General features: G+C 57.9%; 103 protein-coding genes, 1 tRNA gene and 1 pseudogene (2 of these 105 running past the window's edge). 73 read left to right on the forward strand and 32 right to left on the reverse strand.

Features of this window, described 5'->3' with window-relative positions; all coding sequences use genetic code 11:
• Together I6L41_RS01530 and I6L41_RS01535 are read left to right on the forward strand one after the other, a co-directional pair.
• Nucleotides 1-411: the end of a formate dehydrogenase subunit gamma gene (locus I6L41_RS01530; RefSeq protein ID WP_216961495.1), read on the forward strand. 561 nt of this gene lie to the left of the window's left edge; the window shows 411 of its 972 coding nt (coding positions 562-972); its start codon lies beyond the left edge, outside the window; it ends in the stop codon at nucleotides 409-411.
• A 159-nt stretch (nucleotides 412-570) separates the two neighbouring features.
• A complete protein-coding gene (locus I6L41_RS01535) occupies nucleotides 571-981 on the forward strand; it encodes a DNA breaking-rejoining protein (protein WP_236396759.1) in 411 nt (136 codons plus the stop codon).
• Nucleotides 982-1,068: 87 nt separating this feature from the next.
• Here I6L41_RS01535 and I6L41_RS01540 read toward each other — a convergent pair whose 3' ends face one another.
• Nucleotides 1,069-1,833 (reverse strand): ABC transporter substrate-binding protein, encoded by a 765-nt coding sequence (locus I6L41_RS01540; protein ID WP_216961499.1) that lies wholly within the window; start codon nucleotides 1,831-1,833, stop codon nucleotides 1,069-1,071.
• Nucleotides 1,834-2,107: 274 nt separating this feature from the next.
• Here I6L41_RS01540 and I6L41_RS01545 point away from each other — a divergent pair, with 274 nt between their 5' ends.
• Nucleotides 2,108-3,823 carry an NAD-dependent malic enzyme gene (locus I6L41_RS01545; RefSeq protein ID WP_064339679.1) on the forward strand — a complete coding sequence of 572 codons (1,716 nt, stop codon included), beginning with the start codon at nucleotides 2,108-2,110 and terminating at the stop codon, nucleotides 3,821-3,823.
• 87 nt (nucleotides 3,824-3,910) lie between these two features.
• Here I6L41_RS01545 and I6L41_RS01550 read toward each other — a convergent pair whose 3' ends face one another.
• Entirely contained in the window at nucleotides 3,911-4,252 is a 342-nt protein-coding gene (locus I6L41_RS01550) for an RT0821/Lpp0805 family surface protein (protein WP_064335766.1), read from the reverse strand.
• The gene (locus tag I6L41_RS01555) at nucleotides 4,249-5,544 is read right to left on the reverse strand and encodes a Hint domain-containing protein (protein ID WP_216961502.1); all 1,296 of its coding nucleotides are present in this window, start codon (nucleotides 5,542-5,544) and stop codon (nucleotides 4,249-4,251) included. The genes I6L41_RS01550 and I6L41_RS01555 overlap by 4 nt, the downstream gene beginning before the upstream one ends.
• 305 nt (nucleotides 5,545-5,849) lie before the next feature.
• Here I6L41_RS01555 and I6L41_RS01560 point away from each other — a divergent pair, with 305 nt between their 5' ends.
• The 5 genes from I6L41_RS01560 (at nucleotide 5,850) to I6L41_RS01580 (ending at nucleotide 11,658) form a co-directional block, all read left to right on the forward strand.
• Nucleotides 5,850-7,088 carry a uracil-xanthine permease family protein gene (locus tag I6L41_RS01560; RefSeq protein WP_108541026.1) on the forward strand — a complete coding sequence of 413 codons (1,239 nt, stop codon included), beginning with the start codon at nucleotides 5,850-5,852 and terminating at the stop codon, nucleotides 7,086-7,088.
• A 550-nt stretch (nucleotides 7,089-7,638) separates the two neighbouring features.
• Nucleotides 7,639-8,370, forward strand: coding sequence for an ABC transporter substrate-binding protein (locus I6L41_RS01565; RefSeq protein ID WP_216961505.1), 732 nt, complete (start codon nucleotides 7,639-7,641; stop codon nucleotides 8,368-8,370).
• Between the two features lie 64 nt (nucleotides 8,371-8,434).
• Nucleotides 8,435-9,961, forward strand: a complete 1,527-nt coding sequence (locus I6L41_RS01570; RefSeq protein WP_216961508.1) for a methyl-accepting chemotaxis protein — start codon at nucleotides 8,435-8,437, stop codon at nucleotides 9,959-9,961.
• A gap of 376 nt (nucleotides 9,962-10,337) precedes the next feature.
• Nucleotides 10,338-11,129: a winged helix-turn-helix domain-containing protein gene (locus I6L41_RS01575; protein ID WP_216961510.1), complete on the forward strand. Its 792-nt coding sequence runs from the start codon at nucleotides 10,338-10,340 to the stop codon at nucleotides 11,127-11,129.
• Between the two features lie 10 nt (nucleotides 11,130-11,139).
• Nucleotides 11,140-11,658, forward strand: a complete 519-nt coding sequence (locus tag I6L41_RS01580; RefSeq protein ID WP_216961513.1) for a hypothetical protein — start codon at nucleotides 11,140-11,142, stop codon at nucleotides 11,656-11,658.
• Here the strand turns inward: I6L41_RS01580 and I6L41_RS01585 are convergent.
• Entirely contained in the window at nucleotides 11,648-12,067 is a 420-nt protein-coding gene (locus tag I6L41_RS01585) for a GNAT family N-acetyltransferase (protein ID WP_216961516.1), read from the reverse strand. The genes I6L41_RS01580 and I6L41_RS01585 overlap by 11 nt on opposite strands.
• A 160-nt stretch (nucleotides 12,068-12,227) precedes the next feature.
• Between I6L41_RS01585 and I6L41_RS01590 the strand changes: the two genes are divergently transcribed.
• A complete protein-coding gene (locus tag I6L41_RS01590) occupies nucleotides 12,228-12,728 on the forward strand; it encodes an SRPBCC domain-containing protein (protein WP_005334766.1) in 501 nt (166 codons plus the stop codon).
• 206 nt (nucleotides 12,729-12,934) lie between these two features.
• On the opposite strand, the gene glk is transcribed toward I6L41_RS01590, so the two are convergent.
• On the reverse strand, nucleotides 12,935-13,903 hold the full coding sequence (glk, locus tag I6L41_RS01595; RefSeq protein WP_005334764.1) for a glucokinase: 969 nt from the start codon (nucleotides 13,901-13,903) through the stop codon (nucleotides 12,935-12,937).
• A 350-nt stretch (nucleotides 13,904-14,253) separates the two neighbouring features.
• Here glk and I6L41_RS01600 point away from each other — a divergent pair, with 350 nt between their 5' ends.
• From I6L41_RS01600 to I6L41_RS01610, 3 genes are all read left to right on the forward strand, one after another.
• Nucleotides 14,254-15,108 (forward strand): MurR/RpiR family transcriptional regulator, encoded by an 855-nt coding sequence (locus I6L41_RS01600; protein WP_005334759.1) that lies wholly within the window; start codon nucleotides 14,254-14,256, stop codon nucleotides 15,106-15,108.
• A gap of 163 nt (nucleotides 15,109-15,271) precedes the next feature.
• Nucleotides 15,272-16,711, forward strand: coding sequence for a pyruvate kinase (gene pyk, locus I6L41_RS01605; RefSeq protein ID WP_005353698.1), 1,440 nt, complete (start codon nucleotides 15,272-15,274; stop codon nucleotides 16,709-16,711).
• 213 nt (nucleotides 16,712-16,924) lie between these two features.
• Entirely contained in the window at nucleotides 16,925-17,710 is a 786-nt protein-coding gene (locus tag I6L41_RS01610) for a hypothetical protein (protein WP_216961519.1), read from the forward strand.
• Nucleotides 17,711-17,801: 91 nt separating this feature from the next.
• On the opposite strand, the pseudogene I6L41_RS01615 reads toward I6L41_RS01610, so the two are convergent.
• Both I6L41_RS01615 and I6L41_RS01620 read right to left on the reverse strand, forming a co-directional pair.
• Nucleotides 17,802-19,554: pseudogene (locus I6L41_RS01615) on the reverse strand (amidohydrolase).
• A 66-nt stretch (nucleotides 19,555-19,620) separates the two neighbouring features.
• Nucleotides 19,621-20,532, reverse strand: a complete 912-nt coding sequence (locus I6L41_RS01620; protein WP_216961522.1) for a GyrI-like domain-containing protein — start codon at nucleotides 20,530-20,532, stop codon at nucleotides 19,621-19,623.
• A gap of 154 nt (nucleotides 20,533-20,686) precedes the next feature.
• On the opposite strand from I6L41_RS01620, the gene fliE reads away from it, so the two are divergent.
• The 39 genes from fliE to I6L41_RS01815 all read left to right on the forward strand — a co-directional run bounded on the left by fliE (nucleotide 20,687) and on the right by I6L41_RS01815 (nucleotide 56,500).
• Nucleotides 20,687-21,004, forward strand: coding sequence for a flagellar hook-basal body complex protein FliE (gene fliE, locus I6L41_RS01625; RefSeq protein ID WP_005353687.1), 318 nt, complete (start codon nucleotides 20,687-20,689; stop codon nucleotides 21,002-21,004).
• Between the two features lie 62 nt (nucleotides 21,005-21,066).
• Nucleotides 21,067-22,776: a flagellar basal-body MS-ring/collar protein FliF gene (gene fliF, locus I6L41_RS01630; RefSeq protein WP_216961525.1), complete on the forward strand. Its 1,710-nt coding sequence runs from the start codon at nucleotides 21,067-21,069 to the stop codon at nucleotides 22,774-22,776.
• Nucleotides 22,769-23,830 (forward strand): flagellar motor switch protein FliG, encoded by a 1,062-nt coding sequence (gene fliG, locus I6L41_RS01635; RefSeq protein ID WP_005334749.1) that lies wholly within the window; start codon nucleotides 22,769-22,771, stop codon nucleotides 23,828-23,830. The genes fliF and fliG overlap by 8 nt, the downstream gene beginning before the upstream one ends.
• Before the next feature lie 68 nt (nucleotides 23,831-23,898).
• On the forward strand, nucleotides 23,899-24,723 hold the full coding sequence (fliH, locus tag I6L41_RS01640) for a flagellar assembly protein FliH (RefSeq protein WP_216961528.1): 825 nt from the start codon (nucleotides 23,899-23,901) through the stop codon (nucleotides 24,721-24,723).
• A gap of 52 nt (nucleotides 24,724-24,775) precedes the next feature.
• On the forward strand, nucleotides 24,776-26,107 hold the full coding sequence (gene fliI, locus I6L41_RS01645) for a flagellar protein export ATPase FliI (protein ID WP_005334747.1): 1,332 nt from the start codon (nucleotides 24,776-24,778) through the stop codon (nucleotides 26,105-26,107).
• Nucleotides 26,108-26,134: 27 nt separating this feature from the next.
• On the forward strand, nucleotides 26,135-26,575 hold the full coding sequence (fliJ, locus tag I6L41_RS01650; RefSeq protein ID WP_005334746.1) for a flagellar export protein FliJ: 441 nt from the start codon (nucleotides 26,135-26,137) through the stop codon (nucleotides 26,573-26,575).
• A 67-nt stretch (nucleotides 26,576-26,642) separates the two neighbouring features.
• The gene (locus I6L41_RS01655) at nucleotides 26,643-28,571 is read left to right on the forward strand and encodes a flagellar hook-length control protein FliK (protein WP_216961532.1); all 1,929 of its coding nucleotides are present in this window, start codon (nucleotides 26,643-26,645) and stop codon (nucleotides 28,569-28,571) included.
• A 57-nt stretch (nucleotides 28,572-28,628) separates the two neighbouring features.
• Nucleotides 28,629-29,144, forward strand: a complete 516-nt coding sequence (fliL, locus tag I6L41_RS01660) for a flagellar basal body-associated protein FliL (RefSeq protein ID WP_042054463.1) — start codon at nucleotides 28,629-28,631, stop codon at nucleotides 29,142-29,144.
• A gap of 7 nt (nucleotides 29,145-29,151) precedes the next feature.
• Nucleotides 29,152-30,222: a flagellar motor switch protein FliM gene (gene fliM, locus I6L41_RS01665; RefSeq protein WP_005334736.1), complete on the forward strand. Its 1,071-nt coding sequence runs from the start codon at nucleotides 29,152-29,154 to the stop codon at nucleotides 30,220-30,222.
• A gap of 49 nt (nucleotides 30,223-30,271) precedes the next feature.
• Nucleotides 30,272-30,664 (forward strand): flagellar motor switch protein FliN, encoded by a 393-nt coding sequence (fliN, locus tag I6L41_RS01670; protein ID WP_005298791.1) that lies wholly within the window; start codon nucleotides 30,272-30,274, stop codon nucleotides 30,662-30,664.
• Complete coding sequence (gene fliO / locus I6L41_RS01675) at nucleotides 30,661-31,041, forward strand: flagellar biosynthetic protein FliO (RefSeq protein ID WP_005362049.1); 381 nt, start codon at nucleotides 30,661-30,663, stop codon at nucleotides 31,039-31,041. The genes fliN and fliO overlap by 4 nt, the downstream gene beginning before the upstream one ends.
• On the forward strand, nucleotides 31,028-31,801 hold the full coding sequence (fliP, locus tag I6L41_RS01680; RefSeq protein ID WP_005334729.1) for a flagellar type III secretion system pore protein FliP: 774 nt from the start codon (nucleotides 31,028-31,030) through the stop codon (nucleotides 31,799-31,801). The genes fliO and fliP overlap by 14 nt, the downstream gene beginning before the upstream one ends.
• Nucleotides 31,802-31,826: 25 nt before the next feature.
• Nucleotides 31,827-32,096 (forward strand): flagellar biosynthesis protein FliQ, encoded by a 270-nt coding sequence (gene fliQ / locus I6L41_RS01685; RefSeq protein ID WP_040065332.1) that lies wholly within the window; start codon nucleotides 31,827-31,829, stop codon nucleotides 32,094-32,096.
• On the forward strand, nucleotides 32,093-32,890 hold the full coding sequence (gene fliR, locus I6L41_RS01690) for a flagellar biosynthetic protein FliR (RefSeq protein ID WP_019444720.1): 798 nt from the start codon (nucleotides 32,093-32,095) through the stop codon (nucleotides 32,888-32,890). Before fliQ ends, fliR begins: the two co-directional genes overlap by 4 nt.
• Nucleotides 32,883-34,013, forward strand: coding sequence for a flagellar biosynthesis protein FlhB (flhB, locus tag I6L41_RS01695; protein WP_216961535.1), 1,131 nt, complete (start codon nucleotides 32,883-32,885; stop codon nucleotides 34,011-34,013). Before fliR ends, flhB begins: the two co-directional genes overlap by 8 nt.
• Nucleotides 34,014-34,120: 107 nt before the next feature.
• A complete protein-coding gene (gene flhA / locus I6L41_RS01700) occupies nucleotides 34,121-36,223 on the forward strand; it encodes a flagellar biosynthesis protein FlhA (protein ID WP_216961538.1) in 2,103 nt (700 codons plus the stop codon).
• A gap of 16 nt (nucleotides 36,224-36,239) precedes the next feature.
• Nucleotides 36,240-37,664, forward strand: coding sequence for a flagellar biosynthesis protein FlhF (gene flhF, locus I6L41_RS01705; protein ID WP_216961541.1), 1,425 nt, complete (start codon nucleotides 36,240-36,242; stop codon nucleotides 37,662-37,664).
• Nucleotide 37,665: 1 nt separating this feature from the next.
• Nucleotides 37,666-38,541, forward strand: a complete 876-nt coding sequence (locus I6L41_RS01710; RefSeq protein WP_013723550.1) for a MinD/ParA family protein — start codon at nucleotides 37,666-37,668, stop codon at nucleotides 38,539-38,541.
• On the forward strand, nucleotides 38,534-39,253 hold the full coding sequence (locus I6L41_RS01715; RefSeq protein WP_019444723.1) for an RNA polymerase sigma factor FliA: 720 nt from the start codon (nucleotides 38,534-38,536) through the stop codon (nucleotides 39,251-39,253). The genes I6L41_RS01710 and I6L41_RS01715 overlap by 8 nt, the downstream gene beginning before the upstream one ends.
• 111 nt (nucleotides 39,254-39,364) lie before the next feature.
• Nucleotides 39,365-39,748: a chemotaxis response regulator CheY gene (cheY, locus tag I6L41_RS01720; protein ID WP_013723552.1), complete on the forward strand. Its 384-nt coding sequence runs from the start codon at nucleotides 39,365-39,367 to the stop codon at nucleotides 39,746-39,748.
• A 12-nt stretch (nucleotides 39,749-39,760) separates the two neighbouring features.
• Nucleotides 39,761-40,501, forward strand: coding sequence for a protein phosphatase CheZ (locus I6L41_RS01725; RefSeq protein WP_005353668.1), 741 nt, complete (start codon nucleotides 39,761-39,763; stop codon nucleotides 40,499-40,501).
• Between the two features lie 11 nt (nucleotides 40,502-40,512).
• Complete coding sequence (locus I6L41_RS01730; RefSeq protein ID WP_216961545.1) at nucleotides 40,513-42,714, forward strand: chemotaxis protein CheA; 2,202 nt, start codon at nucleotides 40,513-40,515, stop codon at nucleotides 42,712-42,714.
• Nucleotides 42,715-42,746: 32 nt separating this feature from the next.
• On the forward strand, nucleotides 42,747-43,862 hold the full coding sequence (locus I6L41_RS01735; RefSeq protein ID WP_216961548.1) for a chemotaxis response regulator protein-glutamate methylesterase: 1,116 nt from the start codon (nucleotides 42,747-42,749) through the stop codon (nucleotides 43,860-43,862).
• A gap of 2 nt (nucleotides 43,863-43,864) precedes the next feature.
• Nucleotides 43,865-44,602: a flagellar motor protein gene (locus I6L41_RS01740; RefSeq protein WP_180342941.1), complete on the forward strand. Its 738-nt coding sequence runs from the start codon at nucleotides 43,865-43,867 to the stop codon at nucleotides 44,600-44,602.
• Between the two features lie 2 nt (nucleotides 44,603-44,604).
• A complete protein-coding gene (locus I6L41_RS01745; protein ID WP_075114868.1) occupies nucleotides 44,605-45,525 on the forward strand; it encodes a flagellar motor protein MotB in 921 nt (306 codons plus the stop codon).
• Between the two features lie 4 nt (nucleotides 45,526-45,529).
• Nucleotides 45,530-46,324, forward strand: coding sequence for a ParA family protein (locus I6L41_RS01750; protein ID WP_005353663.1), 795 nt, complete (start codon nucleotides 45,530-45,532; stop codon nucleotides 46,322-46,324).
• On the forward strand, nucleotides 46,321-47,193 hold the full coding sequence (locus tag I6L41_RS01755) for a chemotaxis protein CheW (protein WP_075114869.1): 873 nt from the start codon (nucleotides 46,321-46,323) through the stop codon (nucleotides 47,191-47,193). Before I6L41_RS01750 ends, I6L41_RS01755 begins: the two co-directional genes overlap by 4 nt.
• A gap of 69 nt (nucleotides 47,194-47,262) precedes the next feature.
• Nucleotides 47,263-47,751 (forward strand): chemotaxis protein CheW, encoded by a 489-nt coding sequence (locus I6L41_RS01760; protein ID WP_005298836.1) that lies wholly within the window; start codon nucleotides 47,263-47,265, stop codon nucleotides 47,749-47,751.
• 28 nt (nucleotides 47,752-47,779) lie between these two features.
• Complete coding sequence (locus tag I6L41_RS01765; RefSeq protein ID WP_005353661.1) at nucleotides 47,780-48,157, forward strand: DUF2802 domain-containing protein; 378 nt, start codon at nucleotides 47,780-47,782, stop codon at nucleotides 48,155-48,157.
• Nucleotides 48,158-48,355: 198 nt separating this feature from the next.
• Nucleotides 48,356-49,000, forward strand: coding sequence for a cytochrome c biogenesis heme-transporting ATPase CcmA (gene ccmA / locus I6L41_RS01770; protein WP_075114870.1), 645 nt, complete (start codon nucleotides 48,356-48,358; stop codon nucleotides 48,998-49,000).
• Nucleotides 49,001-49,004: 4 nt separating this feature from the next.
• Nucleotides 49,005-49,673: a heme exporter protein CcmB gene (gene ccmB / locus I6L41_RS01775; protein WP_005353658.1), complete on the forward strand. Its 669-nt coding sequence runs from the start codon at nucleotides 49,005-49,007 to the stop codon at nucleotides 49,671-49,673.
• A gap of 170 nt (nucleotides 49,674-49,843) precedes the next feature.
• Entirely contained in the window at nucleotides 49,844-50,584 is a 741-nt protein-coding gene (locus I6L41_RS01780) for a heme ABC transporter permease (RefSeq protein WP_005334687.1), read from the forward strand.
• A 2-nt stretch (nucleotides 50,585-50,586) separates the two neighbouring features.
• Nucleotides 50,587-50,793, forward strand: coding sequence for a heme exporter protein CcmD (gene ccmD, locus I6L41_RS01785; RefSeq protein WP_005353657.1), 207 nt, complete (start codon nucleotides 50,587-50,589; stop codon nucleotides 50,791-50,793).
• Nucleotides 50,790-51,281 carry a cytochrome c maturation protein CcmE gene (ccmE, locus tag I6L41_RS01790; protein WP_216961550.1) on the forward strand — a complete coding sequence of 164 codons (492 nt, stop codon included), beginning with the start codon at nucleotides 50,790-50,792 and terminating at the stop codon, nucleotides 51,279-51,281. Before ccmD ends, ccmE begins: the two co-directional genes overlap by 4 nt.
• A gap of 82 nt (nucleotides 51,282-51,363) precedes the next feature.
• Nucleotides 51,364-53,319, forward strand: a complete 1,956-nt coding sequence (locus I6L41_RS01795) for a heme lyase CcmF/NrfE family subunit (RefSeq protein WP_139442383.1) — start codon at nucleotides 51,364-51,366, stop codon at nucleotides 53,317-53,319.
• A complete protein-coding gene (locus I6L41_RS01800; protein ID WP_005353655.1) occupies nucleotides 53,316-53,846 on the forward strand; it encodes a DsbE family thiol:disulfide interchange protein in 531 nt (176 codons plus the stop codon). The genes I6L41_RS01795 and I6L41_RS01800 overlap by 4 nt, the downstream gene beginning before the upstream one ends.
• Before the next feature lie 11 nt (nucleotides 53,847-53,857).
• Nucleotides 53,858-54,337, forward strand: coding sequence for a cytochrome c-type biogenesis protein (locus I6L41_RS01805; RefSeq protein ID WP_019444734.1), 480 nt, complete (start codon nucleotides 53,858-53,860; stop codon nucleotides 54,335-54,337).
• The gene (gene ccmI / locus I6L41_RS01810; protein ID WP_139473741.1) at nucleotides 54,334-55,602 is read left to right on the forward strand and encodes a c-type cytochrome biogenesis protein CcmI; all 1,269 of its coding nucleotides are present in this window, start codon (nucleotides 54,334-54,336) and stop codon (nucleotides 55,600-55,602) included. The genes I6L41_RS01805 and ccmI overlap by 4 nt, the downstream gene beginning before the upstream one ends.
• A gap of 85 nt (nucleotides 55,603-55,687) precedes the next feature.
• Nucleotides 55,688-56,500, forward strand: coding sequence for a VacJ family lipoprotein (locus I6L41_RS01815; protein ID WP_005334673.1), 813 nt, complete (start codon nucleotides 55,688-55,690; stop codon nucleotides 56,498-56,500).
• Between the two features lie 112 nt (nucleotides 56,501-56,612).
• On the opposite strand, the gene sodB is transcribed toward I6L41_RS01815, so the two are convergent.
• Nucleotides 56,613-57,197 (reverse strand): superoxide dismutase [Fe], encoded by a 585-nt coding sequence (gene sodB / locus I6L41_RS01820; RefSeq protein ID WP_019444736.1) that lies wholly within the window; start codon nucleotides 57,195-57,197, stop codon nucleotides 56,613-56,615.
• A 288-nt stretch (nucleotides 57,198-57,485) separates the two neighbouring features.
• Here sodB and I6L41_RS01825 point away from each other — a divergent pair, with 288 nt between their 5' ends.
• The 6 genes from I6L41_RS01825 (at nucleotide 57,486) to I6L41_RS01850 (ending at nucleotide 64,739) form a co-directional block, all read left to right on the forward strand.
• Nucleotides 57,486-57,830, forward strand: coding sequence for a Grx4 family monothiol glutaredoxin (locus I6L41_RS01825; RefSeq protein ID WP_005353650.1), 345 nt, complete (start codon nucleotides 57,486-57,488; stop codon nucleotides 57,828-57,830).
• A gap of 359 nt (nucleotides 57,831-58,189) precedes the next feature.
• Entirely contained in the window at nucleotides 58,190-59,194 is a 1,005-nt protein-coding gene (gene tdcB, locus I6L41_RS01830; protein WP_005334660.1) for a bifunctional threonine ammonia-lyase/L-serine ammonia-lyase TdcB, read from the forward strand.
• Between the two features lie 11 nt (nucleotides 59,195-59,205).
• Nucleotides 59,206-60,537 (forward strand): threonine/serine transporter TdcC, encoded by a 1,332-nt coding sequence (gene tdcC / locus I6L41_RS01835; protein ID WP_139407951.1) that lies wholly within the window; start codon nucleotides 59,206-59,208, stop codon nucleotides 60,535-60,537.
• 51 nt (nucleotides 60,538-60,588) lie between these two features.
• The gene (gene tdcD, locus I6L41_RS01840) at nucleotides 60,589-61,947 is read left to right on the forward strand and encodes a propionate kinase (protein WP_302054522.1); all 1,359 of its coding nucleotides are present in this window, start codon (nucleotides 60,589-60,591) and stop codon (nucleotides 61,945-61,947) included.
• 44 nt (nucleotides 61,948-61,991) lie between these two features.
• On the forward strand, nucleotides 61,992-64,286 hold the full coding sequence (pflB, locus tag I6L41_RS01845; RefSeq protein ID WP_216961554.1) for a formate C-acetyltransferase: 2,295 nt from the start codon (nucleotides 61,992-61,994) through the stop codon (nucleotides 64,284-64,286).
• A gap of 69 nt (nucleotides 64,287-64,355) precedes the next feature.
• The gene (locus I6L41_RS01850; RefSeq protein ID WP_216961555.1) at nucleotides 64,356-64,739 is read left to right on the forward strand and encodes a RidA family protein; all 384 of its coding nucleotides are present in this window, start codon (nucleotides 64,356-64,358) and stop codon (nucleotides 64,737-64,739) included.
• Between the two features lie 82 nt (nucleotides 64,740-64,821).
• Here I6L41_RS01850 and I6L41_RS01855 read toward each other — a convergent pair whose 3' ends face one another.
• A complete protein-coding gene (locus tag I6L41_RS01855; RefSeq protein WP_216961558.1) occupies nucleotides 64,822-66,033 on the reverse strand; it encodes an RsmB/NOP family class I SAM-dependent RNA methyltransferase in 1,212 nt (403 codons plus the stop codon).
• Nucleotides 66,034-66,248: 215 nt separating this feature from the next.
• On the opposite strand from I6L41_RS01855, the gene I6L41_RS01860 reads away from it, so the two are divergent.
• The 9 genes from I6L41_RS01860 to I6L41_RS01900 all read left to right on the forward strand — a co-directional run bounded on the left by I6L41_RS01860 (nucleotide 66,249) and on the right by I6L41_RS01900 (nucleotide 77,209).
• On the forward strand, nucleotides 66,249-68,267 hold the full coding sequence (locus I6L41_RS01860) for a reprolysin-like metallopeptidase (protein ID WP_216961561.1): 2,019 nt from the start codon (nucleotides 66,249-66,251) through the stop codon (nucleotides 68,265-68,267).
• Complete coding sequence (locus tag I6L41_RS01865) at nucleotides 68,264-68,593, forward strand: hypothetical protein (RefSeq protein WP_120415664.1); 330 nt, start codon at nucleotides 68,264-68,266, stop codon at nucleotides 68,591-68,593. Before I6L41_RS01860 ends, I6L41_RS01865 begins: the two co-directional genes overlap by 4 nt.
• A gap of 252 nt (nucleotides 68,594-68,845) precedes the next feature.
• Nucleotides 68,846-70,810, forward strand: coding sequence for a reprolysin-like metallopeptidase (locus tag I6L41_RS01870; protein ID WP_216961564.1), 1,965 nt, complete (start codon nucleotides 68,846-68,848; stop codon nucleotides 70,808-70,810).
• The gene (locus I6L41_RS01875; RefSeq protein ID WP_201950022.1) at nucleotides 70,789-71,127 is read left to right on the forward strand and encodes a hypothetical protein; all 339 of its coding nucleotides are present in this window, start codon (nucleotides 70,789-70,791) and stop codon (nucleotides 71,125-71,127) included. Before I6L41_RS01870 ends, I6L41_RS01875 begins: the two co-directional genes overlap by 22 nt.
• A gap of 303 nt (nucleotides 71,128-71,430) precedes the next feature.
• On the forward strand, nucleotides 71,431-73,557 hold the full coding sequence (locus I6L41_RS01880) for a reprolysin-like metallopeptidase (protein WP_216961569.1): 2,127 nt from the start codon (nucleotides 71,431-71,433) through the stop codon (nucleotides 73,555-73,557).
• A gap of 176 nt (nucleotides 73,558-73,733) precedes the next feature.
• Complete coding sequence (gene pdxH / locus I6L41_RS01885; protein ID WP_216961572.1) at nucleotides 73,734-74,372, forward strand: pyridoxamine 5'-phosphate oxidase; 639 nt, start codon at nucleotides 73,734-73,736, stop codon at nucleotides 74,370-74,372.
• A 36-nt stretch (nucleotides 74,373-74,408) separates the two neighbouring features.
• Nucleotides 74,409-75,023: a glutathione S-transferase family protein gene (locus I6L41_RS01890; protein ID WP_216961575.1), complete on the forward strand. Its 615-nt coding sequence runs from the start codon at nucleotides 74,409-74,411 to the stop codon at nucleotides 75,021-75,023.
• Nucleotides 75,023-76,663 (forward strand): GNAT family N-acetyltransferase, encoded by a 1,641-nt coding sequence (locus I6L41_RS01895; protein ID WP_216961578.1) that lies wholly within the window; start codon nucleotides 75,023-75,025, stop codon nucleotides 76,661-76,663. The genes I6L41_RS01890 and I6L41_RS01895 overlap by 1 nt, the downstream gene beginning before the upstream one ends.
• Before the next feature lie 6 nt (nucleotides 76,664-76,669).
• Complete coding sequence (locus tag I6L41_RS01900) at nucleotides 76,670-77,209, forward strand: GNAT family N-acetyltransferase (protein ID WP_128816154.1); 540 nt, start codon at nucleotides 76,670-76,672, stop codon at nucleotides 77,207-77,209.
• 96 nt (nucleotides 77,210-77,305) lie between these two features.
• Here I6L41_RS01900 and I6L41_RS01905 read toward each other — a convergent pair whose 3' ends face one another.
• The 16 genes from I6L41_RS01905 to I6L41_RS01980 all read right to left on the reverse strand — a co-directional run bounded on the left by I6L41_RS01905 (nucleotide 77,306) and on the right by I6L41_RS01980 (nucleotide 94,203).
• A complete protein-coding gene (locus tag I6L41_RS01905) occupies nucleotides 77,306-77,719 on the reverse strand; it encodes a hypothetical protein (RefSeq protein ID WP_216961581.1) in 414 nt (137 codons plus the stop codon).
• Between the two features lie 183 nt (nucleotides 77,720-77,902).
• A complete protein-coding gene (locus I6L41_RS01910) occupies nucleotides 77,903-79,033 on the reverse strand; it encodes a cupin domain-containing protein (RefSeq protein ID WP_216961583.1) in 1,131 nt (376 codons plus the stop codon).
• Nucleotides 79,034-79,172: 139 nt separating this feature from the next.
• On the reverse strand, nucleotides 79,173-80,543 hold the full coding sequence (purB, locus tag I6L41_RS01915) for an adenylosuccinate lyase (RefSeq protein WP_005334624.1): 1,371 nt from the start codon (nucleotides 80,541-80,543) through the stop codon (nucleotides 79,173-79,175).
• Nucleotides 80,544-80,672: 129 nt separating this feature from the next.
• Complete coding sequence (hflD, locus tag I6L41_RS01920; protein ID WP_005334622.1) at nucleotides 80,673-81,287, reverse strand: high frequency lysogenization protein HflD; 615 nt, start codon at nucleotides 81,285-81,287, stop codon at nucleotides 80,673-80,675.
• Nucleotides 81,288-81,310: 23 nt separating this feature from the next.
• The gene (mnmA, locus tag I6L41_RS01925) at nucleotides 81,311-82,417 is read right to left on the reverse strand and encodes a tRNA 2-thiouridine(34) synthase MnmA (protein WP_005353619.1); all 1,107 of its coding nucleotides are present in this window, start codon (nucleotides 82,415-82,417) and stop codon (nucleotides 81,311-81,313) included.
• A gap of 157 nt (nucleotides 82,418-82,574) precedes the next feature.
• Nucleotides 82,575-83,066, reverse strand: coding sequence for an NUDIX hydrolase (locus I6L41_RS01930; RefSeq protein WP_064339722.1), 492 nt, complete (start codon nucleotides 83,064-83,066; stop codon nucleotides 82,575-82,577).
• Nucleotides 83,066-83,989, reverse strand: a complete 924-nt coding sequence (locus I6L41_RS01935) for a pseudouridine synthase (RefSeq protein WP_216961586.1) — start codon at nucleotides 83,987-83,989, stop codon at nucleotides 83,066-83,068. Before I6L41_RS01935 ends, I6L41_RS01930 begins: the two co-directional genes overlap by 1 nt.
• 111 nt (nucleotides 83,990-84,100) lie before the next feature.
• Nucleotides 84,101-84,868 (reverse strand): PTS sugar transporter subunit IIA, encoded by a 768-nt coding sequence (locus tag I6L41_RS01940; protein ID WP_216951775.1) that lies wholly within the window; start codon nucleotides 84,866-84,868, stop codon nucleotides 84,101-84,103.
• The gene (locus I6L41_RS01945; RefSeq protein WP_005334611.1) at nucleotides 84,868-85,173 is read right to left on the reverse strand and encodes a PTS fructose transporter subunit IIB; all 306 of its coding nucleotides are present in this window, start codon (nucleotides 85,171-85,173) and stop codon (nucleotides 84,868-84,870) included. Before I6L41_RS01945 ends, I6L41_RS01940 begins: the two co-directional genes overlap by 1 nt.
• A 218-nt stretch (nucleotides 85,174-85,391) precedes the next feature.
• Nucleotides 85,392-86,798, reverse strand: a complete 1,407-nt coding sequence (gene uhpT, locus I6L41_RS01950; RefSeq protein WP_005353611.1) for a hexose-6-phosphate:phosphate antiporter — start codon at nucleotides 86,796-86,798, stop codon at nucleotides 85,392-85,394.
• Between the two features lie 578 nt (nucleotides 86,799-87,376).
• Nucleotides 87,377-89,284 carry a fructose-specific PTS transporter subunit EIIC gene (locus I6L41_RS01955; RefSeq protein ID WP_216951774.1) on the reverse strand — a complete coding sequence of 636 codons (1,908 nt, stop codon included), beginning with the start codon at nucleotides 89,282-89,284 and terminating at the stop codon, nucleotides 87,377-87,379.
• Nucleotides 89,285-89,820: 536 nt separating this feature from the next.
• Nucleotides 89,821-90,597 (reverse strand): phosphotransferase, encoded by a 777-nt coding sequence (locus I6L41_RS01960; protein WP_254203372.1) that lies wholly within the window; start codon nucleotides 90,595-90,597, stop codon nucleotides 89,821-89,823.
• 11 nt (nucleotides 90,598-90,608) lie between these two features.
• On the reverse strand, nucleotides 90,609-91,124 hold the full coding sequence (locus tag I6L41_RS01965; RefSeq protein WP_216961589.1) for an AAA family ATPase: 516 nt from the start codon (nucleotides 91,122-91,124) through the stop codon (nucleotides 90,609-90,611).
• Nucleotides 91,125-91,302: 178 nt separating this feature from the next.
• Nucleotides 91,303-92,100: a hypothetical protein gene (locus I6L41_RS01970; protein ID WP_139460411.1), complete on the reverse strand. Its 798-nt coding sequence runs from the start codon at nucleotides 92,098-92,100 to the stop codon at nucleotides 91,303-91,305.
• A 680-nt stretch (nucleotides 92,101-92,780) separates the two neighbouring features.
• Entirely contained in the window at nucleotides 92,781-93,044 is a 264-nt protein-coding gene (locus I6L41_RS01975; RefSeq protein ID WP_204478330.1) for a hypothetical protein, read from the reverse strand.
• A gap of 121 nt (nucleotides 93,045-93,165) precedes the next feature.
• Nucleotides 93,166-94,203, reverse strand: a complete 1,038-nt coding sequence (locus I6L41_RS01980) for a Mal regulon transcriptional regulator MalI (protein ID WP_216961593.1) — start codon at nucleotides 94,201-94,203, stop codon at nucleotides 93,166-93,168.
• 290 nt (nucleotides 94,204-94,493) lie between these two features.
• On the opposite strand from I6L41_RS01980, the gene malX reads away from it, so the two are divergent.
• The gene (malX, locus tag I6L41_RS01985; RefSeq protein WP_216961596.1) at nucleotides 94,494-96,065 is read left to right on the forward strand and encodes a maltose/glucose-specific PTS transporter subunit IIBC; all 1,572 of its coding nucleotides are present in this window, start codon (nucleotides 94,494-94,496) and stop codon (nucleotides 96,063-96,065) included.
• Between the two features lie 87 nt (nucleotides 96,066-96,152).
• Nucleotides 96,153-97,343, forward strand: a complete 1,191-nt coding sequence (locus tag I6L41_RS01990) for a MalY/PatB family protein (protein WP_216961599.1) — start codon at nucleotides 96,153-96,155, stop codon at nucleotides 97,341-97,343.
• A gap of 143 nt (nucleotides 97,344-97,486) precedes the next feature.
• Here I6L41_RS01990 and ruvC read toward each other — a convergent pair whose 3' ends face one another.
• From ruvC to I6L41_RS02015, 5 genes are all read right to left on the reverse strand, one after another.
• Nucleotides 97,487-98,008 carry a crossover junction endodeoxyribonuclease RuvC gene (gene ruvC, locus I6L41_RS01995; protein ID WP_005334512.1) on the reverse strand — a complete coding sequence of 174 codons (522 nt, stop codon included), beginning with the start codon at nucleotides 98,006-98,008 and terminating at the stop codon, nucleotides 97,487-97,489.
• Nucleotides 98,009-98,123: 115 nt separating this feature from the next.
• Nucleotides 98,124-99,173, reverse strand: a complete 1,050-nt coding sequence (locus I6L41_RS02000) for an efflux RND transporter periplasmic adaptor subunit (protein ID WP_216961602.1) — start codon at nucleotides 99,171-99,173, stop codon at nucleotides 98,124-98,126.
• Nucleotides 99,174-99,188: 15 nt separating this feature from the next.
• Nucleotides 99,189-102,251: an efflux RND transporter permease subunit gene (locus tag I6L41_RS02005; protein WP_216961605.1), complete on the reverse strand. Its 3,063-nt coding sequence runs from the start codon at nucleotides 102,249-102,251 to the stop codon at nucleotides 99,189-99,191.
• A 167-nt stretch (nucleotides 102,252-102,418) separates the two neighbouring features.
• A complete protein-coding gene (locus tag I6L41_RS02010) occupies nucleotides 102,419-104,758 on the reverse strand; it encodes an acyl-CoA dehydrogenase (protein ID WP_216961608.1) in 2,340 nt (779 codons plus the stop codon).
• A 48-nt stretch (nucleotides 104,759-104,806) separates the two neighbouring features.
• Nucleotides 104,807-105,460, reverse strand: a complete 654-nt coding sequence (locus tag I6L41_RS02015; protein ID WP_216961613.1) for a TetR/AcrR family transcriptional regulator — start codon at nucleotides 105,458-105,460, stop codon at nucleotides 104,807-104,809.
• Nucleotides 105,461-105,928: 468 nt separating this feature from the next.
• On the opposite strand from I6L41_RS02015, the gene I6L41_RS02020 reads away from it, so the two are divergent.
• Both I6L41_RS02020 and I6L41_RS02025 read left to right on the forward strand, forming a co-directional pair.
• Nucleotides 105,929-106,669, forward strand: a complete 741-nt coding sequence (locus I6L41_RS02020) for a phosphatase (protein WP_110302651.1) — start codon at nucleotides 105,929-105,931, stop codon at nucleotides 106,667-106,669.
• An 89-nt stretch (nucleotides 106,670-106,758) separates the two neighbouring features.
• A tRNA-Thr gene (locus I6L41_RS02025) sits at nucleotides 106,759-106,834 on the forward strand.
• Between the two features lie 39 nt (nucleotides 106,835-106,873).
• Here the strand turns inward: I6L41_RS02025 and I6L41_RS02030 are convergent.
• Nucleotides 106,874-108,070, reverse strand: a complete 1,197-nt coding sequence (locus tag I6L41_RS02030) for an ROK family transcriptional regulator (protein ID WP_254203373.1) — start codon at nucleotides 108,068-108,070, stop codon at nucleotides 106,874-106,876.
• 119 nt (nucleotides 108,071-108,189) lie between these two features.
• Here I6L41_RS02030 and I6L41_RS02035 point away from each other — a divergent pair, with 119 nt between their 5' ends.
• From I6L41_RS02035 to I6L41_RS02045, 3 genes are all read left to right on the forward strand, one after another.
• The gene (locus I6L41_RS02035) at nucleotides 108,190-111,468 is read left to right on the forward strand and encodes a DUF5107 domain-containing protein (RefSeq protein WP_216961616.1); all 3,279 of its coding nucleotides are present in this window, start codon (nucleotides 108,190-108,192) and stop codon (nucleotides 111,466-111,468) included.
• 123 nt (nucleotides 111,469-111,591) lie between these two features.
• Nucleotides 111,592-113,001, forward strand: coding sequence for a sugar porter family MFS transporter (locus tag I6L41_RS02040; protein ID WP_232489835.1), 1,410 nt, complete (start codon nucleotides 111,592-111,594; stop codon nucleotides 112,999-113,001).
• A complete protein-coding gene (locus I6L41_RS02045) occupies nucleotides 112,998-113,855 on the forward strand; it encodes an aldose 1-epimerase (protein ID WP_302054523.1) in 858 nt (285 codons plus the stop codon). The genes I6L41_RS02040 and I6L41_RS02045 overlap by 4 nt, the downstream gene beginning before the upstream one ends.
• 95 nt (nucleotides 113,856-113,950) lie before the next feature.
• Here the strand turns inward: I6L41_RS02045 and fdhF are convergent, their stop codons facing one another.
• On the reverse strand, nucleotides 113,951-115,343 hold the 3' end of the coding sequence (gene fdhF / locus I6L41_RS02050; RefSeq protein WP_216961622.1) for a formate dehydrogenase subunit alpha. The gene runs 2,774 nt beyond the window's last position; 1,393 of the gene's 4,167 nt are visible here — the last part of the coding sequence; its start codon lies beyond the right edge, outside the window; its stop codon occupies nucleotides 113,951-113,953.

A 115,343-nucleotide genomic window follows, 5' to 3' on the forward strand; every position in this document is an offset into this window, starting at 1 on the left:
GTCAACATGGTGGATGTGCAGTGGTTCATGAAGTTTGGCGGCATGCTCGGCAAGCACAAGGGAAGCCACCCCTCGGCTGGCTTCTCCAACGGTGGCGAGAAGGCGATCTTCTGGTTGCTGATCTGGTTTGGCGGCATTGTGGTGGCGACCGGGTTGTTCCTCGATTTCCCCATCTTCGGCCAGCTGCGCCGCCAGATGGAGTGGGCCAGTTTTATCCATATCGTAGGCGCCTTGATCCTTATCTGCGGCTTTATCTTCCATATCTACATGGGCCTGTTCCAGCTGGAAGGGGCGCTGGAGGGGATGGTGACCGGCGAGGTGGACGAGACCTGGGCCAAGGAGCACCACGACCTCTGGTATGAAGAGGTGAAGCACACCCTCGATGAGCCCAAGGCGGGGAAATCAAGCTGATGGTCGACAAAGAGTAAAGAGAAGGGGCGCTGCGGCGCCCCTTTTGATGGCGGGTCGATGGTGATGGCAAATTGATTGAACGATGCCGCAAACGGCGATGGTTTTTTGGGCCACCTTGAGCAACAGTAACAGGGGTTCCATTCACACAAGGGATGACAAATGATGAGAAAAGCATGGCTGGCAGCGGTATGTGCATCTGCGCTCTTCGGTGGTATTGCGGGCGTGGCGCAGGCGGCTGACGGGATCAAGACCCAGCAGGTGCAGTTCAAGAAGGGGGAGTCAGGGGCGACTATCAACGGCACTATTCAAGGTAGCCAGACCCTCGATTACAAGCTGACGGCCAACAAGGGCCAGAGCATGGTGGTGATCCTGACCGGCAAGCCCTACTTCAATATTTTGCCGCCGGGCAGCAAGGGGGAGGCGATCTTTGTTGGCTCGCGTGACGGGAACAACTTTGAGGCAACCCTGCCTGCCAAGGGCACTTATACCATTCGGGTCTACCAGATGGGGGCTGCCGAGAGCAGCAAGGCCAAGACGTCGTTCAAGCTGGAGGTGGGCATCAGCGGCTAATGCCGGCCGCTGACAAGCATCACAGAGGTGGTGGCCACAAAGGGCTGCCACCGTTGTTTTATCCTCTCTGTTTTTGCCTCGCCAAGGTCAATATTCACCCCGGGCCAGTCGCTCGAAGTAGCGCTGATAACGTCCGCTGGCGATGGTCTGCTGCAACTGCTGATTGAACTGATCCCGCAGTTTGGCTGAATCCGGCATCTTGCGCGGGAACATCACGAAGCTGTCGTTGCGCAGAAAAGGGGTCTGACTGTGGGTGATGAGTGCCGCGCTGGCGGGGTCGAACTGGCTCTGCAACTCGGCCAGACCGACTCGCAGCTCTTGCGGATAGAGGTCAATCCGCCCGCGCAGCAGCTTGCCGAAATTCTGTTTCACGTCGGTGACTTTCTGTTGGGTTACCTTGCCATCGGCCACCATCTTGTCCAGCTCGGGCCCGTAGCTATAGGCGATATCGCCCCCCAACCGCATGCCGATGATCTGCTCAAGGCGCTCGGCCTGCAGCTGCCGTGATTTGAGGGAGAAGAAGACAAACTGCTCCTGCAGCACCGCTTCGCTAAACAGAAAATCCTGCTCCCGCTCCGGTTTGTGCATCCAGACGGCGGTGGCGTCGTAGAGCTGGCTGTTGGCCGCCAGCGAATAGACCCGACCCCAGGGGGCGAAGTGGAACTTCACCTGATAGCCCGCCTCCTTGAACAGATCGCTGATGAGGTGGGCCACTGGACCGTGCTGTTTTGACTGCTCGGAGACGAAAGGGGGCCATTCACCCACGATGATGTTGAGCACCCGGCCCGGTGCGGCGAGAGCCGACTGGCAGGTCAGAAATAGCCACAGAGCAAGCAGCGGGATCAGGCGCATGGCAGAAAGAAGGGGACGCAGGCTGGCAGAGGCGAGGGCATCAGGTCACTCCCGGCTGTGATGCGGTGAAAGGGGCTGGGTTGCCCGCAATGCTAACATGAGTCTCATTCCTTGCCGTGGATATTTGTCTCGCCGGGGCCGCCAGGCGCCTATTTTGGCCGCAGGGTATGCCCAAGCTCACAAAACCGATCGAGTAAACGTCATATGATTGATTTCATTATGAGTCTTGCTCTCCTGCCGAACGGCAATTTCACGTAAATCAAAGAGAATGACTATGGCTACCGGACAATATCTGCTGTGGAAAGATGCACAGGGACAGGATTTTCGCCCCGTTGCACTGACCGGCACTGATCTGCTTAACAATCGATACCTCAACAAGGGCACGGCCTTCACCGAACAGGAGCGGGCCGATTTTGATCTTGATGGTTTGCTGCCGCCTCAGGTACAAACTTTTGAAGCCCAGCTCGAGCGAGTGTATGAGGGGTTCAAGAGCGCTTGCAGCGATATCGAGAAGTACCAGAACCTGCGTGCCCTGCAGGATCGCAACGAAACCCTGTTTTATGCCCTGTTGTCACGCCATGTGGAGGAGATGACTCCCTACATCTATACCCCGACCGTGGGCAAGGCGTGCCAGGAGTTCAGCCACCGCTTCCAGAAGCCGCGCGGCCTCTACATCACCCCGGACAACGTGGATGACATGGGCAGTCAGGCCCGTCACTTCGATGCCAAATCGATCCGCATCATAGTCGTCACCGACAGCCAGGGCATTTTGGGGATCGGCGACCAGGGGGTCGGCGGCATGGGCATCCCCATCGGCAAGCTGGCGCTCTATACCCTGGGTGCCGGTATTCACCCCGCCTGCTGCATGCCCATCGCGCTGGATGTGGGCACCGACAATCAGAAACTGCTCGATGATCCCATGTATCTGGGCCGCCCGCACAAGCGTATTCGCGGCAAGGAGTACGAAGAGTTCATCGACAAGTTTGTGCAGGGGGTCAAGCGCCACTTCCCCAATGCCGTGCTGCAGTGGGAAGACTTCAGCAAATCCAATGCCTTCAACAATCTGGCCCGCTACCAGCAGGCACTGCCGTCATTCAACGATGACATTCAGGGCACCGGTGCCGTGGTGCTGGCCGGTATTATCGGCGCGGTCAAGGTCAAGGGGGAGACCCTGGGCCAGCAGAACTATCTGGTCTACGGCGCTGGCGCCGGTGGGGTCGGCGTGGCGGATCAAATCTGCGCGGGGATGATCCGCGAGGGGATGGATCCGCAGGCGGCCCGCGATCGCATCTACATCCTGGATACCCAGGGGCTGGTGTGCGATAACCGGGACGGGCTCGACGAGTACAAGCGTCGCTACGCCAAACCTGGGCTGCTGTTGGCGGGTTGGGATACCGAGGTGCCCGGCAAGGCCAATCTGGCCGATGTGTTGCGTCATGTGCCCATTACCGTGCTGCTGGGTACCAGCGGTTCGGGCGGTGCCTTCCAGGAAGAGCATATCCAGCTGATGCTGCAGCATTGCGAGCGCCCCATGGTGTTCCCGCTCTCCAACCCGACCGCCAACTGTGAAGCGCTGCCGGAGGATATCTACCGCTGGAGCAAGGGCAAAGCCATTGTTGCGACTGGCAGCCCGTTCAAGGATGTGAGCTACGAGGGGCAGGAGTTCCGGGTCGGGCAGGGCAATAACGTCTTTATCTTCCCCGGTGTAGGTCTGGCGGCCATCGTCAGCCAGATCCGCGAGATCACGCCCGATGTCTTCACTACCGCCGCCTTTGCGCTGGCCGAGTGCGTGAGTGAGGTGGATCTGGCGAAAGGGGCCGTCTATCCCCGCATTCGCGAGCTGCGCAGCATCTCGGTGCATGTGGCGACCGCCGTGCTCAAGGATATCGTGCGTCGGGATCCCTCCCACCCGCTGATCGGTCAGGATCTGCAGCAGCATATCCTCAACCACATGTGGGAGCCGGTTTACCTGCCCTATCGTCGGGTATAACCGCGTATTCACCGCTCGGATAACGGGTCGGTAAAGATGACAAGGGGGTAGCGCTGCTACCCCCTTTCGTTTACCCCGTGGCATTCACTAAGTTCGCAATGGCCGCCAGCGCCCTTGCTGATTGCGACAGGCGGTATCCTGCCACTGCTGGCTCGCCTTGCCGATATAGAGTTGCTCGCGATAGTCGCGACACCATTCCCCGCTGGTATGGCGGAAGGTGCGTAGCGGGGTGACGCTACCCGAGTGACGGTTAGCCGGATTGAACCAGGTGAGGCTTTGCCCTTTGGTGCGGGTTTCCAGCGCCTTGGCGAGTGCCTGATTGGCCAGTTGAACATCGGCCTTATCCATCTGATGGTAAAGCGGCGGAGTGTCGACCGTGGCGCAGCCAGCGAGGCCGAGCAGGAGGAGTGGTAACAGATATCGCATCATGGTTGCCCCTGTTGGCTAAAGCCGTTGTTGAGCAGCGCCCGCTCCTGCTCATCGGTAAGCACTTGCTGGCGATCATCGACCGTGCCATCACCCCTGAGTTTGTTGCCGTTGGCATCGACGGCATCCACGCCGTTGTCATCGACCGTGCCATCACCCCTGAGCTTGTTGCCGTTGGCATCGACAGCATCCACGCCGTTGTCATCGACCGTGCCGTCACCTCTGAGCTTGTTGCCGTTGGCATCGACGGCATCCACGCCGTTGTCATCGATGGTTCCATCGCCTCTGAGCTTGTTGCCGTTGGCATCGACGGCATCCACGCCGTTGTCATCGATGGTGCCGTCACCTCTGAGCTTGTTGCCATTGGCATCGACGGTATCTACACCGTTGTCATCAACGCCATTGCCAAATCCGCGGCCACCCCCATGGCGTTCTCCCCCTGCATGTTTTTCTCCACCAGCATGCCGTTCACCTCCACCATGCTGCTCTCCGCCGGCATGCTCGCCCTGGCCGCCACTGTCATCGCTGACCCCATCGCTGTCGCTGCCACCGCCGCTGTCGCTGCCTCCGCCGCTGTTGCTGCCTCCGCCGCTGTTGCCACCACCACTGCTGCTGCCTCCGCCGCTGTTGCCACCACCACTGCTGCTGCCCCCACCACTGCTGCCCCCACTGCCACCATCGCCATCTTTGTTGTGAACGATCAGCTCATTGGCGATGTAGCTGTGGCTGCCATCGAGCAGCAGATTGAAGAGTGCGGTAGTGGGAGGCGCCTCGATCCAGCAGAGTGACTCAACCAGCAGTAATTCCGGCTGGGATTGCAGGGCCAGATTGCCCGTCACCATGACAGGTGCCGGGCGACACATTATCTGCATGCCGGTAAATAGCGGCAGCACTGCCAGTTGCGGGTTTTCGGTTCGTGTCATGGCCGGTGAGATGGCTGCCCAGCCCCGCGTGGTCAGCAGAGGGTGTTCTGCGGTAAAGAACGGGGGCAGATCATTGATCCCGTAGAGTCTGCGCTTGCCCAGTATGACCCGTTCGACCGCCAGGATCCGGTTACTGCCGCCGTGTTGATCCAGCACTCGTTCACCGACCCGGAGCGTCTCTATGGGGCGGGTGGAGCCATCGGCCATCGTGATGCGAGTGCCGGCGATAAAGCAGGACTTGGCATAGGCCTGATTCATTTGCCACTCATTGTGGGCGAAATCATAACTGAACGGGTTTGCAAACAGGGCGAGTGCGATGGCCGAGCCAATAAGCAATCTGCGCTGGCTGGCCTTGAATGGGGGCTGTGACATGGGGACTCCTTGTCCATCTTGATTCACAGGATCCATTATAGAGCGCCCCCTGGCGGTGGCATCTTTGACCATGAACACAATAAACATGATGGAAAAACGATTGGCGTTCGTCACAATAATGCGTAAAATCGCATACTCGATGCTTGTAGCAACGAATCCCGCCTAAAAAGCCAGTTTCATGCCCTTCCCAAGCAGTAAAAGGTAACAGGTGACGTATTTGTGTTCATTTTGTGCCTTGAAAAAGTCTTGTGATGACTGAAAAGTGATAAATATCCCCATCAGTTATCAAAAAATTAAGGACATCCATGTTTTCCTTAGTCAAGCAAAGTGTCGCCGGGCTGCAAATCCTGTTTGTCGCCTTCGGTGCCATGGTTCTGGTGCCCCTGCTCACCGGACTGAACCCCTCCATGGCCCTGCTTGGCGCCGGTGTGGGCACCCTGTTGTTCCAGCTCTGCACCCGCCGCCAGGTCCCGATTTTCCTCGGTTCCAGCTTTGCCTTCATCGCCCCCATCATCTACGCCACCCAGACCTGGGGATTGCCATCCACCATGTTTGGCCTGTTTGCCGCCGGTTTCATGTATTTCATTCTGGCTGCGCTGATCCGGGCAAAAGGGATGGGGTTTGTGCACAAATTGCTGCCCCCGGTGGTGATTGGCCCGGTGATCATGGTCATAGGTCTTTCTGTGGCGCAGGTTGCCTGCAACATGGCGATGGGCCGTGCCGGTAGTGAGCAGGTGGTACCTGCGGGGACTGCGCTGACACTGGCCGGTATCTCGCTGGCGGTCACCCTGATTGCAGCTGTGTTTTGCAAGGGGTGGATCAAGCTGATCCCCATCCTGTGCGGCGTGATTGCCGGTTATGTCTCGGCGGTCTTCATGGGCCAGGTGAGTTTCGATGGCATGGTGAACGCCCCCTGGCTGGCGCTGCCCCACTTCGAAACCCCGGAGATCAACTGGGCTGCTGCGTTGTTCATGTTGCCGGTAGCCATCGCCCCCTGTATCGAGCATATCGGTGGCGTGTTGGCGATTGGTGGCGTGACTGGCAAGGATTACACCAAGGATCCGGGTTTGCACCGTACGCTGGCCGGTGACGGCATCGGCGTCTGCTTCGCCGGTTTCATCGGTGGCCCACCCGTGACCACCTACGCCGAAGTGACCGGTGCCGTGATGATCACTCGCAACTTCAATCCGGTCACCATGACATGGGCTGCGGTGTTTGCCATCATTCTGGCCTTCTTCGGCAAGTTCAATGCGCTGCTTACCTCCATCCCCATGCCGGTGATGGGCGGTATCATGCTGCTGCTGTTCGGATCCATCGCTGCCATCGGTCTCAAGACGCTGGTGGAATCCAAGGTGGATCTGGGACTGTCACGCAATATCGCCATCGTCGCCGTGACTCTGACCGTCGGTGTCGGTGCGCTGGAGATGAAGATTGGCGACTTCGCGCTGGCCGGTGTTGGCCTGGCTTCTGTTGCCGCCATCCTGCTCAACCTGATCCTGCCCCAACACTCTGAAGAGGGTGTGATGGACGCGGCCAAGGATTGAGTTTCACCAGACGTTCATCGTTGACTTGTAGAAGGCCACCTCGCGGTGGCCTTCTCTGTTTCGGTTCTCTCGCGCCACTTTTCGGCTATGCGGAGCTCGTCTGGAATCTAATTTGGAAGCAGATGAGGGGGTTAGCGCTCTCATTTGACGTATCTCTTTTCGTGACCTTAGCTAAAGGACAGGTTTGGCTCTGAGGTCTCCTCGAGCAGTATGGGAAAATGGATGTTGGCGTTTTCTATCATTTCTCTCCCAGACCCTGGTCATTAAACGATGCGCTTCTGCTTCGCCACAGCGCTGTTGTATGGCAGAGGTTTATCCGCCCCCTCCACACTCCCCTCATGCTGCCCTGGCATGTTTCCACCTCGATTTGTCGTGAGCCTCCCCCGCCGATTGCGTTTCGTTGCGCACTGGCAAAATCCGGATCTGTTTGCTGCTGCACATGGGTGGGCGGCGAGCCGTGAAAGCCGGCATGACCCCAGCGGGTCAGATGTGCACCGCCATCGGTAACGGCGGATGTTCAGGGATGAATGGCAAGCAAAGCGAGGTTGCAATGAACTATCAACTGCTGTGGAAAAGTGCAATTTTTTCAGTCTCTTCCATGATGGCGATAAGCGCAGTTCAGGCTGCGCCACTGAACGTGATGACCGAGGATTACCCTCCGTTCAACATGCAGGGGGAGGGGGGCAAGATTGTCGGGCTATCGACCGAGGTGGTCGAAGAGCTGCTCAAGCGTGCCGGCGTCGAATACAAGCTGACCCTGATGCCCTGGAAGCGGGCGTATGAAGATACCCTCAGCACTCCCAACACCGCACTCTACTCCACGACTCGTACCCCGGAGCGTGAGGCGCTGTTCAAATGGGTGGGGCCGCTGGTCAATAACAACTGGGTGTTCTTCTCCAGCTCGACGGCCAATATCACAGTCTCTTCACTGGAAGAGGCCAAGCAGTATTCGGTGGGGGGCTATAACGGCGATGCGGCCGCCGAATATCTCAAGGCCCAGGGATTTGCCAAGTTGCAGCTGGCTGCCAACGATACCGCCAACGTGAAGAAACTGGAGGCTGGCCGCATCGATCTCTGGGCAACTGGCCAATATCTGGCGCCCTATCTGGCCAGCAAGGAGAAAGTAGCTTCACCCAAGCCGGTCTTCGTGTTCAAGGAAACCCAGATGAGCTTGGCGTTTAACAAGGATACGCCCGATGAGCTTATCACCAAGCTTAACGAGATCCTCGCTGCCATGAAGGCGGATGGCACCATCGACAAGATCAATGCCAAGTACCAGTAACAGTACCAATAGCAAGTGCCGCTCAATGGCACTGCGCCGGCTGCCGTAAAACCGGGAGGAAACCATGGATTGGAAAAGTCTGACGTTCAGGATTGCCGTGTTGACCTCCCTGTCGGTGAGTCTGCTACTGGTGTTGTTTGGCGCTTACAACTACCACGCCGTCAAGGCGGAGAGCTACAGCAAACAGGCTCAGCTGGTCGAGCAGGCGATCAAGCGACTGCAGCTCTCCTTGCCTGGCCCTTTGTGGAATTATGAGTCGGCCTTTATCGAGGCATCGCTCAAATCCGAGCTGGCGGCCGATATGCTCAGCACACTGCTGGTGGTCAACAAGGAGAAGCTGGTGGCCGGGTTTGCCCGCGATGCAGCGGGCACTATTTCCCCTATAGCGGCCATACCCGCCGATACGGCGGCCTATGGGGGGTATGATCTGGTCTACGACGACAGCGGTCAGAAAAACACTGTGGCCCGATTGCTGGTACAAACCAGTGATGCCGCCATTCAGGCCCAACTGCGCCAGCAGTTGATCACCACCGTCTGGCAGATCCTAGTGCTCGATCTCTGCATCATCGCGTTGCTGATGGTGCTGATTCATCACAATGTGCTCAGGCCGCTCCATCAGATGAATCAGGCGGTGTTTGATCTGGCCAAAGGAGAGGGGGATCTGACCCGGCGTCTGAAGATCAGCCGCCAGGATGAGATGGGCGCGCTGGCCACCAACATCAACCACTTTATTGCCAAGTTGCAGGAGATGGTGGCGGAGATCAACGAGCTCTCTGCCGGTGTGTTGCAAACCGCCGAACTCTGTGACTCCCTCTCGGCAGATACCCGGGTAGGCAGTGACGCCCAGCAATCCGAGCTGGATCAGGTCGCTACTGCCATTACCGAAATGAGTCAGGCAGTGCAGGAAGTGGCTGGTAACGCGGTGAAAACCTCTGGCGCTACCGATGAGGCCAACCTCTATGTGGAGCAGGGTTACAATCTGGCGGGCCATGCCAATGAGGCCATCCATCAACTGGTGGGGGAGGTGGAGCGAGTCGCCACCCTGATGCGCACCCTTTCGACCGAGAGCAGCAGCATTGGCACCATCATCGAGGTGATCAACGGCATTGCCGAGCAGACCAATTTGCTTGCCCTCAATGCGGCCATCGAGGCGGCGCGGGCGGGTGATCAGGGGCGCGGTTTTGCGGTGGTGGCGGATGAGGTGCGCACCTTGTCGGGCCGTACTCGCCAGTCGACGGAGGAGATCAGCGCCAGTATCAAGCGGTTGCAGCAAGCGACCCAGAATGTCGGGGCCGGCATGCAACAGAGTCAGGAGAAGGCATCCCGCGCCGGCATCGAGGCGGCAGATGTGCAGATATCGGTGGAGAAAATTAAAAATCAGGTCAGCCTGATCCGCGAGATGAACATGTATATCGCCCAGGCATCGGAAGAACAACACTCGGTGGCAGAGGCGGTCAGCCATAGCGTCAACCGGATTGCGACCCTCAACAGCGAGAGTGCGGCCAGAGTGGCACAGGTTGCCGAGGCCAGTAGCGATCTGCGGCAGCTGTCGGCCCAACTCGACACCCTCCTCAAGCAGTTTCGGGTCTAGTCAGTTCACTTCGCCCCGTTGGATCATCCTGCGGTGCAGGCCAGTTCCCATTATTTTGAGGCGCGGCGAGATGTTGTGAGGGGCAAGGGGCCTTGTCCAGCAGAGCTTTTCGTCATGCCCATGTCACTGCTCAGCTGAGATTGGCGTGACCGCGATACGCGAAACTCGCAGCATCATGCTCTGCCCGATACGCAGTCCGACAGCGCTGGACGCATATTTTCATTTTCCCTGCTCATGCCTGCCTGCATCTATTGTGCCGCTGATCTCGACCCTTTAGAATTTCGTTTAATTACAGCGAGTCCTGAGCCGCCATCTGGCTTTATCAGGTGTGGAATCCCATCTTCTTCATGATGAATGCAAATAACAGGTGGTTGGTATGACGGGGGTTGCGCCAGGCAATAACATATCAGCCTATCACTTTGGTGATTATGTCTTTGATGTCAAAAGGCGAGAGCTGATCTTCTGTGCCGACAAGGACAACTTGCAAAGCGCCCGGGTGGTGCGCTTTTCATCGGCAGAGAGCCTCATTTTCAGCTATCTGCTCGATCACCATGACGAGGTGTGCGACAAGGATCTGTTGCTCGAAATCGGCTGGTTGGGTCGCCCCATCAGCCCCAACTCACTGAACGTGGCCATCGCCAATATTCGCCGCCACTTCGCCTCATCCCCCCAGACGCTGGATATCAGAAGTACCCCGAAAAAAGGGTACTCTCTGCATCTGAACTGCAAGATGAAGAGCTATTACGGCAAGGCACTGCCAACAGAGAGTGAGCCCTTGTCCGAGCCGATGAGCGAGCCCACGCCTGCAGTGGCTGCGCAGTCACCGTCGACATCACCAAGCTCCGACCACGAGGTCATCAAAGAGCCTGCTGCTCCCCGTTCTTTTGGTGAGCGCGCCAAACTTGCCTTTCTCAGCGGTATCGGGCGGCCAATGCTGGCAAGGGGCCTGATATACGTCAATCTGCTACTGGTTGTGCTGGTGGCGTTTGTCGCCAGCTATCTCCATTTCGAGTGGCTCCATGTGCACTGCACCGACTCGCCGACCGGCGTTGTTTGCCAGATGGAGGCACGGAGCGATGTGCCACCAGTCAAACCGGCATCGCTGGTGCTGGTCTCCGGCCACCAGGTTCGCATGCTCTCCTATAAAGAGCTCGAAAAAACGCTGTAAGGGATCTCTGATGAAACGAACGCTGAAAAATACCTTGCTGCTGTTGCCACTGCTTGTCGTGCTGCTGTTTGTGGTCGGGATGTTTATCAACAGTCTGGGCTGCCATTACGACCTGAGAATGTCGGCCAATGGAGTCAACTATCACGGGGTGTGCCGCTGGGGCAAAATCACCGTGATCGAAGAGGAGGAGGCGACCAGGGAGAAGTGGCGGGTGACCGGTTTTCAACTTACCTTCTTCAACCAGCTTGTTTACCTCATCGACAGTCGTACCCAACTGCACGAATCGGGTAACGATGACTCCTATCTCAATGAGTACAACCTGATCCAGTCGCAATATGCGCTGGTCAACTATGCCTGGGTGCCGCTGACTGAAAACAAGGTGGCGATCTTCCAGCGCGATCCGGTGCACGAGGTTGTGATTGCCCAGCGAGATGGCTGGTTCGATCTCTACCGCTGGTTCTTCCCCCCGGCACCGCTGGTGCCTGTTCAGCCGCAAAGCGCAGGTGCCGGGCGTCCCGCTAGCTTCTAAGCAACTTGCACCAGGGGCCGGTGATATCGCAGTGGCCTGTCTCATCACTGTTTTGCCAGCCCAGCCTATGGTAGAAGGCTACTGCCGCCGTGTTGCGGGTCGCAACCTTGAGCGAGCCGTGCGGCGAATCAGCGAGGCCCCGCTCCAGCAGGGCGCGCCCGATCCCCTGGCCGTGCCAGTCGCTTGACACATAGAGGTGATGGACGAAGTGATCGGGCTGCCAGATGGCGATAAAGCCGCAGATATTGCCCCCCTGCTCGGATACCCACACCTGTTCACCTTTGGTCTGTTCCTCGAAATCCTCGAGTTGGAAACGGGCGGGATCGACCCAGTGAAAGGTGTGGCGGCGGCTTTTCAAAAACAGCCGAGCCAGTTGTGGAATGTCGTGTTCTTCCATGAGCCGGATCATGATGCCCTCCCGGATCAAGCCAATGTTCATTGAGGCAGCTGCACAGCGGCAGGTTAATCGATGCAAATGACAAGGGTGTGATTAAGCACTGTCCATTGTATTTGCCATGGGGCTATACTGCCGGAGTCCCTTGTATGGATGGCTTGAGGATCGCTGATTTATGGACAATAAACTGATTGAAGGCAACATTTTTGTTCCGGCGCACATAGACGATGTCTGGCACGCCTGGACTACCGAAAGCGGTCTGCGCAGTTTTCTGGCTCCCGAATGTTTGATGGTGGCCGAACCGAATGGTCCTTTCGAGATCTACTTCAGGCCCGATGCCCCGCTGGGTGAACGTGGCAGCGAAGGGTGCCGGGTCATGGCCGTCATGCCCTATGACCTGCTCAGTTTCAGCTGGAATTTCCCGCCCAGCCTACCCCATATCCGCCAGCAAAAGACCCAGGTTTGCCTGCGATTTGTGCCGGAAGGGCAGGGCACTCGCCTCTACTTCCTCCAGAGCGGTTGGGCCAATGATCCGGATTGGGATCAGGGTTATGCCTATTTTCGGGAAGAGTGGCTGGAGACCAGCCTGCCACGGTTGCAGTACCGTTTTACCCACGGTCCCATCGACTGGAACAATCCGCCAGACAAGGCGCAGTTGAAGGCGCTGGCCCAGTAATCCCGGATATTCAGACATAAAAAAAACCGGCCAAAAGGCCGGTTGAAACAGTTCAGGCTTGTCAGGTGACAAACGTATCCAGCGGATGAGAGTCGCTTTCCACTCCTTGTGAAGCACAACACTCTTGGTTACGTGCGGCTACTTTATGCCATTCACACTGAATCGAGGCTGAACCATGGATGATCCCGCCTCATTCCCCTCTTCAATCAGATTGTGATCCCCATCGACTGCCGCAAGTAAGCGCCCGCACCGAGCAGCCCCGGCCCTTCATGGGTGATCAGGAACACCGGGATCTCCTTGAGATAGGACTTGAAGCGCCCCTTGTCTTCAAAGGCGACCCGGAAACCGGAACCGGTAAAGAACTCCTGGAAGCGCGGCACTATGCCACCTGCGATATAGACGCCGCCAAAGGTACCCATATTGAGGGCCAGATTGCCGGCAAAGCGGCCCATCAGCACGCAGAACAGGCTCAGGGTGCGACGGCAATCGAGGCACTCCCCGGCCAGTGCGCGCTCGGTAATGTCTTTGGGGGCAAACGGCTCTGGCTCACGGCCATCGGATTTCACCAGCCCGCGATAGAGATTGACCAAGCCCGGGCCGGAGAGGAAACGCTCTGCCGAGACATGGCCCAATTCGCCTCGCATCACCTGCAGCACTGCATCTTCCTCTTCGGTGTTGGCAGCAAAATCCACATGACCACCTTCACCCGGCAGGCTCAGCCACTGCTCACCCGCCTTGACCAGATGGGCGACCCCAAGGCCGGTGCCCGCACCATAGATGGCGATGGGCTTGCCCGCTACCGGCGCGGCGCCGCCAAGCTGGATGCGATCCGATTCAGCCAATACCGGCACCGCCATCGAGACCGCAGTAAAGTCGTTGATCACTTGCAGGCGTGCCAGCCCGAGATTGCTCTGCATCTCGCTGATGGAGAATTCCCAGCTGTGGTTGGTCATGGCAACCCAGTCACCGTTGATGGGGCAGGCGATGGCGATGCAGGCTTCAGCCACCTGAACCTTGTGTTCCTCCAGATAGAGGCGTACCACGGCTTCAAGGCTGGGGTGGGCCAGACCTGAGTAGGTCTTTGCCTGAGAGATAGTACCGGTGGCCAGCTCACACAGGGCCAGACGCGCATTGGTGCCGCCGACATCGCCGACCAGCGCATGGGTATGCTGCATAACAACTCCTTCGTTACAGGATGGGGACGACTCTGGTGTCCCGAGATTATTGTTGGATTATGACGGCCCATTCTATCCGAGCTCAGGCTTGCTCACCCGCCGGATCGATACAAACGTGCGCCTGCTCACAGTGTTGTTGCTTTGCAACATTTGTAAGCGCTTTCATGGCTAGGTGACGTTTTGTAACGAAAAGTACGAAATAATTAGAGATGAGTCATACTTTGTATGGCAGGCGTTAGTTGCGATAACCGCTTGTCTTGTATAGTCCTTAGCTTGAATGGAAACTTGCTTAGCCGTAGATTGAGTGCAAAGACACTGAAGCTAAATTACAAAAACGCCTGGTGGTGATGATGAATACCCTTGATAAAATTACGAACAACTTGGAAAGTTTCAGTAAATCAGAACGCAAGGTTGCCGAGGTGATCCTGGCGTCTCCCCAGACCGCCATCCACTCCAGCATCGCCGCTCTGGCCAAGATGGCCGATGTCAGTGAACCGACCGTCAACCGCTTTTGCCGCCGTCTCGATACCAAGGGCTTTCCTGATTTCAAACTCCATCTGGCCCAGAGCCTGGCCAATGGCACCCCTTACGTAAATCGTCATGTGGAAGCGGAAGATGGGCCTGATACCTACACCGCCAAGATCTTCGAATCCACCATGGCTTGTCTGGATGCCGCCAAAAACAGCCTGGATATCTCTGCCATCAACCGCTGCGTCGATATCCTGACCCAGTCCAAGAAAATCAGCTTCTTCGGCCTTGGTGCCTCCTCCGCCGTTGCCCGCGATGCCCAGAACAAATTCTTTCGCTTCAACATTCCGGTAGTGAGCTTTGACGATATCGTCATGATGCGCATGAGCTGCATCAACAGCAGCGAAGGGGATGTAGTGGTGCTGATCTCTCACACCGGTCGCACCAAGGCGCTGGTCGAAATCGCCGCGCTGGCTCGCGAGAACGACGCCACCGTGATCGGCATGACCGCCAAGGACTCCCCGCTGGCCCGCGAGTGCAATCTGGTGCTCTCCATGGATGTGCCGGAAGATACCGATGTCTATATGCCGATGGCATCCCGCATCGCCCAGCTGGCGCTGGTGGATGTGCTGGCGACCGGGTTTACCCTGCGCCGGGGGATGAAATTTCGCGAAAATCTGAAGAAAGTAAAAGAGGGATTGCGCGAATCCCGCTTCGAAACCCCGCACTCTTCCTGAACCGTCGGGGGCTCCGGCCCCCGACTGTCTATGCCACCCGCCTTGGTGTAGTATTGTAATTTAATAACAAAAACCACCCAGATGGTTTGTAAACGGGTGCATCGAGCCATGGGCTTGATGGGGCAGAATCTCAAGTCATATCAACTTCATATTGGAGTCTTTCATGCCTAGACGTACAAAGATTGTAACCACACTCGGTCCGGCTACCGACCGCGAAGGGATCCTAGAAGGGATCATCCGCGCCGGGGCCGACATGGTGCGGATGAACTTCTCTCACGGCACTGCTGAAGACCATATCCTGCGCGCCAATCAGGTGCGTGACATTGCTGCCAAGCTCGGTCGTCACGTCGCCATCATGGGTGATCTGCAAGGCCCGAAAATCCGTGTTTCCACTTTCAAGGATGGCAAAATCTATCTGGCCATCGGTGACAAGTTCATTCTCGACGCGGCGCTCGGCAAGGGTGAAGGTTGTCAGGAGCAGGTCGGTATCGACTACAAGAGCCTGCCAGACGATGTGGTGCAGGGCGACATCCTGCTGCTGGACGATGGCCGTGTGCAGCTGAAGGTCGAGCAGGTTGAAGGCACCCGCATTCACACCACGGTGACCGTGGCCGGGCCGCTCTCCAACAACAAGGGCATCAACAAGAAAGGGGGCGGTCTCTCCGCTCCGGCCCTGACCGAGAAAGACAAGGAAGACATCAAGACTGCTGCCCGCATGAATGTGGACTATCTGGCTGTCTCCTTCCCGCGCTGTGGCGATGATCTGCGTTACGCCCGCGAGCTGGCCCGCGAAGCCGGTTCCAATGCCAAGATCGTGGCCAAGGTTGAGCGCGCCGAAACCGTCGCCACCGATGAGGCGATGGAAGACATCATCCTCGGTTCCGATGCTGTGATGGTCGCCCGTGGCGATCTGGGTGTCGAGATCGGTGACCCCGAGCTGGTTGGCGTACAGAAGAAGCTGATCCGCCACTCCCGTCGTCTCAACCGCGTGGTGATCACCGCCACCCAGATGATGGAGTCGATGATCAATGCGCCGCTGCCGACTCGTGCCGAAGTGATGGACGTGGCCAACGCCGTGCTGGATGGTACCGATGCGGTGATGCTCTCCGCCGAGACTGCTGCCGGTCAGTTCCCCATCGAGACCGTGACCTCCATGGCGAGCGTCTGTGTCGGTGCCGAGAAGCATCCGAGCCTGAACGTCTCCAACCACCGCATGAGCTACACCTTTACTTCCGTTGAAGAAGCGGTAGCCATGTCCACCATGTATGCGGCCAACCACCTGGAAGGGGTCAAGGCGATCGTCGCGCTGACCGAGTCCGGTACCACTCCGCTGCTGATGTCCCGTATCAGTTCCGGTCTGCCGATCTTCGCCATGTCTCCCCACAACAAGACCCTGGCCTGGACCAACCTCTACCGTGGCGTTACTCCGGTGATGTTTGACGGTGACGAGACCAAACCGGTCTACGAAGTGTGCCGCGACGCGCTGGCCGTGCTCAAGGATAAGGGGCTGTTGCAAAGCGGTGACATGGTGCTGCTGACTCACGGTGACAAGATGGAAACCGTGGGCAGTACCAACACCTGCAAGGTGATGATGGTCGAATAAGCCCGTCCGGTTTTACTGTGCTTAACAAGGCTGCTCCTCTTTGATGAGCAGCCTTTTTGTTAACCGCTGTCGGGCTGTGGCGGTATAAACAGGACTCAATGATTGCTTAACCGGATTCCCCTTCCGATAATGCGGGAGTGATTTTCAGCGGGTAGCCTGTTGTAGGTGATCGCCCCAGGTAACCCAGACACTCGACAATACGGGAGTGAAAAAATGAACAAGCGTAACTGGTTGCTGGCCTTGTCACTGAGTCTGGCCTTCTCACCCTGTTATGCCGACTGGGCCAAGCTCAAGGCCGCAGCGTCCGATTTGGGAGCGGCAGTGAGCGAGACCAGCAAGGAGGTGTGGCAGGATGTCAGCGATTTCTCCAAGAAGAGCTGGGCCTCCATCTCGGCCTGGGGGGAGGATGCCTTCAATACCGCCGGGGTCTGGACCGACAAGAGCATCGCGACCGGCAAGGAGTGGCTGAAGGCGGCCGACAAGGAGCTCAACGAGATGCTCAACCCCAAGACGGCGAAAGAGGCGAGGATCGCGCTCAATACCATGGCCGACACTGCGCTGATCCGGTTGTTCAACGAGCAGCCATCAGCCAAGTTGTTGTTTGACAAGGCTTATGGCTATGCAGTGTTCGATTCGCGCAAGTTCTCCCTGATGCTGCATACCAATCAGGGGGCCGGGGTGGCGGTCAATCGCAAAACCGGCAAGCACACCTATATGAAGATGTTTGGTGCGGGTCTGGCGGCCGGGATTGGCGGCAAGTTCTATCAGCAGGTGATCCTGTTTGAAGACAAGGCCAGATTCGATGCCTTCGTGACCAAGGGGTGGGAAGCCACCTCCGAAGTGGGCGTGGTGGCCGGCAAGGAGAGCGCCGAGCTGACCGCCAAATACAATGGCGGCATGGCGATCTACCAGATTGGCGAGAAGGGCCTGCTGCTCGATGCCAATATCTCCGGCTCCAAATACTGGATTGACAAGGACTTGACTGAAACGGGCCGCTAATCCCGCCGTTATCGGTTGCTCACTGCACGCCATACGCTTGTCGTGATCTCGCCAACAGGCCCGCAGTGCGGGCCTGTTTGTTCTCTCGGTGTCAGTGGGCTGAATAGACCTGCTTGCCCTTGAACATGGTCCAGAGCACCTTGGTCTCCTTGAGCTCTTCGCTTGCTACCTGTTCCAGATTGCGATCCAGCAAGATCAGGTCAGCACTCTTGCCCGCGCTGATGGAGCCAATCTCTTTCTCCCGTCCAATTACCTTGGCGGCGTTGAGGGTATAGGCCTGCAAGATGGCCTGACGGCTGATCTGTTCGCTGGCGGGGGGCTGCAAGCCAAGCTCCCCTTGACGAGTGAGCGCGGTATACATGGCGAGGAAAGGGTTGGGGCTGGAGACCGGCCAGTCACTGGCACCGGCGATAATGGTGCCGCTTTGCAGCAAGCTGCCTGCCGGATAGAGGCGGGCTAGCAGTGCCGGAGGCACTTTTCCTTCAAGCAGCAGGGTAGTCGCCACGTTTTTCCCGGCCCACAACAGTTGCATAGATGCGGCCACATTGAGTGGTTTGAAACGGGCAATGCTGGCCGGGCTCACCACCTCCAGATGGGTGATGCTGTGCAGCAAGCGGTGATCCTGATTGTGGGCCCGGGCATAGGCGATGGCATCGAGGGATTCACGGACGGCCCGATCGCCGATGGCATGAAAGTGAGCGATAAGTTGATGGGCATCCGCGGTGTGGATCAGCTCGTTGAAACGCTGCTTGTCCAGATCGTCCTTGCCGCTGTAACCGGGACGGTTGAGGTAGGGCTCGCTCAACTTGGCGGTCTGGGATGGATACTCGATGACACCATCTTGCAGGATCTTGATCCCCACCAGTTTAACGTCCGGGGCATCTTGAAACTGCTGTTGCAGCGCCAATACGTCATCAATGATGGCGGGTGATGCGTGGATCCCCACCAGTGCCAGTGCGGATACATGTCCGGTCAGTTTGCCTTCCCGGGAGAGCATGCTGTACGCCGGCAGCAGGCCGGTATCGCGGCGATCCGGCTCGGCGTTGAAGATGGGGGCGAGGGGGCGAATGTTGCTGATAGGGTCCATCCAGGCGGTAATGCCCACCTGATTGAGCTGTTTGGCGGCGGTCATGATGGCCTTGGCAATCGTCTCGTCGCTGACGGGGGGCAGCGCCTTGAGGATGGCATCCCAGCCGCCTTCCGAGGCAAAGCCATTGAGCTTGCCGGATGGGGTGAGGCCAAAATTGCCTTTCAGCGGAGCATAACGACCGGCAAGGGTGTCGGCATCAATGCCAGCCTTGCGCAGCATGGCCTGATTGGCCCAACCGGTGTGGGCATCCGAACCGGCAAGCACTACCGGGATCTGCCGGTATTGCGGGCCATTGAACACCTGATCGAGCAGGGGAAGCTGATGCCAGTAGTCGAGGGAGACATTGCTGTATAGCTCTACATCGCCCAGTGTCAGGCGGGGATCATCCTTGCTGCGGGTCAGAAATTGCTGCACCTGCTCAACCTCACTCATGGCGTCAGGAAAGTTAACCGTCATCCCCCTGAAAACCGGCAAATGCCGTATGAACATGGCTGTCGATGAGCCCCGGCATCAGGTACTTTCCTTTCAGATCAAGGCGATTGGCATGGTTGCCGAGGCGGGCGCTGACCTCCTGATAGCTGCCGACTGCCACGATCTTTTTACCTTCAATGCCGACCGCTTCCGGGTGAGGGTTCGCCGGATCACCACTATAGATGGTGCCGCCAAAGATCAGCGTCTGGCTCTGTGACTGGGCATTGGCGGCAGCGGGAAGCGTTACCAGCAGGCTGGCGAGAAACAGCGTTTTGATATTCATGGGCATGACTCCGTCGCTTCGGTGCCCGAAGGCACCGAAGTGGGTAAATGGAAATGAGGTATCGGCTTATCGGTTGATCAGCGGGATACAGATATCAAACACGTAATGCTCCCGGTCGGGGTCCGTGCCTGCGTGGTATTGCTCGTAACACGGGCGATCGTCGCAGTTCAGCCCTTGGCCCACTACCCAGCGAAACGCCGTTTCCCAGCAGGCAACCAGTTGATCGCCGCGAGCGATAAACTGACAAACCGCATAGGGGCCCGCGGCGATGGTCTGGGTGGTTAACTGGCGCCCAGCGGGGATCTCTGGCCCCAGCTCGATGCAGACGTCAGTACGGCAACGGGTCTCATCGGTGATATCGGGGATATCCCAATAGAGACTCAGGGTACCCGCTGGTGTCATCGCCTCGTCTGAGGCGAACAGCGCGAGCAAATCCCGATGAGCTTGCTCACAGGTCTCCTTGCCATAGGGGCCCAGGCGGCGCATGTACGCCACGCGCCGGGCGGGCATCTGCCTGACGCTAGTCCCCTGCAACAGACCCGGGTGTTCGGTGACCGGGTGCATGACCAGGCCATCATAGGTGTCAAAGGGAAGGGGATCGTTTCCAATCTTGCTTTTCCAGTTTCCCCCCTGCTGCTGGCGGTATTCTGAGGGGCTCATGGCGAAGTGCAGGCGAAAGGCCTTGGCGAAATTCTGGGAGCTGGAGAACCCGGCGGCCAGGGCGAGGGTGGTGATGTCGCTCTGGGGGGAGGCGAGCAAGCGACGGGCAGCGCGCTCCATACGCAGGCGCCGGGTAAATCCGGCAATGGTCTCGCCGACCATCGTCTTGAAAATACGGTGGAAGTGGAAGGTGGAGATGGCTGCCGCTGCTGCGACCTCATCCAGGCCCGGATTGTCATCCAGATGGTGGCTGATGTAGTCCATCGCCTTGAACACGGGTTTGCGATAATCCAGATCGGACTCCTTGCCAGCCAGCAAAAGTGGGCGTCAGAGTCGGATTTAATCAGAGCCATCTGCCGTTGTCGAACCCGTCCGGCCTGGTCTGGCCACTCATCCGCATCGCGCTTTTAACGCATTGGCACTCTAATTGCTTGTTGCATGCCAGCGTCAATGATTTGTCTGGGGATGGAAAATGGAAATTAGTGCAAGCAGCCTGATGCAAGAGATGCAGGCGCTCAAGATCGAAGCAGGCGCAACGCCGCTGGCACAACCCGGTCGTCAGGTAACCTCCGACTTTGGTCTGCTGCTGCAACAGGCGCTTGGCAACGTCAACGAGCTGCAAGGGGCCGCCAATGACCTGCGTACCCGTTTCGATATGGGCGACAAGTCGGTGGATCTGGCCGAGGTGATGATCGCGGGCCAAAAATCGTCCATCGCCTTTGAAGCCACGGTACAGGTACGCAACAAGATGGTCGATGCCTACAAAACCATCATGAACATGCCGGTATAAGCGACGCCAATAAACCATGACGACTGAACATCATGAACATGTCAGCAATAAGGACATAAATCGTGGCTACTGACCAAAACGGCGATCTGCTGATAAACGATGAGGGCACCGCCGCCCTCGATGAAAATGAGCAGAAGAGTTCGGCGCTGGGCTTCCTGTCCAATACCGATGTGCTGCGGCAAATCACCCTGATCCTGGGGCTTGCCATCTGTCTGGCCATTGCGGTGTTTATCCTGCTGTGGGGCAAGGAGCCGGACATGCGTCCCCTCGGCACCTACACCACCCAAGAGCTGGTGAAGACTCTCGACTTCCTCGATCAGCAGAAGATCCCCTACGAGGTGGATGGCAAGAGCGTGCTGGTCAACGCCGAAAGCTACCCCACTATCCAACTGGCCCTGACCCGTGCCGGTCTTGCCAATGCCACCGATAGCAGCATCGGTGGTGAAGATATCCTGCTCAAAGATTCCAGTTTCGGCGTCAGCCAGCGGATGGAGAGTGAACGTCTGAAGCTGAGCCGCGAGCGCCAGCTGGCGAGCGCCATCGAACAGTTCCAGAATGTGGCCAAGGCTCAGGTGCTGCTGGCTATCCCGAAAGACAACGTGTTTGCCCGCAACGAACGCAAACCCAGTGCCACCGTGGTGCTCAACCTGAAAGGGGCGGCGCTGGGGCAGGGGGAGGTGGACTCCATCGTTGATATGGTGGCCTCTGCCGTGCATGGCCTTGAGCCGACCCGCGTCACCGTCACCGACCAGAATGGCCGCCTGCTCAACTCCGGCTCGCAAGACCCGATCTCGGCCCAGACTCGCAAAGAGTTTGCCATGCAGCAGAAGCAGGAGCGGGAGTACAAACAAAAAATTGACGCCATCCTGATCCCGGTGCTGGGAGCTGACAACTATACGGCGGAAGTGGATCTATCTCTCGACTTCTCTCAGCAGGAACAGACCCGCAAGACTTACAACCCGGACCTGCCTGCTGTGCGCTCCGAGATGACCATGGAAGAGAACAGCGCCAGTGGCAGCAACGGTGGTGTGCCTGGTGCACTCTCCAACCAGCCCCCTGCCGCTTCCAATATTCCCGAGGAGGCGACCGGTGGTGATGGTGCCAGCGCTGCTGCTTCGGGCCGTTCCCGCAAAGAGGCGACCCGCAATTTCGAGCTGGATACCACCGTCAGCCATACCCGTCGCCAGATGGGTGGCATTCGCCGCATGACTGTTTCGGTTGCCGTTGATTACAAAGCGGTACCCGGTGCCGACGGGGCCGTGACCCGTGAGGCGCGCACCCAGGCAGAACTCGATACATTGCGCCGTTTGCTGAGCGGTGGCCTTGGCTTTGATGTGACCCGTGGTGATACCCTTGAGGTGGTCGCGATTCCGTTCAATCGCCCAGAGCTGGATACCGTGGCCGAAGTGCCGCTCTACGATCAGCCCTGGTTCTGGCGTGCGGTGCGGATTGCCGCCTCGGTACTGGTGATCATCGTCTTGATCGTCACCGTGGTTCGCCCCATGCTCAAGCGACTGCTCTATCCGGATGCCAAACCGGAAGGGGAAGTGGATTTCGACAACCACACCGTACTGGGTGGCGACGACGAGTTGAGTCTGCTGTCAGCACAAGTCGAGAACGATCAGGTATTTGGTGTACGCGATGGCCAGCTGAAACTGCCGGATCTGCACCGTGACGAAGACTTGCTCAAGGCGGTACGTGCGCTGGTGGCGAACGAGCCGGATCTGGCCGCTCAGGTCATTAAAGAATGGGTAACGAACAAAGATGCCTGAAGAAAAGAAGAGTCAAGTCACCGGCAATGACATCACCGACAGTCAGCGCCAGATCCTCGACCAGATGTCGGGGATGGAAATGGCTGCGGTGCTGATGCTGAGCCTCAATGAAGAGGATGCCGCCCAGATCTTCCGTCATCTCGAGCCCAAGCAGGTGCAGCGGCTCGGTATGTCGATGGCCTCCATGTCCGACTTCAGTCACGATCGGGTGGCGGCGGTGCACCGTCAATTCATCGACGATATCCAGAAGTACACCAACATCGGTATCGGCAGCGAAGACTTCGTGCGTAAGGCGTTGGTGGCGGCCCTTGGCGAGGACAAGGCGAGCAACCTGGTGGACCAGATCATTCTCGGTTCCGGCGCCCGCGGTCTCGATTCGCTCAAGTGGATGGATGCCCGTCAGGTGGCCAGCATCATCCAGAACGAACACCCGCAGATCCAGACTATCGTGCTCTCCTATCTGGAGCCTGAGCAGTCCGCCGAGATCCTGAGCCAGTTCCCGGAGCAGGTGCGCCTCGATCTGGTGATGCGTATCGCCAACCTCGAAGAGGTACAACCGGCGGCATTGCAAGAGTTGAACGACATCATGGAGAAACAGTTCGCCGGTGCGGCCGGTGCCCAGGCAGCCAAGATGGGCGGCCTGAAGGCTGCCGCCAACATCATGAACTATCTGGATACCAATATCGAAGGCCAGCTGATGGACTCCATCCGCGAGTCGGACGAAGAGATGAGCCAGCAGATCCAGGATTTGATGTTCGTGTTCGAAAACCTCATCGATGTGGACGATCGCGGCATCCAGACCATGCTGCGGGAAGTGCCGGGGGATCTGCTGCAACGCGCCCTCAAGGGCTCCGACGATCAGATGCGCGAGAAGATCTTCAAGAACATGTCCAAACGGGCGGCCGAAATGCTGGCAGACGATCTGGAGGCCATGGGGCCGATCCGGGTCTCCGAAGTGGAAGCGGCCCAGAAAGAGATCCTCTCCATCGCCCGTCGTCTGGCGGATGCAGGCGAAATCATGCTGGGTGCCGGTGGCGGCGAGGAGTTCCTCTAAGCCATGGCCCATAAACCGAATTGCGATGCCAACCCCGCATCAGGCAGTGGTGAGGAGCCGCGCAAAGCATGAACAACAAACTGCGTGGTTATGTGCGCCCCGAGGGCGATGATGCCCGGGTTGAGACCTGGGGCTGGCCCGAGATGGAGGTCGAGGTAGAGGCGGGTGCGCCCACCAATGCCCTCGGCCTTGCCCCTGACTGGTATCAGCAGGAAGAGGAGGTGGTGGAGCCGGAGCCCGAACAGGAGCCGACTCCCAGCATCACCGCCGAAGAGCTTGAAGCGATCCGTCAGGCCGCCTGGGAAGAGGGAATGGCTGAGGGGCGCGAGTCCGGTTATGCCAAGGGTATGGAAGAGGGCAAGCTGGAAGGATTGCAACAGGGCCACTCTGCCGGTCTCGAACAGGGGCGCGAGGAGGGGCTGGCCATGGGCCGCGAGCTGGTGGAGCAGGAGATCGCCCACTGGCAGGGGCTCGCCGCCCGCCTTGCCAATCCGCTTAACGAGCTGGATCAGGCGGTGGAGCAGCAGCTGGTCTCGCTGGTGATGCAACTGGCCCGCGCGCTTATTCGTCACGAAGCGGAGACCTCCCCCCGCATTCTGCTGGAGGCGCTCAAAGAGGGGCTGGCCTTGCTGCCCGCCGCCGAACAGGGGGTGACTCTGATGTTGCATCCCGACGATATCGCGCGAATCGAGCAGGTATTTGGCGCCGAAGAGTGCGCCAAGCGCCACTGGCGATTGCAAAGCGATCCCACCCTCTCCCCCGGCGATCTGCAACTGGCGACCGAGCTCTCCAGCATCGATCTGACCCTCTCCGGGCGCATCGATCAGTTGCTGCGCAACTTCTTGCGGGACAATGCGTCCCAGAAACCGGCTTCGCAGGACTCACGCCCATAACCGATGCCGGACGTTGCTGTCCGGCTGCACTTTTTAGCTCTCAGGAGGCCAGATGAGCGGCTCGCTACTGAACCGGTTGCAAGGGTACAAGGTACGCGACAGCGCCCCCAAACCGCCGGTTGCCGGTAAATTGACCAGGGTGGTGGGGTTGACCCTCGAAGCCATCGGCTGTCGCGCCGCCATCGGTGCCCTCTGCCGCATCGATACCCTTGATGGGACGTTGGAAGCTGAAGTGGTCGGTTTTTCTGGCGATCGCCTCTATCTGATGCCGAGCGAGCAGCTCAAGGGGGTGATCCCCGGTGCCCGGGTGGTGCCCATTACCGAAGAGCACGGCATTCCGGTCGGGATGAACCTGCTTGGTCGGGTCATCGACGGCATTGGTCAGCCACTCGATGGCCTCGGCCCCATTCTCTCCTCCCAGACCGTGCAGTTTGCCCAACACCGCATCAACCCGCTCTCTCGCCGCCCGATCCATCAGCCGATGGATGTGGGTGTACGCGCCATCAACGCCGTGCTGACGGTCGGTCAGGGCCAGCGGATGGGGTTGTTTGCCGGTTCCGGTGTTGGTAAATCGGTGCTGCTGGGCATGATGACCCGCGGCTCGGTGGCGGATGTGGTGGTGGTCGGCCTCATCGGTGAACGGGGCCGGGAAGTGAAAGAGTTTATTGAAGACATTCTGGGAGAGGAGGGCCGTGCCCGCTCCGTGGTGGTAGCGGCTCCCGCCGATGCCTCGCCGCTGATGCGGCTAAAGGGGTGTGAAACGGCGCTGGCCATTGCAGAATATTTCCGCGATCAGGGGCTTAATGTGCTGCTCTTGATGGATTCACTGACCCGTTATGCCCAGGCCCAGCGTGAGATCGCGCTGGCGGTGGGCGAGCCGCCAGCGACCAAGGGCTATCCTCCCTCGGTATTTGCCAAATTACCTGCGCTGGTGGAGCGGGCGGGTAACGGCAGTGACGGCCAGGGCTCCATCACGGCATTCTTCACCGTACTGACCGAGGGGGATGACCTGCAAGATCCCATTGCCGATGCGGCGCGAGCGATCCTCGATGGCCACATAGTGTTGTCGCGCGAGCTGGCCGATGCGGGCCACTATCCGGCTATCGACATCGAGAAGTCCATCAGCCGGGTCATGCCCATGGTGACCTCGCCGGAACATATGGATTTGGCGCGCACCCTCAAGCAGTTCTACTCCCTCTATCAGCAGAACCGGGATCTCATCACCATCGGCGCCTACAGTCAGGGTTCCGATCCGCGTATTGACCGCGCCATCATTCAAAAACCCTATCTGGATCAGTTCTTGCAGCAGGGGATGCGCGAGGTCATTCACTACGATGATGGCCTGCAAGCCTTGCAGATGGTGGCGATGCCATTGATGCGCTGATGATGGTCGGTAACAGAGAGGTCGACGATGAGTAAAGGGTTGGTATTGTTGGCCGATCGGCTGGTGGAAGCGGAGCAGCAGTGTGCGCTGGCACTGGTGAAGGCGCAGCAGGATCTCAAGCTGTTCATGGATCAGCAAAATGCTCTCAACCAGTACCGCCAGATCTATCACCAGCAGTGGACCGATCGCGGCCTGCAGGGTATTTCGCCCCAGCAAAATACCCAGTATCACGCCTTTATCAACAAGCTCGAACAGGCAGCGACCCAGCAGTACGAAGGGGTGTTGCAGGTGCGTCAGGCGCTGGAACAGCGCCGTGAAGAGTGGCTGGCGGCCCAGCAGCGGCGCAAGGCGGTGGAGCTGTTGCTGGAGAAGCAGGCGAGCCGCGAGCAGCAGAAAGCCCAGCGTCAGGAGCAGAAGATGCTGGATGAGTACGCCATGTTGCGACGCTTTCATCAATCTGGCCTGTAACTTGCTTTGATATGGACATTGTCGGCGGCCATCTCTTTGGGGGCCACCAGAATTCAGGGATCCCATCATGATGCAGACACTGTTGACACAAACGCCTTCGGCTCCGGCCAACGGGTTGGACAAAGCGCCTCTGAGCGGTTCCGTCGAGAGCAAAAGTATCGATGGGGGAACCGGCAGCGACAGCAAGGGTGATTTCGCCACCCTGATTGCCAAGGCCCGGAACAGCGAACAGGGCGCCGCCGAGGCCACTCAGGGCGGTAACCATGTCCGATCAGCCAAATCTTTGGCGACCGAAAGCGCCTCTCCCAAAGAGGAGACCAGCAAGGAGCAGGATCCTGACGCCGACAACAAGGTGGAAGAGGTCCCTGCCACCGACTTTCTGCTCCGTCTGCAAGACTCCCTCAAGCTCGATACCTCGCTAGTGACACCCCAGCTGGCGGTAGCAGCCCAACAGAGCGCCACTGTGGTAGACGGCAATCCGTTGCCGCAAGAGGGTGAGCTGGAGGGGATTGCGCTTGATGAAAGCGAGCAGACTCCTGCCGCTGCCAGAATTGCCAGCCAGCTTGCCAGTCAGACCGGGGCGCAGTCGCCGCTGGCGACGACCGCCAATTCGACTCTTGATACCACCGTATCGTCTTCAGCGGCGCGAGTGGTGGCGCAGGGCGATGCCTCTGTTGCCGTTCTCTCCTCTGAAGGGGAAGATGCCGCCACCACTGCGGATGGGCAGGCCGGGGAGAAAGCCTCTGCCAAGGGCGAAACCCTCGGGGCTGATGGCAAGCACACCAAGCCCCTCACGGGGGCCGAGCGAATGGCCCAGCTGGCCAAGGTGCTGCCGGTCGATGAGTCGGCAAGCACTGCCAAATCCGCTGAGCCTCTCGCTGCAAAAGAGGCTGGCGACAGTAAATCCGATCTCGCCGCCAGCAATGCTTTGACTAACAAGGGGCAGGCAACGCAAGCCGCGACTCAGGGGGCCGCGCTCAAGGCCTTCAATGAGGGGCTCAAGCAGCCTGAGGCGGGCGCTGCAACCACTTCAGCAGCTGCGGATGGAAATGGGGTAGCTGGCAAGGGGGCAGAAAAGGGGGCCGCCGAGGGTAGCCAGCAGCCAGCCACCGCCGCTAATCAAGGTTCGGCGCCCGTGAGGACGGCGCACAGTGCCGCAGAAAGTGCCGCAGTCCAGAGCAGCGTAACGACAAATGCGACGACTCCGACCGATAGCGCTGCCGCCCCCGTGATGGTGGCGCCGCAGCAGGTGTTGGCACAGGCCGAATCTCAGGGGCCGCAAGCGCCGTTGTCGACCATTTCAGCCGGCATCAAACAGATGGAAGTGACGGGCACCGACGAGGTGCGAAAAGCGGTTTCGCTTGAGGTAAAGCCGAAGGCCGGTGAGGCGGAGAAGAGCCTGGTTGCGACGACATCGAGCAGTGAGAGCAGCCCGAGCCAGACCGTTCAGCATGGCCAGAACAGCCAGACTCAGCCACAGGTAGCCGATAGCCGGGCACCCGCCGCTGAGACGACGTTGCGCCGTGAGCCGCAGAATTTACCCCATTTGAAACTGGCCAGTCAGGAAGCACCTGCCGAATTGCACCAGAAGGTCAATGTGATGCTGGCCGAAAAACTGCAACAGGCGGAAATTCAGCTCGACCCCCTCGGCCTTGGCAAGATGAAGATCCAGATCCAGATGGGAGCTGACAGCCAGGCCAACGTCCATTTTGTGGTACAACATGGACAGACCCGTGAGATGCTGGAGCAGGCGATGCCCCGGCTGCGTGACATGCTGGCAGGGCAGGGGATCCAGCTTGGTCAGACGCAGGTACAGCAGCAGTCGCAACAACAGCAGCAACAGGGCCAGCCCACCTTTAACGGGCAGGGGCAGCAGGGGCAGAGTAGTGGTCAGCCGCGGTCCGGTAACGGGCTGGTTGAAGGGGAGCTCACCACTTCCAACCCCAGTTTGCTGGTGGAATCGACAAACGGTTCCGGAATTGATTTCTATGCTTGATGCAATCCCGAGTAAGTTTATGATATCGAACAAGTTTGAGACTAGGGTGGACAAGGGATGGCTGACGATAACGAGTTGACGCTAAAAGACCCGGCTGCGGGCAAGAAAAAGAAGCTGATCATTATCATTGCTCTGGCGGTTATTTTGCTGGGCGGTGGTGGTGTTGGCGCCTTCCTGATGCTCTCCGGCTCCGATAAACCGCCCGCTGAAGCGGCGGAAGGTGCCGAGGCCGCCCCCAAAGAGGAAGCGCCTAAACCTTCCCTCTATGTCGGTATGCCGCGCCCCTTTGTCTTCAACGTCGCAGGTGCCCAACGAGATCGACTGGTGCAGATCAAGATCCAGCTGATGGTGCGCGGTACCGCCGACGAGACGCTGGCCAAACAGAATATCCCCCTGATTGAAGGCACCTTGCTGCGGGTATTCAGCGCAGCCAGTGCCGAACAGCTGATGACCTTTGAAGGCAAGGAGAAGCTGCGCAAGGATTCACTGGAAGAGTGCCGTCGGGTGCTCAAGGACCTGGTCTCTTCCCCAGTTATCGAACAAGTGCTGTTTACCGGCTTTGTAATGCAGTAGGTGAAGCGTGAGCGATCTGTTAAGTCAGGACGAAATTGATGCCCTCTTGCACGGTGTCGATGATGTCGAAGAGGAAGAGATAGGCGGCGCTGGAGACCCCGGCGTAGCCCAGTTTGACTTCTCCTCCCAGGACCGCATCGTCCGTGGTCGCATGCCGACGCTGGAGCTGGTGAATGAACGTTTCGCCCGCCATATGCGGATCAGCCTGTTCAACATGATGCGTCGTACCGCCGAGGTCTCCATCAACGGGGTGCAGATGCTCAAGTTTGGCGAGTATGTTCATACCCTGTTTGTGCCGACCAGTCTCAACATGGTGCGCTTCCGCCCGCTCAAGGGGACGGCGCTTATCACCATGGAGGCCCGATTGGTCTTCATCCTGGTGGAGAACTTTTTCGGTGGCGATGGCCGTTATCACGCCAAGATTGAAGGGCGCGAGTTCACGCCGACCGAACGGCGCATTATCCAGATGCTGCTCAAACTGGTATTCGAGGATTACAAGGATGCCTGGGCGCCGGTGATGGACGTGGGGTTCGAGTATCTCGACTCCGAAGTGAACCCGGCAATGGCCAACATCGTCAGCCCGACCGAGGTGATCGTGGTCAGCTCGTTCCACATCGAGCTCGACGGTGGCGGCGGCGACTTCCACGTGGCGATGCCTTACTCCATGCTGGAGCCGATCCGCGAGCTGCTGGACGCCGGTGTGCAGAGTGACAAGGGGGATACCGACGTACGCTGGAGCAAGGCGTTGCGTGACGAGATCATGGACGTCAAGGTGGAGTTGCGGGCCAAGCTGCTGGAGACCGAACTCACTTTGCGTGAGCTGATGGAGCTGCGACCCGGCGATATCATTCCGGTCGATATGCCGGAAAATCTGCTGGTTTTTGTCGAGGACTTGCCCACTTTCCACGCCAAGATGGGCCGCACCAAGGATAATGTGGCGCTCAAGATCACCGACAAGCTCAAACGTCCGGAAGGGGTCAAGACGGAGATGCATCTGGTGACCCGGGGCGGGGTACGAATTGATGGCGAGGCCGAGCTGGAAGAGCTCGAGCGCAGTATCGAAGATCAACAGCGATAATTGACGGTTTATTACGGTAAACGGTCACGAAGTAGCATAAGGAAACAAGATGAGCGGAACTGAGGAAGAGGATCTGATGGCTGATGCCTGGGCTGCGGCTCTGGAGGAGCAGGTGACGGCGGAAGCCAAGCCAGCCCCGCTGGAAGAGTTGAAAGATGATGCCCCCATCAGTGCCGAGGAGCGTCGCAAGCTCGACACCATTCTCGATATTCCGGTCACTATCGCCATGGAGGTGGGCCGCAGCCAGATCAGCATTCGCAACCTGTTGCAGCTGAACCAGGGCTCGGTGGTGGAGCTGGATCGGGTTGCAGGCGAGCCGCTGGACGTATTGGTCAACGGTACCCTGATCGCTCACGGCGAGGTGGTGGTGGTGAACGACAAGTTTGGTATTCGCCTGACCGACGTCATCAGCCAGATTGAACGGATCAAGAAGCTCAAATGATGCGCCTCCTGTTGTTATTGCTGCCTGTTCCGGCCTTTGCCGAGACAGCGGCATCTGCCAACGTGCCTAGTCTGAGCTCCTGGTTGCTCTCCAGTCTGATGGTGATCGGTCTCATTCTGGTGCTGGGCTTTCTGCTCAAGAAGAGCAAGCTGGCGACCGCCATGGGTGGCGGCCAGATGCGGGTCATCGCCTCGTTGCCGGTGGGTTATAAAGAGAAGCTGCTGGTGGTCAAGGTGGGCGAACAGCAGTTGCTGGTCGGCGTAACACCGCAGCAGGTCAACTTTCTCTACCGGCTGGAGGAGCCGCTGGACGAAAACCAGCCGCAGGCGTTTTCCCAGCAGCTTGGCAAATTGATGGGCAAGCATGAAAAAAGCTAACGGCTTATGGCTGAAAACGGGGCTGCTGGTCAGCCTGCTGATACCACTGTTTTGCTCCTGGCCAGCGCTGGCACAGGACGCCATGTCGGCGGTGACCGTCAAGACCATGGGGGATGGCTCTCAGGAGTACAGCCTGACCCTGCAAGTGCTGGCGCTGATGACCGCGCTCTCCTTCTTGCCGGCCATGGTGATCATGATGACCTCGTTTACCCGCATCATTGTGGTGTTGGGTATCTTGCGCCAGGCGATAGGTCTGCAACAGAGTCCCTCCAACCAGGTGTTGATCGGCATCGCCCTGTTCATGTCGTTCTTCATCATGTCGCCGGTGCTGGATCGCATCAATGATGAGGCGTTGCAGCCCTATCTGGCCGAGACCATTCAGGCAAAGGAGGCGCTGGAGCGGGCCGAGTTGCCCATCCACCAGTTCATGCTGGCCCAGACCCGGATCAAGGATCTCAATACCTTTATGGAGATCGCCAACGTGCAGGTGGAGAAACCTGCCGATGTACCGCTACGGGTGCTGATCCCTGCGTTTGTCACCAGCGAGCTGAAAACCGCTTTCCAGATTGGTTTTATGCTGTTCTTACCGTTCCTGGTCATCGATCTGGTGGTCGCCAGTATTCTGATGGCGATGGGGATGATGATGCTCTCGCCGATGATCGTCTCGCTGCCCTTCAAGCTGATGCTGTTTGTGATGGTGGATGGCTGGAACCTCATTCTGGGGTCACTGGCCAACAGTTTCGGACTGGGTGCCGGTTAGCCGGTCGAGCGCAAGGAGCCCGAACATGAGTCCTGAAACCTTTGTCGACGTCTTTCGCGAGGCGCTCTGGCTGGTCAATATCATGGTCAGCGCCGTGATCCTGCCCAGCCTCGCTATCGGGCTGGTGGTAGCCATTTTTCAGGCGGCCACCTCCATCAACGAACAGACCCTGAGCTTTCTGCCCCGTCTCATCGTGACACTGTTTGCGCTGGGTGCTGGTGCTCACTGGGGTCTGCAGAGTCTGATGGACTTCTTTGTACTGATGGTCAATCAAATCCCCGAGGTGGTGGGATGACCTACACAACCGCTCTGATCATGGAGTGGTTGTCTTCCATCCTCTGGCCGCTGGCGCGGGTGAGCAGCCTGCTGATGGTGATGGCTGTGTTTGGCAGCCGCCTTGCTCCTGCGCGGGTACGGATGGGGCTGGCGCTTGCTATCACCTTTCTGATTGCCCCGCTGCTTCCGAAAATGCCCCCTATCGAGCTCTTCTCTGCCGGCAGTTTTCTGGTATTGGGCCAGCAACTGCTGATCGGTATTGCCCTCGGCCTGATGACCCAGTTTCTGATGGAGAGCTTCGTGATGGCCGGTCAGGTCATCGCCATGCAGACCAGCTTGGGCTTTGCCACCCTGGTGGACCCGATGAATGGCCAGTCGGCCCCTGTGGTGGGGCAGTTTTATCTGATGCTGGCGACCCTGGTGTTTCTGGCGCTGGATGGTCATCTGGTGATGCTGCGGCTGGTGATCCTCAGTTTTGAGACTTTGCCGGTGTCGGACGCCGGGCTCACTTTACCGGCCATCCGTACCCTGATCGGTTTTCTCGGTGTGATGTATCAGGCTTCACTGGTGATGGCCCTTTCTGCCATCGTTGCCCTGCTCTTAATCAACTTCGCCTTTGGTGTCATGACCCGGGCGGCGCCGCAACTCAACATTTTCAGTATCGGTTTTGCGGTCAGCATGATGTCGGGTCTGCTGATCCTCTGGCTCACTATCGGCGGGTTTCTCGGCCACTTCGACATCATGTGGGAGCGGGTGCAGGAGGTCAGCTGCGAGCTGATCAACACCCAGTGCTTCGGGGGCGCTCATGGCTGATACCGACCAGGAACGTACCGAACACCCCACGGGCAAACGACTGCAACAGGCCCGTGAAAAAGGGCAGATTGCACGTTCAAAAGAGCTGGGGACCGCCAGCGTTCTGCTCTCGGCGGTATTTGGTCTGCTGATGCTCAAGGGCTCGCTGGCGACTGCCATGATCAAGGTTGTCACCATGGGCTTTACTCTGGACAGGGAGCAGGCTTTCGATCCCAATGCCATGATCGCCATGGTGCCGGCGCTGCTGGGGGAACTGGTGCTTCCGCTGGGACTATTGTTTGCACTGGTGGCGATTGCCGCTTTTATCGGCAACACCCTGATGGGGGGGATGAACTTCTCCACCGAAGCTATGATGCCCAAGATGAGCAAGCTGAGTCCGCTCAGTGGCCTCAAGCGAATGTTCGGGGTGCAGTCGCTGATCGAGCTTGTCAAATCCATCGCCAAGGTGGTGTTCATCACCCTGTTTGCCTGGTGGATGTTATCCAGTCAGTTCAATCACCTGCTCAACCTCTCCATGGAGGGATTTCCCGGCGGCATTATTGATGCGCTGGAGTTGTTTCTCTGGATGTTGATCATCCTCTGCTGCGCCCTGCTTCCCATCGTTGCCATCGACGTGCCGTTCCAGCAGTGGAACCACATGCGTCAGCTCAAGATGACCAAGCAGGAGGTCAAGGACGAGTTCAAGGACAGCGAAGGCAAGCCCGAGGTAAAGGGCAAGATCCGTCAGTTGCAGATGCAGATGGCGATGCGCCGGATGATGGGGGATGTACCCAAGGCCGATGTTGTGATCACCAACCCGACCCACTACTCGGTAGCGCTCAAGTATGATGCGGGCAAACCCGGTGCCGCGCCCAAGGTCGTAGCCAAGGGCACCGATGAAATTGCAATGAAGATCAGGGAGATCGCCAGAGAGTACGAGATCCCCATCATGCCGTCACCGGCTTTGACCCGGGCTATTTACCACTCAACCGAGCTGGGCCACGAGATCCCGGAAGGGCTGTTTGCTGCGGTTGCCCAGGTGCTCGCCTATGTCTTCCAGCTCAAGAAATTCCGTCGTGGTCAGGGGCGCCGTCCCCAGCCACTGGCTAAAGATCTCCCCATTCCGACCGAATATCGCAAATGACAAAGTTCTGACGTAGTCAAAATAAATCCATTGCATTTCAATGTCTTGTATTGTTGGCCTGATGTTTGCTTTAATCTGGCACCAGCAGGTTGAAATTGAGAAGCGCGATGGAATTCAAGGCAGTATTGGGCCAGTTCAAAGAGTACCGGGGAGTTTTGGGCAAAGGCCTTGGTACCCCTCTGCTGGTATTGGCCGCGCTCGGCATGGTGGTGCTGCCCATCCCGCCGCTGATGCTGGACGTGCTCTTCTCCTTCAACATTGCCCTCTCCATCGTGGTGCTGCTGGTATCCGTCTATACCCGCCGCCCCCTCGAATTTGCTGCCTTCCCGACCGTACTGCTGCTCGCTACCTTGCTACGGTTGGCGTTGAACGTTGCCTCGACCCGGGTGGTGTTACTGGAAGGTCATAATGGCAGTGCGGCGGCCGGCCATGTGATCGAGGCGTTCGGTAACGTGGTGATCGGCGGCAACTATGCGGTCGGCATCATCGTTTTTACCATCCTGATGATCATCAACTTTGTGGTGATTACCAAGGGCGCCGGGCGGATCGCGGAAGTGAGTGCCCGTTTTACCCTTGATGCGATGCCGGGCAAACAGATGGCCATAGATGCCGATTTGAACGCCGGTCTCATCAATCAGGAAGAGGCGAAGAAGCGTCGTCAGGATGTGACCCAGGAAGCTGACTTCTACGGCTCCATGGATGGTGCCTCCAAGTTTGTCAAAGGGGATGCCATTGCGGGCATCATGATCCTCTTTATCAACATCATCGGCGGCTTCATCATCGGGATGATGCAGCACCAGCTGACCTTCAGCGAATCGGCCGAGATCTATACCCTGTTGGCCATCGGTGACGGTCTGGTGGCGCAGATCCCCTCCCTGCTGCTCTCCATCGCTGCCGCCATCATAGTGACCCGTCAGAATACCGATCAGGACATGGGTACCGCAGTACTAGGCCAGCTGTTTGACAATCCCAAGGCGCTGATCATCTCGGCCGGGATTCTGCTGATGATGGGGCTGGTGCCGGGGATGCCGCATTTCGCCTTCCTGAGTCTGGGGGCTCTCGCCGCCGCCGGCGCCTGGTGGTTGCTGCGCCGCGAGAAACTGGCTGCCGCCAAAGCGGCCAAGGGCGAGCTGCTGCCTGCCACTGCCGAACAACCTCATGAGCAGAAAGAGCTGAGCTGGGATGATGTGATGCCGGTGGACATCATAGGGCTGGAAGTGGGTTATCAGCTGATCCCGCTGGTGGATCGCAATCAGGGGGGCGAACTGCTCAACCGGATCAAAGGGGTGCGCAAGAAACTCTCGCAAGAGCTGGGCTTTCTGGTCCCTGCCGTCCACATTCGCGACAACCTGGATCTGGCGCCAAACCAATACCGCATCACCTTGATGGGGGTCAGTACCGGCGAGGCCAATGTCTACCATGATAAGGAGATGGCCATCAATCCGGGGCAGGTGTTCGGTCAGATCCAGGGGATAGCGACCCGGGATCCCGCCTTCGGACTGGAGGCGGTCTGGGTTGCCAATGAGATGGTCTCTCAGGCACAGACGCTGGGGTATACGGTGGTGGATACCGCGACCGTGGTAGCTACCCATCTGAGCCAGATCCTGACCAACCATGCGGCTCTGTTGCTGGGTCATGACGAGGTACAACAGCTGCTCGACATGATTGGCAAACATCAGAGCAAGCTGGTCGAAGGGCTGGTGCCGGAAGTGATAAGCATGGGTAACCTTGTGAAGGTATTGCAGAATTTGCTCAATGAAGGCGTGCCAATCCGCGATATGCGCACTATCCTGCAGACCCTGGTTGAATACGCGCCGCGCAGTCCGGATCCGGAAGTGCTCACGGCCGCTTGCCGGATTGCCCTGCGTCGCCTGATTGTGCAAGAGATTGCAGGCCCCGATCCCGAGCTGCCGGTGATTACCTTGGCGCCGGAATTGGAACGTATATTGCATCAATCCCTGCAGGCTGGTGGTGGTGATGGTGCCGGTATTGAACCGGGTCTGGCAGAGCGGATGCAGCGCTCGCTGGTGGAAGCCACTCAACGACAAGAATTGGAAGGCCAACCGGCCGTGCTTCTGACATCGGGGATCTTGCGCAATACCCTGGCGAAATTTGTCAAGAATGCCATTCCTGGATTGCGCGTTCTGTCTTATCAGGAAGTGCCCGACGACAAGCAGATCCGCATCGTCAGTGCGGTAGGGCAGAACTAGTTAGCGGAGACGACGGGTGAAGATTAAGCGGTTTTTTGCCAAGGATATGCGAACGGCTCTGGCCGAGGTCAAGGAGACTCTCGGGCCTGACGCCGTCATCATGTCCAACAAGAAGGTCACCGGAGGGGTAGAGATAGTCGCCGCAGTCGATTATCAATCCCAGGTTCCGGGGCCCAAAGATGCGCCGGTTCGCCGTCAGCTGAACGATGAGAGCGTCAATATTTCGTCTGCTGCACGGCAGATGATCCGCCCCGAGCCGACGCCGGCGAAGGAGCAGAACGAACATTATGCCGATACCCTGGCCGCCTTGCTGGCGCGCCAGCAGAAGCTCAAGCCGGGCAATGGGGCGCCGATGGGCAATACCCAATCGGCCGGTCTGGCCGCTGCCAATGCAGCGCCCAGAACATTGGCCGAACAGGGGCAGTGGGGCGCCGCTCCGGAACCTGCCAAACCCAAGGCCCGGGTTGCCTCCGGCCAGCGCGCCTCTCAACCTGCCCAGCGGGATCAGGAGATGGAAGGGATGCGCAAGGAGATGGCCAGCATCCGCAAATTGCTGGAGCACCAGATCTCCGGGCTGATGTGGCAAGAGGTGGAGCGCCGCGAACCGATGCGGGCCCTGCTGATCAAGGAGCTCAAGAAACTGGGCTTTGACGATGCGTTTGCCGATCAACTGGCGGGACTGATCCCCGAAGATATGTCCATTCATCAGGCGATGGCCCAGTTGGCTGAGGTGCTGACGGCCCAGCTCAAGATCAGTGAGGACGAGATCATGCGTCAGGGCGGCGCGGTGGCGCTGCTTGGTCCGACCGGGGTGGGCAAAACCACTACCATCGCCAAGCTGGCGGCCCGTTTCGCCATGAAGTATGGCGCCGAGCAGGTGGCGCTGATCACCACCGACAACTACCGGATTGGTGCCCATGAACAGCTGCAGACCTATGGTCGCATCATGGGGTGTCCGGTGCGGCAGGTGCGTGATGCCGAAGAGTTGGCCAATGCCCTTTATCAGTTCCGCCACCGTCGGCTGGTACTTATCGATACGGCCGGGGTGGGTCAGCGGGATATCCGGTTGACCGAGCAGCTCGATACCCTGGTCAAGAATGCCAAGGTACGGATCCGCAGTTATCTGGTGATGTCGGCAACTTCCCAGCGTCGGGTGATGCAGGAGGCGGTTGACCATTTCCGGCGTATTCCATTAAGCGGCTGCATACTTACCAAATTGGATGAAAGTCTGAATCTGGGCGAAGTGATTAACGTGTGTATCCAGAATTCATTGCCCATCAGCTATATCACTGACGGACAAAGGGTTCCGGAAGATATTCAGGTTGCCAATGCGGCGCAGCTCGTCGGGGCTGCTATGGGCTCGCTGGAGCGAGAAACAGAGGAGCCCTATTTCTGGGGCGCAGGCTTTGGCGAGGCCGAAGATTCGGAGTTTTATGAGTAACATGTATATGGATCAGGCGAGTGGTCTGCGCAAAATGCGTCAAAACAATCGAGTAAAAGTAATCGCCGTTTCCGGTGGTAAAGGTGGCGTGGGCAAGACCAACGTGACCCTGAACGTGGCCGGAGCCATGGCCGCCCAAGGCAAGCGGGTGATGGTGCTGGATGCCGACCTGGGTCTGGCCAACGTCGACGTCATGCTGGGGCTGCGGGTTCATCGCAACCTCTCTCATGTCCTGGCGGGTGAGTGCACCATCGACGACATCATTGTCGAAGGCCCTTACGGCATGATGATCGTGCCTGCGACCTCGGGCACCCAGTCCATGGTCGAGCTTTCTCCGGTGCAGCATGCCGAGCTTATCCGTGCCTTCAGCGAGATGAAGACCCAGGTCGACATCCTGCTGGTGGATACGGCTGCGGGTATCTCCGACATGGTGCTGAGCTTCACCCGAGCCGCTCAGGACATCATGGTGGTGGTCTGCGATGAGCCGACCTCCATCACCGATGCCTACGCCCTCATCAAGATCCTCTCCAAGGATCACGGCGTGTTTCGTTTCAAGGTAGTGGCCAATATGGTGCGCAGTCTGCGCGAAGGGCAGGAGCTCTTTGCCAAACTGACTCGGGTCACGGATCGTTTCCTCGACACCTCGCTGGAACTGGTCGCCTGTGTACCCTATGACACCAATCTGCGTGCCGCCGTGCGCAAGCAGAAGCTGATTGTCGAGGCGTTTCCCAAGTCGCCGGCCGCACTAGCGTTTCGGGCCCTTGCCAACAAGGCGGCGAGCTGGCCGGTGCCCAACCAGCCGGGCGGCCATCTGGAGTTTTTCCTGGAAAATTTGTTGCAGAAACCGGCCACAACACAGGAAGGTTCCCGTGAATAAAGCCCAAGCGTACTTGCGTCATCAGGATTCCTATGTGCTGGTGGAGCGTCATGCTCCCCTGGTCAAGCGAATTGCCCAGCATTTGTTGGCTCGCCTGCCCAGCAGTGTCTTGCTGGATGACCTGATCCAGGCAGGTATGATTGGGCTGCTTGAAGCCTCCCGCAACTTTGACGGTAGCAAGGGGGCCAGCTTCGAGACGTATGCCGGGATCCGCATCCGCGGCGCCATGCTGGATGAGATCCGGCGTGGTGACTGGGTGCCCCGTTCAGTGCATCGCAACAGTCGCGCTATTGCAGAAGCGATCGAGAATGTCGAGCAGACTCACGGGCGTGACGCGCGAGATACCGAGGTTGCTGCCGAGATGGGGGTCTCCATCGCTGATTACCATGCGATGCTGCAAGATGTCTCCTGCGGCAAAATTATCGGCATCGAAGATTTGGGAGTCAGCGAGGATGTGATCGGCAACCCCGATGACGCCCCTTCAGGCTCGGGATTCGATGAATTGGCTGCCGAGCGATTTCAGATTCAATTATCCGAGCAAATTGGTCGTCTACCAGAGAGAGAAGCTTTGGTTCTCTCTCTTTACTACGATGAAGAGCTGAATTTGCGTGAAATTGGCGAGGTTTTGAATGTCAGCGAGTCGCGTGTGAGCCAGATCCACAGTCAGGCAATGCACAGATTGCGTGCTCGTTTGAGAGATTGGCATCTATAAGTGTTTGTACTGGCTACACTGAGATGAAACTCTAAGGCATAATCCGCACGACACAACCCGTTTTTAGCATCATGTAAGTGAGCCACTCTGGTGGCTATTTAGGAGGGAATTTTGGACAAGAACATGAAAATCCTCATTGTTGACGATTTTTCAACGATGCGCCGGATTATCAAGAACTTGCTGCGCGACTTGGGATTCAACAATACCCATGAGGCGGATGACGGCAATACAGCGCTGCCGATGCTGAAAAATGGTGATTTTCAGTTTGTAGTTACCGACTGGAACATGCCTGGCATGCAAGGTATTGACCTGCTTAAAGCCATCCGTGTCGATGAGAAGCTCAAGCATCTGCCGGTACTGATGGTAACTGCTGAAGCCAAACGTGAGCAGATCATTGAAGCCGCCCAAGCTGGCGTCAACGGTTACATCGTCAAGCCCTTCACCGCAGCAACGCTCAAAGAAAAACTCGACAAAATTTTCGAACGAATTGGCTAAGGAGCTGCAGGGATGATGGCCAAAACGAGAGCAATGATTTCGCTCGACCAGGCAAGGATGCTTGTTGCTCATCTGGAGCAAGGCGAATTTGAGCTGGCCGATGAACTGCTTGCCGAAGTATGTGCCCCCAACGCAGCCGATCTGTTTGAAAAAGTAGGTCAGCTGACCCGACAACTGCATGATTCACTTCAAGAATTTCGCCTTGATCCCCGTATTCCCGATTTGGCTACTCATGATATTCCCGATGCTCGGGAGCGCTTGAGCTACGTTATCGATATGACCGACAAAGCGGCCAATCGCACAATGGATGCGGTGGAAGCCAGTTTGCCGATAGCGGATCGCCTGAATGACAATATCCAGCTGGTGATGCCGAACTGGAATGCCCTCATGTCTCGTGACATGAGCGTGGGGCAGTTCAAATCCTTATGTCACCAACTTGATGATTTTATTAAGGCTTCAGAGTCTGATGCCGATAAATTACGGCAACTGCTGACAGAAATCCTGATGGCACAAGATTTTCAGGATTTGACAGGTCAGATGATCCGCAAGGTCATCAAGCTTGTTCAGGAAGTTGAAACAAAATTAATAGAAATGCTGACCATGTTTGGTGAGGCTTCTGCTGAGCATTCAACTCGTAGTATTCCTGTCAACGGGATTGAAGCAGAGGGCCCTATCATGAACCCCGAGGCTCGTGCCGATGTGGTCAATGGTCAGGATGATGTGGACGATCTGCTGTCTAGCTTGGGATTCTAATGGAGTGACGCATGGCCTTCGAAGTTGATGAAGACATACTGCAAGACTTTCTGGTCGAAGCATCCGAAATATTGGAACAGTTGTCTGAACAACTGGTCGACTTGGAAAAGCGGCCCGATGACAAGAACCTGTTGAATGCCATCTTTCGCGGTTTCCATACCGTGAAAGGGGGGGCAGGTTTTCTGTCGCTCGGTGAACTGGTTGATGTATGCCACGGTGCGGAAAACGTGTTCGATATCTTGCGTAATGGCAAGCGAACCGTTACTGCGGAGCTGATGGATGTGATCCTGCAAGCGCTGGATGCCATCAATGTCATGTTCGCCCAGGTTCAAAATCGCGAAGCACCCAGCCCTGCGTCAGATGATTTGCTTCATGACCTCCACGAGTTGTGCAAGCCGGAAGGGGAAGAGCAACTGCGCACTGCTACCAGTGCGGCTGCGGCTGTAGAATCTGAACCTGCAGCACCGGCAGTTGTTGAAGAAGTTGCTCCAGAAGTTGTTGAACCCGCAGCCATCAGCAGCGAGCCTGCTCCTGTCAATGGCGGCGGCTCGATCGATGAAATTTCTGCAGACGAATTCGAGCGTCTGCTGGACGAGCTCCACGGCGTGGGTGGGGCTCCGACCAAGACGGCTGCAGCAGCCCCGATAGCGGGTGGCTCTGGCGATATCACCGATGATGAGTTTGAGGCCTTGCTGGACCAGCTCCATGGCCAGGGACAGCACATGGGGGCACCAGAGGTGAATCCTCTGAAGTCCGTGCAAAAAGAGGTGGACGAGCTTATCGATGATGATGAGTTTGAACGCCTGCTTGATGAATTGCATGGTCGTGGTCAAGGGCCACAGAGTACTATGGCACCTGCCGCACCTGCCGCACCTGCCGCACCTGCCGCACCTGCCGCACCTGCTGCGGTGACTCCGCCCAAACCGGCCACTCCTGTTGCCAAACCAGTACCGGCAGCCCCCGCAAAACCCGCTGAAGCAGCCAAGGCACCAGCGCCTGCCGCCAAGGCTGCGCCTGCGCCAGCAGAAAATAGTGCCGTGCAAAGCGATACGACGGTGCGGGTGGATACTAAGACCCTCGATGTCATCATGAACATGGTAGGTGAGTTGGTACTGGTTCGTAACCGGCTGGTGAGCTTGGGTATTGCCAGTAATGATGAAGAGATGTCAAAGGCGGTTGCCAATCTGGATGTGGTAACGGCTGACCTGCAAGGTGCGGTGATGAAAACCCGCATGCAGCCAATCAAGAAGGTATTTGGTCGTTTCCCGCGCGTGGTGCGTGATCTGGCCAGAACCCTCAAGAAAGAGATTGAGCTGGTGATGGTGGGGGAAGAGACCGATCTTGATAAAAACCTGGTAGAGGCGCTCGCCGATCCTCTGGTTCACCTCGTTCGCAACTCCTGCGATCACGGGGTCGAAATGCCGGATGTGCGGGAGAAAGCGGGTAAGCCGCGGCAAGGGACAATTACCCTTAGCGCCTCCCAGCAAGGTGACCATATTCTGCTTTGCATCGAGGATGATGGGGCAGGGATGGATCCTGAGAAACTCAAGTCCATCGCAATCAGTCGCGGTGTTCTGGATGCAGATACTGCCGCTCGCATGAGCGACAACGATGCCTATAACCTGATCTTTGCTCCGGGCTTTTCAACCAAGGCCGAGATCTCTGATATCTCTGGCCGTGGTGTCGGAATGGATGTGGTTAAAACCAGCATTGTCAGCCTCAATGGATCGGTGCACATCGATTCCACTTGGGGGAAAGGTACCCGTCTCGAAATCAAGGTTCCGTTGACGCTGGCCATTCTGCCAACTCTGATGGTGGAAGTGGGTGAGCAGACCTTCGCACTTCCCCTTGGTTGTGTGAACGAGATCTTCCATCTGGATCTGAAAAAGGCCAACATGGTTGATGGCCAGCTCACCATCATTGTGCGCGAGAAGGCGATACCGCTCTTCTATCTGCACAAGTGGTTGATTCGTGGCGCCAACAAGCGTTCACGTCAGGATACCGGACATGTGGTGATCGTGCAGATTGGCACTCAGCAAATCGGGTTTGTGGTAGACAGCTTGATTGGTCAGGAAGAGGTGGTGATCAAGCCACTTGATAACCTGCTGCAAGGCACCCCTGGCATGGCCGGTGCGACGATTACCAGTGATGGCGGAATCGCTCTTATTTTGGATGTGCCGAGTCTGCTCAAAGCATATGCGCGTAGACATTAATAGCTCAGGCCCAAGGAGTTAGAAAAACAACAATGGCAGTCAAGGTATTAGTTGTCGACGATTCGAGCTTCTTTCGCCGTCGGGTGAGCGAGATCATCAATCAGGATCCCATGCTGACGGTGATTGATACGGCCCAGAATGGACGTGAGGCGGTGGACAAGGCGATGTCGCTGCGGCCTGATGTGGTCACCATGGACATAGAAATGCCCGTGATGGATGGCATCAGTGCGGTGCGGGAGATCATGGCCAAGTGCCCAACCCCCATTCTGATGTTCTCCTCCCTGACCCATGAAGGGGCCAAGGCTACGCTTGATGCGCTGGACGCCGGTGCCCTGGACTTCTTGCCCAAGAAGTTTGAGGACATTGCCAGAGACAAAAATGAAGCGGTCAGACTGTTGCAACAGCGGGTGAAGGAGATCTCCCGCAAGCGCTTCCTGATGACATCCGCTGCTCGCCCCAAAGCACCTGAACCGGTTGCTCGTGCTCCTCTGGGCAGCACAGCGTCCAGAACTCCTGATCGTCAGCCTGACCTGCAACGCACTGTGCCAAGTGCTTCATTCAAGCGTAGTGGCAAGAGTTATCAGTTGGTGGCGATCGGTACTTCTACCGGCGGGCCTGTTGCTTTGCAAAATGTGCTGACCAAGTTGCCGGGGGATTTTCCCCATCCCATCCTGCTTATCCAGCATATGCCAGCCACTTTTACTGCCGCGTTTGCTGCCCGTCTCAACGGTTTATGTCAGATTGGCGTCAAGGAAGCGGAAGATGGCGATGTGCTTAAACCCGGGCATGCCTACCTTGCTCCCGGTGGCAAACAGATGCTGCTGGAAGGTCGTGGTGCAGGGGCTCGCATTCGCATCGTGGATGGCAACGACAAGGTCAATTACAAGCCTTGTGTGGACATCACCTTTGCCTCTGCGGCCAAAACCTATGCCGACAAGGTATTGGCGATTGTGCTGACCGGTATGGGGGCTGATGGCCGTGATGGCGCCAGACTGCTGAAAGAGCAGGGATCAACCATCTGGGCTCAGGATGAGGCTTCCTGCGTGGTATATGGTATGCCCCAAGCAGTAGCCAAAGCGGGGATTGCCAGCGAATCACTCCCTCTGGACAAGGTGGCCCAGCGTATTCTGGTTGAGTTGGGGCGCTAATTATGGGCTTGCTCGGTCTGCTCCTGGCATTGGGGGCTATTGCCATTGCGCAACTGTGGCATGGCGGCTCCCTGTTGACGCTGGTGGACGGCCCCGCTTTTTTGATCGTGCTGGGTGGTACCGTTGGTGCCGTCACGTTGCAGACTCCAGCCAAGTACATCCTGCTGGCGTTGCGCCAGCTGTTATGGATTTTTACCCCTCCCCACCAAGATCTCGCGGCGCAGGCCGAACGGTTGCAGTCATGGGCCGTCTTTGCGCGCCAGCAAGGGCTGCTTGCCCTTGAAAATCAGGCCGAGCAGGAGAAGGATAACTTTACCCGCCAAGGGCTTGGTATGATTGTCGATGGGGTCTCCACAGAGGATATCCGTATGCTGCTGGAAGCGGACATCGATATCGAGCAGGAGCGCAATGAACATGCCGCCAGGGTATTTGAAGCCATGGGGGGGTACAGTCCGACCATCGGGATCATCGGGGCCGTGCTGGGCCTGATCCAGGCCATGTTTCATCTCGAAGACCCGTCAGCACTTGGGGCGGGGATCGCAGTGGCATTTGTGGCAACCATCTATGGAGTGGGGTTTGCCAACCTCATCTACCTGCCTATCGCCAACCGGCTACGCGCATTTCACTATCACTATGCACTCTTTCAGGAGATGACTCTTGAAGGGCTGCTGGCTATCGCCCATGGTGAAAATGGCTTGCAGGTTGAACGCCGGCTCAGGGCCTATTTGAAAGGAGAGTAGCCATGCGCAAGCGCTATCGGTTGCACTTGCAGGGTCGCGAGCATCTTGACCGCTGGCTGGTCTCCTATGCCGATTATATGACGCTGATCTTTGCCTTGTTCGTGGTGCTCTACTCTGTTGCACTGGTGAACAAGGACAAGTATCGCGCGGTGATTGATGGTATGAGCCAGGCGTTCAGTGTCATGCAGTCTGGCGGCAATGGCTTGCTTGAAGGGCAGGGTAATTCCCTGCTGGATAACGCGGTATCTGCCTCTCCATCGTTGCTGGAAAGCCCTGCATCCTCCTCTCCTTCACTTGCTCCTATTTCTGGTGTGCCAGTGCTGCAAGATGGCGCGACACTTGCAAAACTCGATATGCAGTTGCAACAGAGCATGGGCTCGCTGGTGGATGCCGGTATCGTCAAACTGACGCAAGATGAGAACTGGCTGACGGTTGAACTCAGTTCCGGCTTGTTGTTTGGCAGCGGCAGTGCCTTTTTGGGACCAAACGCTGCACCGGTCATTAATACTCTTTCAAGTATTCTCAAACCGGTCGATAACTATGTAAGGGTTCGGGGTTATACCGATAACCAACAGATAAATAATGAAATTTATCGTTCTAACTGGGCGCTTTCTGCTGCTCGGGCCGAAGCGGTACTCAATGGTTTGATTGCAGATGGGATCGCCCCTCAGCGTCTGGCGTTCGAGGCATATGGCGAGTTTTCCCCCTTTGCTGACAACAGCAGTGAGCAGGGCAGACTGCAGAATCGCAAGGTTGTGGTCGCTATCTCCAAATTTGCCTGGGTGCCGCCGGCACCTGTGGTTGCAACGCCTACGGTAGTTGCCGAACCGGTTCCTGCTGTACAGCAGGCGGTGGATGCAGGAGAGATAAAGGTGATCACCTTGCCCGGTGGTGGCATACGCATAACAACAAGGCAGGATTGATACAGTGATTGTTTGGACGGTTGCCAACCAGAAAGGTGGTGTGGGTAAAACCACCACAGTGGTCTCGCTTGCGGGGATCCTGGCCCAGCGTGGCCAGAGGGTGCTGTTGATTGATACCGATCCCCATGCTTCGCTGACTGCATATCTTGATTTTGATTCAGATCGCCTGGATGGAACCCTCTATGAGTTGTTTCAAGCTGTCAAACCGACAGCCGAGCTTGTCAATAAACTGACGCTCAAGACCAAGTTCGAAAATATCAACTTACTGCCAGCATCTATTACCTTGGCGACCCTTGATCGAGTGATGGGCAATCGTGAGGGGATGGGACTGGTACTGAAGCGGGCACTGCTGCGCATTCAGGAGCAATATGATTACGTGCTGATCGATTGCCCGCCAGTACTGGGGGTGATGATGGTCAACGCGCTGGCTGCATGCGATCGCATTCTGGTGCCTGTCCAGACTGAATTTCTGGCCCTCAAGGGGTTGGAGCGGATGATGAAAACATTCGAGATCATGCAGCGTTCCAAGCGTGACAAGTTCCGTTACACCGTGATCCCGACCATGTTCGACAAGCGCACCCGTGCCTCTCTGATGACCTTGAAGTCGATCAAGGATCAATATGGAGATTCAGTGTGGAATGCGGTGATCCCTATTGATACCAAGTTTCGGGATGCCAGCTTGCTGCATATCCCCCCGTCTATCTATTCTCCCGGGAGTCGTGGAACCTATGCATATGAAACGCTGCTCAACCATCTTGATGCCCTTGAGCGGCAACGGGTTCATGAGGTGACGGCATGAGAGATACCATTCAAGTTCGGGCGATGGATGACTATTTCCACTCCCTGCTGCTCGATGAGCCACTGGTGCTGGATGAGGTGGAAGAGGCTCAATCCGCCCCTGTTTTACAGTTGCAACGTCAGCTCCAAAGTGTCCCCGAGGTAGTCGCAGCACCTTACCTCGAAAGCGATCCACGGCTTGCCCAACTTGGTGAGCTATTAGCTCAGGTGGGACAAGTCCAGTTCGAAAATGATGCCTTCACCCAGGAAGCGACTCTCACCGCACCGCTGGAGATTGTGGCAGAGGAATCACTGCTGCCGGTAGAGCCTGAATGGCCTGCGGAGGTGCTGCTTCCCGAGATTGCGGAGCCCCATACTACTATCCTGACCGAGACGGCGCTGGAGGTTGCTCCGGTAGAGGCCAGTGAATCTGTTGCCTGGGAAAATATCGATACCGGCAAAGAGTTTCAGGCCCTTTTCTTTGAAGTCGCGGGTGTGACGTTTGCGGTGCCGTTGACCGAGCTGGGTGGTATTCATCAGTTGGGCGAGATCACCTCCCTGTTTGGCCAGCCTGGCTGGTACAAGGGGATCATGACCTCCCGCGAGCAGAAGATGAATGTGGTCGATACTGCTCAGTGGGTCATGCCGGGTCAGCATCTCGAGATGGATGATTACAAGTATCTGATTATGCTTGGTGAATCGCCGTGGGGATTAGCCTGCCATCATCTCAAAGGGACTGAATTGTTACACCGTGACCAGGTGAAATGGCGCCATCAGGAGGGCAAGCGCCCCTGGTTGGCTGGCATGGTCAAAGAAAAAATGTGTGCCCTGTTACACGTCCGCGAACTGCTCCTGTTGCTGGAGCGTGGGGTTAACATAGAAGGTCGCTGATAACTTCTGCAATCGAGCTGTTTTATTGCTAGTTTTAGCAGTAGACGTTTTCATAAAAGGAATAAAAACATGACAGAAAAGCGCAATATTGCACAGAATCTGGCCGAAGATGAAGTGCTGCAATGGGTAACCTTCCAACTGGAAAACGAAACCTACGGCATCAATGTGATGCAGGTTCAGGAGGTGTTGCGCTACACCGAAATTGCACCGGTGCCGGGTGCGCCTGAGTACGTACTGGGGATCATCAACCTGCGTGGCAATGTGGTGACTGTCATCGATACCCGTTCCCGTTTCGGTCTGCCTTCCGGTGATGTGAGTGAAAACTCCCGGATCGTTATCATCGAGGCCGAGAAACAGGTGATCGGCATCATGGTCGACAGCGTGGCAGAAGTGGTTTATCTGCGTTCTTCCGAGATCGATGCGGCACCAGCGGTCGGTACTGAAGAGAGCGCCAAGTTTATTCAGGGGGTGAGCAACCGCGATGGGCAACTGCTGATCCTGGTTGACTTGAACAAGCTGCTCTCCGATGAAGAGTGGGAAGATATCGGTTCCCTCTGATAAGTAAGGTGATGTTTTGATAATCGAGATGGTTGCCTTGGGGGTGTCCCTGATTGCCTTGGCGTTTGCCTCTTATATCTGGTTCAAGAGCAAGCGCAGCAAGCAGGAGTCCGAGGCCAGTGTGGCAACCCTGCAAGGTCAGCTGGAAAGCTTGCGCAAGCAGATGATGGAACTCCATACCGGCGCTATTGGCATGGGGCAGCGTCTGCAGTCGGTGGAAGGGGCGATGCAGCAGGTCAATGAGCGCCAGCAAGAGCTGACTATGCAGGATCCCGAACGCAGGCTCTACAGCCGAGCGGCAAAGATGGTCGAACTGGGCGCCGATCTTGATGAAGTCATGAGTGAGTGCGAGTTGCCAAAGGCAGAGGCTGAGCTCTTGATATCGTTGCGAAAAGGTCGCTCTTGATGATTCAGGAAGGCAATTGCCTTCCTGAATTTTATGGCGTGCAGCCGCTTTTCCCCCAGCTGCGTTGACCAGGCGGTTTCTACCGTATTTTCTTTGTGATCCCGGTCGCCAGTCAGTTCAATTGTTGCATCTTTGAAAAGACGTATTCCAATACTGTGTTAAGATGCAGACCGCTTCATTTTCTCTGAAAAAATCCCCATGCTGCTTCAAGTTAACAATCTGAGCTGCGTGCGCGAAGATCGCACTCTGTTTGAACACCTCACTTTCTCTGTTGCGCCCGGCGATCTGGTGCAAATTGAAGGGCCCAACGGGGTCGGCAAGACCAGCTTGTTGCGGTTGTTGACCGGGCTGTCGCAGCCGTTTGCCGGTGAGGTGTGCTGGAATGGGGAGAATATTCGTCACTGTCGTGATGAGTATCATGCCAATCTGCTCTATCTCGGTCATCAGCCGGGCGTCAAAGCGGCGCTGACCCCTTTTGAAAACCTGAAGTTCTACCAGCAGTTACATCACCCGCAGCAAACAGAGACTGACTTGTGGCAGATATTGGCCCGGGTAGGGCTGGCCGGATTTGAAGAGAACCCGACCGGGCAACTCTCTGCCGGTCAGCAACGCCGGGTTGCCCTGGCCAGACTCTGGCTGTCACAAAAACCGGCGCTCTGGATCCTCGATGAGCCCTTTACCGCCATCGACAAGCAAGGGGTCAAGGTGCTCGAACAGCTCTTTCTGGCCCACGCCGAGCGGGGCGGCATGGTGATCCTCACCACTCATCAGGATCTGACCCTGATGCAGGGACGGCTGAAGACTCTCTCGTTGACCCCCTTTGCATCGACATTGCAGGAGTAACGCCATGTTGCGCGCTGTTATGCACCTTATTCACCGTGAACTGCTGATGGCCCTGCGCCAGCGTTCCGATATTCTCAATCCGCTCTGGTTTTTCCTCATCGTCATCACCCTGTTTCCGTTAGGGATTGGCCCGGAGCCCAAACTGCTGGCCCGTATTGCCCCGGGGATTATCTGGGTGGCGGCGCTATTGGCGGCCATGTTGTCGCTGGAGCGGCTGTTTCGCGACGACTTTGCCGATGGCGCGCTGGAGCAGATGATGCTGATGCCGCACCCGCTGGGCTTGCTGGCGCTGGCGAAAGTGGTCGCTCACTGGCTGCTGACCGGCTTGCCGCTGCTGCTGATCTCTCCCTTGCTGGCGATTTTGCTGTCGCTGGATATGAACACCTATCTGGCTGTCGTCGCGACGCTGGCACTGGGCACTCCTGTATTGAGTCTGCTCGGCGCGGTCGGGGTTGCGTTGACGGTGGGATTGCGCAAAGGCGGGGTATTGCTCAGTCTGCTAATCCTGCCGCTCTATATTCCGGTACTGATTTTTGCCACCTCAGCCATTGATGCCGCGGGGATGAGCTTGCCCTATGGTGGGCAGCTTGCCATTCTGGCCGCCATGCTGGTGGGGGCTTTGACACTGACGCCGCTGGCTGTGTCGGCGGCGTTGCGGGTCAGTCTCAACTGATGGCCGTGAGCTGAACCGAATTTGGCTCCGAACGGAGTCTTTTTGCAAAAAATAATGTTGCGATGGATCAAGGAGAGTGCCGCTTATTGCTTTCGGGGTATTTGATGCTGCCCTGCGGTCGGTATGGTAGGCCTCGCCAAACGATTAATAACAAAAAGGTTTTGTGAGCTATGTGGAAATGGTTGCACCCTTATGCCAAACCGGAGCGTGCCTATCAGCTGGCAGGCACGCTGTTGCCCTGGTTTGCGGTGATTAGTCTGCTCTCGTTTGTGATCGGTACTGTCTGGGGCCTCGCGTTTGCGCCAGCGGATTACCAGCAGGGAGATTCGTTCCGGATCATCTATATCCACGTGCCTTCCGCCATTCTCTCCATGGGAGCCTACTCCACCATGGCGGTGGCTGCCTTTATCGGCCTGGTGTGGCAATTGCGGATGGCGGACATGACGGTTGCAGCCATTGCGCCGGTCGGCGCCGTATTTACCTTTATTGCCCTCTTTACCGGTGCCGCTTGGGGCAAGCCGATGTGGGGAACCTGGTGGGTCTGGGATGCGCGGCTCACCTCTGAACTGATCCTGCTGTTTCTCTACCTCGGCGTGATTGCTCTTTACAACGCCTTCAGCGACAAGGTGGTCGCTGGCCGTGCGGCCGGCATTCTGGCACTGGTTGGGGTGATCAACCTGCCCATCATTCACTACTCGGTGGAGTGGTGGAACACCCTGCATCAGGGGGCCACCATCACCAAATTTGACAAACCCTCTATTTCACCCGAGATGCTCTGGCCGCTGCTGATCATGATCCTGGCATTTGCCGCGTTTCTCGGTGCCCTGACCCTGATGCGTTTTCGCAATGAACTCTTGATGCGGGAGTGGCATCGCCCCTGGGTCAAAGAGATTGCAGAGCAGGAGAAGTAAGCATGCACTTTGCCTCTTTCAGTGATTTTATGGCGATGGGCGGTTACGCCTTCTATGTCTGGCTCTCATTTGGCCTGACGCTGGTGTGTCTGGTCGGCATCATCATTTCTACCCGCATGAAAACCCGCAGCCTGCTCGCCGAGTTACGCAGCAAACAGGCGCGTGAGGCCCGTCGCAAGGCGGCACAGCAGATGGAGAACACCCTATGAATCCGAGACGCAAAAAACGCCTCACCATCATTCTTGCCATCACCCTGGGTCTGGCGACCGTCAGCGGGCTGGTGCTCTACGCCCTCAGTCAGAATATCGACCTCTTTTACACCCCGAGCGAGCTGGTGGAAGGGAAGGGGCTGGACAAGATCAAACCGGAAGAGGGGCAGCGCCTGCGCATCGGTGGATTGGTCGTGCCGGGGTCGGTACAGCGGGATCCCCAGAGCCTCAAGGTTGCCTTCAAGCTGGTGGATAACGGCGGTCATTTGGTCAAGGTCGAGTTTGACGGCATCCTGCCGGATCTGTTCCGTGAAGGGCAGGGGATTGTTGCCCAGGGCACCCTCAAGGATGCCACGACCGTAGAGGCGTTCGAGGTGCTGGCCAAGCACGATGAGAACTACATGCCGCCGGAAGTGGCCGATGCCACCAACGGTATGCACTTCAAGCCGGAGTATACCGAGGCGCAGTTGAAGGGAGCCAAACAGTGATCCCTGTGGTGTTTGCCTTTTCCGCTTTGCCTGCCGTGCGTGGTGCGGCTGTTGTCACCGTTCAATTGAAAGGAATGCCTTCATGATCCCGGAATTAGGACAGTTTGCGCTGATCCTGGCCTTTGCCACCTCCCTGTTGCTGGGTAGCTATCCGCTGCTTGGCGCAAGTTGGGGGCGTCTTGGCATGATGTCGGCGGCCCGTCCGCTCGCCTATGCCCAGTTTTTGTTGCTGCTGCTGTCGTTTCTCTGCCTGACCTGGGCCTTTATCGATAACGACTTTACCGTGCAGTATGTGGCCACTAACTCCAACAGCCTGCTGCCGCTCGCCTATCGCATTTCCGCCGTATGGGGCGCCCACGAAGGTTCCCTGCTGCTGTGGGTTCTGACCTTAGGGGGCTGGACTGCGGCGGTGGCCATGTTCAGTCGCCGTCTGCCGCTCGATGCGGTGGCTCGGGTACTCGGCGTGCTGGGGCTGATCTCGGTCGGCTTCACTGCATTCGTGCTGTTCACCTCCGATCCATTCACCCGCACCTTGCCCTATTTCCCTGTAGATGGTCGTGACCTCAATCCGCTGCTGCAGGATCCGGGTCTTATCTTCCATCCGCCGATGCTCTACATGGGTTATGTGGGCTTCTCGGTGGCGTTTGCCTTTGCCATTGCTTCGCTGATGACCGGTCGTCTCGATGCGACCTGGGCCCGCTGGTCGCGCCCCTGGACCATGGCGGCCTGGGTATTCCTGACCCTCGGCATCGTGCTCGGCTCCTGGTGGGCCTACTACGAGCTCGGCTGGGGCGGCTGGTGGTTCTGGGATCCGGTAGAAAACGCCTCGTTTATGCCTTGGCTGGCGGGTACCGCTCTGCTGCACTCGCTGGCGGTGAGCGAGAAGCGCGCCACCTTCAAGGCGTGGACCGTGCTGCTGGCCCTCTCCGCCTTCTCGCTGAGCCTGCTGGGTACCTTCCTGGTGCGCTCCGGCGTGTTGGTGTCGGTTCATGCGTTTGCCTCCGATCCGACCCGCGGTCTGTTTATTCTCGGCTTCCTGCTGGCGGTGATCGGCTCATCCTTGCTGCTGTTTGCCTTTAAAGGCTCGCAAGTGAAGAGCCACGGCAAACACGAGCTGTGGAGCCGCGAGACCCTGCTGCTTTGCAACAACATCATGCTGGTTGCAGGTCTGCTGACCGTGCTGCTCGGTACCTTGCTGCCGCTGGTGCACAAGGAGCTGGGGCTGGGCAGCATCTCTATCGGTACACCCTTCTTCAACCACATCTACAGCTGGCTGATCATCCCGTTTGCCCTGCTGCTGGGGGTTGGCCCGCTGTTTCGCTGGCGTCGTCAGGAGTTGGGGGAACTCAAAAGCAAGGTGGTTGTGGCACTGGTGCTGAGTCTGGCCGCAGCCTTGCTGTTGCCGCTGCTCTTTGCCGAAACCTTCAAGCCGTGGGCGGCGGTAGGGATTGGTCTGGGGGCCTGGATCATCGTCACCAGCGTGCAGGAGACCTGGGCGCGAGCGACCCACAAGCACAGCTTTGCAGTCGGTGTGCGCAAGCTTGGCAACAGCCACTGGGCCATGATCCTCGGCCATGTGGGGCTGGCAGTCAGCATCATAGGTATCGCCTGCACCCAGAATTACAGCATCGAGAAGGATCTGCGGATGCAGGCGGGTGATCGGGTGCACTTTGCCGATTACGAGTTCGTCTTTGCCGGGATCAAGGAGAAGAACGGCCCCAACTACGATGGCTTCAAGGGCGTTCTGGAAGTGCACCGCAATGGCAAGCAGGTCGCCCTGCTCAAGCCCGAGAAGCGGATGTACAAGGTGAGCCGGATGCCGATGACCGAAGCGGCCATCGATGCCGGTATCACCCGCGATCTCTATGCGGCGCTGGGGGAACAGCTCGACAACGGTGCCTGGGCGGTGCGGATCTACTACAAGCCGTTCGTGCGCTGGATCTGGTTCGGCGGCGTCTTTATGGCTATTGGTGGCGTGCTGGCGATGCTGGACAAGCGTTACCGTTTCGGCCGTCGTGAGGAGGAGGCCAAGGCATGAACAAAAAGACCTGGTTGTTTTTAATCCCCTTTATCGTCTTTTTGCTGGGGGCTGTGTTCCTGTTCAAAGGGCTCTACTCCGATCCCACCAAGCTTGAGTCCGTGATGGTGGGCAAAGAGGTGCCGGTGTTCACCCTGCAGGACATTTACGATCTGAACAAGCAGCACGATCGCAGTATCCTGACCGGTCGCCCCATGTTGCTCAACGTCTGGGCCACCTGGTGCCCCACCTGCTATGGCGAGCACACCTACCTCAAACAGCTGGCGGGACAGGGTATTCCCATCATCGGCATGAACTACAAGGATGAGCGCGACAAGGCGATCAAGTGGCTGGCGGAGCTGGGCAACCCCTATCAGGTCAACCTCTATGATCCGGACGGCATGCTGGGGCTGGATCTCGGGGTATACGGCGCGCCGGAGACCTTCTTTATCGACAGCAAGGGGATCATCCGGTATCGCCACGTGGGGGATATCAACCCCGAGAACTGGGCGTCGACCCTCAAACCCATCTTTGATGCCATGAAGTGAGGGGAGTACTGATGAGAGTATTTATTGCTTCCCTGCTGCTGTTGCTGGGATGGGTGGTGCAAGCGCCGGCCATGGCCGCTATCGATGTCTACACCTTCGACAACGACAATCAGGAGCAGGTCTTTCGCGAACTGACCAAGGAGCTGCGTTGCCCCAAGTGTCAGAACCAGGATATCGCCGACTCCAATGCGGGGCTGGCCAAGGACTTGCGCGACAAGACCTACCAGATGGTGCGCGAGGGCAAGGATAAAGAGGAGATCGTGGATTACATGGTGGCCCGCTACGGCAACTTTATCCTCTATAACCCGCCCCTGATGGCCTCCACCCTGATCCTCTGGCTCGGTCCGCTGCTGGTGATCCTAATCGGTGGCGCCGTGGTCGTGATGCGCAGTCGCCGGTCCCCTGCGGTGAAAAAACAACTGGATAACGCCCTGAGCGAGGAGGAGCAGCGCCGACTGGCCGAGCTGCTCAAAGAGGAAGAGAAACAATGACCGCTTTTTGGATAGTGATTGCGGGCTTGCTGGTGCTGGTGAGTCTGGCGCTCGTCGTGCCGCTGTGGCGTGGTGAAGGCAAACAGAGCATCAGTCGCTCGGCGCTCAACAAACAGCTCTATCGCCAGCGGCTGCTGGAAATTGGCGAAGAGCGCGAGCAGGGTGTCCTGGCTGAGGAGTCCGACTCGCTGGTCGAGCTTCAACGAAGCCTCTTGGATGATATCCCTGATGTGGAGCAGACCGCCCGCAGTGGCAAGAGTCTGATCTGGATCCCGGGTGTGCTGGTGCTGTTGGTGGTGAGTCTGGGGCTCTATTACAAGTTGGGCTCCTGGCAAGAGGTGAGTCGCTGGCAAGATGCCAGCAGCCGTCTTGGTGAGCTGAGCAACCGCATTCTGGTGGAACGCGATGCCCAGGTGACCGAGCAGGATCTGCTGGATTTCACGCTGGCACTGCGTACCCGCCTCAAGGATGAACCGAACGACTACCGCGGCTGGCTGCTGCTGGGACGTTTGGCGCTGGATGGCAATGATCCCGAGATGGCCAGCGAGGCGCTGGAGCGGGCCTACACGCTTGCCCCCCAGAAATCGCTGGTGGCGGTGCCCTACGCGCAGGCGCTGATGATGACGGGGAATGAGGCGCAAGCGGATGCCCTGTTGCAGGCTGCTATCGCGCAGGATCCGGAAAATATCGAAGCGCGTTCCGTCTATGCCTTTATGGCGCTGCAAAAAGAGGAGTTCCAGACCGCGCTGGCTCGCTGGCAGGCGATGTTGCCACTGATGGAGAAAGGTACCCCCCGTTACGTGATGGTCGAGCGCTCCATGGAGTATGCCCGCGCGCAGCTCAAGCAGCGCGGCATCGAGGTGACGAATTCAGGCGCAGCCAAAGCGGGCGCAGTTGAGGGACAACCGCTGGCGGTGAAGGAGGGGGAATTCCCCATCCACGTCACGTTGGCGGCGGGCATTCAGATGCCGGAAGATGCCCATCTCTTCGTCTTTGCCGTGGTGCCCAACGGGCCGCCCATGCCCATCGCCGTGAAGCGTATCGCAGGGCCAACCTTGCCTGTAACCCTGTCACTAGGGGATGGCGATGCCATGATGGAAGGCAGCAAACTGGCGGCCTATCCGGAGCTGCAGTTCAAGGCACGTCTCTCGCGCGGTGGCAATGTTATGAACAAGGAAGGAGCCTTCGAAGGGGTATCCGTGCCGGTCAAGACGGCCGAGATCCCTGCTGCTCCGATTGACATCCGCATCGATCACGCCCTCTAATATGCCTTTGGATAACCCGGCCCCTGGATGGGGGCCGGGTTATCTATACTTCTGATAAATCAAAATAAAACGTCAGGACAATCATATGTATCTTCGTTCAGGGGCCATACTGGCAGCCCTCTTGCTGGCTGGCTGTGCCGGTGGCCCACCCAAGCCTGGCCCAGAGAGTCTGGATCTCAATCCCGGCATGAATAATCCGGGTGCAACCAGTACGGCGGCCGATCCGCGCGATCCCTTCCAGGGGGCCAACCGGGCCATGTGGGCGGTCAACTATGATGTGCTGGAGCCCTATGTGGCACGTCCTGTGGTACATGCCTATGCCCGCTACATTCCGGTAGGGGTGAAGGATGGCATTGCCAACTTTGTTGCCAACTTTGATGAGCCAAGCAGCATGGTGAACCATCTGATCACCGGTGATTTGAAAGGGGCAGGCACCAACCTGGGGCGCTTTACACTCAACACCACGGTCGGTCTGCTGGGTATCTTCGATGTGGCCAAACATGCCGGCCTTGAGCGCAACAAGCTGGAGATGGATACCGTGCTGGGCAGGGCCGATATCGGTAATGGTGCCTACATCATGGTGCCTGTTTACGGCCCGACTACCACCCGGGAGCTGGTTGGCGATGCGATTGACAGCTTCTACTTCCCCTATGCCTTGTTAACCTTCCCGATGAAGGTTGCACATTGGGCACTGGATGGCTTGGGCACACGTGCCAAGCTGATCGATCAGGAGCGGATCATCGACAACTCCCTCGATCCTTATGCGCTGACCAAGGACTTCTACCTGCAATATAACCAGGGCAAGGTGACGGGCAAGCAGACCGAGCTGAAAGCGTCTCAGCAAGAGCAGGCTGACGATGCCAATCTGGATGAATACATGGACGAGCTGGACCAGTAAGCGGGTCATCTCGATATGTAAAAGGCGCCTGCGGGCGCCTTATTCATTTTCGCAGCCATATCGAGATAAAAAAACGCCCCGCAGTGCGGGGCGTTTTGGCAAGCGAGGCTGATTAGGCAGCCAGATTCTTGGCCACGAATTCCCAGTTAACCAGAGCCCAGAAGGTTTCCATGTACTTCGGACGCAGGTTGCGGAAGTCGATGTAGTAGGCGTGCTCCCACAGGTCAACGGTCAGCAGCGGGGTGGTACCGGCTTCAGTCAGCGGACAGCCAGCGTTGGAGGTGTTGACGATAGCCAGAGAGCCGTCAGCTTTCTTCACCAGCCAGGTCCAGCTGGAACCGAAGTTGCCGATGGCAGATTTGGTGAAGGCATCTTTGAACTCGGCGAAGGAGCCGAATGCCTTGTTGATGGCCTCAGCCAGGGCGCCAGTCGGCTCGCCACCGCCATTCGGGGAGAGGCAGTGCCAGTAGAAGGTGTGGTTCCAGATCTGGGCAGCGTTGTTGAAGATGCCGCCGTTGGAGGTCTTGATGATCTCTTCCAGAGACTTGCCTTCAAACTCGGTACCCGGCACCAGATTGTTCAGGTTGACCACGTAGGTGTTGTGGTGCTTGCCGTGGTGGTATTCCAGGGTCTCCTGGGAGATGTGCGGTTCCAGAGCGTTGATTGCATAGGGCAGAGCGGGAAGTTCGAATGCCATTTTCTACTCTCCATTGGCTGGACCGTGCGAAGGCGACGGTTGCAAGACATTGCGTACTCTTTTCTATATTTGAAAAGAGTTGTTTTTAAAATGATGGGGCTGGGTAGCCCAGAGCCAAGGGATTGTAGCAGTATCAAAGATGGCCTAACAACTCTTGATTGGCGCCATGATCGCGATCAATCCTGTGTGGGTTCTTTGCACAATTCGAGCCGAGTCACCCCTTTGTCAGTTTGTGCTCGGGCAAGATTGCAGTAGAATGGCCGCCGAAATCGCTCTAGTGAGGCACCTATGGAAACTATTGAAAAGATTAAGCAGCAGCTGGCTGACAACCCCATCATCATCTACATGAAGGGCTCCCCCAAGCTACCCAGCTGTGGCTTCTCTGCCCAGGCCTCCCAGGCTCTGATGTCCTGCGGCGAGCCGTTTGCCTACGTTGATATCCTGCAGAATCCGGATATCCGCGCCGAATTGCCAAAATTCGCCAACTGGCCGACATTCCCCCAACTGTGGGTTGAAGGTGAGCTGATCGGTGGCTGTGACATCATGATCGAGATGTTCCAGGCTGGCGAGCTGCAGGCTCTGATCAAAGAGACTGCTGCCAAGTACAAGAAAGATGATGCAGCAGCCGAGTAATCGGTTCTGTGTTGTCGAGAGGGAGCCTTATAGGCTCCCTTTTTTATTGTCCCGGTTCTGGCAGGCAAGCAACTGATTGCCGGTTGCAAAAAGCAACGCAATTGCCCTGAAAAATCTAATCTTTACGGCTTTGTTTTTGAGTTGTTAATCATATTGATTGCCAATATCTGATTACTTTTTTTAATCCATTTGGATTCAAGTGTTGCTGTCATCACATTTTTTGATAATTTCACCGTAACGCAGTCTCTTTGTAGATTTTTTTGTGTTTATGCTCACATTAATTGCAAGTGATAGAACCTAGTATCGCTTCGCCCTGTGAAATAAAACCCTACAAATTAATAAATAAAAAGAGATTTGCGATGAAGATGTATAGCAATCTGCCCATTGGTCTTCATGATATTACTGAAGCCAAAAAAAGACTGACCAATCATATATACAAGACCGCGCAACTACCCTCTAACTACATCAGCGAACGTTGCCATGGCGAGGTTTACCTCAAGCTTGAAAACATGCAACGTACAGGCTCTTTTAAAATTCGTGGTGCCTTCAACAAACTCAGTTCATTAAGTCTGGAAGACCGACAAAAAGGTGTTGTCGCCTGCTCGGCGGGCAATCATGCCCAAGGTGTATCACTCTCCAGTGCTATGCTGGGAATTGATGCCAAGGTGGTCATGCCTTGCTGTGCCCCCAAATCAAAAATTGCTGCAACCAGTGACTATTCAGCCAAAGTGATCCTCCATGGAAATAGCTTCAATGACACCATTGCCAAAGTCAGCGAAATCGTGGAGATGGAAGGCCGCGTATTTATCCCCCCCTTCGACGATGCAAAAGTAATTGCCGGCCAGGGCACCATTGGCCTGGAAATTATCGAAGATTTGTATGATGTCGATAACATCATAGTGCCGATCGGTGGCGGTGGTTTGATTGCCGGTGTTGCCATGGCTATCAAATCTATTAATCCGACCATCAAGGTGATTGGTGTGCAATCCGAGAATGTGCACGGTATGGCGGCCTCTTTCTATGCCGGTACCATGACCAATCACAGAACCAGCAGCACGCTGGCCGATGGCTGTGATGTGGCAAGACCCGGTTCACTGACCTTCGAAATCGTCAAACAATTGGTGGATGATATTGTACTGGTCACCGAGGATGATATTCGTCATAGCATGGTTGACCTTATTCAGCGCAACAAGGTGATTACCGAAGGGGCGGGAGCTCTGGCCTCGGCAGCGCTGCTCAGTGGCAAGCTGAAACATTATGTCGAAGGTAAAAAGACCGTCAGCATTATTTCGGGTGGCAATATTGATCTGACCCGGATCGCCGAAATTATCGAACAGAACAATATTCGTCAATTTAGCCTGTAAGGAATGCAGTCATGATATTAGACAGTGTTGTCACTGGCAGTAAAGAGAATACGCGTGCATGGCGTAAATCGGATACCACATGGGGATTAGGTCTGTTCGGTACTGCTATCGGGGCGGGGGTCTTGTTCTTTCCAATCCGGGCCGGATATGGTGGCCTGATCCCAATATTAATCATGCTGGTGCTGGCTTACCCCATTGCATTTTATTGCCACAGAGCGTTGGCCAGATTATGTCTTTCTGGCATTAATCCATCGGCAAATATTACCGAGACCGTTGAAGAGCATTTTGGCAAAATGGGTGGGGTAGTAATTACCTTCCTCTATTTCTTTGCCATTTGCCCACTGCTGTGGATATATGGTGTGACGATCACCAATACCTTTATGGCATTTTGGGAGCATCAACTACAGTTGGTTCCGCTTAATCGAGGTGTGGTTGCACTGGCATTGTTGATGTTGATGGCATTCGTGATCTACTTCGGTAAAGATCTGATGGTCAAGGTGATGAGCTATCTGGTCTTTCCCTTTATTGCCAGTCTGATCGTTATCTCTCTCTCCCTTGTCCCGTACTGGAACAGTGCCGTCTTTGATCAGGTCAATCTGAGCGAGATATCGATGTTTGGTCACGATGGTATTCTGGTTACCGTCTGGCTGGGGATCTCCATCATGGTCTTCTCCTTCAACTTCTCGCCGATTGTCTCCTCTTTCATCGTCTCCAAACGGGAAGAGTATGAGCAGGAGTTCGGTCGTGATTTTACCGAGAAGCGCTGCTCGAAGATTATCTCCGGTGCCAGCATGCTGATGGTGGCCGTGGTGATGTTCTTTGCCTTCAGCTGCCTCTTTACCCTGTCACCGCAAAATATGGCGGAAGCCAAAGCCCAGAACATTCCGGTGCTCTCCTATCTGGCCAACCACTTCTCTTCAATGACGGGCAGCAAGTCTGCGTTTGCCACCACTTTGGAGTATGCGGCGTCCATCATTGCGCTAGTTGCCATCTTCAAATCCTTCTTTGGCCACTATCTGGGGACGCTGGAAGGGTTGAACGGCCTCATCCTCCGCTTTGGCTACCAGGGCGACAAGAGCAAGGTTTCCAGTAAAAAACTCAACATGGTCAGTATGTTGTTCATCATGGGCTCCACCTGGCTGGTTGCTTATGTGAACCCCAACATCCTCGACCTGATTGAGGCAATGGGGGCGCCAATCATCGCTTCCCTGCTCTGTCTGCTGCCGATGTATGCGGTGAGCAAGACACCGGCACTTGCAAAATATAAAGGTCAGGCCAGCAACCTGTTTGTCACCATCATCGGTGTGCTGACCATCCTGAATATAGTTTCCAAGCTGTTCTGAAAACCTTTTCTGCAAGTCATCAGCCATTCAGGCCCCCCTGGTGGGGTCTGCATGGCGCAGTCAGAAGTGCGCAATAACCTGTTCTTGGTTGGCCCAATTATTTGGGCCCAGGGCAAGGCTATCCGTGATTTGGCCACCAAACACAGTGGCAAAGATGCTCTGACTGCAGTGACTCGACATCATAAATATCGAGGCGATGTAATGAAGTTTGATTCGTTGGTTCTGGTTATCAATTGCGGCTCTTCGTCGGTCAAATTCTCAGTACTGGATAATAAAACCTGCGAGGTGGTGATCTACGGTATTGCGGATGGTATTGAGACAGCCCATCCACAATTGCAAGTGGGTAAAGAGCCCGCAATGCCATTAGCTGAAAATAACCACACCTGTGCATTGGCTGCCATCGCGGCGGAATTGAAAAAACGGGATCTGCTGGATGCCATTGCACTGGTGGGTCATCGAATTGCTCATGGTGGTAGTGAATTTAGCGAAGCGGCCATCATTGATGAACATGTATTGGCCAAAATAAAGCAGGTGTCACCCTTGGCTCCCCTGCACAATCACGCCAATTTATGCGGTGTGATGGCGGCTCGTCAGCTATTTCCCACACAACCCCAAATTGCGGTATTTGATACCGGTTTTCACCAGACCCTGAAGCCGGAAGCCTATATCTATGGGCTGCCTTACCAATATTTGCAGGATTACGGCGTGCGCCGCTATGGCTTCCATGGCACCTCCCATCGCTATGTGGCCGAGCAGGCCTGCGTATTTATGGGGCTGGATGAGCAGCATGCCGGTCTGGTCATCGCCCATCTGGGCAATGGCGCCTCTATTTGTGCGGTACAGGATGGCAAGAGCGTCGATACCTCGATGGGGATGACGCCGCTGGAGGGGTTGATCATGGGCAGCCGCAGCGGCGATATCGATTTTGGCGCGCTGGCCTATATCGCCAGCAAGACAGGACAATCTATCGAGGATATCGAGCGGGTATTGAACAAGCAGTCCGGCCTGCTAGGTATTTCGGGGCTCTCCTCAGATATGCGGGTATTGGAAGCTGCCTATCACGAAGGACATCCTGGGGCGAAATTGGCCATTCACGCCTTTGCCCATCGTATTGCCCGCCATATCGGTGGTCATGCCACCTCATTGCGCCGACTGGATGCCGTTATTTTCACCGGCGGTATTGGCGAAAACTCGGCCTTTATCAGAAAGCTGGTATGCGAACGACTTCAGGTATTTGGCGTAGCGATCAGCGAGCCGTTTAACCAGCGTCCCAATAGCGAGGGTTGTCGGATTATTTCGGCGGCAGAGTCCATGGTGCTGGCGGCGGTTATTCCCACCAATGAAGAGAAAATGATCGCGCTGGATGCCATTCGTCTGGGGCAGCAGGTTCGTCAGGCCGAGTGCGTCTGACATCTTCCACTGTAGTGTCATGAGTAGTGAATGAGGTTTATTTGATGAAAGTTGATATGCAATTGGATCAGGATAAATTCCGTCAGGCATGGCAAGGTTTTGCCGGTGACAACTGGAAGCACGAGATCAACGTTCGTGATTTTATCCAGCAGAACTACACCCCCTATGAAGGTGACGAACAGTTTTTAGCGGATGCCACCGAAGCGACCACCACTTTGTGGAATAAGGTGATGGAGGGGATCCGCATTGAGAATGCCACCCACGCGCCGGTCGATTTTGATACCAATATTGCCACGACCATCACCGCCCACGGGCCGGGCTATATCGAGCAGGGGCTGGAAAAAATTGTTGGCCTGCAAACCGACAAGCCCCTTAAAAGAGCGCTGCACCCGTTTGGCGGCGTAAATATGATCCGCAGCTCTTTTGAAGCATATGGCCGGGAGATGGATCCCGAATTTGAATATACCTTCAGCGAATTGCGCAAAACCCATAACCAGGGCGTGTTCGACGTCTACTCTCCCGAGATGTTGCGCTGCCGAAAATCAGGAATTTTGACCGGTTTGCCGGATGGTTACGGCCGTGGTCGCATTATCGGAGATTATCGTCGGGTCGCGCTTTATGGCATAGATTATCTAATCCGTGAGCGGGAGTTGCAGTTTGCCGATCTGCAACCGGCGCTCGAGCGGGGAGAGCTGCTGGAGCAGGTGATCCGCCAGCGCGAGGAGCTGGCCGAGCACAAGCGGGCACTGGTGCAGATCAAGCAGATGGCAGCCAGCTATGGCTTTGACATCTCCGGGCCAGCACGCACAGCCCAGCAGGCGGTGCAGTGGCTCTACTTTGCCTATCTGGCGGCGGTGAAGTCGCAAAATGGCGGGGCCATGTCCCTCGGTCGTACTGCCACCTTCCTCGACATCTATATCGAGCGGGATCTTAAGGCGGGGCTTATCAGCGAGCAGGATGCCCAGGAGCTGGTCGATCACTTCATCATGAAGATCCGCATGGTACGTTTCCTGCGTACCCCCGAGTTTGACTCCCTCTTCTCCGGCGACCCCATTTGGGCCACCGAGGTGATTGGTGGCATGGGGCTGGATGGTCGCACCCTGGTGACCAAGAACTCCTTCCGCTACCTCCACACCCTCAAGACCATGGGGCCAGCGCCTGAGCCCAACCTCACCATCCTATGGGCGGAAGGATTGCCGCGGGCCTTCAAGACCTATGCGGCCCGCCTCTCCATCGATACCTCATCCCTGCAGTATGAGAACGATGACCTGATGCGCACCGACTTCGAGAGCGATGATTACGCCATTGCCTGCTGCGTGAGCCCCATGGTGATCGGCAAGCAGATGCAGTTCTTCGGTGCCCGCGCCAACCTCGCCAAAACCCTGCTCTATTGCATTAACGGCGGGGTGGACGAGAAGCTGAAGATCCAGGTCGGCCCGAAAGTGGCGCCCATCATGGACGAGGTGCTGGATTACGCCACTGTCATGGCAAGCCTCGACAGCTTTATGGACTGGCTGGCGGTGCAGTACATCAGCGCGCTCAACCTTATCCACTACATGCACGACAAGTACAGCTACGAGGCTTCCCTGATGGCGCTGCACGATCGCGACGTCTATCGCACCATGGCCTGCGGTATCGCCGGTCTGTCGGTGGCGGTCGATTCGCTGGCGGCCATCAAGTACGCCAGGGTCAAGCCGGTACGCGATGCCGACGGGCTGGCGGTCGATTTCGTGATTGAGGGGGAGTATCCCCAGTACGGCAACAATGACGAGCGGGCCGATTCTATCGCCTGCGATCTGGTCGAGCGCTTCATGAAGAAGATCCAGGCGTTGCCGACCTACCGCAATGCGGTACCGACCCAGTCGATCCTGACCATCACCTCCAACGTGGTCTATGGCCAGAAGACCGGCAACACCCCGGATGGCCGCCGCGCCGGTGCCCCGTTTGCCCCGGGAGCCAACCCGATGCACGGTCGGGATCGCAAGGGTGCGGTTGCTTCGCTCGCCTCGGTAGCCAAGCTGCCGTTCAAATACGCCAAGGACGGGATCTCCTACACCTTCTCCATCGTGCCGGGGGCGCTCGGCAAGGAACCCGCCAATCGCGAGAACAATCTGGTGGGGCTGATGGATGGCTACTTCCATCATGAGCGGGATGTGGAAGGGGGTCAGCACCTCAACGTCAATGTGATGAATCGCGAGATGCTGCTGGATGCCATCGACAATCCGGACAAGTACCCCAGCCTGACCATCCGGGTCTCCGGTTATGCGGTGCGCTTCAACGCCCTGACCCGCGAGCAGCAGCAGGACGTCATCTCCAGAACCTTCACCAACATGATGTAACTCTCATGCCCGGGGTGAGCAAGCTTGCTCCGGGCCTACTTTTTGTTTGTCAGCACGAGGAAGTAACAGATGCGACAGGTTATCACTACCAAGGCGGCGCCGAGCGCCATCGGCCCCTATGTGCAGGCCACCCGGATTGGCAACATCCTCTACACCTCCGGTCAGATCCCACTGGACCCGGTGAGCGGTGACATTGCAGAGGGTATCGAAGCGCAAACCCTGCGCTCCCTGCAAAACGTCAAGGCGATTGTCGAGGCGGCGGGCGGTGAAGTGCGCAATATCTTCAAGACCACGGTGTTTGTCTCGGATCTGAACGACTTTGCTGCGGTCAACCGGGTCTACAACGACTTCTTCACCGAGCACGATGCCATGTATCCGGCTCGATCCTGCGTGGAAGTTGCTCGGTTACCGAAGGATGTGAAGATCGAGATAGAGGCGATTGCTGCGCTGTAACCCCCATCGGGAGTGTGTCAGCAAGCCAAAACAGAGCGGCTGCCAATGGCAGCCGCTTTTGTCTATATGGTCATCGGGCAGATCAGGCGATCCGTTCGATACGAGCCATGTAGAAGCCGTCGAAGCCGGTCTCGGACGGGCTCACGGTGTGATCGTCACGCAGACGGAAGTTTTCGTTGGCGGCGAGGAACTTGTCCACCTGCTGGCGGTTCTCCTCGGGCAGGATGGAGCAGGTTGCATAGACCAGCAGGCCGCCGACTTTCACCATCTGGCTGTAACGCTGCAGGATCTCTTCTTGCAGCGCGACCAGCACCGGCAGACGCTCGGCGGTATCACGCCACTTGGCATCCGGATTGCGCTTGAGTACGCCAAGACCGGAACAGGGCACGTCAAGCAGTACGCGGTCGGCGCTCTCTTTGAGGCGCTTGACGGTCTTGCTGCTGGTGATGACCCGGGTCTCCACGTTGTGGGCACCGGCGCGACGGGCGCGCTGCTTGAGGTTCTCCAGCTTCCACTCTTCCACATCCATTGCCAGCAGACGGCCTTTGCCCTGCATCATGGCGGCGATATGCAGGGTCTTGCCACCGGCACCGGCGCAGGCGTCGATAACGCGCATGCCTGGGGCAACTTCCAGCGCAGCAGCAACCAGCTGGGAGCCTGCGTCCTGCTGTTCGAAGCAACCATCGGCAAAGGCCTTGGTGCGGAACAGGGCTGCGTCGGAGGTGACCTGCAGGGCAGTCTCCACACCTTCAACCGGAATAGTGGTGACCTGCTCTTTGGCCAGCATGGCCTGCAGCTCATCACGGGTGCACTTGAGGGTGTTGACCCGCAGGTAGCGCTTGGGCATCCAGGCCAGGGCGGCACGCTCGGCAGGCCAGGCCTCACCCAGCTGCTCGCTGCCGAGTTTTTCCAGCCAGGCAGGGCAGCCATCCATCAGCACCGGGTTCTTCTTCGCCTCGGTCAGGCGGCGACGGAACGCCTCCTCGTTGAAGCGATCCAGGGTCGGGTGGTTCGGCTGGTCTATCTTGTGGAAGGCGTGCCAGCTGTGCAGCAGCGGCCAGACGTTCTTCTCGGCCTGACGAACCTGAATGCCGGTCAGGAAGCAGTAGAGGCTGAGGCGGCGCAGCAGATCGCCGGTGACCAGGGCAATCCTTGCCTGTTCTTGCGGTTTGAGTTCGATGCCGGAGAAGTGACGGGCATAGGCGCGGTCGAGGGTAAGACCCTGACCCAGCACATCGTCAACGATGGCAACGACCAGATCCCCGAAACGGGGCAACAGTGGGGACTTGAGCATGAGATTAACCTTGGCCAGATAAAGATGAACCGCACCTTTGTGAAGAGGAGCAGTTCTAAAATTGACAAATCCGCGCAATGATAGGGGTTAGACGGGGTTGGCGCAACACTCCCCATGGGTGAGTGGCTGAAACAGTGGCGCCGGGCTTTTTGATTCGGCGGGATAATGATGCCGGTAATGGTTCAAAAAAGTGCATGACTACAAGGATGACAAAGATGCATGTGACCAGTAAGTGTTCGTTGGCCTTGTTGGTGGCCAGTTTGTTGGGGTCAACCAGCCTGATGGCCAGCGAGTGGAGCACAGTAGCCGCCAGAGCGACGGCGGAGCAAGGTTATGAGGTGCGGGCCAATCAGTTTCGGGTGGCCAAGGTGCCGCTCGACTATTTTGCCGGGCTGCAAGCCGGGGTGAGTGAGCTGACCCTGCCGCTGCCCGATGGGGGGGAGGTCACCTTTGCTCTGGAAGCCTACGACTTGCTGCCTGCAGATCTTGCCGCCAAGTATCCGCAGATCCGCACCTTCAAGGGGCACAACCCGGCGCATCCGATAGAGACAGGACGCTTCGATCTGGGGCCGCAAGGTTTCCACGCCATGTTCAGCCATCAGGGCAGGATGGTGTTTGTCGATCCGCTCAGCAATGCCGAAGGCTACGCCGTCTATTACCAGCAGGATGCCCATAGTCGATTGGAAGAGGCTGCAGATGAGGTGATAGGGCCCAAGCTCAGCAAACTGGTGCGCAAGGTGCAAGTGGATGGCAATGTTCGCAAGCGCTACGTCATTGCCATTTCGGCGACAGGAGAATTTACCCAATACCACGGTGGTTCTAGAGCGCTTACCATGGCGGCGATTGCGACCTTGCTCAACCGCGTCAATCAGGTCTATCAACGGGATGTGGGCGCCGAATTCGTGCTGGCCAGTGGCAATGACAACCTGATCTTTACCGATCCAGTCACAGATCCCTTCTACAACGGATATAACCCTAACTATGTGAACAATGTCAGCAACATCTATGAAGCCAATGATGCCAACAAGAACGTGCTGGTGCAGGCCAACTATTTCACCAATATGCAGCTTGGCAACTTTGATATCGGCCATGTACTCAATACCGGTAGCGGTGGTCTGGCCGGTTTGGCTGTGCTTTGTACCAACGATAAATCGGGCGGGATGTCGGGTTCACCTACACCGGTAGGAGATGCCTTCTTCGTTGACTATGTGGCTCATGAAATTGGCCACCAGTTTGGTGCTGATCATACCTTCAACGGCACTACCGGGAGTTGCGGTGCTGGTACCCGGGTTGCGAGTCAAGCCTATGAGCCTGGTAGTGGCAGCTCCATCATGGCCTATGCCGGTATTTGTGGTGATGAGAATATTCAGACTCACAGCGCCCCCTATTTTCATAGCAAGTCCATCGAGCAGATGCGTGCGCACATGGCGACCGTATCGACTTGTGGAACCACACTCGCGTTGAGCAATAATGCCCCGCAGGCAGCTGCAGGGGGGGACTATGTGATCCCTGCCAATACGGCCTTTATGTTAAAAGGGGCTGGTGGAGATCTGGATAATGATTCTCTGTTCTACAACTGGGAGCAGATCGATCTTGGTACTGAATCGAGTAGTGCCGCCACCATGATTGACGATGGCTCCCGGCCGCTGTTTCGTTTTGTCTCTCCCACGGCATTGCCGGAGCGGATCCTGCCGAGTTTGCCATCCCTGCTCTCCGGCACGCTTGCCAAAGGAGAGGCCTGGCCGACTACCAACCGGGATCTCAATTTCAGACTGACGGTGCGTGATGGTCAGGGTGGCGTTGCTAGTGATGACATGAAAGTGCAAGTGATCAATACCGGTGCGGCATTTCGCATCACCAACCCGTTTTACGGGGTGACTCTCACTCCGGGGGCCAGTCAGGCCGTAGCATGGGATGTGGCGGGCACAACTGTGGCGCCGATCAGTTGCAGCAAGGTGGACATCTCGGTGACCCAGGATGAGGGCGTAAGCTGGACAATGCTCACCGCCGGACAACCCAATAACGGCGCAGCAACGGTAACGTTGCCTGCCGATCTCACCAGCAGCGTCAGGCTGAAAGTGGCATGCAGCGACAATATCTTCTTTGCCATCAGTCCCCTCAAATTGCCTCTGGTGCAAGGTGGCTCGACTTCAGGTGGCGGCGGTGGTGGCGGGGCGATCGGATTGTGGGCGCTGGCTCTGGCGCTGCTCGGCTGGCAACGGAGGCGCACATGAAGGGAGTCCCTCTGTTGCTGCTTGTCATGCTCGGCGGTTGTCAGGCCGATGCCAGCACGCTGGAACAGGAGCTGAGTGCAAACCTCGCCAGGCAGGATTACCGCCTGATAGTGATAGCCGGGCGGGGAGAGTTCGCCCCCGGTATTGCAGCCGAGCAGCAGGCAGAGGCCAAGGCGCGCTGTGGCAAGCGTTATCTGGATGGATTGGGCGATGTGATAAGGCCCGGTCAGCAAGAGATACATGCCAAGTTGAGCGCTTACGCCAGCGAGTATAACCAGCGTATGGTGATTCATTGCCCAATAGCATCGGGCGCTGGCAAGCAGTAATACACCAACGAACCAATCCAAATGAAGGGGATATTCAGCCCCCTATCTATCAGTGAAGGCGCCAATGGCGCCTTCACTTTTTTCCGTTGTTGAATGGGGCCAGTCTGTATTGCCTGAGATGGGAGCGCGGGTGTAGCACGATTTTTCAGCGTGACAGAAGTTTTGTGCGAATTTTCTTTTCTGTCTGTCACGCAGATCGTCAATTGACGCTGCACCATACTTGTTGTCACCAAGGTAGGGCAAGGAGGCTCTATGAAGCATGGCATTGCGGTGATTATCACCAGTTTGTCTGTTCAGGTTGCAGCAGAACCACAGTGGACCTTCATGGATGAAAACTTGGAAAGGGGAGGGATCTATGATGTGCGAGCTGAAAAGGTCAGAGTGGTGGTTCCTGACAAGCCTTTTGAACCCGGGCATCTCGCCAGTGTATTGACCTTGCCATTGCCGGATGGCACTACGGTGCAGTTTGATGTTCATCCCAATGCCTTGCTCCCGGAGCCTTTGGCCCAGCGCTACCCTTCTATCAATACTTACAGTGGGAAGGCTATCGATCGGGCGGCGGATACAGGCCGATTTGATGTCACCATACATGGTTTTCACGGTATGTTTACCCATCAGGGGCGTACCTTTTATGTCGATCCGCTTCAGGACGGTTTCTCTTATGCCGTTTATGAACAGCAAGATGCCTGGCGGCGACAGGATGTGGATCAGGTGATTGATCCTCATGGTATCGAGCGTGAGCGAGCTGTGCTGGTCGATGGCAATTTGCGCAAGCGCTACACCATCGCCATCTCGGCAACCGGGGAATATACCCAGTATCACGGTGGTACCAAGGTTGCAGCACTCTCGGCCATTGCAACACTGCTTAATCGGGTCAATGAAGTCTATCGCCGTGATGTGGGGGCCGAGTTTCAGCTTGCTGCTGATACGGATAATGTGATTTTCACCGATCCTGCGACGGATCCTTTCACCAACTCGACTCAGGATATCGCAATCAACCAGACCCAACAGGGGGTGTTGCTCAATCCTTCTTTTGATCTGGGCCATCTGCTGGCGACATCAGGCGGCGGGGTGGCGACCCTGAGATCTTTATGCAACCCTTTCAGCCGTTCACGGGGCATGACCGGAGGGTCACAGCCTATCGGCGATGCATTCTTTATTGATTATGTGGCTCACGAATTGGGGCACCAGCTGGGGGCCGAGCACTCCTTCAATGGCATGGCCGATAGTTGTGCCACGGGTCGCAAGGCTAGCTCAGCTTGGGAACCGGGCAGTGGCTCGACCATCATGGCCTATGCCGGGATCTGTGGTGAGGAGAATCTGCAGGTTAACAGCACACCTTTCTTTCACAGCAAGTCGATCGAGCAGATGCGGGCTCTGATGGCCTCTCTGCCCTCCTGCGGCACCGACCTGGCGCTTGCCAATAACGCGCCGGTTGTGGATGCGGGGGGCGATAGGGTGATCCCCGCCAATACGCCTTTCACTCTTGTCGGTAGTGCGCTGGATCTGGATGGTCATCCCCTCAGTTACACTTGGGAGCAGGTTGATCTTGGCAATGCATCCTACAGCGTGGCAACCATGGTGGATGATGGAACCCGCCCGCTGTTTCGCTTTGTTTCACCAACATCGGATCCCCGCAGAACATTACCCGCCATGAGCTCTCTGATATCGGGTGTCTTGGCCAAAGGAGAGGCGTGGCCTGCGACCAATCGCAATCTCCAGTTCCGCCTTACCGTACGTGATGGTCAGGGGGCGGTGAGCAGTGATGAAATGGTGGTTCAGGTGATCAATACCGGCGCGGCATTTGCCATCACAGCTCCGCAGATCGGCGCCATGGTGGCGGGTAGCACTCAGCTAGTGACATGGAATGTTGCCGGGACCGATCAGCCTCCTTTCAATTGTCCCAGAGTGGATTTGGCACTGACACAGAATGGTGGTTCTACTTGGACTACGCTGGCAAGCGGGCTTGCCAATAACGGTTCGGCCAGTGTGGTGTTGCCTGCACCGTTGACCAGTTCGGCCAGGCTGAAGCTGGCATGCAGCAATAATATTTTTTTCTCTATCAATGGGATAAGAGGTAATGCTTCTGCCACTACGGAAAGTGCAACTGTCATTACCGAGAACAATGCGGGTGGCGGCGGTGGTGGTGGTGCAGTGAATCTTATCGTGATCCTCCTGATGGGAGGGATAGCTGGATGGCGCAGGTATTACGGTTAGTCGTCAGTTTGCTGTTTCTATATATCTGCGCAGCGCCTGTTGTGGCCGCATCACTGACCGAGGCAATAGATGAGAGTCTTGCTGCTCAGGATTATCGGCTCATCGTGCGCGGCGGGCGCGGTGGTATGGCCCCGGGGGTTGTGGAGTCATTGCAAGCAGAAGCGATAACCCGGTGCGGAGTCCGTTATCTGAAAGGGTTCGGTGATGTCATTGAGATGGGCAAGGAGTCGGAGTTTGAGCTGCGGATTGACTATGCCACCCGATATAACCGACAGATGCTGGAAAGGTGCATGCCGGAGGCGATTTCAAGGCCGTAGTGGCTGTTCAACAACGGCGTGTAAATCGGCATGATTGGAGTTATAACTCTAATATTCCAAACATAGTGATAGCCTCAGGGGAATGATTCGATGACTCACATATGAGCCTCCATATAATTTTTTGGAGTTTTAACACTATTAAAAGAACTGCTGAAAATGCTAACAAAATGAGCTATTTATAAACTGTAACTCACTAACTGCATGATTTTAAATGAAATAAAATTCATTTAATTTTTATTGAAAAAGTTGAATTGTGATTTGCGTCACGTTATTCTCGCCGGCTGTTCAGTCAGGTGATTAATAATGATGAAGTTCACAATAAATGCAATCTCAGTTGTCATCGCAATGTCAGCCAATATCGCGCTGGCATCCCCATGGCATATGATCGAAAAACGCAGCAAGCAGGCCGATGAACCTGTAAGGGCTCGCGCATACAATATCTTTGAGGTAGAACCGGATTTTTTAGAAAATCTGCGCTTGGGCCAAACCGTGATTGCGCTACCATTGCCTGATGGCAAGATGGTGCAATATGAATTGGAAGCCTATTCCGTATTACCGCCTGCGCTGGCAGCAAAATACCCAGATATCATGACCTATAAAGGGCATGAAGTGGGTACCGCCGGCAATACCGGTCGCTTTAATATTTCTCCACGCGGTTTTAACGGCATGTTTATGCATGCTGGAGAGCAGGTGTTTGTCGATATTCAGCGCAACGGTACCTACGCTGTCTATTACAAAAAAGATGCACATTCAATGAGTGGCAAGAATATCAATGAGATCATTGACAAGTCCGAGCCGAAAAAAAATCTAGAAAATAATACTGAAGCGGCTCGTAACGAGGCTAGTTATAGCAAGGCAGCGCTTACCCAGTACAGCATTGCATTCTCTACCACTGGTGCATATACCAAGTTCTTTGGCGGCAAGGCGCAAGCCTTGGATTCACTGGCTGTATTGGTTAACCGTTTAAATGAGGTGTATGAAAGGGACTTGGGGGTTCGTTTCGTATTGGCAGAGGGAAATCACAATATTATATTCGAAAATCTTGCTGACGATCCTTTTGTGAATGGTAGATATCCAGGTGAAACAAGAGATACTCTTATAAATGCTAGAGTTCAGAGAGAGAAACTGATTAGTAGAGAGATTGGTTATTTCGACCTTGGCCATGTATTGACCGCGGGTAAAGATGCAGGTTCGGCGAGAGTTGGGTCATTATGTGATGACATAGGATATTTTTATTCATCTAGGTCTCAAGCTGTTACAGGAAATATCAATCCTGTTGGTGATGCATTTTTTATTGACTTCGTTGCGCATGAAATTGGCCATCAATTTGGCGCCAATCATACCTACAATGCAAATGGGACACAAAGAGAGCCCTCTATGGCATGGGAGCCAGGCAGTGGTAGTTCAATAATGGGTTATGCGGGTTTGATGGGGGAGCAAAACGTACATCTCAACAGCGAGGCTTATTTTCATAGCAAGTCGATTGAGCAGATGCTGCAGCATATCATCGCGAGAGAAGCCAAAGCGCAGAAAGGGGAGATCGAAATCAAGGACGCAGCGATTCTTGCACCGACTATCGCATCGCGTTGTGGCGCCTCTATTCCGAGACAGAATGGGGACAATTTGGAGCCGGAAATTACCGAAGTGCCGCCAGTGCATGTGATCCCTAAAGGTGTGGCATTTAGCCTGAGTGGTAAGGGCAGTGACCCTGATGGTGATGCACTTGTTTACACTTGGGAGCAGGTTGACCTGAGTGATGATGCAACGACGAGTGGCCATCAATTGAGCTCCGGGTTCCTTGCTACCGGTCCCCTTTATCGTTACGCCGCGCCGACAACATCCCCGGTTCGCCACTTTCCTTCGCTGGCTACCCAGTTAAAAGGGGAAGCTGAGAAAGGTGATGTCTGGGTTAATGTACCGCGCACTCTGAATTTCCGTTTGGTGGCCCGTGATGGCAAAGGTGGTGGTGCCTATGATGAGACCTCGGTCGAAGTGGTCGATACAGGTTCACAAACCTTCAAGATATTGCCAGCCCCTGACCAGCGTATTCTGGTTGGCAGCCCGACCACAGTGAACTGGCAAGTAGCTGGAACCGACGGTGGCCGCATCAACTGTCAGCGGGTCGATATCAGTTATAGCAACGATGAAGGCAAGAGTTGGCAGCCGCTGGTCAATGGCGTGAACAACAATGGCGCCCATGAGGTGACCATTCCGGCCAATGCTGGCAGCGCTGTTCGCCTCAAGCTGGCCTGTAGCGACAATATCTTCTATGCCATTACGCCAAAACTGGCGACCAAGAGCAGTGATACACCGGCTCCCCAGCCTGAAAGCAATGGCGGCGGTGGTGGTGGCGGTTCGACCGGTCTGTTCGCGCTGTTGGGCCTTGGTATCGCTGCGCTGCTGCGTCGACGTGAGATCATGAGCTACTAAACCAGATAACCCAAGGGTGAGATTACCCATCTTTGGCAAATTGATGAACCAAGCGAAGAGGCGTTAGCCTCTTCGCTTTTTTTGTATGGTTTACAAGGTCGCTTTATCGAGCGCACAATGCCTGCGTCACTCTCTTGATGGTCGTGGAACCATTATTTATTTGAAGGAAAATCAAGATGATGGATGTTGCTGATCTGCGCCGTGAGTATACCCGTGGCGGGCTGCACCGGGCCGATCTGCCGGCCGAGCCGCTGGCGCTGTTCGAGAAGTGGTTGGCGCAGGCCTGTGAGGCCAAATTGACCGATCCCACCGCCATGGTGGTGGCGACGGTGGATGCCGATGGTCAGCCCTGGCAGCGCACTGTGCTGCTCAAGCACTACGATGCCCTGGGGATGGTCTTTTACACCAACATGGGCAGCCGCAAGGCGCAGCAGCTGGAAGGCAATCCCCGTATCAGCCTGCTCTTTCCCTGGCATACGCTCGACCGTCAGGTGCATGTGACCGGTCGGGTGGATAAGATGAGCACTTTCGAGGTGATGAAGTATTTCCACAGCCGTCCCAAGGATAGCCAGATCGCAGCCTGGGTCTCCAAGCAGTCGACCCGCATCTCGGCCCGTGGCGTGCTGGAGGCCAAGTTCCTCGAGCTCAAGCAGAAGTTTGCCAATGGCGAAGTGCCGCTGCCGAGCTTCTGGGGCGGATTCCGGGTGGTGATCGAGACGGTGGAGTTCTGGCAGGGGGGCGAGCACCGGCTCCACGACCGCTTCTACTACACCCGCGACGGGGATGGCTGGCATATCGAGCGTCTGGCTCCCTGAGCGCGCTTTTCGAATCTGTTTTCACAAGGAGTGTGTATGCGTCTGTATGGTGATCTGCGTTCCGGCAACTGCTACAAGGTGTGGCTGCTGGCCCGCTGGCTGGATCTGCCCCTTGAGTGGGTAGAGGTGGATATTCAGGCGGGGGATACCCGTACCCCCGCATTTCTGGCCATGAACCCCAACGGCAAGATCCCGGTGCTGGAGATTGGCCAAGGCGACATGCTGGCGGAATCCAACGCCATCCTCTTCTATCTGGGGCAAGGCAGTGCCTTGTGGCCAACCGATCCGCGCCAGCAGGCCGAGGTGCTCAAATGGATGTTCTTTGAGCAGTACAGCCATGAGCCATACATCGCGGTGGCCCGCTTTATCGTTCACTATCTCGGCCGACCCGAGTCGCAGGAGGCGCGGCTCGACGGGCTGAAAGCCGGTGGCGAGAAGGCGCTGGCGGTAATGGAGCAGCAGCTGAAACAGAGCCCCTACCTGTGCGGTGATGCGCCGACCATCGCCGATATCTCCCTTTATGCCTACACCCACGTGGCAGAGGAAGGGATCTTCTCCCTGCAGGGGTGGCCCGCTATCCGTAGCTGGATCGCCCGTATCGAAGCCCATCCCCGCCATCTGACGCTGCCAGCGGCCTGTCAGGCCAGCTGATGGAACTGCTGATCGAGGCCAGTCTGTGGCAACCGCAGTGGGCTGCGCTGTTGCTGCACTGGCAGCAGCAAGGTCATCGCTGGCAGCTGCTGCTGGGCAAAGAGGCGGCCGCCGTCCTCGATCAAACCGATGCTCCCTGGGCGAGCAGTCCTCCTGACGGGGTGCTCTGCCCGGGGGCCCTGCTGGCTGCTTGGCTCGATGGGGATCTGCTGGCGGATTTTCATGTTGATCCCAGCCGCCAGATCCTGATCAGTGCCTCTACCTCCCTATTGACCCTCGCCAGGGAGCAGGGACTGCTCACCCTTGGCCCTGTGGGGGCCGATCTGCCGCTCACCCCCGAGGCCGATTTGGGCGCCGTGCTCAATCGCCTGCTGGCGCGCCGCGTGACGGTGCCGACCCTGGCTGAGGGGCATTCGCTATCAGGTGTCGTATTGCGACCACTGCAGGCCGACGATGAGCGCGAGATAGTGCGCTACTGCAGCGACGAGGCGCTGGCCCGCTACACCCTCAATATTCCTCACCCCTATCCGCCCGAGGGGGCCCGCGACTGGCTGGCGCTAAGCTGGCGCAAGGCAGCGCTTGGCCTTGGCTGGAGCTGGGCCATCACCTTGCCAGAGGATCAAGGTGCGGCGTTGCTTGGGGTGATCTCCCTGCACTGGAATGGCGAACTGGCCTGGTGGGTGGGCGTGCCCTGGCAGAATCGCGGTCTGGCGACCCGGGCAGCAAGCTTGGTCAAAGCGTTCGCCCTTGACCAACTGCAACTGCCAGCGCTGACGGCTCGCCATATGCCAGACAATTTAGCTTCCGGCCGGGTGATGGCAAAAGTGGGCATGCACTATCGCGGGCGGCGCCATATCAGCGGTCGCCAGCCGTGTGAGGTGAGCTACTGGCGGCTGGATCGCGCTCCCTCCTTACCCAATCCCTTGCCCGAGGAAATTTCCCATTGGCTTGCTGATGAGCGGATCGCCGTGGTGATCCTGTGGGATCCTGTAACGTTGGAGCGGCAGAGTGCCAACGGCAAGCTGGCTATCTCGCTCTTTGTGGATGAGAGGGGCGCGGGGGAGGTGTCCTGCTCTATTCGCTGCCCGCCGCATCTTGAGAGGTCTCTGGAGCTGCACTGTTACCCCGTCGAACTGCTGGAGCAGGCCGAACCGGAGCTGTTGTCCCATCTTGGCGGCGTCTTGCTGAAAGACAGGGATGAACAGGGGCTGGCGTGGCTGCTGCAACTGGCCGCGCTGCAGCGGCAGGGGCCAGCGCTGCTCAGCCGCGAGGAGCGCGCATCACGGCTCCACTGGTTCAACCAATTGATGGCGCAGGCGCTGGGCGGCAACGGTGACTCGTCGCAGATACGCTATCAGCAGTTACGGCTGCTGGTGGAGCTGCCGGAGCTGGTCGACGAGCTGGATGGCTGTTGGCATCAAACGCCCGAACTGACCTTTGAGCGGTTGGCGCGGGAGGCTCCCGCCCTCTGGCTTGCCTACCGGGAGGCGATGAACAGGGCCACCCCGGCTACGCTAACCGCTTTGCAGCAACAGTTTGCCGCTCGTTTTCCTGAGTGCACCCTCCCATTTTTGGACAAAGGTACTCAGAATGACCAGCCGTTGTGTGGAATAATGCCCGCTCTGCTGTACGAGGAGTAATACCTGATGTTGAGAACCGAGCGCCCCGGTGACATGCTGCCGGTCTATGAGCTGCTGAGTGCCGCCTTCGGTCGTTCCGATGAGGCCGAACTGGTCAACCGCCTGCGCGAATGTGGCGCTGCCGTGGTGACCATGGTCGAAGAGGAAGAGTACGAGTTCATGGGGCACCTGATGCTAAGCCCGATCACCATTAACGGCATGGAAGGGCCCTGGCTCGGTCTGGCGCCGGTCGCGGTTCATCCCGACTGGCAAGGCCAGGGGATTGGCTCGGATCTTATCCGTGAAGGGCTTGATACGGCGCTCGAGATGGACTGGAAAGGGGTGGTGGTACTCGGGGATCCGGCCTATTACAGCCGTTTCGGTTTCCGCCCGGCCAGCGAGTTTGGCCTGCACTGCATCTATGAGGTGCCTGCCGACTGCTTTATGGCGATGGAGCTGCAGGAAGGGGGGTTTGCGGGTGTGCAGGGTGAGGTGCTCTATCACCCCCTGTTTGATGAACTTCCCGACGAGCTGCCGGACGCGCAGGCAGAAGAGTCCCATTTCTAGCGAGAAGTTGCAGCGACAAGCCATAGCGAAAAAGCCCTCATTGAGGGCTTTTTCATCTTGTATTGATCCCTGCCGGGCTTATTCGAGCAAATTGGCTCAGGCAATAATATCGAGCTGGGTGCCCTTGCGATTATCTTCACCCACCATGTCACCCATCTGCTGGGCGAGCGGGCTCTGCTGGAATTGCATGTAGTCGCTGAGATTCTGCTGGCGCTGGTAGCGATTGGCCGCCTGATAGAGTTCAGCAGTGCTCGGGGCCGACTTGCTGTCGGTCTCCTGACCGCTGGCCTCCAGGTAGCGCTCCACCAAGGCTTTCTCCTGCTGGTTAGCCGTATAAGAGACCGCCATGGTTCTGCGAGCCGTTGCTTTCTCTTCGCTCTGTGCCTGCAATTCATCCTTCTTGGTCAGTGCTTCGTTACGGGCCTGACTGACCTGCTCGGGTGTGGCAGCCGGAGAGGAGGGGTATTTGCCGTAATCAGGCAGCGGCATGGGCCGGGAGGTGATTTGCATGGTGGCGCTTCTCTTTTGAACAGGGACGGACGCATGATACCCATCGATCTTAGTTCAATAAATCACCACTTGTCGGTTCATCAAGAGTAGGTTCAGCTTCGCGCATCGATTGTTAATTGAACTGCCTCTGAGTGACAAAAAAGGCGCCATAAGGCGCCTTTTTATCCTTCGGTTACCGCCGGATCAGTTGAAGAACCAGTAACCACGGTTGACCAGACGGGTCAGCAGTTGCAGGAAGCCAGCTTGATCGGCCAGCTCCACCATGTCGGCCTGGGTGATGATGTCTTTGTCACACAGGAGCGAAATGGCGGCCGCATCTTCGCTCTGCAGCGTCCAGGCTTCGCCGTCGATGAAGCACTGCTGGCTCTCGCCGCTAAACCAGACGGTGCGCAGACCCGGCACCTTGATGGCGGGCTCGCCCTGGGTCAGCAGGTCGGCCACTTCCTCGGCACTGTAGTCCGGCTCGACCGGATTGACGTCCAGATCGTGCTTGGCCTCGGAGATCATGGTGCCGAACCACTCCTTGAACAGGGTCTCGTCATCGAGGGCCTGCTGCATCAGCTCGCGCAGACGGTGCAGCTCGTGGGGCTGGATCTCGCCGTGACGGGCACGGGGCTTGAGATCGGCATCGCCGTAACGCTCGGTACGCACCTCGTTGTCGATCAGATGATCGGCAAAGGAGGAGATAAGCGCCTTGGCATCCGGTGCGCGGAAACCCACCGAGAAGTTCATGGAGGGCTCGATGGCGTAGCCTTCGTGGGGGAATCCGGGCGGAATGTAGAGGATGTCGCCCGGCTCCATGATGACGTCGATGATCGCCTCGAACGGCTCGCAGTGCAGCAGGGCGGCGTGGGCGGCAAACTCGTTGAGCGGCTTGGCATCGCCAACCCGCCAGTGACGCTTGCCGATACCCTGGGTGATGAACACGTCGTAGTTGTCGATGTGGGGGCCGACACCTGCGTGAGGGGTGGAGAAGCTCACCATCACATCGTCAAAGCGCCAGCCCGGAATGAACTGGAACGGTACCGCCAGCTCGTTCACCTCGGGGGCCCAGTGGTTGCATGCCTGTACCAGAATGGTCCAGTTCTCTTCGCCCAGATGGTCATAGGATTCGAAGGGGCCGTGGGCCGCATCCCACTTGCCGTCGAAACGGGTGACGAGGCGGGACTCTACCACCTCTTCCATGGCCAGACCTGCCAGCTCGTCCGGGCTGATGGGATCCTGAAAGTCTTTGAAGCCACCCTTGATAAGGAGCGGGCGCTTCTGCCAGTAGTGCTCGAGGAAGTGAGCGATATCCAGATTGAGTTCGTACATGCTGTTTCTCGTGTCTCGCAAAGAGGTTTTGCCCAAGGCAGGCTTGGGAAAAGCCACTCGGGACCCTGCCGTGGCAGGGAAAATAACAGGGGCCCTGTGGCGTATCGTGCACAGGGCCCCTTCGTCACTGCCGGCTGGCTTACTTCAGCAGATCAACCAGACGCTGGGCGTCACCGATGTAGTTGGCCGGGGTCAGCTTCTTCAGCTCAACCTTGACAGCTTCCGGCAGCTCCAGGGTGTCGATAAAGGTACGCATCCCTTCGGCATCGACGCGGCGACCACGGGTCAGCTCCTTGAGCTTCTCGTAGGGTTTCTCGATACCGTAGCGGCGCATCACGGTCTGGATCGGCTCGGCCAGCACTTCCCAGTTGGCATCCAGATCGGCAGCCATGGCTGCGTCGTTGGCTTCCAGCTTGGAGATGCCCTTCAGGGTCGCCTGATAGGCAATCAGGGAGTAACCCACTGCCACACCCAGGTTGCGCAGCACGGTAGAGTCGGTCAGATCACGCTGCCAGCGGGAGATAGGCAGCTTGCTCGCCAGATGCTGGAACACGGCGTTGGCCAGACCCAGATTGCCTTCGGAGTTCTCGAAGTCGATGGGGTTGACCTTGTGCGGCATGGTGGAGGAGCCGATTTCCCCCGCGATGGTGCGCTGCTTGAAGTGACCCAGGGAGATGTAACCCCACACATCGCGGTCGAAGTCGATCAGGATGGTGTTGAAGCGGGCCATGGCGTCGAACAGCTCGGCGATATAGTCGTGCGGCTCGATCTGGGTGGTGTAGGGGTTCCAGGTCAGGCCCAAGGAGGTAACAAACTCCTCGGAGAACTGGTGCCAGTCCACATCCGGGTAGGCGCTGAGGTGGGCGTTGTAGTTGCCGACCGCACCGTTGATCTTGCCGAGGATCTCCACCGCCATGATCTGCTTGAACTGGCGCTCCAGACGGTAGGCGACGTTGGCCATCTCCTTGCCCATGGTGCTCGGGGTCGCCGGCTGGCCGTGGGTACGGGAGAGCAGCGGCATGTCACGGTACTCGTGGGCCAGACGCTTGAGCTCGCTGATCAGCTTTTCGCAATAAGGCTTGATGACCTCTTCGCGGGCGGTTTTCAGCATCAGACCGTGGGAGTTGTTGTTGATGTCTTCCGAGGTGCAGGCGAAGTGGATGAACTCGCTGACAGCCGCCAGCTCCGGGTTCACTTCGACTTTCTCCTTGAGGAAGTACTCCACCGCTTTCACATCATGGTTGGTGGTGCGCTCTATCTGTTTGATACGGGCGGCGTCACTCTCGTTGAAGTTGCTGACGATGCCGTCGAGCAGGGCGTTGGCGGCCGCGCTCAGGGCAGGGACTTCCGGGATCCCGGCGTGGCTGGCCAGTTTTTGCAACCAGCGCACCTCGACTTCGACGCGAAAACGCAGCAGGCCGAATTCGGAGAAGATAGGGCGCAGGGCATCGGCCTTGTCGCCATAACGACCGTCAATCGGGGAAACAGCAGTCAGCGCGGACAGCTCCATGGGGTGAACTCCTGATGATTTGTGTGGGGGATCCATATCCACTCGCGCGTGGGGCTGAGTCGTCATCAAGGCGGATGTGCGGCTGTTCACCCTGATGTTGACCTCGCTTGCCCGCGCGCGAGCCGATGATTAGTAACGTTTGGCCAGCTCCACCATCTTCTTGCGAGCGAAGATGATCTGGGTGCGGCTGCCACCGAGCTGACGCCACAGCACGCAGGCACGAATGCCTGCCAGCAGCAGGGCGCGCACCTTGTGCTGCACCAGCGGTTGCTGCAGGAATAGCGGGGTGCCCGCCACCTGGATGCGTGGCCCGATGGGGCTGATAAGATCGCTGTAGATGCTCGCCATGTTGGCCAAAATCTGCTCGTCGAGCAGATCGAAGTGCTGTTGCTGGCGGCCAATCTGGCTGATCCGCTCACCCAGCATATTGAGAATGTCCTTGCGCTTGGCCAGCTTGCGCTCCAGGGCAATCAGGCTCACCACATAGCGGGTCAGCTCGGCATTTTTCTGGCTGCCATCGGCTCCCAGCTGTTCGACCAGCGCACGGTAGCCGTCGCGTATGGCCAGATGGGTGTTGTTGAACACCTCGAGCGGCTGGCTCGGGTTGGTCACCAGAATGCTGGAGAGGCTCTCGCGCAGGGCCGCCTCGTCACAGCTGCCGTCTCGGGCCACCTTCTGCACCAGATACGCGGCCTGGCAGATGCCGGCAAAGGCCATTGTTCTGTCTTGGAATTTATCGCTCACGTCTGCTGCCTTCTGTTAAGGATTCAAACCGGATGGCTGAAACGTTGTTCGATGATGCCGCCGCCCAGACACACTTCCCCGTCGTAGAAGACGGCGGACTGGCCCGGGGTCACCGCAGCCTGTTTCTCGTCGAAGATGACCCGGATGGTCTCGTCGTCGATGGGCTGGATCAGGCAGGGGATATCCTGCTGGCGGTAGCGGGTCTTGACGGTGCAGCGACGCGGCTCGCGGATCGGGGTGCGATCCACCCAGTGCAGCTGGCTGGCAATCAAACCATCGGAGTAGAGGCGGGGATGTTCGCCCTGCGCCACCACCAGCACGTTGCGTTCGACCTCTTTGTCGACCACATACCAGGCCTCTTCGGTGGCATCTTTACGACCACCGATACCGAGCCCCTTGCGCTGGCCCAGGGTGTGATACATCAGACCCTGATGCTCGCCGATCACCTTGCCATCCACGGTCTCGATTTTACCGGGCTGGGCGGGCAGGAACTTGGCCAGGAAGTCCTTGAACTTGCGCTCGCCGATAAAGCAGATGCCGGTGGAGTCTTTCTTCTTGGCGGTGATGAGATCCAGCTGCTCGGCGATGCGGCGCACCTCGGGCTTCTCCAGATCGCCAACCGGGAACAGGCTCTGACCTACCTGCTTTTCGCTCAAGGTGTAGAGGAAGTAGCTCTGATCCTTGTTGGTATCGAGACCGCGCAGCAGGCGCGGGCGGCCTGTGCTGTCGTCACGGCGCACATAGTGGCCGGTGGCGATGTAGGTGGCACCCAGCTCTTCGGCGGCAAATTCGAGGAACGCCTTGAACTTGATCTCCTTGTTGCAAAGGATATCGGGGTTTGGCGTGCGGCCAGCCTTGTACTCTTCGAGGAAGTGCTCGAACACATTGTCCCAGTACTCGGCCGCGAAGTTGATAGTGTGGAGTTTCATCCCCAGCTTGTCGCAGACGGCCTTGGCATCAGCCAAATCCTGGGCGGCAGAGCAGTACTCGTCCGTGTCGTCTTCTTCCCAGTTCTTCATGAACAAGCCTTCGACCTGATAGCCCTGCTGCTGGAGCAGGTAGGCCGAGACGGAAGAATCCACGCCGCCGGACATGCCGACGATCACCTTGATTTGGCTGTTGTCTGTCATTAGTCGAAGTTACCAGTTCGTTTAAACGGGGCGTATTCTACCAGAGTTTTGCGCCCCCGGTCACATATCCATGCCGCAGTTCCCATCAGGAACCTGATAGCAGGAAATCGTTTTTCTGTTGTTGGCCTTTGTCACCGAAAAAGAGTGTCAAATGGCCTCAGATAAAGGCCTTGAGGGCCGAGAGCGGCAGCCGTGTACCCGCCAGATAATCCTGAATGCACTGCCACACCAAGGGGCTGCGCAAGGCCGGTTTGCATTCCGCTATTTCTTCAAGAGTGAGCCAGTGGCAAGCCAGCACATCACCGTCAGGATCCTCTGGATGGTGCTGACCTGGCGCTTTTTCAAGGTCGAAGATGATGGCGGTGCGCACATAGGTGGCCTCGCTGTCGGCCGGTTTGTAGAGATAGGTGCCAAGCCAGGCGGTCGGTGTGGCGGTCAGACCCGTCTCTTCTTTCAGCTCACGACAGGCCGCTTCAAGCAGGTTTTCCCCCGGCTCCACATGGCCGGCGGGTTGGTTGAAGCGGCGCTGGCCTTTTATCTCCTCTTCCACCACCAGAAAGCGCCCCTGCCACTGCACCAGGGCGGCGACCGTCAGGCGCGCCTCCATGCGGGCGTGGCTGGTGGCCGATTGCTCTGCCTGATTGCTCATCATGACTCCTTGTCGTTGCTATCGGGATTGCCCGCACGGGCGGGTCGGCGTGCCGTTCCTCGCCCGCTGCTGCGGGGTTTGCCGCCGGTCGGGTTTGAAGTTGAACGCTCGGTTGGGTGAGTGCTGCGGGGGCGCTCGTCCCGTCTCGGCTGGCTGGCCCGCCGTGGCGCATCCCCTGCCGGTTTGGCCGGTTTGGCGGTATGAGCGCCTGAACGGGATGAGGAGGGACGCGGGCGGCTGCTGGAGCTCGGTGCCTGCTCGGGGGCGGGCAGGCTGCGGCTCTCGCCGGGTGCCAGACCATCCAGGGTCCAGTCGCCGATGGCGTAGCGAATAAGGCGCAGGGTGGGGTGGCCGATATGGGCGGTCATTCGCCGCACCTGCCGGTTGCGCCCCTCCACTATCTTGATCTCCAGCCAGCAGGTGGGGATCTCCTTGCGCTCGCGAATGGGCGGATTGCGCGGCCACACCGCAGGTTCATCCATGATGCGCGCCCCGGCAGGCAGGGTCATGCCGTCGTTGAGCTCCACGCCGGCGCGCAGGGCGGCCAGTTTCTCTTCGCTCGGGATCCCTTCCACCTGCACCCAGTAGGTCTTGGGGGTCTTCTCCCCCGGCTGGGTGAGGTGCGCCTGCAGCTTGCCGTCATTGGTGAGCAGCAACAGCCCCTCGCTGTCGCGGTCAAGCCGACCTGCGGCGTAGATGCCGGGCTCGCTGATGTAATGCTTGAGGGTCTCGCGGCCCGCCTCGTCGGTGAACTGGCAGAGCACCATGTAGGGCTTGTTCAGCAGGAGCAATTTGCGATCCGCCGGGGCCAGCTCCGGTTTGCGGGGGGATGCATGGCGAGGTGCGGCTGGTTTGGCCGCCGTGCGCGGGGCGTTATCGCGCGGCGAACGGCTGACAGAGAGACGGGAGCGGGGAGATTTCATCGGATACACACTTCAGACAGACGACAGACGATGGCAGCGAGTGTACCACAGGGGGCTGAGGGCTGGATGAATGGCTGGGGTTTCAACAAGCAGTGCCCAGAGCCAATTCGCCTAGCTCAGCAGGCTCTCGATCACGATAGCCTGACGGGCGGGGGCCGAGCCCGCCAGCAGCAGGGCGTGGCTGACCACATCGTCGATCATCGCCTGCGCCAGTCGGGTGAGGGGGCGCAGGGTCTCCCGTCCGCTACCAACCGGCACCGCCAGCAAAATGATGGTTTGCACCTGCCCGATTTGAGAGCCCCACTCGATGGGCTCCTTGCAGCTAAGCAGGGTCAGCGCTGGCCGGCTGATCCCTTCGCTCAATACATGAGGCATGGCAAGGCCGGGGCGGATGATGGTGGCCGATACCTGCTCGCGCCGCTCTACCGCAGCGGTCAGTGTGGCGCGGTTGGTGATCAGCTCGGTGGGCAGCAGATCGATCAGATGCTCGAGGGCTTCGGCCTTGGTCAGCGGTTCGGGGCTGTGGGCCAGCTGGCGCAGGGCAAAATGGTAGTCGGGCAGGGCGTTGGCCAGTCGCAACTCCGCCAGCGCGGCGGTATGCGGGCGCACCAGCGGTTGACCCAGCTCGCCACACCAGCAGGTGAAGGCCATATGGGCCAGCTCGGCGTCGTTGCCCTCGATCTGCAACTGGCAGAGATCGCCGGGCTGGGTGGCGAGGGTCAACAGGGATAGCTGGTTGCTGGCGGCAACGGTCTGGCGCCGGGTGAGGTTGGCGCAGCGGATGGTGGATTTGAACATTCCCGCCAGCCGGTTCAACTGCTTGGCCTGGGTGATGCTCAACCCCTGCTGGCAGTAGAAGGTGATTTCGCGAGTCAGCATCAGGCCGGGATCGGCAGGGCCTTGAGTACGGCGTTGGCATCCAGCAGCACGGTTTCCAGTCTCACCTGATGGATAGTGCAGCCGAGGAAGCGCTCTTTCTGCTCAATCTCGATATCGGAGGCAATCAGCACCAGGTCGGCGCTGGCAATATCGCGGGCGGTCAGCATGTTCTCCATGCCCATGGCGCCCTGAGTTTCGACCTTGATCTTGAGTCCCAGCCCAGTGGCGGCTTTTTGCAGGGCATCGGCAGCCATATAGGTATGGGCAATACCGGTCGGGCAAGCGGTGACGGCGACGATCTTCATCTGCTCTCTGTGATGCTGACAAGGGGGAGCAACAAGATAGCGCCAGCGGGGGGCTTTTACCAAAAGTCCATATGAAAAGTGGGATCTTGATGGGGATATGCCCGTCCCTTGAACGGTAGTGCAGGCTCATGCCGGCCAGTCGGGTGTCTGATTGCTCCAAACAACAAGGGCCACCCCTGTGGGTGGCCCTGAACAATCTGCGTCTGTTGTTATGGCTATCAGGCGGTCTGGGCAGCCAGCTCGGCGGCTTTCAGTTCGCGCTTGATGCGGCGGATCTTGCGCTCTTCGGCGACCGCGACACAACCCATCAGCACCAGACAGGCGGCGGCTGCGATATCCAGCGCCGCGAAGGTGCCGGTCCAGCCGGTCAGACCGAAGATGGGGGTGCCATCGGCGATCATGCCCAGACCCAGCTTGGCGAAGCTGTCACCAATCAGGTAAGCGAAGGTGCCCTTGACGCCATCGGCTACGCTGATGCCCTGCTTGGGGACGAAGCCCACGGCGGCGACGCCGATCAGCAACTGCGGACCAAACACCAGGAAGCCCAGGGTGAACAGGGAGCCCAGGAACATGAACTGGGTAGTCGCATGCTGGTAGAGACCCAGAGTCGCGATGATCAGCGCCAGTGCCACACAGGCAACCAGACCACGACGGCCATTGGCCAGATCGGAGAGGTAACCCCACATCAGGGTACCGACCAGTGCGCCCACTTCGAAGAAGGTAAAGCCCTGAATGGCCACGTCTTTGGAGAAGCCCAGCTCCTGGTGGGCATAGACGGTAGACCACTGGTCGATACCGATACGCACTACGTAGAGGAAGATGTTGGCAAAGCAGAGCAGCCAGATCACTTTGTTGAGCAGCACGTACTTCACGAAGATCTGCCACTTGGTCAGCTGCTGCTCTTCGGTGGCGATATCCTCTTCGCTCGCCACTTCGTCAAACAGCTCTTCCACCTTGCCCAGGCCATAGGCTTCCGGCGAATCGCTACCAAAGCGCAGGCCGATAAAACCGACGATCAGCGCGATGATGGAGGGGAAGATAAACATGCCGAGCACGTTGCCATCGAACAGGTAGTTGGCACCGAACAGCGCCACACCGGCCGCACCGGCACCGCCCACGTTGTGGGAGAGGTTCCACATACCCAGATAGGTGCCGCGCTTGTTGCGAGGGGTCCACTTGGTGATGGTGGAGTAGCTGCAGGAGCCGCCACAGCTCTGGAAGAAACCGCTCAGGGCATAGAAGAAGATCATGAAGTAGAGGCTGAAACCTGTGCCACCCATGCTGGCACTGAAGCCCAGCATGCACAGCGCGGAGAGGATCAGCATCAGCGGCAGGAACTGCTTGGTGTTCTTGCCATCGGCGTAGTAGGAGACGATGGTCTTGCCCACCCCGTAGGTGATGGAGAAGCCAAGACCGATCATGCCAAGCTCGGTCATGGAGAGACCGTACTCCTGGATCATGTCATTTTGCGCAATGTTGAAGTTCTTGCGGATCAGATACATGGTCAAATAGCCAATAAATACAACCAGATAAGATTGCATAAACGGCTTGAACCAGAGCTTGCGCCGGGCTTCGACCGGCAGGTCGAGGGTGGGAACCCGGACCTGTTGGAGCAATTTCAACATCTTCGTTCATCCTCTGCGAGATAGACGGTATTTCCGCCGCGCCCCTCATTTGTAGATAGGTTGTTCGAGGTCACGCCACGGAAGGGGGAACGGAACGTCGGGGCTGTCAGCCGTTGCTGCGCTCGACGCTCCATCCATATAAACCCGGGCCCGACACGGGATAACGGGGCACATTGCCCATCGCGGTGCGGGTCACGACATCAGGTGGGGTGACTCTAATAAGAGGGGCAAAAAATGGCTTGAGAGCCATCCCTAGTGGGGCTAGGAAATTTTCCTAGTTTTTGCGCTTTCGCGGACAAAGCGTGAGAAACATCACACCGCTGACGCCGGATTGCTGCCATTTCAGCCAGTTTGGCGCTCTGTGTGAGTGCTGGGCTGAGGAGGGGAGAGGCTAGAAGGGAGCTAGGGAAAGGCAAGGGGAGAGGTGAAAGCAGAGATAAGGGAAGAGTGCTTATCGACCACTATTTCTCGGTGGGCGATGTTGGGAAATACGGCTCGCCAGCCATCCCAAAAAACAAGAGGCCACCCCGTGGGGTGGCCTCTTTTTATGCTCTATGAGCCGCGATGGCGAGAGGGACTCAGGCCGCCTTGGCCAGAGTTACCTCATCACTCTTTTTGACCCGCAGTTTTTTCAGGGCAACCGCCACCACGCCGGTGACGATGGCACCGCAGATCATGCAGAGCAGGGCCAGCAGCGGCTTGTTGACCGCACCCAGCAGGGCCACGATGGGGCCACCGTGGGCGACGCTGTTGGTGATGCCAAACAGGAAAGCCATCACAGCGGCGGTCATGCTGCCCAGCACGTTGGCCGGAATGACGGCCAGCGGGTCACGGGCGGCGAACGGAATCGCCCCTTCGGAGATCCCCACCAGACCCATGGCACCGGCGGCTTTGCCCGCTTCGATCTCGGACTCGTCAAAGATGCCGAGCTTGCGACCGAGTACGGTAGCCAGCGACATGCCAAGGGGCGCAGCCGGGATGGCGCAGGCCATGGCACCCATAAACTGGGTCTGACCGGAGGCGATCATGCCGACCGAGAACAGGAAGGCCACCTTGTTGACCGGGCCACCCATATCAAAGCCGGCCATACCACCCAGCACGATACCCAGCAGCACCAGACTGCCACCACTCATGGAGAGCAGCATGGCGTTGAGGCCAGTCATCATGTCGGCAATCGGGGCGCCGATGATGAAGATGAATACCGCAGCGATAAAGAGCGAACCGACGATGGGGGCGATCAGGATCGGCACCAGCGGTTGCACCATCTTGTGGTACTGACGGGTCGCAATCCAGCGCACCAGATAGCCGACCAACAGGCCCGCGATGATGGCACCGATAAAGCCGGTACCGGCGTCAGCGCCGTAGAAGCTGCCGTTGTTGGCGATCCAGCCGCCGATAAAGCCCGGTGCCAGTGCCGGACGGTCACCGATGGCGTAGGCGATATAGCCCGCCAGAATGGGGATCATCAGGGTGAAGGCGGCCACGCCGACGTTGAGGATCTGGTTCCACATGCTCCCTTCCGGGATCTGCATGCCGCTCGGGGTCGGGTTGCCGCCGATGGCGAGTGCCAGCGCAATCAACAGACCGCCGGTCACCACGAACGGGATCATGTGAGAGACACCGTTCATCAGGTAGCGATAGAGATCGGAACTGCCACCCGCGCTCTTCTCCTCACCTTTTTTATCTTCTTTGCCAGCCACGTAGGCGGGGGCTTTCAGGGCCTGCTCGATCAGACCCTTGCCATCCTTGATGGGGGCCTTGACGCCGGTTTTGATGAGCGGCTTGCCAGCGAAGCGGGCCATGTCCACCTGCTTGTCACAAGCCACCACGATGGCGCTGGCGCGGGCGATCTCGTCCGCGGTCGGGCTGTTCTTGACGCCGATGGAGCCGTTGGTCTCCACCTTCACCTCATAACCCAGCTCCTTGGCGGCGCGCTCCAGCGACTCGGCAGCCAGATAGGTGTGGGCGATACCGGCTGGGCAACCGGTGACACCGATGATAAAGCCTTTGCTGGTGGTCGGGGCCGCGCTCTGCTCCTCTTTCTTGGCCAGCAGCAGCGCCAGCGCATCGGCCGGGGTGTTGGCTGCCAGCAGTTTGGCGATAAACCCCTCTTCGATCAGCTTGCCGGAGAGCTCGGCCAGCACTTCGATATGGTGGTTGGCGCCGCCATCGGGGGAGGCGATCATAAAGAAAATGTGGGACGGCTTGCCATCTTCGGCGCCGTACTCGATGCCGTTGCGGCTGATGCCGATGGCGACCGCCGGATTGCATACCGCCGCACTCTTGGCGTGGGGCAGGGCCACGCCCTCTTCAAAGCCGGTGTTACCCAGCTCTTCGCGGGCCCACAGATCCTTGAGAAAGGCCTGCTCGTCGCTGACCTTGCCTTGCGACGCCAGCAGGCGGGCCATCTCGGTGAAGACCTCTTCCTTACGCGTCGCTTTCAAATCGAGATTGATCAGATGTTCATTGATCAAGGTGGTGATCATGGCGCTCTCCCCGCTTCCGGTGACGGAAGCTATGCGTGAGTACGTATCGACGTACTGGATAAAAATGACCTGATCATTATCGCGGCTCGCCCGCCCCCTCCCTATCGGACAAATGTGCTAATCACTGGATTTTTGTGCGCATTAAAACGCGATGTGATGAAGATCCCGTTTTCAGGCAGGACTCGCCATTTTCAGGTCATTTCTGATTTTGTCTTTAAAAACAGATGAATGGATTATGGTTTGCCTCGAAATCAGGTTTGTAATGCGTCATATCAATAAATTAATCACCAGCGGGGTCTGGATTTATATGTGGTTTTAAGGCGTTATCAGATGTGACCTTTCTCACAAAAAGTCGCAGTTTCATCGGGCGGGTTAGGATTTTTATGCGCCTCATGGCGGAGGCCAATTGCATTGGCTGGGCGAGCGCAGAGGGGCGTTGTTTGGGAAGAAAGTGTGGTAGCAAGAGAGGGGATGGCCGAAAAGATAGAGGTGATAACGCGAACGTCCGAATACGCTCCGCTATTCGAACCTACGGACTACACAATATGCGCCACCGACCCCAGCCAGTTGGGAACTTGTTGCCGATACCACTCCAGATATTGCAGTGCTTGCGGCTTCTCCCTTCTGGTCAGCAGATTGGTGACCTCAATAATCAGCCAGCACTTGGCCATGACGAGATGGCGCAGCAACCGGTCGCCAGAGAGCTGCGAGCTGTGGCGCAGATAGCGTTCAATGATGGTTTCATACTCAGCCAGCGAACCCATCCGCGGCACCAGCGGGGCCAGATCGATGGCCGGGCTGCCATAACCAAATCGCTCCCAGTCAAACAACACCAGCTCACCATTGTCGCGGGTGCCCCAGTTGCCCTCATTGCTATCTCCCGAAATCAGGCATGACTCCTCGAATAGTTCGTGGCCGACTTGCTGGATATGGCGGATCTTCTCGTTTACCGCTTCCGGCAGGCAGAGTACAGAGAGCGCCTCGTTGGTGTCGACGAGCGACCAGCCGTGAGTTTTCACCGCAAAGTTGGGCTGATAGTTGGCGTTATGCAGGCTGGCCAGCTGAGCAAAGGTCTGTTCGTTGTGGTGCAGCTGCGTGAGCGTGACCGGATGAGGGATCTGCTCAAGGAACAGGGTCTCCCCTTCGACCTTGAGCAGGGCAGGAGTGTTGAGCCCGCTCAAATGCAGTGCGGCGCGTTGGTAGAAATGGCGCTCGACAGGCGATGCGCCGCTTTTTCTGATACAGGGTTTGCCATCCAGCAGCTGGATACTTACCGAAGCGCCCCCCATTTTCGCCAGCTCCTGTTGCGTCATCCTCTACCCCGTTAGCTATGAGTGGTCAGTTGCGTGAGATAGCTATGTACCTCTGTGCGAGTCGTGAAACGGTGCTTGTCGTTTGGGAATCGATCAAACAGCTCGTGATGGAATTGGCGGGAGCTTTTGCCGGCTCGCTGCCCATATTCCGATGCCCACACCAGCAGTTGTTGAAAGCTCTCTTCGGCTGCTACGGCATCCCGTTGCCTGGCACTTTGTGATCCGCGCGATAGCAGTGAATCACGGCATACAGACCAGTCAAGATCCAGAAAAAGCAGGGTATCGGCGGCATCAAGCAGTTGCTCGGCCAGGGCACCAAATACCCCTTCGACCACCCATGATTGCTCTTGAGCAAGTGTCTGAATGGCATGGTCAATCTCATGCTGGGGCCGTTTTGGGTTAAAGCCGCCCGGCTGCCAGACAATGGTGTCCAGATTGACCTCGCGGATAGTTAACCCCTCAGCCAATCGAGCTGCCAACCAGCTCTTGCCCGATCCCGAGTTACCAATAATCAGAATGCGTTTCATCTATGAGTGCTCTTTTCTGGAACAGATATCTGGAGGCTGGAAAGTAGAGGTGCAATCAACGTAGTGAATTGCACAGCTTATTCGGTTGGAACGAATACAGAGCGGAAGGTAGAGTTTATTACGCGAATATCAGAATATGCTCCGATATTGGAAAAACATTCCTTGAGCAACAAGGTCGTTATACAGTCCAATCTACCAAGTGTTCAGCATTCAATATAACATTTTTCACTGTAGGCATAAGGATCATCTCTCCAGCAACAATCGTGAAGCTAAATCGGTACTCCTTTTCTGTGGAGAAAGATGGCGGCTTAACAAAAGCCATATCTGAAATTTTTTTCATAAAGTGCTCTATCGTAAAGTCGCTGGCGTCAGATATATGAACCTCACGACTTAAGTAAGATACAGGTTCATGTCGGCAGTAAATTGACAGATTTTCTAATGATATATTTTGATCGACGATGTGATTACCTGAGTGACGTCCGGATAGAATACGTGCACGGAGTAGTTTTGAAAGTTCAATTCCAAGGCTATGAGCTTTTGATGCTGTCATATACCAACAGTCATCGTAATTTGGAAATAGTCCAATAGCATCTCGCTTTTTTCTAACGCGTGATACGCAAAAAATAAATCCGTTAAGAGCTTCTCGATGTATTCTTGCTCGAGTGTCCCGTATCTTGAGTGATTTTTCTGTACGTTCAATAATATGAAGATTCTCTATGGCTGCGCTCATCCGCCCCATGATTCTTGGTTGGTTCTCATCTCCTCCTACACTAATTACTCCCTGTAGGATGAAATTGAACCATTTAGGCTCAATCTCAACTGTTCCGTCAAAATTGAGTACAAAAGAGTATTTACCTTCACCATCATCGACGATTTGATCGCTTTCTATATCTCTATACTCATATAATGTACCCAGCTTTATTGTTTTTCCAGTTTTCAAATTGTCCTTTTTGTAGCAGTTTTTTGCTAGAAGCATTCTCATTACTCCATTTTAAATTCAGATGAGTATCCCTAGAATTTTTTTATAAACGATCTTGTAAGGCCATGGGTTTAACTTTTACAAAGAACTTGCTATGGCGAAATGTTGTGGGATAAATTAGTAAGTTGATATGTGCATCTCATAAGGCGACTTTCAAAAATTAAATTTTCCACCCCTGCCATTAATCACTATGATAATTAATTGCCCAACAGTTTACATCGACTTTTACTGCCATTGGAAATAGCTGTACACATCGTCGTTATTAAATCCATCTACATTCTGGCTGTAGAATATAAGCGGTGTGACCTCTTGTGTCAGACTTGTAGATTAGTGCTACGTAACCGGACGTTCGCGAATGTTTTATCAATATCTCGCTTATTGGGCTTCGTTTCGCTCAGCGCCAACCTACAAACACCACGCTACCGCCCGTGGATTACAGCCTCCAGCCTGCTGCGGTTATCCGGCGATGTGGTGGATGGCGAAACGGCTGCACAGGGTTATCTCTGCAAGAGTGGTTGCCAAGTGAGGCATATTAATCGAGAGAGGGGCAGGGGGAAACCGCAGTCGGGCAAAAACCTGCCAAAGATCAACAAATTACTTATTAAGTGACTGCTATCTGACCGCTTGGCACAGCAGCCGCAGACAGAGCTTCATCTCTTGCCGGGTGCTACCGCCACTCAATACTCCAGAAACTTCTCCCCGCAGCGTTCGCAGATCAGATGTTTTACATGGGTGGCCTGATAGGCGAGGGTCTGGCCGAATACCGCATTGGTCAGGCTGCTGGAGCGAAAGGCTTGCCAGAAGGCTTTGCGCGGATCCTTGGGCATGATGTCCTGGCTGTGATCGCGGGCGACCAGCACCACGAGATGGCGGGTACGCTCGCCGCATTTGTCACAGCGATGGATTTCACTCGGTGGGTTCTGGTCGTGCGGGTTGCTCATAAATGGGCTCGTGAAGGGAATGGGCCCCCATCATATTCCTCTTCACTTGGCTCTCAATCTCTCCTTGCCGGCGCAGTGAGCGGCCTCACGTTTTGCGCTGCTGCACGCTTGCCCAGCCAGCTCAGGCCGACTCCCGCTTTTGCAGATTGGGGGTGATGATATGGCGGTTGGGGGCGAGTTCGGGTTGCTGCATCCGGGTCAGCAGTCGTCTCGCCGCCTGACGGCCGATTTCGCGGGCCGGTGAGCTGACAAAGGTGAGGGCGGGGGAGGTGAGTTCGGCCTCTGCCACGTCGTCAAAACCGAGCAGGGCCACCTGCTGGCCGATGTAGTTGTCCTTGCCCACGGTGCGGCCGCTCGCCTCGACGCCATAGATGGCACCGAGCGCCACCTCGGGGTAGTGGCAGAGCACGGCGGTCACCTTGGGGTGCTGGTGCAGCAGCTGGGCGATGGTGTCGGCGGCACTGCGTTGGGTGCGCTCGCACTCCAGTACCCACTCCGGTTTGAAGGGCAGGCCATATTGCAGCAGGCTGGCGCAGTAGCCGCCGATGCGCTCGGCGCGGGTGAGGGAGTCGGCCCGCCCGCCGACATAGGCGATATGGCGGTGCCCCTGCTCGATAAGGTAGGTGGTGGCCTGCTTGGCGGCGTGGGTGTTGTCGGGGCCGATAAAGTCCACGTCATCCCGATAGTAGGAGCGGGCGGCACACACCACCGGCAGCTCGGAGTCGAGCAGGGTCTCCAGGGTTTTGGCCGCCGCGCCGCGCACCGGATTGAAGATGATGCCCGCCACCCCCTGCCGTGACAGGGAGTGGATGCTCTGCTGCAGCCGCTCCGGACTGTGGCCGCACTGGGTCAGAAACAGCAGATAGCCCTGCTGCTCCAGCACCTCGCTCACCCCGGCGGTCACCTCGGTATAGAAGGGGTCGGTGATGTCGCGCAGGATCAGCCCCACCAGATTGGATTGCTGGCTGCGCAGGTTGGCGGCGGCGCTGTTGGGCACGTAGTCGAGCTCTCTTATCGCCTGCTGCACCCGCTCGGCGGTGGCCGGGGAGATGCGCCCCTTGCCGTTGAGCACCATGGAGACGGTGGTGACCGACACTCCCGCCCGCTGGGCGACATCGGTGATCTTGGTGGCTTTGGCAGAGAGGGATTTGGGCGACATAGGCGAATGGACGACGGACAGTTGAAAGCGAGGCCCCAGCATACCTGCTCAGATGCCCAAGTGAAACGTTACATCACCATCTGGCCGAGCCGGCTCACAAATTTGGATCCTGCTGCCAGCCAGCCCCCTGATTCTGTGATCTTGTCGGCACTTGCAAGCTGATAAAACGTTTTATCATCCAGCAAAACCTGATGTTGACCCGCGCCTTTTGCTTCGAGATTGCGTCGAGATTGCCTCGAGCGGGGGAGGGCAGCCGCAGATATTGCTGTCTATTCACAAGGAGCCGTTTCATGGCCAAGCCTCAAGCAAAATCCACCATCTGGGAGTTCCTGCAGAGCCTCGGCAAGACCTTTATGTTGCCGGTCGCCCTGCTGGCCTTCTCGGGCATCCTGCTCGGTGTCGGCAGCTCGCTCACCAGCGACGCGGTCAAGCAGAGCATGCCCTTCCTCGACAATACCGTGCTGCAACTGCTGTTCCTCTGGATGACCAAGGTAGGGCTGGTGGCCTTTATCTACCTGCCGGTGATGTTTGCGGTGGCTATTCCGCTGGGGCTGGCGCGGGAAGAGAAGGGGGTCGCGGCCTTTGCCGGTTTCGTCGGCTATGCGGCGCTCAACCTCTCCATCAACTTCTACCTCACCGTGGCCAACGTCATCGGTGACGCAGCGGCGGAGAAGGCCTACGGGGTGAAATCGATCCTCGGTATCAGCTCCATCGACACCGGGATTCTGGGGGCCATCATCGTCGGGGTGATCGTCGCGAAGCTCCACGCCCGTTTCTACACCTACAAGATGCCCGATGCGCTCGCCTTCTTCGGCGGCGCCCGCTTCGTGCCCATCATCACCGCACTGGTGCTGGGTGTAGTCGGTCTGGTCGTGCCGTTCGCCTGGCCCTGGTTTGCCGCCGGCATCAACGGTATCGGAGCGCTCATCTCCCACGCCGGTCCCTTCGGCCCCTTCCTGTTCGGTACCGGTGAGCGCCTGCTGCTGCCGCTCGGCCTGCACCACATTCTGGTGGCGCTGATCCGCTTTACCGAAGCGGGCGGCACCCAGCTGGTATGCGGTCACGAGGTGAGCGGCGCCCTCAATATCTTCTACGCCGAGCTCTCCTGCGCTGACACCACCGGCTTCTCGGTCTCTGCCACCTCCTTCCTCTCTCAGGGCAAGATGCCTGCCTTCCTCGGCGGCCTGCCGGGCGCGGCGCTCGCCATGTATCACTGCGCCCGCCCGGAAAATCGCGGCAAGATCAAGGCACTGCTGGTCTCCGGCGTGGTGGCCTGCGTCATCGGTGGGATCACAGAGCCGCTGGAGTTCCTGTTCCTGTTCGTGGCACCGGTACTCTACGTCATTCACGCCATCCTGACGGGTCTGGGCTTTATGACCATGGGGCTGCTTGGCGTCACCATCGGCAACACTGACGGCAACCTCATCGATTTTCTGGTGTTCGGCGTGCTGCAAGGCACCGCCACCAAGTGGTATCTGGTGCCGGTTGCGGCTGCCATCTGGTTTGCCATCTACTACAGCGTGTTCCGCTTCGCCATTGTGCGCTTTAACCTGAAAACCCCCGGCCGTGAAATCGAGACTAGCGAGACTGCCCAGCCCGCAGGCAAGAAGGCCGGCAACAGCGGTTACAACGGTGAAATCATCCTTAACGCCCTGGGCGGGGCCGATAACATCCTCGCGCTCGATAACTGCATCACCCGCCTGCGGATGTCGGTGCAGGATATGAGCCGGGTCGATGACAAGGTATTGAAAGCGAACGGTGCTATCGGGGTGATCAAGCTCGATGAGCACAACCTGCAGGTGGTGATCGGCCCGCAGGTGCATCTGGTGAAAAACCAGCTGCAGAGCCTGATGGGGGCCTGAACCGGCCAATAAGATCCGAACGGGGGGCGCAAGCCCCCCTTGTTTGCCTCTCCCAATATGTCTCCTGTTTATGGAGGGAGAAACTTCATGCACGATATTTATGACTTCGACCATGTGGTCGACCGCCACGGCACCTACTGCACCCAGTGGGACTATGTAGCCGACCGTTTTGGCCATGCCGATCTGCTCCCCTTTACCATCTCCGACATGGATTTTGTGACCGCCCCCTGCATTCGCCAGACCCTGGCAGCCCGCCTTGAGCACGGAGTATTTGGCTACAGCCGCTGGAATCACGACGACTTCAAGGGGGCGGTGAGCAACTGGTTTGCCCACCGCTACGGGGCGAGCCTCGACCCCGAGACGCTGGTCTACGGCCCCTCGGTCATCTATGTGATTGCCCAGCTGGTGAGCCTCTGGTCGGCGCCGGGGGAAGGAGTGCTGGTGCATACCCCCGCCTACGATGCCTTCGGCAATATGCTGGCTGCCAACGACCGGGTGCTGCTGCCTTGCCCGCTCAAAAAAGCAGAGGGGAGCTACCAGATCGACTGGCAATGTTTCGAGCAGCAAGCCGCTCGTCCCGATTGCCGGATTTTGCTGCTCTGCAGCCCCCACAACCCCACCGGTCGGGTCTGGACGCGGGATGAACTCGGCCGGATGGCCGCCATCTGCCAGCGCTACGGGGTCAAGGTCATCTCGGACGACATCCATATGGATGTGAGCTTTGCTCGCTACCTGCCGTGGAGCGAGGTGGCACCGGATGACCACTGGGCGCTGGTGAGCTCGGGCTCGAAATCCTTCAATATTCCCGCCCTTGGCGGCGCCTACGCCTTTATTGCCAACGCAGCGGCGCGGGCCGCCTATCTGCAGCGACTCAAGGCGGCCCATGGCCTCTCATCGCCCCCCATTCTCGGGGTGCTGGCCCATATCAGCGCCTATCGGGACGGGGCTGCCTGGCTCGATGCCCTGAAAGCCTACCTGCACGGCAACCTCACCCATGTGGCGGCGCGGCTCAACGCCGCCTTCCCCGCCATCGACTATCGGGTGCCCGAGGGAACCTATCTGGCCTGGATTGACCTGCGCGGTCTTGGCATCGACTCCACCGAGCGGATGGATGCGCTGCAAACCTTGCTGGTGGAGAAATACCGGGTCGCCATCATGCGCGGCGACACCTATGGCCCTGAAGGCACAGGCTATATCCGCCTCAACGTCGGCTGCCCGCGCTCGAAGGTAGAGCAAGGGCTCGACGCCCTGATCGGCGCGCTGGGGAAACTGGTGTAGGGCAAATCCATTCAACATGAGAAACAAAACGGGACCATCAGTGATGGCCCCGTTATGTGGGGAAATATAAAAAACCGCCCCGGATTTACGGGGCGGTTTTTTTATTTAGCGATACCGAGATGAGTCGTGGACGACACAAGGGCTCAGCGATAGCGGCCACGTACGGAGCTGCTGGCGCGGCCAGCCATCTTGATCAGGCTCTGGCGGGTGTGCAGGTGGCAGAGCGCGACGCCGAGGGCATCTGCCGCATCTGCCTGCGGGGTGGCGGAGAGTTTCAGCAGATGAGTCACCATATGCTGCACCTGCTCCTTGGCGGCGCCGCCGGTGCCGACCACCGCCTGCTTGATCTGGGTAGCGGAGTATTCGCTCACCGGCAGATAGGCGTTGACCGCGGCGACGATGGCGCTGCCCCGGGCCTGTCCCAGTTTCAGGGCCGAGTCGGCGTTGCGGGCCATAAAGACCCGCTCGATGGCAAATTCGGTGGGTTTGAACTGGGTGATGATCTCGCATACCCCGTCATAGACCTGCTTGAGGCGCTCCGGCAGCTCGCCGCAATCGGTGCGGATGCAGCCAGAGCCCAAGTATTCGGCCTTGCCGCCCACGACCCGGATAACCCCGTATCCGGTGATCCGCGATCCCGGATCGATGCCCAAAATAATGCTCATGGGTGTTGATTGCTCTAAACGCGAGTGATGGCCGCCAAGATAGCAAACTGTGGCCCGTTTGGCTGTATGTCCCGGGTCAAGCGGGCAAAGATTGGCCAGCCTGCGTCGGGCGTGGCTACCCCTTGAACAATTCTATGGTGTCGCCATCCTGCAGGCTGCCCGCGCCGCGCACCACCACCCGATCACCCTGCTTGAGGGCACCACTCACCGCCACCTGCTGGCTGTCGCCAAACAGCACGGTGACCGGCACCCGATTCACCTTGAGCGCCTTGCCGCTTCGCGCCACCTGATAGACCACGCTGCCATCGGTGCCGAGCACCAGGGCATCCCGGGGCAGCAGCATGCTCTGCTGATCCCCCAGTGGCAGTGCAACCCGTACCGGCGAGCCGATGATGAAGGTGCCCGCTTCCGGTTTGAGACGCAGCTCGATGAGGCGTGACTTGGGATCGGCGCTGGCGGCTCGCTGGTAATAGACGCCGTGACCGCTCAACTGCTCCCCCTCCACCCGCAGCCGGGTTTGCGGCGCCAGCTGCTTGGCCCAGAGAATGGGGGCCTGCAGGCGGATATCCGGCTGATCCGGGTTGACCAGCTCCAGCGCCTGCTCGCCCGCGTCCACATGCTCGCCGGGCTGGATGAAGTGGTTGTTCACCACGCCATCGAACGGGGCATAGATGTGGCTGCGGCGCAGCTGTTCTTCAATCTGGTTCACCTGTATGGCGGCCAGTCGCTCGGCCAGCGCGGCCTGCTCTACATCATAACTGGCCTTGTCGTACTGGCTTTGGGAGGCGCTCTTTTGCTGGTGCAGTCGGGTGATCCGCTGGGATTCGGCGCGAGCGAAGCGCAAGTTGCTCTGCCATTTCGCCTGCTCGGCGCTGGCCTGCTCCAGCGAGAGGCGCAGCGCCGTACTGTCGAGGCGCAGCAGCTCATCCCCTTTTTTGACCCGGCTGCCAAATTCGGCGATCCACTCCACCCGGCCGCTCACTTCGGCGCTTAGCGCAGCTTGCTGGCGACTCGCCACCGTGCCGCTGACCCAGATATTGGCGGCCGCATCCCCTTGGGTCACATCCGCCAGGGTCACCATCTTGCCCTGATCGGCCAATACCGGTAGCGCGCTGCCTGCAATCAGCACAGCGCCAGCCAACATTCGGGTAATCATATGTGTCATTGATGAGCTCCTTGCTCAGGCCCGCTGGCGCAGGGGTTGTGGGATCGCCACCTGCTCCCCGAGACGCAGGAAGGCAGGCAACAGGATCAGGGTAAACAGGGTGCTGCAACTCATGCCGCCGACAATGACGGTGGCGAGCCCGCGGTAAATTTCGCTCCCCTCGCTCGGGCTCAGCATCAGCGGCAGCATGCCGAAGATGCTGGTGAGACTGGTCATGGCGATGGGACGCATCCGGCTTTGCAGGGCATCGGCCACCGCCAGCTGGCGGCTCATGCCGTCCCGCTCGGCGGTGCGGGTCTGATGCACCAACAGGATGGCGTTGTTGACTACCAGTCCCAGCAGGATGACAAAGCCGATGATGGTGAGCAGGTCCATCGGCAGCGGCACCAGCAGCCCGCTCAGTTGCAGCGCCAGCACGCCGCCAACCGAGGCAAGGGGCAGGGTGAGCAGCACCAGCAGGGCATCCTTGATGGAGGCAAACACCCCCCACAGCAGCACCAGCAGGATCACCACGGCGAACAGGAAGATGGTCCCCAGATTGTCGAGCGCCTGTTGCAGGCTGTCGGCATTGCCGGCAATGCGCAGCTCGCCACCAGCGGGCAGCAGGGGGCGGATGGCGGCAAAACTGCGGTTTTTCAGGGTGTCGAGCACCTGCTCCATGGTCATGCCCGCCGGGGGCGCTATCTGCAGGCTGATGCTGCGCCGCCCATCGGCCCGGAAGATACTGGCCGGGCCCATGTCGTGCTCTACCCGCAACAGCTCGCCAAGGGGAACGATGCGCCCGGAGGGGGTGGCCAGCGGCACTGCCTTCAGTTCGTCCGGATTGGCGGAGCTCTGCCCCATCAGCATGATGTCGAGCCGATCTTCGCCGTCGAAATACTCGCCAACCCGCAAGCCGTCGCCAAAGGTCTGGATGATGGCGGGCAGGGGCGTGCGATCCCAGCCAACTTCGGCGAGACGCCGATCTTGCGGCACCAGTTTGAGCTCGGGGGCGGTGAAGTCGAGACTCGGCTCGGGTCGGATCTGTGCTCCCGGTAGGTCCTTGCTGAGGATCCCCACGCTGGCACGGGCCGCCTGATAGAGCTCGGGCAGGTTGCCCCCCTGCAGCAGCAGGGAGACGCCGTTCTCGCTGTCAAAGCCGCCAAACAGCGACCCCTGACCGCCGAACACCCGGGTGTCGGGAATACCCACCAGCAGCTGTTTCATCAACAGGCTCTCCAGCTCCTTGATGCGGGTCTCGTCCTTGGGTCGCACGCCAATCTGGGCGCCCCCCGGGTAGCGCAAGATGTAGTAGTTCTTGAGGGCAGGCTCTTTCTCCCCCTTCATGTAGGGGGCGAGGCGGGCGATCAGGGTATCGATCACCTCTTCGCGCTGGGCCTTGAGGTTGACCCCGGGGGTGAAGTTCATCCAGACATCCACCGCGTCCCGTTTCACGTCTGGCAGATAGTCCATCTTGGGCAGCAGCGCCCAGGTGGCCAGTACCGGCAGACTCATCATCAGGGTGATGACCGTCCAGCGCTGGCGTGAGGTCGAGGTCCAGCGGATCACGTGACGGGTGGTGCGCTGCCACAGCGACTCATAGGGGTCGGTCAGTGTTTCATGTCCCATCCAGCGCGCCGCCACCGCAGGCAGCACGATGACGGCGACCAGCATGGAGACTGTCACGGCGCAGGCGATGGTGAGCGCCAGATCGGCAAACAGCTGACCCTCCACATCGTTGAGCAGCAGCACCGGCAGGAAGATGGCGACCGTGGTGAGGGTGGAGGCGACCAGCGCCGTCCACACCTGACGGGTACCTTCGAGCGCCGCCTCCACCTTGCTCAAATCCCCCCGCTCATGGCGCCGGTAGATGCTTTCCAGCACCACGATGGCGGCATCGAGCACCATGCCGACAGCAAAGGCGATGCCCGCCAGCGAGATGATATTGAGGGTGCGATCCATCACCTTGAGCAGGCAGAAGGTGAGCATGATGCTGATGGGGATGGCGAGGGCAATCATCATGGTCGCCTTGAGCTGGCGCAGGAAGAGCCAGAGGATGGCGCAAGAGAGCAGCACCCCGAGCCCCAGGTTGGCGGTGACCATGCTGACGGCGCGATTGATGTAGAGGGAGGCATCGAACGACTGCTCCATGTGCAGCCCGACCGGCTCCAGCACCTCGCGGTTGAGCTCGTTCACCCGGGCCTTGATCGCCTCAAGGGATGCCAGGGCATTGGCGCCGCTCTCCTTGAAGATCTGGGCGGCGATGGCGGTATTGCCGTTCTGGATCCGCAGCACCGGGTTCTCTTCCCTGGCCACCCTTACTTCCGCCACATCCCGCAGATAGATGGGCAGGCCATCGCGCCAGTCCACCACCTTGTCCCCCAGCGTCTCGACATCATAGCGACCGGCGAAGCGTAGCTTGTACTCCCAGCGACCGATGTCGAGGGTACCGGCCGACACGTCCCAGCCGGTGGTGGCGCGGCTGGCCAGCACCGGGATCTCCACCCCCAGCTCGGCGGCGCGATAGGGGTCGAAGCGGATCTGGATCTGGCGCTCGTTGATCCCCTCGACTGCGACCGTCGAGACCCCTTCAATGCGCTCCAGCTCGGGTTTGACCCGCGCCTCGATCAACGCCTGATGATCATCGATCAGCCCCTTGGCGCCGGGCAGCTGCTGGATGAAGAAGAAGGTGAGGGTGTCGTTGCTGCTGTAGTTGTTGACGTAGGGGCCGCCAATCTTGTCCGGCAGTCCCGAGACCCGGTTCAGTCGCGAAATCACATCGAGTTGGGCCCGTTGCATGTCGGTGCCGAGGGCAAACTCCATGTCGATTTCGGTGAAGCCGGGATAGCTGTTGCTGACAAGGCTCTTGAGCCCCTGAACCCCCTGCATCTCCTGCTCGATGGGGTCGGTGATCTCCGACTCCATCTCTTGCGGCGAGGCTGAACGCCAGCTCACCGAGATGTTGAGGTGTGGACGGTCGATGTCGGGGAACAGCTGGATCGGCAGTCCCCGGATGCTGAGCAGGCCCAGCAGGAAAATCAGCACGATCGAGACCGCCACCCAGATGGGGCGTTCGATCGCCGTTTTGGCGAGGTTCATTCACTCTTCCTGAGTTGTTGTTATCGGCCATTCCGCTGGCCTTGCTTCCAAAGCCCCTGCAACAGGGACTCAAGCATTTAACTGGAATTCGCCCGGCTTGTAAATGCATGGTTAACAAACAAAAAAACCGGCCACGAGGGCCGGTTTGGTACTGGTTTGCCAGGGGATCAGGCGGCATGCTCGACCTTGTTTGGCTGCTTGTTTGCTTGCTGGGAGAAGCCTTCCAGCTCGCCCGGGGCGAAGTTGTCTACCTGAATGGCTTCGTAGCGCAGGGCATCGGCGGCCAGCAGCTTGTCTGCCTCGTCCTTGCTCAGCACCGCTTTGGCCAGCGCAGCTTCCACCAGTTCCGACAGCGCCAGTTTGCGGGGCAGTTTGCCCTCTTTCTGGGCCTGCACCAGTTTCTTCTCGTAGGGCTGCACGGCGACCATGGCCTGGAAGGCACGCTCCATCAGACCGACCGGGTCCGCCTCGTCCTTGCCGACGTAGCACAGCGCCGTCAGACGGTCGCGAAACTCGCCCGGCTTCATCATGGCCAGACAGATGGCGTGGCAGCGATCGTCAGCAGGCATCTTGTAACCGACGCCGAACGGGAACACCACGCGCTTGAGCACAGCACCCACCACCTTGTTCGGGAAGTTCTGGAAGAAGCCCTCGAACGCCTTGCCAATCAGGTAGAGGTTGCGCTCCACCGCGTACTGCACGAACGGCAGATCGGAGACCATACGGCCCTGATCCTCGTAGTGTTTGAGGGTGGCGGAGGCCAGATAGAGGTGGCTCAGCACGTCACCCAGACGGGCTGAGATCATCTCCTTGCGCTTGAGATCGCCACCCAGCATCAGCATGGAGACGTCGGCACACAGCGCCAGCCCTTTACTCATGCGGGAGAGCTGCTTGTAGTAGCGAGCGGTTTCACCGGCTACCGGCGCGCTGTTGAATTGACCCAGAGTCAGCCCCTGGAACAGGGAACCGAAGAAGTTGCCGGCGCCAAAGGCGATGTGTTTCATCAGCAGGGCGTCAAACTTCTCGAGACCGCGCTCCACGTCGGTATCAGCCGCCGCTTCCAGCTCGGCAAACACATACGGGTGGCAGCGAGTGGCCCCTTGCCCGAAGATCATCAGGTTGCGGGTCAGGATGTTGGCCCCTTCCACCGTGATGGCGACCGGAATCCCCATGTAGGCGTAGCCGGTGTAGTTTTTCGGACCGAGCTGGATGGCGCGACCGGCGTGGATGTCCATGGAGTCATCCATGATCTGGCGCGCCATCTCGGTCATGTGGTACTTGGAAATCGCGGTGACGATGGCCGGTGCCTGACCCAAGTCCAGGGAACCGGCGGTCATGCGACGAGCCCCTTCCAGCTGATAGGTGAGGCCGCCGATGCGGGCCAGTGCCTCTTGCACACCTTCAAACTTGCCAATGGACATGCCGAACTGCTTGCGCACATAGGAGTAGGCACCCACGGTGCGGCTCGCCATGTGACCGCAAGCGGTGCCAAGGGCAGGCAGCGAGATGCCGCGACCGGCGGAGAGGCACTCCACCAGCATGCGCCAGCCGCGACCGGCGTAATCCGGGCCGCCGATGATCCAGTCGAGCGGAATGAACACATCCTTGCCGAAGGTCGGGCCGTTCATGAACGCCAGGCCCATGGGGTAGTGGCGATCGCCGACGCGCACGCCCGGGTGGTTGGTGGGAATGAGTGCGCAGGTGATGCCGAGCTCTTCCTTGTCACCCAGCAGTTTTTCCGGGTCATAGAGTTTGAACGCCAGTCCCAGCACGGTGGCGCGGGGCGCCAGGGTGATGTAGCGCTTGTTCCAGTTGAGGCGAATACCCAGCACCTCTTCACCCTTGTGCATCCCTTTGCAGACGATCCCCTTGTCAGGAATGGCGCCGGCATCGGAGCCCGCTTCCGGACCGGTCAGGGCGAAGCAGGGCACCTCTTTGCCACTGGCCAGCCCCGGCAGCCAGAAATCTTTCTGGGCCTGGGTGCCATAGTGCATCAGCAGCTCGCCCGGGCCGAGGGAGTTCGGCACCATGACGGTGACCGCCACGCTCAAGCTCTTGGTGGCGATGCGGGTGACGATGGTGGAGTTGGCAATCGCCGAGAATTCGCGGCCGCCATAGGATTTCGGGATGATCAGGGAGAAGAAGCCTTCCTTCTTCAGATAGTCCCACACCGGTTCCGGCAGATCTTTGGTTTCGTTGACGATCTTGAAGTCATCGACCATGGCGAGCAGGGTTTCGACCTGATTGTCGATAAAGGCCTGCTCCTCTGCGGTCAGCTCGGCCTTGCCGTAGCCATGCAGTTTTTTCCAGTCGGGGTTGCCGCGAAACAACTCGCCATCCCACCAGACGGAGCCGGCTTCCATGGCCTCCCGCTCGGTAGCTGACAAGGGCGGCAATATTTTTTTGAAGATGCCGAACACCGGACGGGTTACCACCTTTTTACGGATGGAGGGTACGCCGAGCACAACGGCTATCGCCAGCACCAGCAGGACAAGCAATGTGATCATACCGAAGTTCCTTCTATTTCACTGTTTCCGTTGATTTATTGTTGGTTGTTACACGGCCAGGGAGAGCCTGGTCGACTCCACGGGCGCCCCGACTCCGGACGCCAGATAAGGAATAACGTTGCGCACCAGCCCTTCCACATCGAGCTGCTGGCCAAAGTCGGCCAGGGCGATGTCGCGCAGGGCATCGGCAGAGGCCATGGTGAATACGACGGTGCCCAGAGTGAAGTGCAGGCGCCAGAAGAGATCCGCGGGCGACAGGGCCGGATTGGCCTTGGAGATGGCCTGGGTGATCCGCTGCAAAATGGGGCCATAGTGAGCGGTGATAAAGCGGCGCAGGTGGCCCTGGCTGTCGATATAGCCGCGCCCCAGCAGCTGCATAAAGATGGCCGGGCCGTTGGCCCGCACCACCGATAGCTTCATCAGCGGCTCTACAAAGCTTTCAAACAGTTGCAGCAGGGTCAGCTGCTCCTGCTCCATCAGTACCCGCAGGCGGGCATCGAGATCGGGCATAAACAGGCTCAGATAGCGGTCGAGCACCGCCTGGATCAGCTCCTTCTTGGAGCCGAAGTGATAGTTCACCGACGCCAGATTGACGTCGGCCTCACTGGTGATCAGACGCAAAGAGGTATCGGAGAATCCCCGCTCGGCAAACAGCACTTCAGCGGCGTCGAGAATACGGTTTTTGGTATCGATTTTACTCACTGGACACCTCACTTAAACGAATGTTTAAAAAGTACGTTTCATAACGTGAAGTGTCAAGAGAATGTGAATGGGTGTTAGCGGAATGTTTTTCGATGAAAAAAGCAAAGTGGGCGGAACTTAGTCAAAAAGCAGGACTCTATATCTATGCCACTGCAATTAAACATTAAGTCTCGCCCAACCTGCACCATGCTAGTTGGGCCTTTTTTTGCACGTTTGTTACCGGTTTGCGGCTTGCAGGCAAAAAAAACCGCCGCAGGGCGCGACGGTGGGGAAAGTGAGTTCGCGTCATCCTGACGGCAAACTGTCGATGCGAGTTCAGGCATTTATCGACGGGGGCAGTATGCCAGCCAGAGCCCCTCAGACTATGTCAGCTTCGCGGTATTTTGTGACAAAGTGTGGCAAGCACTGGCGTGGCCCACGCTGCCGCTCTTTGCTATGCTGCCCTTTCAAAATATGAGGGGAGATAAGATGAAGTACCCGGTCGATACCCACACTCACACCATTGCCAGCACCCATGCCTACAGCACCATCCACGACTATCTGCCGATAGCCAGGGCCAAGGGGATCAAGCTGTTCGCCACCACGGATCATGGCCCCGAGATGGCCGATGCCCCTCATGTCTGGCATTTTGCCAACTTGCCGATATTGCCAAGAGTGGTGGACGGGGTAGGGATCCTGCGGGGTATCGAGGCCAACATCAAAAACCTGGAGGGGGAGATCGATTTTCCCGAGCGTTACGAGTCGCGCCTCGACATGATCATGGCGGGTTTTCATGAGCAGGTATTCCCTCCCTGCGATCAGGCTACCCACACCCAGGCGATGATCAACGCCATCAAGAGCGGTCGGGTCGACATGATCAGCCACCCGGGCAACCCCGCATTTCCCATCGACATTCAGGCGGTGGTCAAGGCGGCGGCCGACTATCGGGTGGCGCTGGAGATCAACAACTCCTCCTTCATTCATTCCCGCCCGGGGAGCGAAGGCAACTGCCGTGCCATAGTCGAAGCTGCGCGAGATCTGGGGGCCTATCTCACCTTCGGCTCCGATTCCCACGTGGCATTTACTCTTGGCGATTTTGACCACTGCCACCGTCTGGTGACCGAAGCGGGCTTCCCGCAAGAGCGGATCCTGGTGCGCTCCCCCCGCGCCCTGCTCGAATTTCTCGAAAGCCGCGGCCGGGCCCATATCCCCGAGTTTGTCGATCTGTAAATCGGGCTCTAACACCATGAGCCAACTCATAAAATCGAGCTGGCTCAATTGACTTGCCGGTCATTTTTTATGAATGTGGAGAGCAACAAGCCGGTATAGCTCAGTTGGTAGAGCAGCGCATTCGTAATGCGAAGGTCAGGAGTTCGATTCCCCTTATCGGCACCAGATCGTGAGGGCAGGTTTCATTTGTGAAACCTGCCCTTTTTACATGGCTTTTGCCAAGGCTCGCTCCACATAGAGATAGCCAATCCCCATCACCTGCTGGGCGCGGCTGAGCTGGCCGAAACGGATATGGGTGGCGTTGACCGCATCGCTGCAGTCGAACGGGTTGGCGCCGGTCTGACTGACGATCTTTTGCAGCCAGGTTTCACCAAAGTGGCAGCTGCGGCCATAGAGCCAGATGCGGTTGATGTTGAGGATATTGAGGAAGTTGTAGAGGCTCAGGCCAATGGCGCGGGCCCCTTCGTCCACCAGGGCGCGGATCATGGCATCCCCCTGATGGTAGAGCGTGAGCAGTTGTGCGGTATCCAGCTCTACACCAGTCTGCGCCGGGTTGTCGGCACTGGCTTGTTGTTTGAGAAAGACCCGGGCCCGTTTCTTGATGGCAAACAGCGAGGCGACTGTCTCCAGGCAGCCATAGCGGCCGCATGCACAGGCGCTGCCGTCCGGATTGATGATGGTGTGCCCTATCTGGCCGCTGCCAAACAGGGCGCCCCGGTAGATCTGGTCGTTGATGATAAAGGCCGAGCCGATGCCGTAATCGACGTTGATGACGCAAAAATCCCCGTTCCCTTCCCGGTCCTGCCACTTCTGGGCCAGCGCCAGCATGATGCAGTCGTTATCCACCATCACCTCGCAACCCAGCCGCTCCTCCAGCAGGTACTTGAGCTCGACCGGTGCGTGCCAGGGTGCTTGCGGCATGGTTTGTGATACCCCGGTCGCCGGGTTGACCTGACCGTGTACCGCCAAGGCCAGCCGGATCGCCAGTCCCTTGTGGCGGCGCTTGTGCTGGTAGTAGTGCGCTTCAATCAGGCGCAGCAGCTCATCGGGGGTTTGCGGGGCAATCTTCTGGTCACAGAACTCACCCTGCGGGGTGATCAGGTTATCCACCAGGATGCTTTCCAGATGGGTGGGGCTGATATTGAGGCAAAGAATGGCCCCTTGGCCGCTGGCAATGCGGTAGCTGCCGCCATTGATACCGCGCTGGGAGAGGTTCTGATCGCTGTGGCTGATGGCGCCATCGGCCACCAACTCGTCAAGGATCTTGCTGACCGCCGGAATGGAGAGCTCGCAGTGGCGCGCCAGGGTGGACTTGCTCGCCTCTTTTAGCTGATAGAGCAGGGCAAGCAGCACCTGCTTGTTGTGGTGGCGGACCTTCTGGTTGTTCAACCCTATGCTCATCGCTTCACTAAACTCCGCTTACTGTATTGCGTGATCTTTCAGCAATTAATGCAGGTTTAACCATTCTAATCTGGTCTCACTGAAAACTTTACTAACAAATGTTGAGTGAGGCGAGATTAATGAGAGCTGATGTCAAGGTCTGGGTAGAGACCATCTCACTGCCGACCTACGAGGTAGGCGCCGAAGATCCCAACCCCATGTTTCTCGAGAAGCGGGTCTATCAGGGCTCCTCGGGGGCTGTCTATCCCTATGGGGTGATCGACACCCTCACCGGCCAGAAGCAGATGAAGTCCTATCAGGCGGTCTGGCTGGAGAACGACTTTATCAAGGTGATGCTGCTGCCGGAGTTGGGTGGCCGTATCCACCGTGCCTACGACAAGGTGATGAATCGCGACTTTGTCTATTACAACGAGGTGATCAAACCGGCGCTGGTGGGGCTGGTGGGGCCCTGGATCTCCGGCGGCATCGAGTTCAACTGGCCCCAGCACCACAGGCCCACCACCTTTATGCCGGTGGATTTCACCATTACGGAACGGGAGGGGGGCGCCAAGACCGTCTGGCTCGGCGAGGTGGAGCCGATGCGTGGTCTGCAGGTGATGGCGGGCTTTACCCTCTATCCCGACAAGGCGCTCATCGAGATCACTGGCAAGGTGTTCAACGGGAACGACACGCCGCGCCACTTCCTCTGGTGGTCCAACCCGGCGGTGAAAGGGGGCGATGCCCACCAGAGCGTCTTCCCGCCCGATGTGACCGCCGTCTATGACCACGGCAAGCGCGACGTCAGTGCCTTCCCCATCGCCCGCGGCACCTACTACAAGGTGGACTACTCCGCCGGGGTCGATATCTCCCGTTACCGCAATATCCCGGTGCCCACCTCCTATATGGCGGACAAGTCTGACTACGACTTCGTCGGCGCCTATTGCCATGACGAACAGGGCGGCCTGTTGCACGTGGCGGATCACCACGTTTCTCCGGGCAAGAAGCAGTGGAGCTGGGGTAACTGCGATTTTGGTCTGGCCTGGGATCGCAACCTGACCGATGACAACGGCCCCTACATCGAGCTGATGACCGGGGTCTATACCGACAACCAGCCTGACTTTACCTGGCTGGATGCGGGGGAGGAGAAGGTGTTTGTGCAGAACTTCCTGCCCTACAACACCCTCGGCACCCTGCAAAATGCCAACACCCGCGCCGCCATCAAGCTGGAGCGTAGCGAGGACGGTCTGTTGTGCGGTGCCTACGCGATTGCGCCGCTGTGCCACGCCCGTTTCGAAGTGAGTGATGAGGGTGGCGTGCTGTTCACCCAGACGCTAGATCTGCAGCCGGGTCAGGCCTGGCTTGAGCCGCAAGCCATCACCAGCGAGGGACGCTTGCAGGTACGCCTGCTGGATGAGCAGGGCCAGCCGATCCTGAGCTATCTCGAGCATCAGCCCGCAGGCGAAGCCCTGCCTGATCCTGCCACCGCGCCGGAGCCCGCCGTCAATCTCGACTCGGTCGACGAGCTCTACTTCATCGGCCAGCATCTTGAGCAGTATCTGCACGCCAGCCGCTCGCCCTTTGATTACTACCTGCGGGCACTGGAGCTGGATGGCGGCGACTATCGCTGCAACCTGGCGCTAGCAACGCTGGAGTACAACCGCGCCAACTATGAGCAGGCGCTGACCTACGTCAATCAGGCACTGGTCCGTGCCCATCGCCTCAACAAGAACCCCCAGTGTGGCAAGGCGAGCTTGCTGCGTGGCCACATCGAGGAACGTTTGGGGCAGTTCGATGCCGCCTTCGATGACTTCTACAAGGCGACCTGGAGCGGTAACTGCCGCGACAGCGGCTTCCTCGGGCTGGCTCGCATCGCCATGGTGCGCCGGGATCCCGCGCAGGCGCTGCAATTTGTCGAGAAGAGTCTTGCGGTCAACGGCACCCACTACGGCGCTATCGCCCTCAAAGGGTTGGCGCTGCTGGAGTCTGGCCAGCGGGAGGCAGCCATCGCCTATATCGACGAGCAGCGCGTTCGTTATCCACTTCACTATCAACTGGCCTTCCTGCGCTGGCTGGCAAGCGAGCAGCCGACCGATCTCGAGGCGCTGCGCACCCTGTGCAACGGGCGCGGGGTGAATCTCTGCTTCCTGGCAAGCGATCTGCTGGCATTGGGACGTCCCGAGCTGGCGCAGCAACTGCTCTCAACACTGCCGGTGGAGGAGACCCTGCCGCTGCTGTTCCAGGCTGCATTGTTGCCGGAAGGTGAGGCGCAGGATGCCCTGCTGCAACGGGCCGAGCAGGCCTTTGGCCGCAAGGTGCGCTTCCCCAATACCCTTGGCGAGGTGGCGATTCTGGCGCAACTGCCTCACAGCTGGTTTGCCAGCTATCTGCTGGGCTGTTTCCACTACAGCAAGCGCAGCTACCCGCAAGCCATTGCCCTGTGGCAGCAGGTGTGCGAGCAGGCGCCCGGGTTTGCCCCGGCATGGCGCAACCTTGGCATCTATCACTTCAACAAGAGCGGCGATCCGGTGGCGGCCGAGCAGTGTCTGAGCCGAGCCTTTTCCCTCAAGCCGGATGATGCCCGCTTGTTGTTTGAACTGGATCAGCTGCACAAGCGCTGCGCCATGGCGCCAAGCGAGCGGTTGGTGCTGCTGGAGGCGCATCGTGAGGTGGTCCTCAAGCGCGACGATCTGACCGCCGAACTGCTCAGTCTCTATCACATCACCGGCCAGCTGGAGGTGGCGGCAGAGATCTTGCGGCTGCGCGAATTCCACCCCTGGGAGGGGGGCGAGGGTAAGGTGACCGGTCAGTACCTTATCAATCAGCAACACCGGGCGTTGGTGTTGATGATTCAGGGACGCCACGAGCAGGCTATTCCGTTGCTGCAACAGGCGTTGCACTACCCCCTCAATCTGGGGGAGGGACGTCTGGTTGGACAGACCGACAACGATATCCATTACCTGTTGGCGCTCTGCCATCTGGCCTGTGACAACCAGAGTCTGGCGGCCCAGTGCCTGCAACAGGCTTGCCTCGGCCAAGGATCGCTCGGGGCCAGCCGCTACTACAACGATCAGCCGGTGGATTATCTCTTCTATCAGGGTATGGCGCTGGCACGTCTTGGTCGGGTTGCGGAGGCGCAGCGTCTCTTTGAAGGAATGGTCGGCTGGGCCGAGCAGGCGATGGGCGAGTCTGTCGAGGCGGACTTCTTCGCCGTCTCACTGCCGGATCTCATCGTGCTGGATGACGACCCGAAGCACAAACATCGCCAGCACTGTCTGCTGGTCAGAGCTCTCGGTCTGTTAGGGCTGGGTCAGCGGGATGGTTGTGAACAGACCTTGCGAGAGCTGCTCACCCTTAACCCGGCTCACGACAAGGGACACCTTTTTGCCCTGATCTGCCGCGAGCTGTCACTCCACTCATAACTCTCATAACAAAAACCGGCGCCCCGCCACGGTGAGGGGCGCCACTGCACCCTACAATCGACAAGATAGAAAGGATGAGTCATGGAACGCACGAAAAATCAATTGGATACGAATGGGCTCAATATGAGCTACATCTGGATGATCTGTTTGGTGGCCGCCTGCGGTGGCCTGCTGTTTGGTTATGACTGGGTGGTGATTGGCGGGGCCAAGCCCTTCTATGAGGCCTATTTTGCCATCACGGATCCGGCCCAGTCCGGCTGGGCCATGAGCTCGGCGCTGGTGGGCTGCGTGCTGGGGGCCGCCATCTCCGGCTGGTCAGCCGATCGCTTCGGTCGCAAGAAGCCGCTGATCCTGGCTGCCATCCTCTTCACCATCTCGGCGTGGGGCACGGCTGCGGCCAGCAACTTCGATCTGTTTGTGGTTTATCGCATCATCGGCGGGATCGGCATCGGTCTGGCTTCTGCGCTCTCGCCCATGTACATCGCCGAGATCAGCCCGGCCAACAAGCGCGGCAAGTTCGTGGCCATCAACCAGCTCACCATAGTCATCGGTGTGCTGGCGGCTCAGCTGGTGAATCTGATGATCGCCGATCCGGTGGCAAGCAATGCGACTCAGGCCGATATTCTGGCGACCTGGAATGGACAGTCCGGTTGGCGCTGGATGTTCGGTGCCGAACTGGTACCTGCGCTGGCGTTTCTGGTGTTGATGTTCTTCGTGCCGGAGTCGCCGCGCTGGTTGGCCAAAGATGGTCAGTATGAGAAAGCCTCCCGCATGCTCGGCAAGATTGGCGGGGATGCCTATGCCAAGCAGACCCTAGCCGATATCCGCCAGACTCTGGTGGGCGAGACCCACAAGGTCTCGCTGGCGGAGCTGGGCAAACCCTCGGTGCGGCCGATCCTCATCATTGGGATTGTGCTGGCGGTGTTCCAGCAGTGGTGCGGCATCAACGTGATCTTCAACTATGCGCAGGAGATCTTTGCCTCTGCCGGGTTTGACATCAACAGCACCCTTAAATCCATCGTCGCCACCGGTCTTATCAACCTGCTGTTTACCCTGATTGCGCTGCCCATGGTGGACAAGATTGGCCGCCGCAAGCTGATGCTGATTGGCTCGGCGGGACTGACCATCATCTACGGCATGATGGCGGCGGCCTATGCCACAGGCGTACTGGGGATGCCGGTGCTGCTGCTGGTATTGGCGGCGATCGCCATCTATGCCTTGACCCTGGCGCCGGTCACCTGGGTGCTGCTCTCGGAGATCTTCCCGAATCGGGTGCGTGGGCTGGCGATGTCGGCCGGTACGCTGGCGCTCTGGATCGCCTGCTTCGTGCTGACCTACACCTTCCCGCTGCTCAATGCCGGGTTGGGGGCTGCGGGCAGCTTCCTGCTCTATGGCCTTATCTGTTTTGCCGGTCTCATTTTTATCTATCGCAAGGTGCCCGAGACCAAAGGGGTGACGCTGGAGGCACTGGAAGCCCAACTGGCCCAGGGCAAGGTCGAACTGACGCCGACCAAGGCGAGCGCCTCGGCATGACGGTTTACACATTAAATAACCCGCATCTTCGGATGCGGGTCTCTGCACAAGGGGCCTGCCTGCTGGGGCTGGAGGATGACAAAGGGCGCCCGCTGTTGCGCGACACGGACCTGGCGCAGCCCTGGCATCCCGGCCAGAGCGCGCTGTTTCCCATGTTGCCGCTGGCCAACCGGGTCGCAGGCAACCGTTTTGAGTTATGGGGGGAGGAGCATCGCTTGCCAGAAAGTCCCGTCGATCCCGACTTTTTCCTGCATGGCGATGGCTGGTTGCAGCCATGGCTGTGGGTGGCGGGTTCTACCAGTTCGGTGACGTTGCAGTTGACCAGCCAATGCGGCCCTTTTCACTATCTGGCGGAGATAGACTATCGGCTGCATGGTGCGAGCCTGGTGGCGCGGATCAGCCTGACCCATCTCGGGGAGAGCCCCTGTCTCTACGGCGCGGGTTTTCACCCCTTCTTCTGGCGCGACGAGCAGACGAAGATTCGTTTTCTGGCGAGCGGCGTCTGGCAAGAGGGAGCAGATCATCTGCCGATCGACTGGTCGAGCAGGCTGGCGCCCCATCTCGATTTTCGCCTGTGGGCTCGCCCGCAAGGGTGGCTCAACCACTGTTACGGCGGCTGGCGCGGTCAGGCCGAGATTGACCATCCTGCCCGCCAGCAGCGGCTGCTGGTTTCAAGCGAGTGTGCCTTCCTGATGCTCTATCAGCCCGATGAGGGGAGTGGCTTCGTCTGTCTGGAGCCCCAGAGTCACGCCGCCAATGCCCACCACCTGGCCGGTCACCCCGGTTTGCGGCTACTCGCCAGAGGTGACCGCATGAGTATCGGTATGACCCTGACAGTGGCGTCCGGGGGCTGATAATGATCTGGCTTGTGGTATTGGTGAACGCAAAGAGCCACCCGTCGGGTGGCTCTTTTTATGGCGGATTATCCTGCGTGTTACCTGATCTCCGGTCAGGCTATCTCCATCTCTGGCTGTGGTGTCGAGTTGTGTTGGCTGGTCAGCTTGTCGATGCGCACCGCTGCCACCTTGAACTCGGGGATCTTGGCGTGGGGGTCGGTGGCATTGATGGTGAGCCGGTTGGCCGGGGCTTCGGCAAAGTGGAACGGGATAAAGACCACGCCCGGTTGCATCCGCTTGGTGACGAAGGCGGGCAGCTCGATATGGCCGCGGCGGCTGGTGACCTTCACCCGCTCACTGTTGCTGATGCCCATCCGCTGCGCATCCACCACGCTCATCATCACCCGCGGGCCAGCCAGCTTGTCGAGCCCCTTGGTCTTGCGGGTCATGGTACCGGTGTGGAACTGCTCCAGCAGGCGGCCGGTAGTGAGCACGATGGGATAGGTCTCGTCGGGCAGTTCGGCGGCATAGCGGAACGGGGTGGCGACCATCTCCCCCTTGCCACGGGTGAACTGCTTGCCGTGGAGCAGGCGAGTGCCTTCGTGCGTCGCGTCGTTGCAGGGCCACTGTAGCCCTTGTACACCCACCTTGTCCCACTGGATGCCGGCGTATTGCGGGGTGACCCGGCAGATCTCGGCGGTGATCTCTTGGGCGTTCTGATAGCGCCAGTCGCCGCCCATGGCGTTGGCGATCTGCTGGATGATCCACCAATCCTCCCGCGCCTCACCCGGTGCCTTGAGGGCGGGGGAGATGCGCTGAACTCGCCGCTCGGTGTTGGTGAAGTGGCCGCTCTTCTCGGCAAAGGAGCAGGAGGGGAGCACCACATCGGCGAGCTGGGCAGTTTCCGAGAGGAAGATATCCTGCACCACCAGAAACTCCAGCTGCTTGAGCCCTTCGATGACGTGGTGCTGATCCGGATCGCTCAGCACCGGGTTCTCCCCCATCACGTAGAGCCCCTTGATGCTGCCCGTGCAGGCGGCATCGATGGTCTCGGTGAGGGTAAGCCCGGGCGTGCGCGGCAAGTCTGGCTGCTGCCAGGCTGCCACGAAGCGGGCATGCACCTCGGGGTTGGCCACCTTCTGATAGCCGGGCAGGCAGTTGGGCAGCGCCCCCATGTCACAGGCGCCCTGCACGTTGGATTGGCCCCGCAGCGGGTTGATGCCACCCCCTTCGATGCCGATGTTGCCGCACAGCAGTTGCAGGTTGGCGATGGCGCGCACGTTGTCGTGGCCGGTGGTGTGCTGGGTGATCCCCATGGAGTAGTAGACTGCGGTGCGCTCGGCGGTGCCGATAAGGCGCGCGAGCTCGATCACCTGCTCGGCCGGTACGCCGGTGACGAGGGCGACCTTGTCCGGTGCATAGGCCGGGGAGAGCACCTCCGCTTGCAGCGCTTCGAACCCTTCTACTCGTGCGGCGATATAGGCCTTGTCGTGCCAGTTGTTCTGG

The organism is Aeromonas sp. FDAARGOS 1411 (assembly GCF_019047125.1).
GTDB classification, from domain to species: Bacteria; Pseudomonadota; Gammaproteobacteria; order Enterobacterales; family Aeromonadaceae; genus Aeromonas; species Aeromonas veronii.

Bases quoted from the DNA above. Each gene is read 5' to 3' on its own strand.
- I6L41_RS01535 (WP_236396759.1), top strand. From the start codon at position 571: ATGATGAGAAAAGCATGGCTGGCAGCGGTATGTGCATCTGCGCTCTTC.
- I6L41_RS01540 (WP_216961499.1), bottom strand. From the start codon at position 1,833: ATGCGCCTGATCCCGCTGCTTGCTCTGTGGCTATTTCTGACCTGCCAG.
- I6L41_RS01545 (WP_064339679.1), top strand. From the start codon at position 2,108: ATGGCTACCGGACAATATCTGCTGTGGAAAGATGCACAGGGACAGGAT.
- I6L41_RS01550 (WP_064335766.1), bottom strand. From the start codon at position 4,252: ATGATGCGATATCTGTTACCACTCCTCCTGCTCGGCCTCGCTGGCTGC.
- I6L41_RS01555 (WP_216961502.1), bottom strand. From the start codon at position 5,544: ATGTCACAGCCCCCATTCAAGGCCAGCCAGCGCAGATTGCTTATTGGC.
- I6L41_RS01560 (WP_108541026.1), top strand. From the start codon at position 5,850: ATGTTTTCCTTAGTCAAGCAAAGTGTCGCCGGGCTGCAAATCCTGTTT.
- I6L41_RS01565 (WP_216961505.1), top strand. From the start codon at position 7,639: ATGAACTATCAACTGCTGTGGAAAAGTGCAATTTTTTCAGTCTCTTCC.
- I6L41_RS01570 (WP_216961508.1), top strand. From the start codon at position 8,435: ATGGATTGGAAAAGTCTGACGTTCAGGATTGCCGTGTTGACCTCCCTG.
- I6L41_RS01575 (WP_216961510.1), top strand. From the start codon at position 10,338: ATGACGGGGGTTGCGCCAGGCAATAACATATCAGCCTATCACTTTGGT.
- I6L41_RS01580 (WP_216961513.1), top strand. From the start codon at position 11,140: ATGAAACGAACGCTGAAAAATACCTTGCTGCTGTTGCCACTGCTTGTC.
- I6L41_RS01585 (WP_216961516.1), bottom strand. From the start codon at position 12,067: ATGATCCGGCTCATGGAAGAACACGACATTCCACAACTGGCTCGGCTG.
- I6L41_RS01590 (WP_005334766.1), top strand. From the start codon at position 12,228: ATGGACAATAAACTGATTGAAGGCAACATTTTTGTTCCGGCGCACATA.
- glk (WP_005334764.1), bottom strand. From the start codon at position 13,903: ATGCAGCATACCCATGCGCTGGTCGGCGATGTCGGCGGCACCAATGCG.
- I6L41_RS01600 (WP_005334759.1), top strand. From the start codon at position 14,254: ATGAATACCCTTGATAAAATTACGAACAACTTGGAAAGTTTCAGTAAA.
- pyk (WP_005353698.1), top strand. From the start codon at position 15,272: ATGCCTAGACGTACAAAGATTGTAACCACACTCGGTCCGGCTACCGAC.
- I6L41_RS01610 (WP_216961519.1), top strand. From the start codon at position 16,925: ATGAACAAGCGTAACTGGTTGCTGGCCTTGTCACTGAGTCTGGCCTTC.
- fliE (WP_005353687.1), top strand. From the start codon at position 20,687: ATGGAAATTAGTGCAAGCAGCCTGATGCAAGAGATGCAGGCGCTCAAG.
- fliG (WP_005334749.1), top strand. From the start codon at position 22,769: ATGCCTGAAGAAAAGAAGAGTCAAGTCACCGGCAATGACATCACCGAC.
- fliH (WP_216961528.1), top strand. From the start codon at position 23,899: ATGAACAACAAACTGCGTGGTTATGTGCGCCCCGAGGGCGATGATGCC.
- fliI (WP_005334747.1), top strand. From the start codon at position 24,776: ATGAGCGGCTCGCTACTGAACCGGTTGCAAGGGTACAAGGTACGCGAC.
- fliJ (WP_005334746.1), top strand. From the start codon at position 26,135: ATGAGTAAAGGGTTGGTATTGTTGGCCGATCGGCTGGTGGAAGCGGAG.
- I6L41_RS01655 (WP_216961532.1), top strand. From the start codon at position 26,643: ATGATGCAGACACTGTTGACACAAACGCCTTCGGCTCCGGCCAACGGG.
- fliL (WP_042054463.1), top strand. From the start codon at position 28,629: ATGGCTGACGATAACGAGTTGACGCTAAAAGACCCGGCTGCGGGCAAG.
- fliN (WP_005298791.1), top strand. From the start codon at position 30,272: ATGAGCGGAACTGAGGAAGAGGATCTGATGGCTGATGCCTGGGCTGCG.
- fliO (WP_005362049.1), top strand. From the start codon at position 30,661: ATGATGCGCCTCCTGTTGTTATTGCTGCCTGTTCCGGCCTTTGCCGAG.
- fliP (WP_005334729.1), top strand. From the start codon at position 31,028: ATGAAAAAAGCTAACGGCTTATGGCTGAAAACGGGGCTGCTGGTCAGC.
- fliQ (WP_040065332.1), top strand. From the start codon at position 31,827: ATGAGTCCTGAAACCTTTGTCGACGTCTTTCGCGAGGCGCTCTGGCTG.
- fliR (WP_019444720.1), top strand. From the start codon at position 32,093: ATGACCTACACAACCGCTCTGATCATGGAGTGGTTGTCTTCCATCCTC.
- flhB (WP_216961535.1), top strand. From the start codon at position 32,883: ATGGCTGATACCGACCAGGAACGTACCGAACACCCCACGGGCAAACGA.
- flhA (WP_216961538.1), top strand. From the start codon at position 34,121: ATGGAATTCAAGGCAGTATTGGGCCAGTTCAAAGAGTACCGGGGAGTT.
- I6L41_RS01710 (WP_013723550.1), top strand. From the start codon at position 37,666: ATGTATATGGATCAGGCGAGTGGTCTGCGCAAAATGCGTCAAAACAAT.
- I6L41_RS01725 (WP_005353668.1), top strand. From the start codon at position 39,761: ATGATGGCCAAAACGAGAGCAATGATTTCGCTCGACCAGGCAAGGATG.
- I6L41_RS01730 (WP_216961545.1), top strand. From the start codon at position 40,513: ATGGCCTTCGAAGTTGATGAAGACATACTGCAAGACTTTCTGGTCGAA.
- I6L41_RS01735 (WP_216961548.1), top strand. From the start codon at position 42,747: ATGGCAGTCAAGGTATTAGTTGTCGACGATTCGAGCTTCTTTCGCCGT.
- I6L41_RS01740 (WP_180342941.1), top strand. From the start codon at position 43,865: ATGGGCTTGCTCGGTCTGCTCCTGGCATTGGGGGCTATTGCCATTGCG.
- I6L41_RS01745 (WP_075114868.1), top strand. From the start codon at position 44,605: ATGCGCAAGCGCTATCGGTTGCACTTGCAGGGTCGCGAGCATCTTGAC.
- I6L41_RS01755 (WP_075114869.1), top strand. From the start codon at position 46,321: ATGAGAGATACCATTCAAGTTCGGGCGATGGATGACTATTTCCACTCC.
- I6L41_RS01760 (WP_005298836.1), top strand. From the start codon at position 47,263: ATGACAGAAAAGCGCAATATTGCACAGAATCTGGCCGAAGATGAAGTG.
- I6L41_RS01765 (WP_005353661.1), top strand. From the start codon at position 47,780: ATGGTTGCCTTGGGGGTGTCCCTGATTGCCTTGGCGTTTGCCTCTTAT.
- ccmA (WP_075114870.1), top strand. From the start codon at position 48,356: ATGCTGCTTCAAGTTAACAATCTGAGCTGCGTGCGCGAAGATCGCACT.
- ccmB (WP_005353658.1), top strand. From the start codon at position 49,005: ATGTTGCGCGCTGTTATGCACCTTATTCACCGTGAACTGCTGATGGCC.
- I6L41_RS01780 (WP_005334687.1), top strand. From the start codon at position 49,844: ATGTGGAAATGGTTGCACCCTTATGCCAAACCGGAGCGTGCCTATCAG.
- ccmD (WP_005353657.1), top strand. From the start codon at position 50,587: ATGCACTTTGCCTCTTTCAGTGATTTTATGGCGATGGGCGGTTACGCC.
- ccmE (WP_216961550.1), top strand. From the start codon at position 50,790: ATGAATCCGAGACGCAAAAAACGCCTCACCATCATTCTTGCCATCACC.
- I6L41_RS01795 (WP_139442383.1), top strand. From the start codon at position 51,364: ATGATCCCGGAATTAGGACAGTTTGCGCTGATCCTGGCCTTTGCCACC.
- I6L41_RS01800 (WP_005353655.1), top strand. From the start codon at position 53,316: ATGAACAAAAAGACCTGGTTGTTTTTAATCCCCTTTATCGTCTTTTTG.
- I6L41_RS01805 (WP_019444734.1), top strand. From the start codon at position 53,858: ATGAGAGTATTTATTGCTTCCCTGCTGCTGTTGCTGGGATGGGTGGTG.
- ccmI (WP_139473741.1), top strand. From the start codon at position 54,334: ATGACCGCTTTTTGGATAGTGATTGCGGGCTTGCTGGTGCTGGTGAGT.
- I6L41_RS01815 (WP_005334673.1), top strand. From the start codon at position 55,688: ATGTATCTTCGTTCAGGGGCCATACTGGCAGCCCTCTTGCTGGCTGGC.
- sodB (WP_019444736.1), bottom strand. From the start codon at position 57,197: ATGGCATTCGAACTTCCCGCTCTGCCCTATGCAATCAACGCTCTGGAA.
- I6L41_RS01825 (WP_005353650.1), top strand. From the start codon at position 57,486: ATGGAAACTATTGAAAAGATTAAGCAGCAGCTGGCTGACAACCCCATC.
- tdcB (WP_005334660.1), top strand. From the start codon at position 58,190: ATGAAGATGTATAGCAATCTGCCCATTGGTCTTCATGATATTACTGAA.
- tdcC (WP_139407951.1), top strand. From the start codon at position 59,206: ATGATATTAGACAGTGTTGTCACTGGCAGTAAAGAGAATACGCGTGCA.
- tdcD (WP_302054522.1), top strand. From the start codon at position 60,589: ATGGCGCAGTCAGAAGTGCGCAATAACCTGTTCTTGGTTGGCCCAATT.
- pflB (WP_216961554.1), top strand. From the start codon at position 61,992: ATGAAAGTTGATATGCAATTGGATCAGGATAAATTCCGTCAGGCATGG.
- I6L41_RS01850 (WP_216961555.1), top strand. From the start codon at position 64,356: ATGCGACAGGTTATCACTACCAAGGCGGCGCCGAGCGCCATCGGCCCC.
- I6L41_RS01855 (WP_216961558.1), bottom strand. From the start codon at position 66,033: ATGCTCAAGTCCCCACTGTTGCCCCGTTTCGGGGATCTGGTCGTTGCC.
- I6L41_RS01860 (WP_216961561.1), top strand. From the start codon at position 66,249: ATGCATGTGACCAGTAAGTGTTCGTTGGCCTTGTTGGTGGCCAGTTTG.
- I6L41_RS01865 (WP_120415664.1), top strand. From the start codon at position 68,264: ATGAAGGGAGTCCCTCTGTTGCTGCTTGTCATGCTCGGCGGTTGTCAG.
- I6L41_RS01870 (WP_216961564.1), top strand. From the start codon at position 68,846: ATGAAGCATGGCATTGCGGTGATTATCACCAGTTTGTCTGTTCAGGTT.
- I6L41_RS01875 (WP_201950022.1), top strand. From the start codon at position 70,789: ATGGCGCAGGTATTACGGTTAGTCGTCAGTTTGCTGTTTCTATATATC.
- I6L41_RS01880 (WP_216961569.1), top strand. From the start codon at position 71,431: ATGATGAAGTTCACAATAAATGCAATCTCAGTTGTCATCGCAATGTCA.
- pdxH (WP_216961572.1), top strand. From the start codon at position 73,734: ATGATGGATGTTGCTGATCTGCGCCGTGAGTATACCCGTGGCGGGCTG.
- I6L41_RS01890 (WP_216961575.1), top strand. From the start codon at position 74,409: ATGCGTCTGTATGGTGATCTGCGTTCCGGCAACTGCTACAAGGTGTGG.
- I6L41_RS01895 (WP_216961578.1), top strand. From the start codon at position 75,023: ATGGAACTGCTGATCGAGGCCAGTCTGTGGCAACCGCAGTGGGCTGCG.
- I6L41_RS01900 (WP_128816154.1), top strand. From the start codon at position 76,670: ATGTTGAGAACCGAGCGCCCCGGTGACATGCTGCCGGTCTATGAGCTG.
- I6L41_RS01905 (WP_216961581.1), bottom strand. From the start codon at position 77,719: ATGCAAATCACCTCCCGGCCCATGCCGCTGCCTGATTACGGCAAATAC.
- I6L41_RS01910 (WP_216961583.1), bottom strand. From the start codon at position 79,033: ATGTACGAACTCAATCTGGATATCGCTCACTTCCTCGAGCACTACTGG.
- purB (WP_005334624.1), bottom strand. From the start codon at position 80,543: ATGGAGCTGTCCGCGCTGACTGCTGTTTCCCCGATTGACGGTCGTTAT.
- mnmA (WP_005353619.1), bottom strand. From the start codon at position 82,417: ATGACAGACAACAGCCAAATCAAGGTGATCGTCGGCATGTCCGGCGGC.
- I6L41_RS01930 (WP_064339722.1), bottom strand. From the start codon at position 83,066: ATGAGCAATCAGGCAGAGCAATCGGCCACCAGCCACGCCCGCATGGAG.
- I6L41_RS01935 (WP_216961586.1), bottom strand. From the start codon at position 83,989: ATGAAATCTCCCCGCTCCCGTCTCTCTGTCAGCCGTTCGCCGCGCGAT.
- I6L41_RS01940 (WP_216951775.1), bottom strand. From the start codon at position 84,868: ATGCTGACTCGCGAAATCACCTTCTACTGCCAGCAGGGGTTGAGCATC.
- I6L41_RS01945 (WP_005334611.1), bottom strand. From the start codon at position 85,173: ATGAAGATCGTCGCCGTCACCGCTTGCCCGACCGGTATTGCCCATACC.
- uhpT (WP_005353611.1), bottom strand. From the start codon at position 86,798: ATGTTGAAATTGCTCCAACAGGTCCGGGTTCCCACCCTCGACCTGCCG.
- I6L41_RS01955 (WP_216951774.1), bottom strand. From the start codon at position 89,284: ATGATCACCACCTTGATCAATGAACATCTGATCAATCTCGATTTGAAA.
- I6L41_RS01960 (WP_254203372.1), bottom strand. From the start codon at position 90,597: ATGACGCAACAGGAGCTGGCGAAAATGGGGGGCGCTTCGGTAAGTATC.
- I6L41_RS01965 (WP_216961589.1), bottom strand. From the start codon at position 91,124: ATGAAACGCATTCTGATTATTGGTAACTCGGGATCGGGCAAGAGCTGG.
- I6L41_RS01970 (WP_139460411.1), bottom strand. From the start codon at position 92,100: ATGCTTCTAGCAAAAAACTGCTACAAAAAGGACAATTTGAAAACTGGA.
- I6L41_RS01975 (WP_204478330.1), bottom strand. From the start codon at position 93,044: ATGAGCAACCCGCACGACCAGAACCCACCGAGTGAAATCCATCGCTGT.
- I6L41_RS01980 (WP_216961593.1), bottom strand. From the start codon at position 94,203: ATGTCGCCCAAATCCCTCTCTGCCAAAGCCACCAAGATCACCGATGTC.
- malX (WP_216961596.1), top strand. From the start codon at position 94,494: ATGGCCAAGCCTCAAGCAAAATCCACCATCTGGGAGTTCCTGCAGAGC.
- I6L41_RS01990 (WP_216961599.1), top strand. From the start codon at position 96,153: ATGCACGATATTTATGACTTCGACCATGTGGTCGACCGCCACGGCACC.
- ruvC (WP_005334512.1), bottom strand. From the start codon at position 98,008: ATGAGCATTATTTTGGGCATCGATCCGGGATCGCGGATCACCGGATAC.
- I6L41_RS02000 (WP_216961602.1), bottom strand. From the start codon at position 99,173: ATGACACATATGATTACCCGAATGTTGGCTGGCGCTGTGCTGATTGCA.
- I6L41_RS02005 (WP_216961605.1), bottom strand. From the start codon at position 102,251: ATGAACCTCGCCAAAACGGCGATCGAACGCCCCATCTGGGTGGCGGTC.
- I6L41_RS02010 (WP_216961608.1), bottom strand. From the start codon at position 104,758: ATGATCACATTGCTTGTCCTGCTGGTGCTGGCGATAGCCGTTGTGCTC.
- I6L41_RS02020 (WP_110302651.1), top strand. From the start codon at position 105,929: ATGAAGTACCCGGTCGATACCCACACTCACACCATTGCCAGCACCCAT.
- I6L41_RS02030 (WP_254203373.1), bottom strand. From the start codon at position 108,070: ATGAGCATAGGGTTGAACAACCAGAAGGTCCGCCACCACAACAAGCAG.
- I6L41_RS02035 (WP_216961616.1), top strand. From the start codon at position 108,190: ATGAGAGCTGATGTCAAGGTCTGGGTAGAGACCATCTCACTGCCGACC.
- I6L41_RS02040 (WP_232489835.1), top strand. From the start codon at position 111,592: ATGAGCTACATCTGGATGATCTGTTTGGTGGCCGCCTGCGGTGGCCTG.
- I6L41_RS02045 (WP_302054523.1), top strand. From the start codon at position 112,998: ATGACGGTTTACACATTAAATAACCCGCATCTTCGGATGCGGGTCTCT.